The organism is Aeromicrobium phoceense (assembly GCF_013868155.1).
Taxonomy (GTDB): domain Bacteria; phylum Actinomycetota; class Actinomycetes; order Propionibacteriales; family Nocardioidaceae; genus Aeromicrobium; species Aeromicrobium phoceense.
This window is the reverse complement of record NZ_JACEOG010000001.1, coordinates 54180-168487: the sequence shown is the minus strand read 5'-3', so window position 1 is coordinate 168487 and position 114308 is coordinate 54180. Positions and strand designations below refer to the sequence as shown.

Annotated in this window: 103 protein-coding genes (2 of these 103 cut by a window edge); 70 read left to right on the top strand and 33 right to left on the bottom strand. The window is 71.3% G+C overall.

Going from position 1 to position 114308, the window contains the following annotated elements; all coding sequences use genetic code 11:
• Positions 1-848, bottom strand: the 5' portion of a protein-coding gene (locus H1W00_RS00810) for a LysR substrate-binding domain-containing protein (protein WP_181752775.1). 31 nt of this gene lie to the left of the window's left edge; 848 of the gene's 879 nt are visible here — the first part of the coding sequence; the start codon lies at positions 846-848; the stop codon falls past the left edge of the window.
• A gap of 81 nt (positions 849-929) precedes the next feature.
• Between H1W00_RS00810 and H1W00_RS00805 the strand changes: the two genes are divergently transcribed.
• The 9 genes from H1W00_RS00805 (at position 930) to H1W00_RS00765 (ending at position 11178) form a co-directional block, all read left to right on the top strand.
• Positions 930-1646: a succinate dehydrogenase cytochrome b subunit gene (locus H1W00_RS00805; protein WP_338072786.1), complete on the top strand. Its 717-nt coding sequence runs from the start codon at positions 930-932 to the stop codon at positions 1644-1646.
• 7 nt (positions 1647-1653) lie between these two features.
• Positions 1654-3612, top strand: coding sequence for a fumarate reductase/succinate dehydrogenase flavoprotein subunit (locus H1W00_RS00800; protein WP_206679942.1), 1959 nt, complete (start codon positions 1654-1656; stop codon positions 3610-3612).
• Complete coding sequence (locus H1W00_RS00795; RefSeq protein ID WP_181752772.1) at positions 3609-4349, top strand: succinate dehydrogenase/fumarate reductase iron-sulfur subunit; 741 nt, start codon at positions 3609-3611, stop codon at positions 4347-4349. The genes H1W00_RS00800 and H1W00_RS00795 overlap by 4 nt, the downstream gene beginning before the upstream one ends.
• Positions 4350-4473: 124 nt before the next feature.
• Positions 4474-5562 carry a hypothetical protein gene (locus H1W00_RS00790; protein WP_181752770.1) on the top strand — a complete coding sequence of 363 codons (1089 nt, stop codon included), beginning with the start codon at positions 4474-4476 and terminating at the stop codon, positions 5560-5562.
• 19 nt (positions 5563-5581) lie between these two features.
• On the top strand, positions 5582-6916 hold the full coding sequence (locus H1W00_RS00785; protein WP_181752768.1) for a hypothetical protein: 1335 nt from the start codon (positions 5582-5584) through the stop codon (positions 6914-6916).
• Between the two features lie 18 nt (positions 6917-6934).
• The gene (locus H1W00_RS00780; protein WP_181752766.1) at positions 6935-8014 is read left to right on the top strand and encodes a hypothetical protein; all 1080 of its coding nucleotides are present in this window, start codon (positions 6935-6937) and stop codon (positions 8012-8014) included.
• Between the two features lie 16 nt (positions 8015-8030).
• Entirely contained in the window at positions 8031-9368 is a 1338-nt protein-coding gene (locus H1W00_RS00775; RefSeq protein ID WP_181752764.1) for a hypothetical protein, read from the top strand.
• Between the two features lie 101 nt (positions 9369-9469).
• Positions 9470-9886, top strand: coding sequence for a MarR family transcriptional regulator (locus H1W00_RS00770; RefSeq protein ID WP_181752762.1), 417 nt, complete (start codon positions 9470-9472; stop codon positions 9884-9886).
• Positions 9883-11178, top strand: a complete 1296-nt coding sequence (locus tag H1W00_RS00765) for an MFS transporter (protein WP_181752761.1) — start codon at positions 9883-9885, stop codon at positions 11176-11178. Before H1W00_RS00770 ends, H1W00_RS00765 begins: the two co-directional genes overlap by 4 nt.
• Here H1W00_RS00765 and H1W00_RS00760 read toward each other — a convergent pair.
• Positions 11110-12114 (bottom strand): EamA family transporter, encoded by a 1005-nt coding sequence (locus tag H1W00_RS00760; RefSeq protein WP_181752759.1) that lies wholly within the window; start codon positions 12112-12114, stop codon positions 11110-11112. The two genes, H1W00_RS00765 and H1W00_RS00760, sit on opposite strands and share 69 nt — an antisense overlap.
• Positions 12115-12152: 38 nt before the next feature.
• On the opposite strand from H1W00_RS00760, the gene H1W00_RS00755 reads away from it, so the two are divergent.
• The 3 genes from H1W00_RS00755 (at position 12153) to H1W00_RS00745 (ending at position 14444) form a co-directional block, all read left to right on the top strand.
• Positions 12153-12683: a CGNR zinc finger domain-containing protein gene (locus tag H1W00_RS00755; protein WP_181752757.1), complete on the top strand. Its 531-nt coding sequence runs from the start codon at positions 12153-12155 to the stop codon at positions 12681-12683.
• A gap of 82 nt (positions 12684-12765) precedes the next feature.
• Complete coding sequence (locus H1W00_RS00750) at positions 12766-13932, top strand: amidohydrolase (protein ID WP_181752755.1); 1167 nt, start codon at positions 12766-12768, stop codon at positions 13930-13932.
• Between the two features lie 44 nt (positions 13933-13976).
• A complete protein-coding gene (locus H1W00_RS00745) occupies positions 13977-14444 on the top strand; it encodes a hypothetical protein (protein ID WP_181752753.1) in 468 nt (155 codons plus the stop codon).
• 1 nt (position 14445) lies between these two features.
• On the opposite strand, the gene H1W00_RS00740 is transcribed toward H1W00_RS00745, so the two are convergent.
• The gene (locus H1W00_RS00740) at positions 14446-14916 is read right to left on the bottom strand and encodes a universal stress protein (RefSeq protein WP_181752751.1); all 471 of its coding nucleotides are present in this window, start codon (positions 14914-14916) and stop codon (positions 14446-14448) included.
• Positions 14917-15072: 156 nt separating this feature from the next.
• Here H1W00_RS00740 and H1W00_RS00735 point away from each other — a divergent pair, with 156 nt between their 5' ends.
• The 9 genes from H1W00_RS00735 to H1W00_RS00695 all read left to right on the top strand — a co-directional run bounded on the left by H1W00_RS00735 (position 15073) and on the right by H1W00_RS00695 (position 24629).
• A complete protein-coding gene (locus tag H1W00_RS00735) occupies positions 15073-16110 on the top strand; it encodes a BMP family lipoprotein (protein WP_313601439.1) in 1038 nt (345 codons plus the stop codon).
• Positions 16111-16226: 116 nt separating this feature from the next.
• A complete protein-coding gene (locus tag H1W00_RS00730; protein WP_338072785.1) occupies positions 16227-17789 on the top strand; it encodes an ABC transporter ATP-binding protein in 1563 nt (520 codons plus the stop codon).
• Positions 17786-18883: an ABC transporter permease gene (locus H1W00_RS00725; RefSeq protein WP_181752749.1), complete on the top strand. Its 1098-nt coding sequence runs from the start codon at positions 17786-17788 to the stop codon at positions 18881-18883. The genes H1W00_RS00730 and H1W00_RS00725 overlap by 4 nt, the downstream gene beginning before the upstream one ends.
• The gene (locus tag H1W00_RS00720; RefSeq protein WP_181752747.1) at positions 18880-20142 is read left to right on the top strand and encodes an ABC transporter permease; all 1263 of its coding nucleotides are present in this window, start codon (positions 18880-18882) and stop codon (positions 20140-20142) included. The genes H1W00_RS00725 and H1W00_RS00720 overlap by 4 nt, the downstream gene beginning before the upstream one ends.
• Positions 20139-20561: a cytidine deaminase gene (locus H1W00_RS00715; protein WP_181752745.1), complete on the top strand. Its 423-nt coding sequence runs from the start codon at positions 20139-20141 to the stop codon at positions 20559-20561. The genes H1W00_RS00720 and H1W00_RS00715 overlap by 4 nt, the downstream gene beginning before the upstream one ends.
• A complete protein-coding gene (locus H1W00_RS00710) occupies positions 20558-21736 on the top strand; it encodes a cytochrome P450 (RefSeq protein ID WP_181752743.1) in 1179 nt (392 codons plus the stop codon). Before H1W00_RS00715 ends, H1W00_RS00710 begins: the two co-directional genes overlap by 4 nt.
• Positions 21733-23019, top strand: coding sequence for a thymidine phosphorylase (locus tag H1W00_RS00705; RefSeq protein ID WP_181752741.1), 1287 nt, complete (start codon positions 21733-21735; stop codon positions 23017-23019). The genes H1W00_RS00710 and H1W00_RS00705 overlap by 4 nt, the downstream gene beginning before the upstream one ends.
• A 73-nt stretch (positions 23020-23092) precedes the next feature.
• Positions 23093-23548, top strand: a complete 456-nt coding sequence (locus tag H1W00_RS00700; protein WP_181752740.1) for a MaoC family dehydratase — start codon at positions 23093-23095, stop codon at positions 23546-23548.
• A 1-nt stretch (position 23549) separates the two neighbouring features.
• Positions 23550-24629 carry an adenosine deaminase gene (locus tag H1W00_RS00695; protein ID WP_181752738.1) on the top strand — a complete coding sequence of 360 codons (1080 nt, stop codon included), beginning with the start codon at positions 23550-23552 and terminating at the stop codon, positions 24627-24629.
• Between the two features lie 163 nt (positions 24630-24792).
• On the opposite strand, the gene H1W00_RS00690 is transcribed toward H1W00_RS00695, so the two are convergent.
• The 7 genes from H1W00_RS00690 to H1W00_RS00660 all read right to left on the bottom strand — a co-directional run bounded on the left by H1W00_RS00690 (position 24793) and on the right by H1W00_RS00660 (position 33146).
• Entirely contained in the window at positions 24793-25365 is a 573-nt protein-coding gene (locus H1W00_RS00690; protein ID WP_181752735.1) for a nucleoside/nucleotide kinase family protein, read from the bottom strand.
• A 24-nt stretch (positions 25366-25389) separates the two neighbouring features.
• Positions 25390-26244, bottom strand: coding sequence for an aldehyde dehydrogenase family protein (locus H1W00_RS00685; RefSeq protein ID WP_181752733.1), 855 nt, complete (start codon positions 26242-26244; stop codon positions 25390-25392).
• Positions 26241-27680: an aldehyde dehydrogenase family protein gene (locus H1W00_RS00680; protein WP_181752731.1), complete on the bottom strand. Its 1440-nt coding sequence runs from the start codon at positions 27678-27680 to the stop codon at positions 26241-26243. Before H1W00_RS00680 ends, H1W00_RS00685 begins: the two co-directional genes overlap by 4 nt.
• Before the next feature lie 6 nt (positions 27681-27686).
• Positions 27687-28592, bottom strand: a complete 906-nt coding sequence (gene deoC / locus H1W00_RS00675; protein WP_181752729.1) for a deoxyribose-phosphate aldolase — start codon at positions 28590-28592, stop codon at positions 27687-27689.
• On the bottom strand, positions 28589-30685 hold the full coding sequence (tkt, locus tag H1W00_RS00670) for a transketolase (RefSeq protein WP_181752727.1): 2097 nt from the start codon (positions 30683-30685) through the stop codon (positions 28589-28591). The genes deoC and tkt overlap by 4 nt, the downstream gene beginning before the upstream one ends.
• Positions 30686-30753: 68 nt before the next feature.
• The gene (locus tag H1W00_RS00665) at positions 30754-31905 is read right to left on the bottom strand and encodes an ROK family protein (protein ID WP_181752724.1); all 1152 of its coding nucleotides are present in this window, start codon (positions 31903-31905) and stop codon (positions 30754-30756) included.
• Positions 31906-31955: 50 nt separating this feature from the next.
• Positions 31956-33146 carry an ROK family transcriptional regulator gene (locus H1W00_RS00660; protein ID WP_181752722.1) on the bottom strand — a complete coding sequence of 397 codons (1191 nt, stop codon included), beginning with the start codon at positions 33144-33146 and terminating at the stop codon, positions 31956-31958.
• Positions 33147-33310: 164 nt separating this feature from the next.
• On the opposite strand from H1W00_RS00660, the gene H1W00_RS00655 reads away from it, so the two are divergent.
• The 6 genes from H1W00_RS00655 (at position 33311) to H1W00_RS16895 (ending at position 39563) form a co-directional block, all read left to right on the top strand.
• Complete coding sequence (locus H1W00_RS00655; RefSeq protein WP_181752720.1) at positions 33311-34354, top strand: substrate-binding domain-containing protein; 1044 nt, start codon at positions 33311-33313, stop codon at positions 34352-34354.
• A 66-nt stretch (positions 34355-34420) separates the two neighbouring features.
• Positions 34421-35398, top strand: a complete 978-nt coding sequence (locus H1W00_RS00650; protein WP_181752719.1) for an ABC transporter permease — start codon at positions 34421-34423, stop codon at positions 35396-35398.
• A complete protein-coding gene (locus H1W00_RS00645; RefSeq protein ID WP_181752717.1) occupies positions 35395-36177 on the top strand; it encodes an ATP-binding cassette domain-containing protein in 783 nt (260 codons plus the stop codon). Before H1W00_RS00650 ends, H1W00_RS00645 begins: the two co-directional genes overlap by 4 nt.
• A complete protein-coding gene (locus H1W00_RS00640) occupies positions 36174-37085 on the top strand; it encodes a sugar phosphate isomerase/epimerase family protein (RefSeq protein ID WP_181752715.1) in 912 nt (303 codons plus the stop codon). Before H1W00_RS00645 ends, H1W00_RS00640 begins: the two co-directional genes overlap by 4 nt.
• A gap of 10 nt (positions 37086-37095) precedes the next feature.
• Complete coding sequence (locus H1W00_RS00635; protein WP_181752713.1) at positions 37096-38502, top strand: xylulokinase; 1407 nt, start codon at positions 37096-37098, stop codon at positions 38500-38502.
• Positions 38499-39563 carry a Gfo/Idh/MocA family protein gene (locus H1W00_RS16895; RefSeq protein WP_181752712.1) on the top strand — a complete coding sequence of 355 codons (1065 nt, stop codon included), beginning with the start codon at positions 38499-38501 and terminating at the stop codon, positions 39561-39563. The genes H1W00_RS00635 and H1W00_RS16895 overlap by 4 nt, the downstream gene beginning before the upstream one ends.
• 178 nt (positions 39564-39741) lie before the next feature.
• Here H1W00_RS16895 and H1W00_RS00625 read toward each other — a convergent pair whose 3' ends face one another.
• Both H1W00_RS00625 and H1W00_RS00620 read right to left on the bottom strand, forming a co-directional pair.
• The gene (locus H1W00_RS00625; protein WP_181752709.1) at positions 39742-41358 is read right to left on the bottom strand and encodes a phospho-sugar mutase; all 1617 of its coding nucleotides are present in this window, start codon (positions 41356-41358) and stop codon (positions 39742-39744) included.
• A gap of 43 nt (positions 41359-41401) precedes the next feature.
• Positions 41402-42202, bottom strand: a complete 801-nt coding sequence (locus tag H1W00_RS00620) for a purine-nucleoside phosphorylase (RefSeq protein ID WP_476692244.1) — start codon at positions 42200-42202, stop codon at positions 41402-41404.
• Between the two features lie 122 nt (positions 42203-42324).
• On the opposite strand from H1W00_RS00620, the gene H1W00_RS00615 reads away from it, so the two are divergent.
• Entirely contained in the window at positions 42325-42888 is a 564-nt protein-coding gene (locus tag H1W00_RS00615; protein WP_181752705.1) for a TetR/AcrR family transcriptional regulator, read from the top strand.
• Between the two features lie 190 nt (positions 42889-43078).
• Here H1W00_RS00615 and H1W00_RS00610 read toward each other — a convergent pair whose 3' ends face one another.
• Positions 43079-44689: an HtaA domain-containing protein gene (locus tag H1W00_RS00610; protein WP_181752703.1), complete on the bottom strand. Its 1611-nt coding sequence runs from the start codon at positions 44687-44689 to the stop codon at positions 43079-43081.
• Positions 44690-44815: 126 nt separating this feature from the next.
• Between H1W00_RS00610 and H1W00_RS00605 the strand changes: the two genes are divergently transcribed.
• The 8 genes from H1W00_RS00605 to H1W00_RS00570 all read left to right on the top strand — a co-directional run bounded on the left by H1W00_RS00605 (position 44816) and on the right by H1W00_RS00570 (position 56280).
• A complete protein-coding gene (locus H1W00_RS00605; protein ID WP_181752701.1) occupies positions 44816-47644 on the top strand; it encodes an HtaA domain-containing protein in 2829 nt (942 codons plus the stop codon).
• Positions 47641-48747, top strand: a complete 1107-nt coding sequence (locus H1W00_RS00600; RefSeq protein WP_206679941.1) for an ABC transporter substrate-binding protein — start codon at positions 47641-47643, stop codon at positions 48745-48747. Before H1W00_RS00605 ends, H1W00_RS00600 begins: the two co-directional genes overlap by 4 nt.
• A gap of 4 nt (positions 48748-48751) precedes the next feature.
• A complete protein-coding gene (locus H1W00_RS00595; protein ID WP_181752698.1) occupies positions 48752-49792 on the top strand; it encodes an iron chelate uptake ABC transporter family permease subunit in 1041 nt (346 codons plus the stop codon).
• Positions 49789-50580 carry a heme ABC transporter ATP-binding protein gene (locus H1W00_RS00590; RefSeq protein ID WP_181752697.1) on the top strand — a complete coding sequence of 264 codons (792 nt, stop codon included), beginning with the start codon at positions 49789-49791 and terminating at the stop codon, positions 50578-50580. The genes H1W00_RS00595 and H1W00_RS00590 overlap by 4 nt, the downstream gene beginning before the upstream one ends.
• A 51-nt stretch (positions 50581-50631) precedes the next feature.
• Entirely contained in the window at positions 50632-51291 is a 660-nt protein-coding gene (locus tag H1W00_RS00585) for a biliverdin-producing heme oxygenase (RefSeq protein ID WP_181752694.1), read from the top strand.
• A 44-nt stretch (positions 51292-51335) separates the two neighbouring features.
• Positions 51336-52706, top strand: a complete 1371-nt coding sequence (locus H1W00_RS00580) for an NAD(P)H-quinone dehydrogenase (protein WP_181752692.1) — start codon at positions 51336-51338, stop codon at positions 52704-52706.
• A 162-nt stretch (positions 52707-52868) separates the two neighbouring features.
• Complete coding sequence (locus H1W00_RS16890) at positions 52869-55817, top strand: SpoIID/LytB domain-containing protein (RefSeq protein WP_181752691.1); 2949 nt, start codon at positions 52869-52871, stop codon at positions 55815-55817.
• Between the two features lie 25 nt (positions 55818-55842).
• The gene (locus H1W00_RS00570) at positions 55843-56280 is read left to right on the top strand and encodes a phage holin family protein (RefSeq protein WP_181752689.1); all 438 of its coding nucleotides are present in this window, start codon (positions 55843-55845) and stop codon (positions 56278-56280) included.
• Positions 56281-56287: 7 nt separating this feature from the next.
• On the opposite strand, the gene H1W00_RS00565 is transcribed toward H1W00_RS00570, so the two are convergent.
• Both H1W00_RS00565 and H1W00_RS00560 read right to left on the bottom strand, forming a co-directional pair.
• Positions 56288-56548, bottom strand: coding sequence for a metal-sensitive transcriptional regulator (locus H1W00_RS00565; RefSeq protein ID WP_181752687.1), 261 nt, complete (start codon positions 56546-56548; stop codon positions 56288-56290).
• Complete coding sequence (locus H1W00_RS00560) at positions 56532-56954, bottom strand: DUF302 domain-containing protein (RefSeq protein ID WP_181752685.1); 423 nt, start codon at positions 56952-56954, stop codon at positions 56532-56534. Before H1W00_RS00560 ends, H1W00_RS00565 begins: the two co-directional genes overlap by 17 nt.
• Before the next feature lie 96 nt (positions 56955-57050).
• On the opposite strand from H1W00_RS00560, the gene H1W00_RS00555 reads away from it, so the two are divergent.
• A complete protein-coding gene (locus H1W00_RS00555; protein ID WP_181752683.1) occupies positions 57051-57440 on the top strand; it encodes a carboxymuconolactone decarboxylase family protein in 390 nt (129 codons plus the stop codon).
• 220 nt (positions 57441-57660) lie between these two features.
• On the opposite strand, the gene H1W00_RS00550 is transcribed toward H1W00_RS00555, so the two are convergent.
• The gene (locus tag H1W00_RS00550; RefSeq protein ID WP_338072784.1) at positions 57661-59421 is read right to left on the bottom strand and encodes an acetyl/propionyl/methylcrotonyl-CoA carboxylase subunit alpha; all 1761 of its coding nucleotides are present in this window, start codon (positions 59419-59421) and stop codon (positions 57661-57663) included.
• A gap of 112 nt (positions 59422-59533) precedes the next feature.
• Positions 59534-60109 carry a hypothetical protein gene (locus H1W00_RS00545; RefSeq protein ID WP_181752681.1) on the bottom strand — a complete coding sequence of 192 codons (576 nt, stop codon included), beginning with the start codon at positions 60107-60109 and terminating at the stop codon, positions 59534-59536.
• A 152-nt stretch (positions 60110-60261) separates the two neighbouring features.
• Here H1W00_RS00545 and H1W00_RS00540 point away from each other — a divergent pair, with 152 nt between their 5' ends.
• Entirely contained in the window at positions 60262-61428 is a 1167-nt protein-coding gene (locus H1W00_RS00540) for an acyl-CoA dehydrogenase family protein (protein ID WP_181752679.1), read from the top strand.
• A 6-nt stretch (positions 61429-61434) separates the two neighbouring features.
• Here H1W00_RS00540 and H1W00_RS00535 read toward each other — a convergent pair whose 3' ends face one another.
• Positions 61435-61593, bottom strand: a complete 159-nt coding sequence (locus H1W00_RS00535) for a hypothetical protein (protein WP_241732797.1) — start codon at positions 61591-61593, stop codon at positions 61435-61437.
• Positions 61594-61791: 198 nt separating this feature from the next.
• On the opposite strand from H1W00_RS00535, the gene H1W00_RS00530 reads away from it, so the two are divergent.
• Positions 61792-62733: an SPFH domain-containing protein gene (locus H1W00_RS00530; protein WP_181752675.1), complete on the top strand. Its 942-nt coding sequence runs from the start codon at positions 61792-61794 to the stop codon at positions 62731-62733.
• On the opposite strand, the gene H1W00_RS00525 is transcribed toward H1W00_RS00530, so the two are convergent.
• From H1W00_RS00525 to H1W00_RS00505, 5 genes are read right to left on the bottom strand one after another with little or no spacing between them, the layout of a single operon-like run.
• Positions 62734-64608, bottom strand: coding sequence for a VWA domain-containing protein (locus tag H1W00_RS00525; protein WP_181752673.1), 1875 nt, complete (start codon positions 64606-64608; stop codon positions 62734-62736). It abuts the gene before it with no gap.
• A gap of 50 nt (positions 64609-64658) precedes the next feature.
• Complete coding sequence (locus tag H1W00_RS00520) at positions 64659-65237, bottom strand: Maf family protein (protein WP_181752671.1); 579 nt, start codon at positions 65235-65237, stop codon at positions 64659-64661.
• The gene (locus H1W00_RS00515) at positions 65234-65896 is read right to left on the bottom strand and encodes a hypothetical protein (protein ID WP_181752669.1); all 663 of its coding nucleotides are present in this window, start codon (positions 65894-65896) and stop codon (positions 65234-65236) included. The genes H1W00_RS00520 and H1W00_RS00515 overlap by 4 nt, the downstream gene beginning before the upstream one ends.
• Before the next feature lie 44 nt (positions 65897-65940).
• The gene (locus H1W00_RS00510; protein ID WP_181752667.1) at positions 65941-66183 is read right to left on the bottom strand and encodes an acyl-CoA carboxylase subunit epsilon; all 243 of its coding nucleotides are present in this window, start codon (positions 66181-66183) and stop codon (positions 65941-65943) included.
• Positions 66180-67784, bottom strand: coding sequence for an acyl-CoA carboxylase subunit beta (locus H1W00_RS00505; protein ID WP_181752665.1), 1605 nt, complete (start codon positions 67782-67784; stop codon positions 66180-66182). The genes H1W00_RS00510 and H1W00_RS00505 overlap by 4 nt, the downstream gene beginning before the upstream one ends.
• A gap of 94 nt (positions 67785-67878) precedes the next feature.
• Between H1W00_RS00505 and H1W00_RS00500 the strand changes: the two genes are divergently transcribed.
• From H1W00_RS00500 to H1W00_RS00440, 13 genes are all read left to right on the top strand, one after another.
• Complete coding sequence (locus H1W00_RS00500; protein ID WP_181752663.1) at positions 67879-68232, top strand: cytoplasmic protein; 354 nt, start codon at positions 67879-67881, stop codon at positions 68230-68232.
• Between the two features lie 41 nt (positions 68233-68273).
• Positions 68274-69056, top strand: coding sequence for a biotin--[acetyl-CoA-carboxylase] ligase (locus H1W00_RS00495; protein WP_338072783.1), 783 nt, complete (start codon positions 68274-68276; stop codon positions 69054-69056).
• A 35-nt stretch (positions 69057-69091) separates the two neighbouring features.
• The gene (locus H1W00_RS00490; RefSeq protein ID WP_181752661.1) at positions 69092-69604 is read left to right on the top strand and encodes a PH domain-containing protein; all 513 of its coding nucleotides are present in this window, start codon (positions 69092-69094) and stop codon (positions 69602-69604) included.
• Entirely contained in the window at positions 69591-70577 is a 987-nt protein-coding gene (locus H1W00_RS00485; protein ID WP_181752659.1) for an adenylate/guanylate cyclase domain-containing protein, read from the top strand. Before H1W00_RS00490 ends, H1W00_RS00485 begins: the two co-directional genes overlap by 14 nt.
• 46 nt (positions 70578-70623) lie before the next feature.
• Positions 70624-71760, top strand: a complete 1137-nt coding sequence (locus H1W00_RS00480) for a 5-(carboxyamino)imidazole ribonucleotide synthase (RefSeq protein ID WP_338072782.1) — start codon at positions 70624-70626, stop codon at positions 71758-71760.
• Entirely contained in the window at positions 71757-72245 is a 489-nt protein-coding gene (purE, locus tag H1W00_RS00475) for a 5-(carboxyamino)imidazole ribonucleotide mutase (protein ID WP_181752657.1), read from the top strand. Before H1W00_RS00480 ends, purE begins: the two co-directional genes overlap by 4 nt.
• Before the next feature lie 31 nt (positions 72246-72276).
• Entirely contained in the window at positions 72277-72978 is a 702-nt protein-coding gene (locus H1W00_RS00470) for an alpha/beta fold hydrolase (RefSeq protein ID WP_181752655.1), read from the top strand.
• An 80-nt stretch (positions 72979-73058) separates the two neighbouring features.
• Positions 73059-74222: an acyl-CoA dehydrogenase family protein gene (locus H1W00_RS00465; RefSeq protein WP_181752653.1), complete on the top strand. Its 1164-nt coding sequence runs from the start codon at positions 73059-73061 to the stop codon at positions 74220-74222.
• A gap of 77 nt (positions 74223-74299) precedes the next feature.
• Positions 74300-75049, top strand: coding sequence for a phosphatase PAP2 family protein (locus H1W00_RS00460; protein WP_181752651.1), 750 nt, complete (start codon positions 74300-74302; stop codon positions 75047-75049).
• A gap of 126 nt (positions 75050-75175) precedes the next feature.
• On the top strand, positions 75176-76069 hold the full coding sequence (locus H1W00_RS00455; RefSeq protein WP_181752649.1) for a hypothetical protein: 894 nt from the start codon (positions 75176-75178) through the stop codon (positions 76067-76069).
• Positions 76063-76242, top strand: a complete 180-nt coding sequence (locus tag H1W00_RS00450) for a hypothetical protein (RefSeq protein ID WP_181752647.1) — start codon at positions 76063-76065, stop codon at positions 76240-76242. The genes H1W00_RS00455 and H1W00_RS00450 overlap by 7 nt, the downstream gene beginning before the upstream one ends.
• 46 nt (positions 76243-76288) lie before the next feature.
• The gene (locus tag H1W00_RS00445; RefSeq protein WP_181752645.1) at positions 76289-76474 is read left to right on the top strand and encodes a hypothetical protein; all 186 of its coding nucleotides are present in this window, start codon (positions 76289-76291) and stop codon (positions 76472-76474) included.
• Between the two features lie 109 nt (positions 76475-76583).
• Positions 76584-77771, top strand: a complete 1188-nt coding sequence (locus tag H1W00_RS00440) for a lipase family protein (protein WP_181752643.1) — start codon at positions 76584-76586, stop codon at positions 77769-77771.
• Between the two features lie 3 nt (positions 77772-77774).
• On the opposite strand, the gene H1W00_RS00435 is transcribed toward H1W00_RS00440, so the two are convergent.
• A complete protein-coding gene (locus H1W00_RS00435) occupies positions 77775-78848 on the bottom strand; it encodes an LCP family protein (RefSeq protein WP_181752641.1) in 1074 nt (357 codons plus the stop codon).
• 130 nt (positions 78849-78978) lie between these two features.
• On the opposite strand from H1W00_RS00435, the gene H1W00_RS00430 reads away from it, so the two are divergent.
• Both H1W00_RS00430 and H1W00_RS00425 read left to right on the top strand, forming a co-directional pair.
• The gene (locus H1W00_RS00430) at positions 78979-80421 is read left to right on the top strand and encodes an LCP family protein (RefSeq protein ID WP_181752639.1); all 1443 of its coding nucleotides are present in this window, start codon (positions 78979-78981) and stop codon (positions 80419-80421) included.
• A 92-nt stretch (positions 80422-80513) separates the two neighbouring features.
• Entirely contained in the window at positions 80514-81959 is a 1446-nt protein-coding gene (locus H1W00_RS00425; RefSeq protein ID WP_181752637.1) for an LCP family glycopolymer transferase, read from the top strand.
• 31 nt (positions 81960-81990) lie between these two features.
• On the opposite strand, the gene H1W00_RS00420 is transcribed toward H1W00_RS00425, so the two are convergent.
• From H1W00_RS00420 to H1W00_RS00410, 3 genes are all read right to left on the bottom strand, one after another.
• A complete protein-coding gene (locus H1W00_RS00420) occupies positions 81991-82767 on the bottom strand; it encodes an ABC transporter ATP-binding protein (RefSeq protein ID WP_181752635.1) in 777 nt (258 codons plus the stop codon).
• Positions 82751-83614, bottom strand: coding sequence for an ABC transporter permease (locus H1W00_RS00415; protein WP_181752633.1), 864 nt, complete (start codon positions 83612-83614; stop codon positions 82751-82753). Before H1W00_RS00415 ends, H1W00_RS00420 begins: the two co-directional genes overlap by 17 nt.
• Positions 83615-83702: 88 nt before the next feature.
• Complete coding sequence (locus H1W00_RS00410; protein WP_181752631.1) at positions 83703-84371, bottom strand: TIGR03089 family protein; 669 nt, start codon at positions 84369-84371, stop codon at positions 83703-83705.
• Between the two features lie 103 nt (positions 84372-84474).
• Here H1W00_RS00410 and H1W00_RS00405 point away from each other — a divergent pair, with 103 nt between their 5' ends.
• Genes H1W00_RS00405 through H1W00_RS00395 form a run of 3 tightly spaced genes read left to right on the top strand, consistent with a single transcriptional unit; the run spans position 84475 to position 88900 of the window.
• A complete protein-coding gene (locus H1W00_RS00405; protein WP_146828372.1) occupies positions 84475-84726 on the top strand; it encodes a WhiB family transcriptional regulator in 252 nt (83 codons plus the stop codon).
• Between the two features lie 56 nt (positions 84727-84782).
• On the top strand, positions 84783-87581 hold the full coding sequence (locus H1W00_RS00400) for a glycosyltransferase family 2 protein (protein WP_181752629.1): 2799 nt from the start codon (positions 84783-84785) through the stop codon (positions 87579-87581).
• Positions 87578-88900 carry a DUF5719 family protein gene (locus H1W00_RS00395; RefSeq protein ID WP_181752627.1) on the top strand — a complete coding sequence of 441 codons (1323 nt, stop codon included), beginning with the start codon at positions 87578-87580 and terminating at the stop codon, positions 88898-88900. Before H1W00_RS00400 ends, H1W00_RS00395 begins: the two co-directional genes overlap by 4 nt.
• A 7-nt stretch (positions 88901-88907) precedes the next feature.
• Here the strand turns inward: H1W00_RS00395 and H1W00_RS00390 are convergent, their stop codons facing one another.
• The gene (locus H1W00_RS00390; protein ID WP_181752625.1) at positions 88908-89360 is read right to left on the bottom strand and encodes a metallopeptidase family protein; all 453 of its coding nucleotides are present in this window, start codon (positions 89358-89360) and stop codon (positions 88908-88910) included.
• Between the two features lie 49 nt (positions 89361-89409).
• Here H1W00_RS00390 and H1W00_RS00385 point away from each other — a divergent pair, with 49 nt between their 5' ends.
• The 5 genes from H1W00_RS00385 (at position 89410) to ettA (ending at position 95141) form a co-directional block, all read left to right on the top strand.
• Positions 89410-89760 (top strand): DUF3499 family protein, encoded by a 351-nt coding sequence (locus H1W00_RS00385; RefSeq protein ID WP_181752623.1) that lies wholly within the window; start codon positions 89410-89412, stop codon positions 89758-89760.
• The gene (locus H1W00_RS00380; protein ID WP_181752621.1) at positions 89757-89933 is read left to right on the top strand and encodes a Trm112 family protein; all 177 of its coding nucleotides are present in this window, start codon (positions 89757-89759) and stop codon (positions 89931-89933) included. The genes H1W00_RS00385 and H1W00_RS00380 overlap by 4 nt, the downstream gene beginning before the upstream one ends.
• 68 nt (positions 89934-90001) lie before the next feature.
• Positions 90002-91729, top strand: a complete 1728-nt coding sequence (locus H1W00_RS00375; protein WP_181752619.1) for a dynamin family protein — start codon at positions 90002-90004, stop codon at positions 91727-91729.
• A gap of 79 nt (positions 91730-91808) precedes the next feature.
• Positions 91809-93407 (top strand): GTPase, encoded by a 1599-nt coding sequence (locus tag H1W00_RS00370; protein ID WP_181752617.1) that lies wholly within the window; start codon positions 91809-91811, stop codon positions 93405-93407.
• 51 nt (positions 93408-93458) lie between these two features.
• Positions 93459-95141 carry an energy-dependent translational throttle protein EttA gene (gene ettA, locus H1W00_RS00365; protein WP_181752615.1) on the top strand — a complete coding sequence of 561 codons (1683 nt, stop codon included), beginning with the start codon at positions 93459-93461 and terminating at the stop codon, positions 95139-95141.
• 112 nt (positions 95142-95253) lie between these two features.
• On the opposite strand, the gene H1W00_RS00360 is transcribed toward ettA, so the two are convergent.
• Positions 95254-95742 (bottom strand): MarR family winged helix-turn-helix transcriptional regulator, encoded by a 489-nt coding sequence (locus H1W00_RS00360; RefSeq protein ID WP_181752613.1) that lies wholly within the window; start codon positions 95740-95742, stop codon positions 95254-95256.
• A gap of 111 nt (positions 95743-95853) precedes the next feature.
• Here H1W00_RS00360 and H1W00_RS00355 point away from each other — a divergent pair, with 111 nt between their 5' ends.
• Both H1W00_RS00355 and H1W00_RS00350 read left to right on the top strand, forming a co-directional pair.
• The gene (locus H1W00_RS00355; protein WP_078700156.1) at positions 95854-96390 is read left to right on the top strand and encodes a YceI family protein; all 537 of its coding nucleotides are present in this window, start codon (positions 95854-95856) and stop codon (positions 96388-96390) included.
• 227 nt (positions 96391-96617) lie between these two features.
• Positions 96618-97820: an MFS transporter gene (locus H1W00_RS00350; protein WP_181752611.1), complete on the top strand. Its 1203-nt coding sequence runs from the start codon at positions 96618-96620 to the stop codon at positions 97818-97820.
• A gap of 16 nt (positions 97821-97836) precedes the next feature.
• Here H1W00_RS00350 and H1W00_RS00345 read toward each other — a convergent pair whose 3' ends face one another.
• Complete coding sequence (locus H1W00_RS00345; protein ID WP_206679940.1) at positions 97837-98442, bottom strand: TetR/AcrR family transcriptional regulator; 606 nt, start codon at positions 98440-98442, stop codon at positions 97837-97839.
• An 85-nt stretch (positions 98443-98527) separates the two neighbouring features.
• Between H1W00_RS00345 and H1W00_RS00340 the strand changes: the two genes are divergently transcribed.
• From H1W00_RS00340 to H1W00_RS00320, 5 genes are all read left to right on the top strand, one after another.
• Positions 98528-99745 (top strand): acetyl-CoA C-acetyltransferase, encoded by a 1218-nt coding sequence (locus H1W00_RS00340; RefSeq protein ID WP_181752607.1) that lies wholly within the window; start codon positions 98528-98530, stop codon positions 99743-99745.
• Positions 99742-100497: a glucose 1-dehydrogenase gene (locus H1W00_RS00335; RefSeq protein WP_181752605.1), complete on the top strand. Its 756-nt coding sequence runs from the start codon at positions 99742-99744 to the stop codon at positions 100495-100497. Before H1W00_RS00340 ends, H1W00_RS00335 begins: the two co-directional genes overlap by 4 nt.
• 272 nt (positions 100498-100769) lie before the next feature.
• Positions 100770-109757 (top strand): type I polyketide synthase, encoded by an 8988-nt coding sequence (locus H1W00_RS00330; RefSeq protein WP_241732796.1) that lies wholly within the window; start codon positions 100770-100772, stop codon positions 109755-109757.
• Positions 109748-110161 (top strand): holo-ACP synthase AcpS, encoded by a 414-nt coding sequence (gene acpS / locus H1W00_RS00325; RefSeq protein WP_181752601.1) that lies wholly within the window; start codon positions 109748-109750, stop codon positions 110159-110161. The genes H1W00_RS00330 and acpS overlap by 10 nt, the downstream gene beginning before the upstream one ends.
• Positions 110162-110243: 82 nt before the next feature.
• Complete coding sequence (locus H1W00_RS00320; RefSeq protein WP_181752599.1) at positions 110244-111209, top strand: NAD-dependent epimerase/dehydratase family protein; 966 nt, start codon at positions 110244-110246, stop codon at positions 111207-111209.
• Positions 111210-111215: 6 nt separating this feature from the next.
• On the opposite strand, the gene H1W00_RS00315 is transcribed toward H1W00_RS00320, so the two are convergent.
• From H1W00_RS00315 to fabG, 3 genes are read right to left on the bottom strand one after another with little or no spacing between them, the layout of a single operon-like run.
• Positions 111216-111839 (bottom strand): TetR family transcriptional regulator, encoded by a 624-nt coding sequence (locus tag H1W00_RS00315; RefSeq protein ID WP_181752597.1) that lies wholly within the window; start codon positions 111837-111839, stop codon positions 111216-111218.
• Between the two features lie 24 nt (positions 111840-111863).
• Positions 111864-112901, bottom strand: coding sequence for a phosphotransferase (locus H1W00_RS00310; RefSeq protein WP_181752595.1), 1038 nt, complete (start codon positions 112899-112901; stop codon positions 111864-111866).
• A gap of 1 nt (position 112902) precedes the next feature.
• Positions 112903-113658: a 3-oxoacyl-ACP reductase FabG gene (fabG, locus tag H1W00_RS00305; protein WP_078700180.1), complete on the bottom strand. Its 756-nt coding sequence runs from the start codon at positions 113656-113658 to the stop codon at positions 112903-112905.
• 130 nt (positions 113659-113788) lie between these two features.
• On the opposite strand from fabG, the gene H1W00_RS00300 reads away from it, so the two are divergent.
• On the top strand, positions 113789-114308 hold the 5' portion of the coding sequence (locus tag H1W00_RS00300; RefSeq protein WP_181752593.1) for an acyl-CoA carboxylase subunit beta. 989 nt of this gene lie beyond the right edge of the window; the window shows 520 of its 1509 coding nt (coding positions 1-520); its start codon is at positions 113789-113791; its stop codon lies off the right edge, out of view.

The following is a 114308-nucleotide window of genomic DNA, read 5'->3' as shown; positions in this document are numbered from 1 at the left end:
CGGAACGCGCGGGCCGCGAGGGGGAGGGTGTCGAGCGGCCGGTGCGCCACGGCGATGCTGCGCGCCAGCGGCGGGTTCTCCAGCTGGGTGCGACGCAGGCCGGTGCGGGTGCCCATGACGATGTCGGGCACGACGGCATGACCGAGCCCGGACTCCACGAACCGCAGCACCGACCCCATCTCACCGCCCTCCACCGACAGTCGCGGCTCGAAGCCGGCCCGCGCGCACGCGCCGAGCGTGACGTCGCGCAGGTCGTACCCCTCGCGGAACATCACGAGCGGCAGCCCGGCCAGGTCGGCGACGTCCATCGTCTCGGGCATGTCCGTGTCGGCGGGGCTCGCCAGCACGAGCCGCTCGGTGTAGACGATCGAGGTCTCCAGGTCGGGGATCTGCGAGGCGAGCGGCACGATCAGCAGGGCCAGGTCGATGCGCCCGGCCGAGAGCTCGGCGGTGAGGTCGCGCGAGCCGGCCTCGTGCACCTCCAGGTCGATCTCCGGGTACTCGGCGCGGAACCGGCCGAGCACGGGAGCGAGCAGTCCCTCGACCATCGACGGCGTGGCGCCCATCCGCACCCGGCCGCGTCGCAGCGAGGCGACCTCGTGCACCGAGCGGGTGGCGTTGTCGACCTCGATGAGGATCCGCCGAGCGTGGGGGAGGAGGGCCTCGCCGGCGCTGGTCAGCTCGATGCCCGCGCGGTCGCGGTCGAGCAGACGTGTGCCCAGGGAGTTCTCCAGTGCACGGATCTGCTTGGACAGCGTGGGCTGCGAGACGCCGAGGATGTCGGCCGCGCGGGTGAAGCTGCGCTCGTCCGCGACGGTGACGAAGTAGGCGAGGTGGCGCAATTGCACGGGCCCATCATAGCCGTTGTCTATGAAAGACGGGCTTACTTCGACTTAGCGTGAATCGAGGAACGCGCCTAACCTGTGGCCGTGGCCACTTCCCAGATGACGCGCCTGCCCGCTCAGCGGTCAACGGTGGCGCTGAAGTTCCTGATGGCGGTGACCGGCCTGATCATGGTCGGCTACCTGCTCCTGCACATGTACGGCAACCTCAAGGTCTTCGCGGGCCAGGAGGCGTTCGACGACTACTCGCACCACCTGCGCACGCTGTTCCAGCCGTACCTGCCGTTCGGCGGACTGCTGTGGATCATCCGCGTCGTCCTGCTGGCGTCGATCGTCGGGCACGCGTACGCGGCGGTGGCGCTGTGGCGCCGCAACCGCAAGGCGGCCGGGTTCGTCGGAGGCAAGCGCTACCACTCGCCCCGCGGCTCGCGCGGCATCCAGCGCTCCTACGCGTCCTTCACGCTGCGCTGGGGCGGCGTCGTGATCCTGCTGTTCGTGATCTACCACCTGCTCCACCTGACCGGGAACCAGATCCACCCCGGCGGCGCGAGCGACAGCCCCTACGAGCGGGTCGTCAACGGCTTCGAGATCTGGTGGGTCGTCCTGTCCTACACGATCGCCCTGCTCGCGGTGGGCCTGCACCTGTGGCACGGCGTCTGGAGCGCCCTCACCACGCTCGGCGCCAACCACAGCGGCACCCGGGTGGGCTCGCGCCTGACCCCGCTGTCGTGGATCGTCGCGGGCATCATCACCATCGGCTTCCTGATTCCGCCCTGGGCGATCCTGCTCGGGATCGTCGACTGAGAGAGACATGAACATGGCTTTGGACTTTCACGTCGTCGGCGACGAGATCCGCGACACCGCCGCGCCGGCGGGCCCCATCGAGAAGCGCTGGGACGAGCACCGGGCGCACATGAACCTGGTCAACCCGGCCAACCGCCGCAAGCTCAGCGTGATCATGGTGGGCACCGGCCTGGCCGGCGCGTCCGCCGCGGCCACGCTCGGCGAGGCCGGCTACCACGTCAAGGCGTTCTGCTACCAGGACAGCCCGCGCCGCGCCCACTCGATCGCCGCCCAGGGCGGCATCAACGCGGCGAAGAACTACCGCAACGACGGCGACTCGATCTACCGCCTCTTCTACGACACGGTCAAGGGCGGCGACTTCCGCGCCCGCGAGTCGAACGTCTACCGCCTCGCGCAGGTCTCGGTGAACATCATCGACCAGTGCGTCGCGCAGGGCGTCCCGTTCGCCCGTGAGTACGGCGGCCTGCTGGACAACCGCTCCTTCGGCGGCGTCCAGGTCTCGCGCACGTTCTACGCCCGCGGCCAGACCGGCCAGCAGTTGCTGATCGGCGCCTACCAGGCCCTCGAGCGCCAGATCGGCCTCGGCACGGTCGAGATGAACACCCGCCACGAGATGCTCGAGCTGATCATGGTGCCCGACGCCGACGGCACCGAGCGTGCGCGCGGCATCATCGTGCGCGACATGGTCACCGGCGCCATCGAGACCCACCTGGCCGACGCGGTCGTCCTCGCGACCGGCGGCTACGGCAACGTCTTCTTCCTGTCGACGAACGCCATGGGCAGCAACGTCACGGCCACGTGGCGCGCGCACCGCAAGGGCGCCTACTTCGCGAACCCCTGCTACACGCAGATCCACCCGACCTGCATCCCCGTCTCGGGCGACTACCAGAGCAAGCTCACGCTGATGAGCGAGTCGCTGCGCAACGACGGTCGCATCTGGGTGCCGAAGAAGGCCGGCGACGACCGCCTGGCCTCGGACATCCCCGAGGACGAGCGCGACTACTACCTGGAGCGCATCTACCCGGCGTTCGGCAACCTGGTCCCGCGCGACATCGCCTCGCGCGCGGCCAAGTACCAGTGCGACGCGGGCAAGGGCGTCGGCCCGGGCGGACTCGGCGTCTACCTCGACTTCGCCGAGGCCATCGAGCGCCTCGGGCGCCCGGCCGTCGAGGCCAAGTACGGCAACCTCTTCGACATGTACGCCCGGATCACCGGCGAGGACCCGTACACGCAGCCGATGCGCATCTACCCGGCCGTGCACTACACGATGGGCGGACTGTGGGTCGACTACGACCTGCAGAGCAACCTGACCGGTCTGTTCGTCGCCGGTGAGGCGAACTTCTCCGACCACGGCGCCAACCGCCTCGGTGCCTCGGCGCTGATGCAGGGTCTGGCCGACGGCTACTTCGTGCTGCCGTACACGCTGGCGAACTACCTGTCGCACGCCCCGTACGAGAAGGTCCCCGAGGACCACCCGCGGGTCGTCGAGGCCCAGCAGGCCGTCGAGGAGCGGGTGCAGAAGTTGCTCTCGATCAACGGCACGCGCACGGTCGACTCCTTCCACAAGGAGCTCGGCCAGATCATGTGGGACTACTGCGGCATGGAGCGCACCGAGGAGGGCCTGATCAAGGCCATCCAGATGATCCGCGACCTCAAGGCCGACTTCTGGAGCAACGTCAAGGTCACCGGCGAGGCCGAGGAGCTCAACCAGACGCTCGAGCGGGCCAACCGCGTGGGCGACTTCTTCGAGCTCGGTGAGCTCATGTGCATCGACGCGCTGAACCGTCGCGAGTCCTGTGGCGGCCACTTCCGCGGCGAGAGCCAGACCGAGGACGGCGAGGCCCTGCGCCACGACGACGAGTTCGCTTACGTCGCCGCGTGGGAGTTCGCCGACAACCAGCCCATCCTGCACAAGGAGCCGCTGGAGTACGAGTACGTCGAGATGAAGGCCAGGAGCTACAAGTGAAGATCACCGTTCGGATCTGGCGTCAGAAGAACGCCGACTCCAAGGGCCAGATGGTCACCTACGGGCTCGAGGACGTCAGCGAGCACATGTCGTTCCTCGAGATGCTCGACGTCCTCAACGAGCAGCTCACGCTCGAGGGCGAGGAGCCGGTGGCGTTCGACTCCGACTGTCGCGAGGGCATCTGCGGCACGTGCGGGGTCGTGATCAACGGCATCCCGCACGGCCCCGAGGTCACCACCACGTGCCAGCTGCACATGCGCACGTTCCACGACGGCGACGTCATCGACATCGAGCCGTGGCGCGCCGGGGCCTTCCCGGTCGTCAAGGACCTCGTCGTCGACCGTGGCTCGTTCGACCGCATCATCCAGGCCGGCGGCTACATCACCGCGCCCACCGGCTCGGCGCCCGAGGCCAACAACCTGGCCGTGCCGAAGGAGGACGCCGACCACGCGTTCGAGGCGGCCACGTGCATCGGCTGCGGCGCCTGCGTGGCGGCGTGCCCCAACGGCTCCGCGATGCTGTTCACGGCCGCGAAGATCACGCACCTGGGCCTGCTCCCGCAGGGTCAGCCCGAGCGTGACTCGCGCGTGCTGGGCATGGTCGAGCAGATGGACTACGAGGGCTTCGGCGGCTGCACCAACATCGGCGAGTGCGCCGCGGCGTGCCCCAAGGGCATCCCGCTCGACGTCATCAGCCACCTGTACCGCGACATGCGCAACGCCCTCACCAAGGCGTGAGCTGACGCAGTCACCAGTCGAAGGGGTCCACCGCGAGGTGGGCCCCTTTCGCGGTTCCCGAACGCCTCCGGTGTGACGTATGGTTCGCTAAACGGTACAAGTTTCTGAATTTCGGGGGGAACCGATGAACACCATGGTCCGACGCGTCCTCATCGCGCTGCTGGCGCTGACTGCGAGCCTGCTGATCGCACCGGCAGGAACGGCGTCCGCGCTGCCGACCGAGGCCGCCGATCCCGTGACCATCTCGGGCCGGATCACCGCCGAGGACTTCGACTTCGAGGCCTATGCGGAGAGCGAGCCGTACCTGCGGGTGGGCGTGCTGGCGCGGGTCGACGGGAAGTGGACGCAGGTCGGTGGCACCGGATCGGCCCCCTTCGTCGACCCGGAGCTGCGGATCAACCCCGACGGGTCCTACCGCGTCCAGGTCCCCGCTCCCCACACCCAGGTCAGGCTCACGTTCGGACAGGTCCGGTGCGCCGACGACAGCCTCGGGATGTGCGACCTGTCGGTTCGTCCCGACAAGCCGGCCGCCGACGTGCAGTCGGTCTTCTGGGACGGCACCACCCACGGCGCGCTGGACGTGAACGCCGCCGCTGACATCTCCGTGGCGTCCGGCTCGGTCACCGACCGGAACATCACCCTCAAGCGGTCCAAGAAGGTGCGGGCCACCGCCCGTCCGAGGATCGTCGGCGATCCGTCGCCGGGCCAGGTGCTCACCGCGTTCCCCGGCACCTACGCGCCGGCCGCGGAGTCGCTCGCGCTGCGCTGGTACTGGTCGTCCGACGTGTACGACCTGTACGACGTGCCCGACGGCACGGGTCGCGCGTACCGGCGGCTGACCTCGGCCGACCTCGGCCTCCGGATCGCCGTGACGGCCGAGCCCTCGGTCCGCGGTTGGGAGTCGCCGGTCTTCCACTCGCAGTTCGTCACGGTGAAGAGCCGCAGCAAGTTCGCGGTGAAGGCCAAGGCAGGCAAGCGCAAGGCGACGGTGACCATCGCGATCAAGGCGCCCGGTGTCACGAAGTCCCGGATCCACGGCAAGGCGTCGATCTACGCCAAGGGCAAGCGGATCAAGACCGTGAACGTGAAGAACGGCAAGGCCACGATCAAGATCGCCAAGCAGAAGAAGGGCAAGCGGACCTACACGGTGCGCTACTCGGGCAACCGGGTGATCACGTCCTCGTCCAAGTCACTCAAGATCGCCATCCGCTGACCGCGGGGAGGACAGCACCATGAAGAAGATGACTCGCGCCGCACTCGTCGCGGTCCTCGCGCTGGTGGCGAGCCTGCTCCTCGCCCCGACGGGCATCGCCACCGCGGCTCCGGCCCCGGTCGGGACGATCTCCGGGAGGGTGACGGGAGGACCGCCCGGCGCCGGCACCGTCACGCTGCATCGCCTGTCCGCTGAGGGCCGATGGACCGAAGTGGCGAGCGTCCGCTCGAGCGCCGCCGGCGCGTACGCCCTGGGTGTGACGGCGACCGGGACCTACCAGGTGAGGGCCAAGACCGACTACGACTTCACCCATGCCGCTGCGCCCAGCCGCAGGATCACGGTGTCGAAGGGCGCCAAGGTCACCGGCGTCGACCTGGCGCTGGTGCCCAACCCCACCGTGGCCGGCACGATCACGACCAGCGGCTTCGGCCTGGAGGAGCTGCAGCTCGACCCCAATGAGGGCAGGCTCGGCCTCCGCGCGGCTGTCTGGGGACTGATCGACGGCCAGTGGGAGCGCTACGGCAGCACCGATCTGGGCGGCGCGTACTACGGTCCGTGGGTCGACGTCCGCACCGGGGGCGCGTACACCGTTCCGGTTCCCGGCTACTACGACGCCGTGCGCCTGCAGTTCTACCAACCCCACTGCAACGACCCGATCGACTGCGAGCCGTTCGGAGCGGCACCGGTCGCTCTCCGCGCGTTCTGGGACGGCACGGCGGACGGCGCCGCGACGCTCGCCGAGGCCGCGGACCTGGACGTCGCCTCCGGCTCGGTCGTCGACAAGGACATCACGCTGCAGGCTGCTCCCCAGCTCCGCGTGGTGGCGCAGCCGACCATCAGCGGCGACCCCTCGCCGGGCCGGGTGCTGACCGCCGCTCCGGGCACCCTTGCGCCCGTTGCGACCGGTGCGACGTACACGTGGATCGCCTACACGGGCGACGAGGGCCGAGCCGTCGGGACCGGACGCACGTTCACCGTGACGCCCGGCTTGCTCGGGGAGGAGCTCACCGTCCACGTGCTCCCCAGCCGGGCGGGTCACGAGGCGCCGCTCCTCAAGGCATCGAACGTCAGGGTCAAGAGCCGCAGCAGGTTCGCGGTGAAGGCCAAGGCGGGCCAGCGCAAGGCGACGGTCACGATCGCGATCAAGGCGCCCGGTGTGGCCACGTCGCGGATCCACGGCAAGGCGTCGATCTATGCCAAGGGCAAGCGGATCAAGACCGTGAACGTGAAGAACGGCAAGGCCACCATCAAGATCGCGAAGCAGAAGAAGGGCAAGCGGACGTACACGGTGCGCTACTCGGGCAACCGGGTGATCACGTCGTCGACCAAGTCACTCAAGATCGCCATCCGCTGACCGCGGGAAGGACCCAGCATGAAGAACTCAGCTCGCGCCGCACTCGTCGCGGTCCTCGGTCTCGTGGCGAGCCTGCTGATGGCTCCCGCCGTGGCTGCCCCGATGCGGGCCGCCGCGGCTCCCGTGACCATCTCCGGAAACGTCACGGGCGGGGACTTCGACCTGGCGACGTTCGCGTCCATCCAGCAGATTCGGGTGGATGCGCTCGCGCTCGTGGGCGGCCGGTGGGAGCAGGTCGGGAGTGGCGTCGTGCGGTTTCCCGAGTTCCCCGCACCGGCCGAGCCCGAGGGGACGTTCAACGTGACCGTGGACCAGGAGATCGGGTCCGTGCGGCTCAAGTTCCACCAGGGCCGCTGCCATGACGACTTCGGGCACGCCTGTGACGAGGTCGGTGGCGGGGTCGACATCCCGGCACCCTTGGTCCAGACGACGTACTGGGACGGCAGCCCGCTCGGCACGCCCGGGGTGGAGGATGCGACCCCGATCGACGTCTCCGAGGGGGATGTCAGCAATCGGAACATCACGCTCACGCGATCGAAGAAGGTCAGGGCGACCGTGCGCCCGGCCGTGGTGGGAGCTGCCCTGCCCGGACAGGTGCTGGCGGCGCAGCCGGGCACCTGGGTGCCGGCTGCCTCGTCCGTCGACCTGACCTGGATGATCGGATCGGGCTCCACCCTGGGCGAGTACGACATGCCGGCGGGAACGGGCCGGACGTTCCGGGTCACGACCGCTCACGTGGGCGCCTCGATCGCCCTGCGGGCGGAGCCGAACGTCTTCGGCTACGAGTCGCCGATCCTGCAGACCCCGTACCTGATCGTCAGGGCCCGCAGTGCGCTCGCGGTGAAGGCCAAGGCGGGGAAGCGCACGGCGACGGTGACGATCGCGGTCAAGGCTCCGGGCGCCGCGAAGTCGCGGATGAACGGCAAGGCGTCGATCTACGCCAAGGGCAAGCGGATCAAGACCGTCAACGTCAAGAACGGCAAGGCCACGATCAAGATCGCCAAGCAGAAGAAGGGCAAGCGCACGTACACGGTGCGCTACTCGGGCAACTGGATGATCACGTCGTCGTCGAAGTCCCTCAAGATCGCCATCCGGTGAGGGAAAGGACGACAGCATGAGGTCTTTGATGCGCGCCGCCATGGTCGCGGTACTCGGTCTGGTCGCGAGCGTGCTGGTGGCGCCCGCCGGCGCCGTCCAGCTTCCTGCCGCCGCGCCCGCAGGCCGGATCTCCGGCAGCGTGACCAACACGGCCGGCATCCCCGACACGGTGGACGCGCGGATCACCCTCAGCAGGCGAGTCGCCGGCGGGAGCTTCGTGAAGGAGGCGTCCTTCGACGAGCCGATGGGTGGAGCCTTCGTCGTGCCGGTCGCCTCGGCCGGGACGTACCGCGTCCACGCCGAGGTCGAGGGGTGGGGCGTCTCCGTGCGCGCGGCCGACCCGGTCGTCACGGTCGCCCAGGGGCAGACGATCACGGGTGTGGACTTCCTGTTCGAGGCCGACCCGACGATCTCGGGCACGATCTCCACGGACGGCTTCAACCTCGACGCGCCGAACGCGCAGCAGCCCTTCCGGGTCGAGGCGCTCGCGAACAGCGGCGGCAGCTGGACCGTGGTCGCCACGGTCGCCCGCCGCACCTTCGGCAGCCCTCGCCTGAAGATCCGTCCCGACGGCACGTTCACCCTCGCGGTCCCGTACCCGCACACGTCCGCGCGACTCCGCTTCTCGCAGCCGCACTGCCCCGAGTTCGCGCACGCCTGTGTCGCGGGCGCGGCGCCGCAGGTGTTGACGACGTACTGGGACGGCACCCCGGCCGGCGCGTTGACGGTCGAGGACGCTGTCGACGTCGACGTGTCCGGCGGCTCCGTGACCGACAGGGACATCACCGTCCGCACTGCTCCGCAGCTCAGCGTGACGTCGAAGGCGCGGATCACCGGCAACCCGTGGCCCGGCCAGGTACTGACCGCCTCCCCGGGGACCTACTCGACCGCGCCGACGAACGTGGACTACCGCTGGGAGGCGGGGCCCATCGACGGCACCGGCCAACGCCGCGTGGTCGGGACGGGCCGGACCTTCCGGGTGCCCAGCTCGTACTCGGGGTGGGGCGTCACCGTCACCGTCGTGCCGACGCGGCTCGGGTACGAGGCGCCGATCTCGCGGGCCGGCGCCCGCATCAAGGGCACGAGCCGGATCGGGCTGAGGGCGAAGGCCGGAAAGCGCACGGCCACCGTCTCGGTCACCGTGAAGGCGCTCGCGGTCCCGCAGTCCAAGATCAACGGCAAGGCCTCGATCTACGCCAAGGGCAAGCGGATCAAGACGGTCAACGTCCGGGGCGGCAAGGCCACGATCAAGATCGCGAAGCAGAAGAAGGGCAAGCGCACGTACACGGTGCGCTTCTCCGGCAACTGGCTGACCACTCCGTCGGAGCGGTCGATGAAGATCGCGATCCGCTGAACCTGATCGGAGGGGCCCGCCGTCCCGGTGGGCCCCTTCGTCGTGCCCGAGGGTGAGCCGCATCTCTTTGATTAGCATGGTTAATGAACTATGCTAAGGACATGCCCACCGAATCCCAGCGTCTCGCGCAGGCGGTGGCCCGACTCAACCGACGTCTGCGCCAGGAGCGCCAGTCCGACCTGACCGCCACCCAGCTCTCCGTGCTGGGCTCCGTGCGCGTCCTCGGATCCGCGACGCCCAGCCAGATCGCCGCGCGCGAGCGCGTCTCCCAGCCGTCGGTCGCCCGGACGCTCAAGTGCCTGCTCGAGGACTCCTACGTCATCAAGAATCCCCATCCCGACGACGGCCGCCAGGTCCTGATCTCGATGTCCGACCTCGGCGAGAAGGTCCTGGCCGAGGAGCGGCAGCGCCGCGACCTGTGGCTCGACCGCCGACTCGCCACGCTGTCCACCGACGAACGCGCACGTCTCCGGGATGCCACCGACCTGTTGGTCAGGCTCGCGGAGGACGACGCGTGAGCCCCACCTTCCGCAGCCTCTCGATCCGCAACTACCGGATCTACTTCGCCGGCTCGATCGTCTCCAACATCGGCACGTGGCTCCAGCAGACCGCCCTGGCCTGGCTCGTGCTCGAGCTCACCGGCAGTGGCGCCGCGCTCGGTGCCACCGTCGCGCTCTACCTGCTGCCCACGCTGCTGTTCTCGCCGATCGCCGGCGCGGTGGCCGACCGCGTGCCGAAGCGCTCCCTGCTGCTGTGGATGCAGGTCGCGATGTCGGTGCCGGCCGGCTTCCTCGGCGTGTTCGCGATCCTCGGCCACGTCGAGCCGTGGCACGTCTACGTGCTGACGTTCGTGCTCGGCATCGGCAAGGCCTTCGAGGCGCCGGCGCGCCAGTCGTTCGTCAGCGAGATGGTCGACGCCGACCGGCTCACGAACGCCGTCGCGCTCAACTCCGCCTCGTTCAACTCCGGGCGCCTCATCGGTCCGGGGCTGGCCGGCCTGCTGATCGCCGCCCTCGGGTCCGGCGTCGTCGCCACCGGCTGGGTCATCGTGCTCAACGCGATCAGCTTCTGGTTCGTCGTCGGCGCGCTGCTGCTGATGGATCGCTCCGCGCTGGCCCCCGCGCCGATCTCCGCCCCCGGCAAGCGATCGGTCCTCGACGGCGCTCGGTACGTGGCGTCGCGTCCTGACCTGATGCTGCTCTTCGTGACGGTGTTCTTCCTCGGCGCGTTCGGGATGAACTTCCAGATCACCAGCGCCCTGATGGCCACGGACGTCTTCGGCAAGGGTGCCGGCGAGTTCGGCGTCCTCGGGTCGATCCTGGCGATCGGATCGCTCGCCGGCGCGCTGCTGGCGGCCCGGCGCCCGAAGCCGCGACTGCGCTTCATCATCGGCGCGGCCCTGCTGTTCTCGGTCGCGCAGGTGCTGTCCGGCCTGATGCCGACGTACTGGGCCTACGCCGCCGTGCTGCCGCTCATCGGCATCAGCGTGCTGACCACCGCCACCACGGCGAACGCGGTCATCCAACTGACGACGATCCCCGAGATGCGGGGGCGCGTGGTGTCGCTCTACCTGATGGTCTTCGTCGGGAGCACGCCCTTCGGTGCGCCCGTCATCGGCTGGATCGGCGAGCACGTCGGGGCTCGCGAGGCCTTGGTGGCCAGCGGCCTCATCGCCGGGCTCGGGATCAGCATCGCCACGCTGCTGTACGCGCGACGCCACGATCTCGACACGCCCGAGCTGTCACCGCTCGTGCGCCGAATGCTCCGGCGGCAGCGCTTCGACCAGCAGGTCCTGGCCCGAGCCGACTGACGTCACCTCGCGCTCGCCGAGCTTCACCACGACGATGCCGGCGAGCACGAGCAGGGCACCCACCAGCTGCAGCGGCTCGGGCACCTGGTCGAGCAGGAGCCAGGCGAAGCCCAGGCCCGCCGCGACCTCGGTGAGCGCCACGAACGACGCGAGCCGACCGCCGAGGTGGCGCGCCGCGGCGATGCCGGTGCCGTAGGCGATCGCGGCCGCGACGAAGCCCAGGACGAGCACGGGCACCCACCAGGGGACCGAACCGGTCGAGAAGACCACGTCCTCGGTGGTCGCGGTGAAGGGGAGCAGCCCCGTCGCCGCCACGATCCAGAACGTCACCGAGGCGACCACGAGGCCGCCCGCGGCCAGGGTGAGGGGCGGAAGGCCGCTCGTGTCGTCGGCGGACATGACGAAGTACGCCGCGGCGCCGGTCATCGCGCCGAGGGCGAGCAGGACGCCGATGAGATCGAGCTCCGTGCCGCCGAAGACGTCGAGCAGGAGCACGAGGCCCCCGGCGGCCACCGCCGCGCCGACGAAGGTGAACCGGCCCGGCCGCTGGCCGTGCGCGAGCCACATCCACAGGACCACCGCGACCGGCGCGGTGTACTCGATGAGCAGCGCTATGCCGACGTCGAGCCGCTGGACGGCCATGAAGTAGAGCAGCTGCGCGCAGACCACGGCGGACAGGCCGTAGAGCACGATGGTGCGGGCGTGGGTGAGCAGCAGACGGTAGCGGCCGCGGATCGCCAGCAGGCCCGGGATCACGAGCACGAGCGCGGCGATGCTGACCCGGACGGCGAAGGCGGCGCCCGGCGACCAGCCGGCGTCCATGAGGCCGCGCGCCATCGTGCCCGAGGTGCCGAACGACAGGGCGGAGGCCAGGGCGAGCACGAGGCCGGTGGGGGTGTGGCGGACGAAGGTCGCGTCAGGAGTGTCAACGCTCATGGGTCCTGACGCTAGACCTCATGACATAAGGTGTCAACATGGTCTTCACTCCTGACGTGAGCGATGCGCTCGGCGCGGCCGCCGAGCTGGCGAACTCGGCCGGCGACCCCGACACGCTCGAGGCGCTGTCCGACCTGACCGAGTTCTTCGACCGGTGGGGCTACACCGGCTCACGCCCGCGGACGCGGGCCGACCTCGACGCCCTGCGCGACGTGCGGCCGCGCCTGCGTGAGCTGCTCACCGCCGACCGCGGCGGCGCCGTGCAGCTGGTCAACGCGATCCTCGTCGAGCAGCAGGCCGTGCCGCAGCTGGTCCGCCACGGGCACCTCGACTGGCACGTGCACGCCATCGACGAGGACCGCCCGGTGCACGAGCGCGTCCTGGTCGAGACCGCGATGGCGATGATCGACGTGATCCGCGCCGACGAGATGGACCGCCTCGGCACGTGCGCGGCGTCCGACTGCGAGGACGTCGTCGTGGACTTCTCGCGCAACCGCTCGCGCAAGTTCTGCAGCACGACCTGCGGCAACCGGGAGGCCCAGGCCGCCTACCGCGCGCGCCAGGGGTGAAGGAAGCCCCGCTCGGTGACGCGCCGTCCCCGATCTGAGATGACCGCCCTGCGCGGGACGACCGGCGTAGAGTGGACAGGTCATGAACCTTCGAGAAACGATTGCGCGCGCCGTGGAGACGGTGACCCCCGACCTCATCGAGCTGAGGCGTGACCTCCACGCCTTCCCCGAGCTGTCGTGGCAGGAGGAGCGCACCACCGATCTCGTGTACGCCTGGATGGACAAGCTCGGGCTGAGCCCCCAGCGCTTCGACGGCACCGGACTCTCGGTCGACCTCGGCCCCTCCGGCGGCCCCATCGTGGCCCTGCGTGCCGACCTCGACGCGCTGCCCATCCTCGACACCACGCAGGACCCTTGGCGCTCGAAGAACCCCGGGGTCGCCCATGCCTGCGGTCACGACGTGCACATCTCGGCGCTCATCGGTGCGGCCACCGCGCTGGCCGCCGCCGATCGCGAGGTCGGCCTGCCGTACCGCGTGCGGCTCATCTTCCAGCCGGCCGAGGAGGTCATGCCCGGCGGCGCCCTGCGCCTGCTGTCCGACGGCGTGCTCGCCGGCGTCAGCCGCATCTTCGCGCTGCACTGCGACCCCTCGCTCGACGTCGGTCGCGTGGGCATCCGCGAGGGTGCCATCACCGGCGCCTCTGACCAGATCCACGTCGTCCTGAACGGCCGCGGCGGTCACACCTCGCGCCCGCACCTCACCGAGGACCTCACGTTCGCCCTCGGCAGCCTCATCACCCAGCTGCCCGCCGTGCTCTCGCGCCGCTTCGACCCGCGTGCCGGCGCCAGCCTCGTCTGGGGCCAGGTCAGCGCGGGCAACGCGGCCAACGTCATTCCCGCGGTCGGGGAGCTGAAGGGCACGCTGCGGATGCTCGACGCGGCCGCCTGGCACGACGCCGAGCACCTCGTGCGGGGGATCATCGCCGACATCGTCGAGCCGTTCGGCGTCGGCGTCGACCTCACCTACACGCGCGGCGTGCCGCCTGTCGTGAACGACTTCGCCGTCACCGAGCGGCTGCGCCAGGCGGTCGCCAGCGCCCTCGGACCCGAGGGCGTGGCCAGCACCTCGCAGAGCCTCGGAGGCGAGGACTTCGCCTGGTACGTCGAGACGCTGCCGGGCACGATGGCCCGCCTCGGCACCCGCACGCCGGGTGGCCCCACGTACGACCTCCACCAGGGCAACCTGCGCGTCGACGAGCGCGCCATCGCGGTGGGCTCGCTCGTGCTCGCCAACGCCGCGATCGCCTGAGCGCCACCGTCATCGACGCCGCGGGGGACTGCTAGCGTCCGCGCATGCAAGTCCACGGGAGACGGCGGCTGGCTCGGCTCGGGCCCGTCCTGCTGCTGATGGTGGGCCTCGGAGCCTGCGACGACGAGAAGGCGGACGACGAAACCGAGCTGTCACCGCCGGTCTCCCTCGAGGAGACGATCGACCGAGAGACGCCCCTGGAGGAGCTGATCGGGGAGATCTCGCTGGAGCCCGGGACCGTGCTGGCCGAGGCCTCGGGCCGGGGCGGGTCGATGGAGGCGGAGTTCGCGACCGACGGCCACCACGCCTTCCGCGCCGTGTGCGACGGCGGGGGCACCCTGCGGGTGACCTCCTTGGCGTCGGGCGAGCGCCCGGCTCAGATCCCCTGCAACCGCGTCGTCACGGGTCTTCGGTACGTGCTGGACACGGACGTGGAGGCGTGGTCGCTCGAGGCGAGCCCTGCCCAGGAGTGGTCGATCGTCTGGGTCGACTGGGACCCGCGCGAGGGCTGAGTCAGGCCTCCGGCTCGGACTGCGCCGGGTCGTCGTCGCCGCGCACCACCACGACGGGGCACGGGGCGCTGCCGACGGCGTGCTCGCTCACCGAGCCCAGCATGAGCCCCTTGAAGCCGCCGAGGCCGCGCGGGCCGACCACGAGCAGCGAGGCGCCGTGGGCGGCCTCGACCACGACGGTGGCGGGCTGGCCGCGCTCGACCTGCAGCGTCACCTCGACGCCGGGGTGCTCGGCGAGGATGTCGCGGGTGCCGTCCTCGAGGCGTTCGCGCACCGCGTCGGCGTAGTCCGAGGCCGGGGGGACGTAGCCGAACTCGTGGGTCTTCGGCTTGGGCGCCGTCCGCATCGTCCAGGCGCGGACGATGGTGACGGGCATGTGGGCGCGCTCGGCCAGGGTGAGGGCCCAGCGCAGGGCGTGATCGGCGAAGGAAGAGCCGTCGTGGCCGACGACGATGGGTCCGGAGAAGGGCATGTCCTGATCCTAGGACCCCTTTTGATTACGGTTCGGTGACAGTTGCCGCGTGGGCGGCCGACTCGGTCCGTGGCAGGCCATTCTGCGCCTAATGTCGTGCTGACATCGCGTGCGCCCTCGTTCCGGGCGCAACCCCGAGGAGGAAAAGTGCGTCGAGTGAACAAGCTGACCGCAGCGGCCGCCGTGACCGCTCTGGTCTTTGCCGGAGCCGGTTGTTCGAAGAAGAGCAGCGACGAGGAGAGCGCCTCCGGCGAGGACTGCGTCGAGAAGGGTGACGTCAAGGTCGGCATGGCCTTCGACGTGGGCGGTCGTGGCGACCAGTCCTTCAACGACTCCGCCGCCAAGGGCCTCGACAAGGCCGCGTGCGAGCTCGGCTTCGAGGTCAAGGACGCCGAGGCCCAGGACGGCGAGCCCGAGTCGGCTCGCGAGGAGCGCCTCCAGCAGCTCGTCGACGCCGGCTACAACCCGGTCGTGGCCGTGGGCTTCGCCTACTCCGCCTCCGTCGCCAAGATCTCCGCGGCGAACCCCGACGTGAACTTCGCGATCGTCGACGACGCGGTCGAGGCCGACAACGTCACGAACCTGCTGTTCGCCGAGGAGCAGGGCTCGTTCCTGGTCGGCGCCGCTGCCGCGCTCAAGTCCGAGACCGGCACGATCGGCTTCGTCGGCGGTGTCGACACCGAGCTGATCCACAAGTTCGAGGCTGGCTACAAGGCCGGCGCCAAGGCCGCCAACCCGGACGTCAAGGTCCAGTCGGTCTACCTGTCCACCCCGCCGGACTTCAGCGGCTTCGGTGACCCGGCCAAGGGCAACACGGCCGCCACCGGCATGTTCGAGAAGGAAGCCGACGTGGTCTACCACGCGGCCGGCGGCTCGGGCGGTGGCGTCTTCCAGGCGGCCACCGACGCCGAGAAGTGGGCCATCGGCGTCGACTCCGACCAGGCCAAGACGGCCGACGAGTCGGTGCGCGACAGCATCCTGACCTCGATGACCAAGAACATCGACGTCGCCGTGTACGACTTCCTCAAGGGCGTCGAGGCGGGCGACATCAAGACCGGCCCGCAGGTCTACGACCTCAAGGTCGACGGCGTCGGCTACTCCACGACCGGCGGTCACGTCGATGACATCAAGGAGAAGCTGGACGAGTACAAGCAGCAGATCATCGACGGCACCATCACGGTGCCCTCAAAGTGAGCACGCTTCCTCAGTGAGAACCTTCTCGACGTACTGAGGCCTGAGGCCCGGCCCTGCGCGATAGCGTGGGGCCGGGCCGCATCTTTGGGCCCGCTGAACCACCGAAAGGTGACACCGTGAGCATCACACCGTCCGAATCCGGCACCGACGCCAGCACCTCGTCCGACGTCGTCGTCCGGCTGCGGGGCATCGGCAAGACCTTCCCCGGCGTCATCGCCAACCACGACATCGACATCGACGTCCGTCGTGGCACGATCCACGCGATCGTGGGCGAGAACGGCGCGGGCAAGTCCACGCTGATGAAGATCCTGTACGGGGTGCAGAAGCCCGACTCGGGCACCATCGAGCTCGACGGGAAAGCGGTGTCGTTCTCGTCGCCGTCCGACGCGATCGGGCAGGGCGTCGGCATGGTGTTCCAGCACTTCATGCTCGCGGACAACCTCACCGTGCTCGAGAACGTCGTCCTCGGCGCCGAGAAGCTGCACGGCATCGGCGACCGCGCGCGAGAGGCGATCCGCGAGCTCTCCGACACGTACGGCCTCGGGATCCACCCCGACGACCTCGTCGACGACCTCGGCGTGGGCGCCCGCCAGCGCATCGAGATCCTCAAGGTGCTCTACCGCGGCGCGCGGATCATCATCCTCGACGAGCCCACCGCGGTCCTGGTGCCCCAGGAGGTCGACGAGCTGTTCGACAACCTGCGCGAGCTCAAGTCCGAGGGCCTGGCCGTCATCTTCATCTCCCACAAGCTCGACGAGGTGCTGTCGGTCGCCGACACGGTCACCGTGATCCGCCGTGGCACCACCGTCGACTCCGTCCCCGCCGCCAGCGTCACCGCGCGCCAGCTGGCCGAGCTGATGGTCGGCTCGGAGCTGCCCAGCCCGAGCACGGAACTCTCCACCGTCACCGACGTCGAGGTGCTCGAGGTCGTCGACCTCGGCCTGCCCGACCCGCGCGGCGGCCGCCCCCTGCTGGACGGCATCTCCTTCAAGATCCACCGCGGCGAGATCCTGGGCATCGCGGGCGTCGAGGGCAACGGCCAGGCCGAGCTCGTCGAGGCCATCATGGGCATGCGCCAGGAGACGAGCGGGCACGTCGAGCTCGACGACGCCGACATCGCCGACTGGTCCACCCGGCGACGGCGCGAGGCCGGCATCGGGTACATCCCCGAGGACCGCCACCGCCAGGGACTGCTGCTGGACGCCCCCCTGTGGGAGAACCGCGTGCTCGGCCACCAGACGCGTGAGCCGAACGTCTCCGGCCCCTTCATCGACCGGCGCGGTGCCCGCAAGGACACCGACCGCATCGTCGAGGAGTACGACGTGCGCACGCCCGGCATCGACACCCTCGCCCGCGCGCTGTCCGGCGGCAACCAGCAGAAGCTGATCGTCGGCCGCGAGATGAGCAGCGAGCCGAGCCTGCTGATCGCGGCGCACCCCACCCGCGGCGTCGACGTCGGCGCGCAGGCCGCGATCTGGGACCACATCAAGCGCGCCCGCCGCAACGGCCTGGCGGTGCTGCTGATCTCGGCCGACCTCGACGAGCTGATCGGCCTGTCCGACACGATCGCGGTGCTGCTGCGCGGTCGCATCGTCGGCACGTTCGATCCCGGCGACGTCACCCCCCAGCAACTCGGCTCGGCCATGACCGGTGCCACCGACGAGGAGGAGACGGCATGACAGAGTCGCGACTGACGAAGGTCGGGCTCGCGCTGGCGGCGCCGATCCTGGCGCTGGTCACCGCCTTCCTCATCACGAGCCTCGTGCTGATCCTGGCCGGTGACGACTGGCTCGGGGTCTGGAGCCAGATCCTCAGCTGGCCCAACAACCGCACGATGGTGAACATCCTGAACTCCGCCACGGTGTACTACCTGTCGGCGGTCGCGGTGGCCATCGGCTTCCGCATGAACCTGTTCAACATCGGCGTCGACGGCCAGTACCGCATCGCGTCCTTCGCGGCTGCCTGGGTCGCCGGCGAGGCGTGGCTGCCGGGCTTCCTCAACATCGCGCTGGCGATCGTCGCGGGCATGTTCGTGGGTGCCATGTGGGCCGGCATCGCGGGCCTGCTGCGCGTCACTCGCGGCGTCTCCGAGGTCATCTCGACGATCATGCTGAACGCCATCGCCACGGCCGTGGTCGCCTACCTGCTGCGCAAGGTCGCCGTGCGCGAGGAGGGCAGCAACATCATCTCCACGAAGCCGCTGCCCGAGAGCAGCCGGATCCCCGGCATCCCGTTCCTCGGCGGCGAGGTCTACGGCTTCATCGTCGTGGCAGTCATCGTCGGCATCGTCTACTGGGTGCTGATCAACCGCACCCGCTTCGGCTTCGACCTGCGTGCGGCCGGCCAGTCCGAGAGCGCCGCGGTCGCCTCCGGCATCAACGTCAAGAAGATGATCCTGGTGACGATGCTGCTCTCGGGCGCCATCGCGGGCCTGGTCGGCATGCCGCTGCTGTTCGGCCAGGACTACGCCTACGGCTCCACGTTCCAGTCGGGCCTGGGCTTCGCCGGCATCGCGATCGCGCTGCTGGGTCGCAACCACCCGGTCGGCATCGCGATCGGCGCACTGTTGTTCGCGTTCCTCGACCAGCAGTCGAACCCGCTGCAGATCCTGCTCGACGTCTCACCCGACATCGTCAAGGTCACCCAGGGCGTCATCGTGCTGACCGTGGTCATCGCCTACGAGGTCGTCCGTCGCTACGGCGTCCGCCTCGAGCAGCGTCAGGTGGCGGCCGCCCTGGACCCGCAGTTCCAGCAGGAAGGAGCGTCGGCATGAGTGTCGCGACCGATCCCGTGACCAACGTCCACGGCACGCCCCAGGGGCGGAACCGTCTGACCTGGCCCTGGCTGCTGATCGGCATCGCCGGCGTCCTGGTGATCATGTCGCTGCTGCGGATCATCACCGGCGTCGACGACCTCAGCTCCTCGGGCACGATCCGCGCCACCCTGATCGCCGCCGTCCCGATCGGCCTGGCCGGTCTCGGCGGCCTGTGGTCGGAGCGCGCGGGCGTGGTCAACATCGGCCTCGAGGGCATGATGATCCTCGGCACCTTCGGTGCAGGCTACTTCGGCTACTTCTATGGTCCGTGGCAGGGCGTCGTCGGCGCCATCCTGCTGGGTGCTGCCGGTGGTCTGCTGCACGCGGTGGCCACCGTCTACTTCGGTGTCGACCACATCGTCTCGGGCGTCTCGATCAACATCATCGCCGCGGGCGCGGTCCAGTACCTCGCGGGAATGGCCTTCTCCGGCGTCCCCGGCGGCGGCCAGACCCAGTCCCCGCCGATCGACCGGCTGCCGAGCATCACGATCTCCGGCCTCTCCGAACCGCTGGGCGAGATCGAGCAGGAGAACTGGTTCTTCGTCTCCGAGTTCGCTGCCGTGCTGCGAGCGTTCGTCACCAACATGTCGTCCCTGACGGTCATCGCGATCGGCCTGTTCGTGCTCACGTGGTGGGTGCTGTGGCGCACCGCGTTCGGCCTGCGCCTGCGCTCGGTCGGCGAGTCGCCCGGGGCCGCCGAGTCGCTCGGCGTGAACGTCTACCGCTACAAGTTCATCGCCGTGATCGCCTCCGGCGGCCTGGCCGGACTCGCGGGCGGCTTCCTGGCGCTCGTCGCGGCCAACGCCTTCCGCGACGGCCAGACCGGAGGCCGCGGCTACATCGGCCTGGCGGCCATGATCTTCGGCAACTGGCGCCCCGGCGGCCTGTTCGCCGGCGCCACGCTGTTCGGCTACACCGACACGCTGCGCCTGCGCGGTGGCGGCGAGACCGTCCACGCGCTGCTGCTGCTCGTGGCCGTGTTCCTGGTGATGCTGGCGATCTGGCAGTGGCGCCAGCACGGCCGCCGCTCCGCGCTGATCGCCGCCATCCTGGGCGTCATCGTGGCCGGCATCTTCTTCGCCAGTGACGAGATCCCCAACGAGCTCGCCACCATGACCCCGTACGTCACCACGCTGCTCGTCCTCGCCGTCTTCAGCCAGAACCTGAGGATGCCGGCGGCCGACGGCAAGATCTACCGGAAGGGCAGTGTCGGATGACCGGCTTCGGCTTCACCCCGCCCGAGGCTCCCGTCGACTGGGACGCCCTCACCAAGTACGCGGTCGAGGTCATGAACCGTGCCTACGCGCCGTACTCGAAGTACAAGGTCGGCGCGGCCGGCCTCGTCGACGACGGCCGCGTGGTGCTGGGCTGCAACGTCGAGAACGCGGCCTACGGTGTCGCGCTGTGTGCGGAGTGCGGCATGGTCTCGGCGCTGCACTCCACCGGAGGCGGCAAGCTGCGTGCGGTCGTCTGCGTCGACGGGCAGGGGCGCCCGGTCATGCCGTGCGGCCGGTGCCGACAATTGCTGTGGGAGAACGGTGGCCCCGAGTGCCAGCTGTTGACCCCCTCGGGCGTGAAGCCCATGACCGAGGTGCTCCCCGACGCCTTCGACGTGACGGACCTGAACGACACATGAGCACGCTGACCACCTTCGACCCCACCGACGCCGACTTCCTGCGCGATCCCTACCCGGCCCTGGCCGAGCTGCGGCGGCGCGGACCGCTCGTGTGGCACGAGCCGTGGTCGACGTGGCTGGCCACCGATCACGCCACCGTGGGCGCGGTGCTGAAGAATCGCGCCTTCGGCCGGCTGTGGCACGACTGGGAGCCGGTCGAGGAGATGGAGCCGTTCAACGCGCTCCACCGCAACCAGCTGATGGAGAACGAGCCGCCCGCCCACACGCGGATGCGGCGCCTGCTCACCGGTGCCTTCGGGCGCGGCCACGTCGAGCGGATGCGCCCGCGCATCGAGTCGCTCGCCGCCGAGATGATCGCCGCGCTGCCCGAGCAGTTCGACGTGCTCGCCGACTACGCCGAGCCGATGCCCGTCTACGTCATCTGTGAACTGCTGGGCGTGCCGCGCGAGGACCACGAGGACCTTCGCCGCTGGAGCCAGGCGATCGTGCACATGTACGAGAAGGACATCGACGAGGCCACCAAGGCCGAGGCCATCGAGGCCAGCACCGCCTTCTCCGACTACGTGCGCGAGGTCATCGCGATGCGCCGCGCAGAGCCGGGTGAGGACCTCGTCAGCGACCTCATCGCCGAGACCGATGCGGGCAAGGGCTTCTCCGACGACGAGCTCGTCGCCACGGTGGTGCTGCTGCTCAACGCCGGCCACGAGGCCAGCGTCAACACGTTCGGCAACGGCTTGCACGCGCTGCTGACCCACCGCGACCAGCTCGCGCGCGTCACGAGCGGCGAGGTGCCGATCGAGATCGCCCTCGAGGAGCTCATCCGGTTCGACGCGCCGCTGCAGCTGTTCGAGCGCACCGCCACGAAGGACGTCGAGGTCGCCGGGCAGCTCGTCACGGCGGGCCAGAAGGTCGCCTGCCTCATGGGCTCGGCCAACCGCGACGCCGAGGTCTTCGCCGACGCCGACACGTTCGACGTCGGCCGCGACCCGAACCCGCACGTCGGGTTCGGCCTGGGCATCCACTTCTGCCTCGGCGCCCCGCTGGCGCGCCTCGAGCTGAGCATCACCCTGCGGGCGCTGCTCGACCGTTTCCCCGACCTCGCCCTCGTGGGCGAGTCCCCCCGCCGCCCCACGTGGGTCCTGCGCGGCTACGAGAGCATCCAGGTGTCTGCATGACGGAGAAGTTCGCCCCCACCGAGATCATCGTCGCGAAGCGCGACGGTCACGAGCTGACGGACGACCAGATCGACTGGGTCGTCGACGCCTACACGCGCGGCATCGTGGCGTCCGAGCAGATGTCGGCGCTCGCGATGGCGATCCTGCTCAACGGCATGAACCGCCGTGAGATCGCGCGCTGGACCGCAGCGATGATCGCCACGGGCGAGCGGATGGACTTCTCGTCGCTGTCGCGCCCCACGGCCGACAAGCACAGCACCGGCGGCGTGGGCGACAAGATCACCCTGCCGCTGGCCCCGCTCGTGGCGGCGTGCGGCGTGGCCGTGCCCCAGCTCTCGGGTCGCGGACTGGGCCACACCGGCGGCACCCTCGACAAGCTCGAGTCCATTCCGGGCTGGCGGGCGGCGCTCTCGAACGACGAGATGATGACCCAGCTCGAGGACCTCGGTGCGGTCATCTGCGCCGCGGGCTCGGGACTGGCGCCGGCCGATAAGAAGCTCTACGCCCTGCGCGACATCACGGGCACCGTGGAGGCGATCCCGCTGATCGCCAGCTCGATCATGAGCAAGAAGATCGCCGAGGGCACGGGCGCGCTCGTGCTGGACGTCAAGGTCGGCTCGGGCGCCTTCATGAAAACGGAGAGCGATGCGCGCGAGCTCGCCGAGACGATGGTCGCGCTCGGCACGGACGCCGGCGTGAACACGGTGGCGCTGCTGACCGACATGTCGGTCCCGCTGGGCCTCACGGCGGGCAACGCCCTCGAGGTGCGCGAGTCGGTGGAGGTCCTCGCCGGCGGCGGCCCCGCTGACGTCGTCGAGCTCACGGTCGCCCTCGCCCGCGAGATGCTGCAGGCCGCGGGCGTCCATGACGTCGACCCCGCCGACGCGCTGGCCGACGGCCGCGCGATGGACTCCTGGAAGGCCATGATCCGGGCCCAGGACGGCGATCCCGACGCCGCGCTGCCGACCGCCCGCGAGACCGAGGTCGTCACGGCCACGTCCGACGGCGTGCTCACCTCGCTCGACGCGTACGCGGTGGGCGTGGCGGCGTGGCGCCTCGGCGCCGGCCGCTCCCGCCCGGGCGAGTCGGTCCAGGCCGGCGCCGGCGTGGAGCTCCACGCCAAGCCCGGCGACACGGTGCGCGCCGGTCAGCCGCTGCTGACCCTGCACACCGACACGCCCGAGCGATTCGGCCGGGCCCACGAGGCGCTCGAAGGCGCCTGGGCCATCGGCGAGACCGCTCCCCAGCCGTCCCCCATCGTCCTCGACCGCATCGGCGGCTGAGGGCGCTTCACGACGATCCCACCTGAGGTGTGGGTCAGGAGGTGTCCCAGTTGGACACGATAGGTTCGGAAGCATGCGCATCCTGAATGACAGAGCCGAGATCGCCGCGTCCTCCGGGACGGAGCTGGGAGTCAGCTCGTGGACCGAGATCCACCAGGACCGCATCGACATGTTCGCCGACGCGACGGGCGACCGGCAGTGGATCCACGTCGATCCCGAGCGTGCGGCCGAGGGGCCGTTCGGCGCGACGATCGCGCACGGCTACCTCACCCTCTCGCTGCTGCCGTTCCTTGGCGCGCAGGTCTACGCCTTCGCCGGCGACCGCGCACGCGTCAACTACGGCCTCAACCGCGTGCGCTTCATGGCGCCGGTCCTCGTGGGCTCCAAGGTCCGCAACCGGGTCGAGGTGCTGGAGGTGCGCGACATCGAGAAGGGCCAGCAGGTGACCCTGCAGCACACCGTCGAGATCGAGGGCAACGAGAAGCCGGCGTGCATCGCCGAGACCGTCACGCTGCTGATGGACGCCTGACGTGAGGGCCACGCCGGAGCAGATCGCCGCCGCCCCCAAGGTCGCGCTCCACGAGCACCTCGACGGGGGAGTGCGCCCCGAGACGGTCGCCGAGATCGCTCTCGAGATCGGCCACGACCTGCCGGCCGCGCCGGAGGACCTCGGGGCCTGGTTCGAGGAGGCGTCGTCGTCGGGCTCGCTCGTGCGCTACCTCGAGACCTTCCAGCACACCGTCGGTGTCATGCAGCGCCCCGAGGACCTGGCCCGCGTCGCGCGCGAGGCCGTACTCGACCTCGCGGCCGACGGCGTCGTCTACGCCGAGCTGCGCTGGGCCCCCGAGCAGCACCAGAACGCCGGGCTCTCCATCGAGGAGGCCGTCGAGGCGGTGCAGGCCGGCATCGACGAGGGCGTCGCGCAGGTCCAGGCCGGTGGGCGCGCGATGGTGGTGGGCCAGCTGCTCACCGCGATGCGGCACGCCTCGCGCGGCATGGAGATCGCCAAGGTCACCGTCGACTACCGCGACCGTGGCGTGCTCGGCTTCGACATCGCCGGGGCGGAGGATGGCTTCCCGCCGATCCTGCACCTCGAGGCGTTCGAGTACCTGCGGCGCGAGAACATGCACTTCACGATCCACGCGGGGGAGGCGTTCGGGCTGCCCTCGATCTGGCAGGCCGTGCAGCGCTGCGGCGCCGACCGGCTGGGGCACGGCGTGCGGATCGTCGACGACATCGACTTCTCCGGCACGCCCTCGCTGGGACGGCTCGCGGCGTACATCCGCGACCGCCGCATCCCGCTGGAGATGTGCCCCTCGTCGAACCTGCAGACGGGCGCCGTCGCGGGGATGGAGTCGATCGCCGACCACCCCATCGGCCCGCTGGCCGAGCTGGGCTTCCGGGTCACGATCAACAGCGACAACCGGCTGATGAGCGGCACCTCGATCGGCCGCGAGATGAACCTGCTGACCGACGCCTTCGGCTACAGCCTCGGCGACCTGCGCTGGTTCACCGTCAACGCGATGAAGAGCGCCTTCCTCCCGTTCGACGAGCGCCTCGTGCTGATCAACGACGTCATCAAGCCCGGGTACGCGGCGCTGGGGAACTGAGTCCGCCTGCAGGCTGATCTCGATACGCCGCTCGCTAGCGCTCGCGTGCTACTCGATCACCGACGGTGGGCACCCGGACAGATCTCGATCACCGGTGGACAGCGCCCGGTGATCGAGTGACGGCGAGCGGAGCGAGACGTCGTATCGAGATCAGGCAGGCCCTTCAGCGGGCGGTGAGGAAGCGGTAGGCGCGGCGCGGGTGCATGGGCGTGCAGCCGGCGGCCACGGCCGCGGCGATGATGCGCGGCTGGTCCTTCATGAGCCGCCAGCCGCGACGCACCAGCGTCATCGGCGGCTTGCGCGACTCGCGCAGGGCGCGGACGAGACGGAGCGCGAACACCACGGGGCGCGGCCGCGTGAGGCAGATCGCCGCGTCGAGCACGCCGGCCTCGCGGCACGGCGCCACCATGTCGGGGGCGAACAGGCCCTCGGCGATGAAGCGGTCGCCCGTGAGCACCACCTCGCGCGTGCCCACCGCTCGGCTGACCGAGATGTCGTAGACCGGCACCTGCGTGCGGCCCTCACGGCACAGCTCCTCGATGGCCGCCATCGCGGCGTCGAGGTCCCACGACCGCACGTCGTCCCAGTCGGGGATCCCGAGCGTGCTCAGGGGCAGGCGCGGGTGGTCCACCGGGTGGTAGAAGTCGTCGAGCCGCAGCACCGTCCACCCGAGTCGCTCGGACAGGTGGGACTTCCCCGCACCGGACGGGCCGGCCAGGATCACGACGTGCGGCATGGGCTCGAGCGTATCGAGACGAGGTCAGACGCCGATCGGGTGCCAGACCGTCTTGTGCTCCAGGAACGGGGTGATCCGCGCGAGCGACTGGGCCGTCGGCGTGCCCGGACGCAGGACGCGCTTGAGGTTCACCGCGGCCTCGGCCTCGAGGTCGCGCGCCACGTCGGGGTCGACGACGCCCGTGAGGTCGAGGGCGTTGACGTCGAGGTGGGCGGCGATCCACGGCCCGACCTCGGCGATGTCGCCGGTCAGGATGTTCACGACGCCACCGGGCACGTCGGAGGTCGAGAGGATCTCCGACAGCGTGATCGCCGGCAGGGGACGCTCGTACGACGAGACGACGACGGCGGTGTTGCCCGAGAGCAGGACGGGGGCGAGCACCTCGACGAGACCGAGCAGCGAGGAGTCCTGCGGCGCCGCGATCGCCACGACGCCCGTGGGCTCGGGCGACGTCAGGTTGAAGAACGGTCCGTTGACCTGGTTGGCGTTGCCGGTGACCTGCGAGAGCTTGTCGGCCCAGCCGGCGTACCAGACCCACGTGTCCACGGCGGCGTCGACGATCGCGGTGGCGCGACGCTCGTTCACGCCCTCCGCGGCACGGACCTCGGCGACCAGCTGGTCGCGGCGGCCCTCCAGCACCTCGGCCACGCGGTAGAGGATCTGGCCGCGGTTGTACGGCGTGCGCTTCGACCAGCCGCCGAACGCCTTGCGGGCGGCGCCCACGGCGTCGCGGGCGTCCTTGCGCGAGGCCTTCGAGGCGTTCGCCAGGAACTTGCCGCGCGACGAGCTCACCTCGTAGGTGCGGCCGGACTCCGAGCGGGGGAACGCCCCGCCGATGAACAGCTTGTACGTCTTCCGGACGTCGAGTCGCTCGGTCATCGTGCACCCTCCAGGTAGGAGGCCAGCCCGTGGCGGCCACCCTCGCGGCCGTAGCCGGACTCCTTGTACCCGCCGAACGGAGAGGCGGGATCGAACTGGTTGAACGTGTTGGCCCACACCACGCCGGCGCGCAGCTGGTCGGCCATCGCGAGGATCCGCGAGCCCTTCTCGGTCCACACGCCGGCGGACAGGCCGTAGGGCGTGTTGTTGGCCTTCTCGACCGCCTCGGCGGGCGTGCGGAAGGTCAGCACCGACAGGACGGGGCCGAAGATCTCCTCGCGCGCGATCCGGTGGGCCTGCGTGACGCCGGTGAAGATCGTCGGCGCGTACCAGAACCCGCGCTCGGGCAGCTCGCACGGAGCGCTCCAGCGGGCGGCGCCCTCGTCGTCGCCGGTGGCTGCCAGGTCACGGATGCGGCCCAGCTGCTCGGCGGAGTTGATCGCGCCCACGTCGGTGTTCTTGTCGAGCGGATCGCCCAAGCGCAGCGTGGCCATGCGGGCCTTGAGCCGGTCGAGGACCTCCTCGGCGACGCTCTCCTGCACGAGCAGGCGCGAGCCGGCGCAGCACACGTGACCCTGGTTGAAGAAGATGCCGCGGACGATGCCCTCGATGGCCTGGTCCATCGGCGCATCCTCGAACACGATGTTGGCGGCCTTGCCGCCGAGCTCGAGCGTGAGCCGCTTGTCGGTGCCGGCCACCGTGCGGGCGATCTCGCGACCGACGGGCGTGGAACCGGTGAAGGCCACCTTGTTCACGTCGGGGTGCGCGACCAGCAGGCGTCCGGTCTCGCCGGCGCCGGTGACGATGTTGACGACGCCCGGGGGCAGCTCGGCCTGGCGGCACACGTCGGCGAACAGCAGCGCCGACAGCGGCGTGGTCTCGGCGGGCTTCAGCACCACCGTGTTGCCGGCGGCCAGCGCGGGCGCGACCTTCCACGCGAGCATGAGCAGCGGGAAGTTCCACGGGATGACCTGGGCGGCCACGCCGAGGGAGCGGGGGTTGGGCCCGAGTCCGGCGTGGTCGAGCTTGTCGGCCCAGCCCGCGTTGTAGAAGAACCACTGCGAGACCAGGGGCACGTCGACGTCGCGCGACTCCTTGATCGGCTTGCCGTTGTCGAGCGTCTCCAGGACCGCGAACTCACGGCTGCGCTCGGCCAGGATCCGCGCGATGCGGAACAGGTACTTGGCGCGCTCGCGGCCGGGCATCGGGCCCCACACGCGGTCGTGGGCCCGGCGCGCGGCACGGACGGCGCGGTCGACGTCGGCCTCGTCGGCCTCGGCGACCTCGGCGAGGACCTCCTCGGTGGCGGGGTTGACGGTCTTGAAAGCGGTGCCGCCGCCGTCGGTGAACTCACCGTCGATGAACAGGCCGTAGCTGGCGGCGAGGTCGACGATGGAGCGCGACTCCGGCGCGGGGGCGTATTCGAACTTGGGCATGTCGGATCAGTCCAGGGTCACGTAGTCGGGGCCGGAGTAGCGGCCGGTGAGCATCTTCTGGCGTTGCATGAGCAGGTCGTTGAGCAGCGACGACGCCCCGAAGCGGAACCAGTCCGGGTCGAGCCAGTCCTCGCCGGCGACCTCATTGACGACGACGAGGTACTTGATCGCGTCCTTGGAGGTGCGGATGCCACCCGCGGGCTTGACGCCCACCTGGCGGCCGGTGGCGATCCGGTAGTCGCGGACGGCCTCGAGCATGAGCAGCGTCGTGGGCAGCGTCGCGGCGGGCTGGACCTTGCCGGTGCTGGTCTTGATGAAGTCGGCGCCGGCGTCCATCGCCAGCCACGAGGCACGGCGGATGTTGTCGTACGTCTGCAGCTCGCCGGTCTCGAGGATCACCTTGAGGTGGGCGCTGCCGGCGGCCTCCTTCACGGCGACGATCTGCTCGTGCACCTTCGCGAGGTCGCCCGAGAGGAACGCGCCACGGTCGATGACCATGTCGATCTCGTCGGCGCCCGCAGCAACCGCGGCGGCGGTGTCGGCCAGCTTGACCTCCAGCGGAGCGCGGCCCGAGGGGAATGCGGTGGCGACGGCAGCGACGTGCAGCCGGTCGCCGACGACCTCACGGACGAACGGCACCATGTCGGGGTAGACGCATACGGCGGCCGCGGCAGGGCACGACGGATCCGTGGGGTCGGGGCGCAGCGCCTTGGTGGCCAGCGCCCGCACCTTGCCGGGGCTGTCGGCGCCCTCGAGCGTGGTGAGGTCGACCATCGAGATCGCGAGGTCGATCGCCCACTGCTTGGACGTCGTCTTGATGGAGCGGGTGGCCAGCTGGGCGGCGCGCGCCTCGAGGCCGACCTGGTCGACGCCGGGCATGCGGTCCAGTCCCGCGGTCAGGGTCTTCGTCATCGGGCGTTCCTCTCCTTCTCGTCCGAGCGGACCGAGGCGATGCTGCGGTGCACCGCAGCCACGACGGCCTCGGCGGTGATGCCGCGCTCGGCGAGCACGAGATCACCGGCTCCGCTCGCACCGAACTCCTCGACACTCACTATCTCACCGTTCGTGCCGACGTAGCGGTGCCAACCGGTGCCGGTGCCGGCCTCGACGCTGACGCGGGCCGTGACGGCGCGGGGCAGGACGGACTCGCGGTAGGCGAGGTCCTGCTCCTCGAACCACTCGAGGCACGGGGCCGAGACCACGCGGACGCCGATGCCCTCGCTCGCGAGGGTGTCGCGGGCCTGCAGGGCCAGGCCGACCTCCGAGCCCGTGGCGACGATGATCGCGTCGGGCGTGGTGGTGGCGTCGGCCAGTACGTAGGCGCCGCGCACGGCGCCCTCGCCGGCGGGAACGGCGTCGCCGACGACCGGGACGCCCTGGCGGCTCAGCACCAGCGCGGTGGGGCGGTCGCTGCCCAGGGCGCGCGACCACGCGTCGACGGTCTCGACCCAGTCGGCGGGGCGGACCACGTCGAGGCCGGGGATCGCGCGGTGCGCCCACAGGTGCTCCACCGGCTGGTGCGTCGGGCCGTCCTCGCCGACGCCGACCGAGTCGTGCGTCCAGACGTAGGTGACGGGCAGGCCCATCAGGGCGGCGAGGCGCACGGAGGGCTTCATGTAGTCGGAGAAGACGAAGAACGTCGCGCCGAACGGGTGCGAGTACCCGGCGAGGGCGATGCCGTTGAGGACCGCTCCCATCGCGTGCTCGCGGATGCCGAAGTGGACGAGCGTGCCGTCGGGGCCGCCGGGCCACTCGTCCCCCGCGTAGCCGGTGGGCGTGAAGCTGCGGGCGTCCTTGATCGCGACGTTGTTGGTCTCGGCGAGGTCGGCGGAGCCGCCCCAGAGCCACGGCAGCTCGGCGGAGATCCCATTGAGGACCGCGCCGCTGGCGATGCGGGTGGCGGCCTTCTGCGGCTGGGCGCGCAGGGCGGCGAGCCCCTCACGGGCCGCGGGGGTGACGTCGCGATGGCGCATCCGGTCGTGCAGGGCGGCCTGCTCGGGGTGGGCGGCGCGCCACGCGTCGTAGCGTCCCTGCCACTCCTCGCGGGCGGCGGCACCGCGCTCGCGCACACGGCGGGCGTGGTCGAGCGCCTCCTGCGGCATCGCGAAGAACTGCTCGGGGTCGAGTCCGAGGGCGACCTTCGTGGCCGCGACCTCGTCCTCGCCGGGGGCTCCGGAGTGGGCGCCGGCGGTGCCGCCGACGGTCGGCATCGGGTGGCCGATGCGAGTGCGCAGGCGGATGAAGACCGGACGGTCGGTCACGGCGAGGGCGGCGTCGTAGCCGGCGCGGATCGCGGCGGGGTCCTCGGCGTCCTCGATCTCGACGACGGCCCAGCCGTAGGAGCGGTAGCGCCCCACGACGTCCTCGGTGAAGGCGATCGCGGTGTCGCCCTCGATGGAGATCCGGTTGTCGTCCCAGACGAGGATCAGGCCGTCGAGGCCGAGCGTGCCGGCGAGCGAGGAGGCCTCCTGCGAGACGCCCTCGGAGAGGCAGCCGTCACCGGCGACGCACCAGGTGCGGTACCGGAACAGGCCGGCATCGGGCTCGACGTCCGGCTCCAGCAGGGCGTGCACGCGGCGCGCCGACATCGCCAGGCCGACGGCGTTGCCGACGCCCTGGCCGAGCGGGCCGGTGGTCGTCTCGACGCCGGGGGTGTGACCCCACTCCGGGTGCCCCGGGGTGAGGCTGCCGAGCGCCCGCGCCTTCTTGAGGTCGTCGAGCTCGAGGCCGTAGCCGCTCAGGTAGTGCTGCAGGTACAGCGACAGGCTCGTGTGGCCGGCCGAGAGGACGAACCGGTCGCGGCCCTCCCAGTCGGGGTGCGCCGGGTCGTGGCGCAGGTACTCCTGGAACAGGACGTACAGCGCCGGAGTCAGGCTGACGGCGGTGCCGGCGTGCCCGTTGCCCTTCGCCTGGACGACGTCGAGGGGCAGGATGCGCGCGTGGCGCACCGCCTCGAGGTCGAGGGGATCGCGCCAGCCGTTGGGGGAGATGTCGGTGTTCGCCACGGGTCAACCGTAGGCGTCCGTGACCCCTTTTGTCTAACGCTGCGCAAAAGCCCCGGCGGTGGCGGCCGTCAGGCGCCGACGAGGACGTCCACCCGGGCGGGGGCGAGCGCCGCGTCGGCGGCCATCTGGGCAGCGCCGAGCAGGCCGGCGTCGGCGCCCAGCGGGGACGCGACGACGGTCAGGTCGGTGGTGGCGAGCGGGTGCGAGCGCTCGAAGACCCGCTCGCGGACCCCGTCGACGAGCAGGTCGCCGGCCTCCGCCAGGTCGCCTCCCACCACGACCATCGCGGGGTTCAGCACCCCGACGGCCTCGACGACGACGTCGCCGATCCGCCGGCCCGCTGCACGCAGGGCCGCGGTGGCGTCGCGGTCGCCGTTCGCCGCCAGCGCGACGACGTCGGCCGACGTGCGGACGGGGTGGCCGAGCTCGCGCAGCCGCGCGGCGATGGCCCACGCGCCGGCCGACGCCTCGGCGCAGCCCTGCTGCCCGCAGCGGCAGCGTGGACCGTCGTCGTGGGGGATGTGCCCGAGGTCGCCGGCACCGCCACGGGCGCCGTGCAGCACGAGACCGCGCGAGATGATGCCGGCGCCGATGCCCATGCCGACCTTCACCACGAGCAGGTCGTCGGCGCCGGGGACGGCGTCGGCGCGCAGGGCCCGGTGGACGCCCAGCGCCACGAGGTTGGCGTCCTTGTCGACCACGGTCGGTGCGCCCACGTGGGCGGCCATGCGGTCGGCGACGTCGACGCCGTCCCAGCCGCTCATCGTGGGCGGGCTGACGAGGCGGCCCGTGCGCTGGTCGACGGGTCCGGGCACGCCGATGGCGGCGCCCAGCACCGGGGGCGTGCTGTCGGTGACGAGGCGGTCGAAGGCGCGGGTGACGCCGCGGAGCACCACGTCGGGCCCGTCGTCGATCGTGATGTCCTCGTCCAGCGCCTCGAGGACGCGTCCGCTGAGGTCGGCGAGACCGTAGCGCGCATGGCTGCTGCCGATGTCGGCCACGAGGAGGCTGCCACGGGCCGCAGCGAGGTCGAAGACGCCGGCGGGACGTCCGCCGGTGCTGCGGTCGTCGGCCCGCGGGCGGATCAGTCCGGCGCGGACCAGACCGTCGAGTCGGTGGGTGGCGGTGGCGCGCGAGAGGCCGGAGAGCTCCACCACCTGCGCCCGGGTCAGGGGTCCGTGCCGGCGGAACAGTGCGAGCGCCTCGCCGAAACCGGACACTGCTCCACCTCTCGTCACACCGCGTGATCCCTGGCGGACACCGTAGTACGTCAGTCGGTGGGCTCGCGTTCGACCAGGCGCCCGATCTGCGCGGGCTCGAGGATCCCGTCGCTGACCAGGTGCGCGAGTCCGACGAGTCCCTCGCGTGGGTGCAGGCTGCTGGCCACGATGGTCAGGTCCGCTGTCGCGAGGGGGAGGGAGCGGCTGTAGACGCGCTCGCGGATCGCCGGCAGCAGGTGGTCGCCGCCCGCCGCCACGAGATGCCCGGCCAGCACGACCACCCGGGGATTGAGGAGGTTGACCGCCGTGGCGACGGCGGTGCCGATCGCCTGCCCGGCCCGGCGAGCCAGCTGGACGGCGGCCGGGTCGCCCGCGGCCAGGGCTGCGATCAGGTCGTCCTGCGAGCTCACGTCGGCGCCCGACTCCCGCAGGTCGCGCAGGATCGCCCAGCCGCCGGCCCGCGCCTCGAGGCAGCCGTGGTTGCCGCACTTGCACAGCGGTCCCTCGTCGTCGCCCGGCAGCGACATGGGGATGTGGCCGAGGTCCCCGGCCGCACCGTCGGCGCCTCGGTACAGCCGGCCCTCGCGGATCACGCCACTGCCGATGCCGGTGCCGATCTTGACCAGGAGGAGGTCGTCGGCCTCCGGGTGGGAGAACCGGGCCTCGCCGTAGGCCATGGCGTTCGCGTCCTTCTCGAGGAACACGGGGGAGGCGAATCGCTCGCCGAACCAGGCCGGGACGTCGAAGCGGTTCCACAGCGGCATGATCGGCGGATTCACCGACATGCCGGAGCCGCGCTTCACTGGCGCGGGCAGGCTCAGGCCGATCCCGAGGATCTCGTCGGCGCTGGTCCCGGTGTCGGCCAGAAACGTCTCGAAGCACTTCAGGATCGAGGTCAGCAGGACCTCGGGTCCGGCCGTGACGTCGGACGGCAGCTCGATCTCGGACTCGACGTCGCCACCGAGGTTGCACAGGCCCGCGCGGAACTTCGTCGCGCCGACGTCGGCCGCCAGCAGCTTGCCGCGCTCGCTGTTGAAGGAGAAGACCTCGGCGGGCCGGCCCTTCATCACCGTCTCGCGGGCCGAGCCCGAGACGAGTCGTGCCTGCAGGAGCGCATCGATCCGCAGGTTGACGGCACTGCGGGACAGCCCCGTCTCGGCCACGATCTCCGCGCGCGTCATGCCGCCCTTGCGTCGCAGGAGGGAGAGCGTCTCGCTGATTCCCTCGTCGAAGGTGGCCATGACTCCCCATTCTGGCGTTCTCGCGGCTGGTCGGGCGCTGATTTCAGTTGTTGCTTGCGCGTCTTCCACTGTGTGTCGTACATTACACAACAGAAAGTGTCGTATTAACAACACTCAAGATCAAAAGCCGCGTCAGCCGGCGCGCGATGGTGAGAGGAATCAACATGAGCATCTTCCAGACGAGGAAGAGGATGCGGGTCTCGCTCGGCGTCGTCGCCGTGAGCGCGGGACTGCTGCTGGCGGCGTGCGGCTCGTCCGACGACTCCGGCAGCGACTCCGGTGACAGCAAGGACGCCGGCGACACCAACATCGGCATCGTCATCAAGGGCTTGGACAACCCGTTCTTCCAGCACATGGAGGACGGCATCAACGCCGAGCAGAAGGAGTCGGGCGCCGACATCGAGATCCAGGCCGCCGCCTCGATCACCGACACCGCCGGCCAGGCCGACAAGCTCACGAACCTGGCGAACCAGGAGTTCGACTGCTACCTGGTCAACCCGATCAGCGGCACGAACCTGATCCAGGGCATCGCCCAGATCGCCGCCAAGGGCACGCCGATCGTCAACATCGACAACCCGGTCGAGGCCAAGGCCGCCGAAGCCGCCAGCGCCGAGATCGCCACCTACATCGGCACCGACAACGTCGCGGCCGGCAAGATGGTCGCCGACCAGCTGGCCACGCTCGACTCCGACGGCGGCGACGTCGCCACGGTCGGCGGCATCGCGGGCGACGTGACCAGCGCCCAGCGGATCGACGGCTTCAAGGAGGGTCTGGCCGACAACTTCGAGGTCGTCCAGGAGGTCGCCGCGAACTGGGACCGCCAGGAGGCCCAGACGCAGGCCGAGACGATCCTGCAGGCCAACCCCGACCTCGCTGCGTTCTTCGTGGCCAACGACGACATGGCGATGGGCGTGGCGCGTGCCGTGGCCGCCGCCGACAAGAAGGGCAAGACCCTCGTCGTCTCGGTCGACGGCATCGACGGGGTCGCCTCGGGCGACATCGACGCCGCCGTGGCCCAGTACCCCTTCGTCGTGGGCAAGATGGGCCTCCAGGCCTGTGAGGCCGCAGCCCTCGGTGAGGAGCTGCCGGAGAAGGTCGACACCCCGATCGCCCTCATCACGCCGGACAACGCCAAGGAAGCCCAGGACGCGTTCCCGGAGCCCCCGAACGAGTACGACAACCCCTTCGCGGACCTGCTCGGCCGCTGACGTGACCGGTGCGGGCGGGAGTCCGCCTCCCGCCCGCACCGTCCGTCGAGAACCCGGAGACCACACATGACCACCACCACGGCACCCCCGGCATCGCGCGGCACGGCCGCCGTCGAGCGCCTGCGCCAACCCTCGTTCTGGGTCGAATGGGCGTCCGTCCTCGGACTCGTCGTCCTCGTGGCGATCTTCACCGCCCTCGACTCCCGATTCCTCAGCTCGGGCAACATCAAGGCGATGCTGCTGGCCTCGGCGATCCTGACGATCCTGGCCGTCGGCCAGTCCTTCGTCATCCTCACGGCGGGCATCGACCTGTCGATCGCCTCGACCATGACCCTCGCCGCCGTCGCGTTCGGGATGGCGATGACGAGCGGCAAGGGCCTGTTCCTGTCGTGCCTCGTCGCGGTCCTGGCCGGCGCCGCCGTCGGCCTGGTGAACGGCTTCCTGATCGCCAAGGGCGGCATCACCGACTTCATCGTCACGCTGGGCGCCCTCTCGGCCGCCTCCGGACTGGCGCTCATCCTGTCCGACGGCCGCCCGATCACGGTCATCAGCGCGCCGCTGTTCAAGCTCTCTGCCGGCGGCTTCGGGATGATTCCCTACACCTTCCTCATCGCGATCGGCGTCGCCGTCCTCGCCCACCTGGTGCTGTTCTCCACGCCGTTCGGCACGCACGTGCTGGCGACCGGCGGTTCGGTCGACGCGGCGCAGGCCACGGGCGTCCGCACCGCGCGGGTCAAGATGGCCGTCTACCTGATCGCCGGCGTCCTGGCCGGGCTCGCCGCGATCCTGCTCGTGGCGCGGGTCGGCTCGGCCGAGCCCGCAGCGAACACGACCTTCCTGCTGAACTCCGTCGCGGCGGTCGTCCTGGGCGGGGTCAGCCTCTTCGGCGGCAAGGGCTCGATCAAGGGGCCGGTGTTCGGCGCGCTGCTGCTCACCGCCCTGGCCAACGGGCTCACGCTGCTCGGCGTGTCCCAGTTCTACCAACCGCTCGCCGTCGGCATCGTCGTCGTCGGCGCGGCCTTCCTGACGAGGTTCGAGAAATGACGACCACCAGCACCGAGCAGCAGGTCCGGCCCAAGGGCGACGTCCTGCTGGAGGCCGAGGGCGTCTCCCTGTCCTTCGGCTCCGTCCGCGCGCTGGCCGACGTGTCGGTCCAGGTCCGGGCCGGAGAGATCACGGCGCTCGTCGGCGACAACGGCGCGGGCAAGTCGACGCTCGTCCGCTGCATCGCGGGCGTGCACACCGCGGACGAGGGGACCATCCGGTTCGACGGCGAGGTCGTCGCGTTCCACGCGCCCGATCAGGCCCGCAACGCTGGGATCGAGACCGTGCACCAGAACCTCGCGCTGGTCGAGGACCTCACGGTGTGGCAGAACCTGTACCTCAACCGCGAGGTCACGGGCGGCTTCGGGCCGTTCACCTACCTGAAGAAGCGCACGATGCGTGCCGGTGCCCAGGAGATGGTGTCGAAGCTGGCCGTGAACGTGCCGGCCGTGACGTCCACGGTGCGCCGGCTGTCGGGCGGCCAGCGGCAGGCCGTGGCGATCTGCCGCGCCGCCGGGTTCAGCTCGAAGCTCGTCATCATGGACGAGCCCACGGCGGCCCTGGGCGTCCAGGAGACGGCGCGCGTCGAGGAGCTCATCCTGCGACTGCGCGACGAGGGCCACGCGGTCCTGCTCATCAGCCACAACTTCGACCAGGTCGTGCGGCTGTCGGACCAGGTCTGGGTGATGCGCGCCGGGCGCTGCGTCGCCGGACGCCGGACCGCCGAGACCACCGGCGAGGAGATCGTCGGCCTCATCACGGGGGCGATCTCGCAATGACCACCACCGACCACCAGGAGACCACCACCGTGAACCAGCGCAACCCCATCGGCGTGCACGCCCTCGTCTGGGTCGGTGGCACGCGCCCCGACGAGATCGCCGAGGCCGTGCAGCGGACGAAGGCGGCGGGGTACGACCTGCTCGAGCTGTCCCTGCACGAGATGGACGTGCTCGACGTCGAGGACACCCGTCGTGCCGTCGAGGAGGCCGGCCTGGCCGTCGCCTGCTCGCGGGGCCTGGCGTTCGACGCCGACGTCTCCAGCGACGACCCCGAGGTGGTCGCCCGTGGCGAGAAGATCCTGCACGAGTCGCTCGACGTCGTGGCCGGACTGGGCGGCTCCATCCTCACCGGCGCCCTCTACAGCGCCCTCGGCAAGTACGGCCGCCCGCTGTCCGACGCCGGCCGGGCGAACGTCGTCTCGGTGCTGCGCTCCCTCGCGCAGGAGGCCGCCGGGCGCGGCGTGCGCCTGGGCCTGGAGATTTGCAACCGCTACGAGACCAACGTGATCAACACGGCGCGGGACGCGCTGCGGCTGGCCGACGACATCGGCGAGGACAACGTCTTCATCCACCTCGACACTTACCACATGAACATCGAGGAGTCGGACTTCGTGACGCCCGTGCTCGACGTCGCCGACCGCCTCGGCTACGTGCACATCGGCGAGAACCACCGCGGGTACCTGGGGTCCGGATCGATCGACTTCCCGGCGTTCTTCCACGCGCTGTCGCGGGTGGGCTTCACCGGGCCGATCACGTTCGAGAGCTTCTCCTCGGCGGTCGTCAGCCCGACCCTGTCCAACGACCTCGCCGTCTGGCGGTCGCTGTGGACCGACGGCGACGACCTGGCTCGCCGGGCGCACGCCTTCATCGACACGCACCTCGCGGCGTCGGCCTCGATCGACGCGTGACGGCGCGGTCATGAGCCGACCGTGCGTCCTGGGCCTGGATCTGGGCACGAGCGGCGTCAAGGCCGTGCTGGTGGGGGAGGACGGCTCCGTCCTGGCCCGGGCGGAGCGCGGCTACGCCGTCGACTCGCCGCACCCGCACTGGGCCGAGACGGACCCGGACCGGTGGGAGGCCGCGGCGCGTGACGCGGTGAGTGCCGTTCTGGCGTCGGTGGACGTCGAGGTCCTGGCCGTCGGGATCGACGGGCAGATGCACGGGACCGTCCTGGTCGACTCCGAGGGGGAGCCCGTGCGGCCCGCCGTCCTGTGGCCGGACGGTCGCGCCACCGCCGAGCTGGCGCAGTGGCAGGACCTCCCCGCGGCGCGGCGCCGTGCCCTCGCGAGCCCGCTCGCGCCGGGCATGACCGGGCCGGTCCTGGCCTGGCTCACCCGTCACGAGCCGGACGTCGTGGCACGGGCCCACCGGGTCCTGCTGCCGAAAGACTGGCTGCGCACGCGCCTGGTCCCGGGGGTGTTCGTCACGGATCCCTCGGACGCGTCCGCGACCCTCGCCTGGGACCTGGAGCTCGACGAGTGGAGCGGCGCGGTCCTGGAGGCGACGGGCATCCGGCCCGACCTGCTCCCCGAGGTCGTTCCCTCGGATGCGGTCGTGGGGCAGCTGGCCGCCCCGGAGGCGTCGAGCTGGAGACTGCCGCCCGGCATCCCGGTCGTCGCCGGGTGCGCCGACGCCGCAGCGACGCTCGTCGGCTCCACCTCGACCCCGGGCCGCCTCATCGTGACCGTCGGGTCGGGCGCCCAGGTCGTCCTACCGGGCATCACGCCGTCGTTCGACGGCGAGATCACCCACCACACGTATCGAGCGGCGGACGGCGGCGCCTACGCGATGGTGGCGGTGATGAACGCCGGCATCGCGCTCACGCGGGTGGTCTCCCTGCTCGGGGGGACCTGGGACGACCTGTACGGCGACTACGACCGCAGCCGGCCCGTTCCGGGCTTCGTGCCGTTCCTGTCGGGCGAGCGGCTGCCGACGTCGGTCCCCGCCGGGTCGGGCCGCTGGTTCGGGCTCGGTCTGGAGACCGAGCGTGCCGACCTGTTCGCCGCCGCGCTCGAGGGCCTCTGCTTCACGATCCGTCGCGGCATCGAGTCCATGCCGGCGGTCGCCGACCCGCTGATCGACGTGGCGGGTGGCGGCACCCGGTCGCCCGTGTTCGCCCAGCTGCTGGCGGACGTGCTCGGCCGCGACCTGTGTCGCGTCGACCTCGAGGACGCCACGGCCGTCGGCGCCGCCCGGCTGGCCTTCGGCGCGGCCGGACTCGCGCTCCCGGCCGTGCGGGAGCGCACGGGGTCCACGGTCAGCCCGGGGGAGCCGGGGCCGCTGGAGGAGCGTTACGCCCGCTTCGTGGCGGAGCTCGACCGGTGACGGGCTTCGAGCCCGTGCGGTGGGCCGTCGCGGGATGGGGCGTCGGCGGGCGGGTGTTCCACGCGCCGCTGATCCGCTCGGCCGACGGCCTGGACCTCGTCGCGGTGGTGTCGACCAATCCCGAGCGCGGCCGCGAAGCCCGCGCGGACGGACTCGAGGTGGTGGAGGATCTCGCGGCCCTGCGTGAAGCGGGCGTCGAGGGCGTGACGATCACGACCCCGGCCGGCACCCACGCCGATCTCGCGGTCGAGGCGCTCGGCCTGGGACTCCACGTCGTCGTGGACAAGCCCTTCGCGACCACGGCCGACGACGCGCGGCGCATCGTCGCCGCCGCCTCAAGCGACACGGTGCTGACCGTCTACCAGAACCGCAGGTGGGACGGGGACTTCCTCACGATCGAGCAGCTGGTGCGCGACGGTGAGCTCGGCCGGGTCGATCGCCTCGAGTCCAGGATCGAGCGTTTCCGGCCCGACCTTCCGCGGTGGACCCGCGACCACACGTCGGAGGCCGGCGGGGGCGTGCTGGTGGATCTCGGCCCGCATCTGATCGACCAGGCGGTCCACCTGCTGGGGCCGGTACGGCAGGTCTTCGCCGATCTCGCCACGCTCGGTGAGGACCGGGTGAGCGAGGACGACGCGATCGTCATGCTGCGGCACGAGGGTGGAGCCCGCTCGACCATCGTGGCGTCGGTGCACGCGGCGGCGGAGGGCCCACGGTTCCGAGTCTCGGGCACACACGGTGGCCTGCGCATCGAGGGGTTCGACCCTCAGGAGGACCAGCTGTTCGCGGGCGAGAGCCCTCGCACGGCGGGGGCACGCTGGGGCGAGGACGATCCGGGCCGCACGCTGCTGTTCGAGGGGGCCGACGGCGCGCAGCGCCGCCCCTTGGCCCGCGGCCGGTGGGACACCTTCTACCCGGCCGTGGCCGCGGCGATCCGCGCCGGATCCGAGGTGCCCGTGCCCGCGTCGGACGCGGTGCACGTGGCCGAGATCTTCGACGCGGCCCGGCTGAGCGCGGCCGAGGGCCGGTGGGTCCACCTGCCGTCACCGGCTAAAAATTGACAGGCACGCCGGTGGCGCTGAGGCTTGAAGCAAGGCGACGTCGTTCGCCGCGGCGGGCTGTGTGGCCCGTCCGAGGACGCCGCCGTCGGGGAACTCCCTCGTCGTGAGCGCGGCAAAGTCGCACTCCCTCGGCTCCTCTGCCGCAGACTCCGACGCCCCGACGGCGGTTCCTCTCTGCTCAGGCCAGCCGCAGGTACGCCTTCAAGTCGGCGATGATCGCCTCGACCGTCGCGGCCGCCGTGTCGCGCGCGTCGTCCACGGAGCCCTCCACCGCGAGGACGGCCTCCACGTAGCACTTGAGCTTCGGCTCCGTGCCGGACGGACGACAGATGATGCGGCTGCCCCCGGCGAGTGCGAGGCGGATCCCGTCGGTGGGCGGCAGTCCCTGGTAGCCGGCGGCGAGGTCGTCGACCGACGTCACGGGCACACCGGCGAGCGTGGTGGGTGGATCGGTGCGCAGGCGATCCATCGCCGCCGCGATGATCGCGAGATCGTCGACCCGCACGGCGAGCTGGCCGGTGGCGTGCCAGCCGTGCTGGCGGTAGATGTCGTCGAGCAGGTCGAGCAGCGTGCGCCCCTGCGCCTTCAGCGATGCGGCGAGCGACATGATCAGCAGCGACGCGGAGATGCCGTCCTTGTCCCGGGCGATGTGCGGCGCGACGCAGTAGCCGAGGGCCTCCTCGTAGCCGAAGACGAGCCCGTCGACCTTCCCGATCCACTTGAACCCGGTGAGCGTCTGCTGCCACGGCTGACCGTGCGCCGCGGCCTGCCGGCCGAGGAGGTCGGACGAGACGATCGAGCAGGCGTAGGTCCCCTCGACCCCGCGGGTCAGCAGGGACTCGGCCAGCAGCGCGCCCACCTGGTCGCCGGTGAGCATCCGGTGACCGTCGGCGGTGCGCACGCCCACGGCGCACCGGTCGGCGTCGGGGTCGTTCGCGATGACGACGTCGGCGTCGATCGAGGCCGCCAGCGCGAGCGCGAGGTCCATCGCGCCGGGCTCCTCGGGGTTCGGGAACGCGACGGTGGGGAACGCCGGGTCCGGCTGTTGCTGCTCGACCACGGTGTGAGGCGCCGGGAAGCCGGCACGCTCGGTCGCGGCGGCGAGCAGCCGCCCGCCGACCCCGTGCATGGGCGTGTAGGCCACGACGAGCTCGCGCGGTCCATCGGGGACGAGGGCGGCCACGGCGTCGAGGTAGGCCTGGGCCACGTCGGCCCCCAGGACGGCGTAGCCGTCGTCACGGGGCAGCTCGTCGACCCGTCCGACGGCGTCGATGGCGGCGGCGATCTCGGCATCGGCGGGAGGCACGATCTGGCTCGTGTCGGCGAGGTAGACCTTGTAGCCGTTGTCGCGGGGCGGGTTGTGCGAGGCGGTGACCATGACGCCCGCCGACGCGCCGAGGTGGCCGATCGCGAACGCCAGCACCGGGGTCGGCAGGTGGTCGGGCAGCAGCATCGCGCGCACACCGGCGGCCTGCATGATCTCGGCGGTGTCGCGGGCGAAGATGTCGGAGTTGGTTCGCGCGTCGTAGCCCACGACCACGCTCGGTGTGGCCTCGGTGGCCAGGAGGTGCTGCGCCAGCCCGGCGGCCGCCCGCGCCACGGTGACCCGGTTCATCCGCATCGGCCCGGCGCCGAGCTCGCCCCGGAGCCCGGCGGTGCCGAACTGCAGCCGGCCGGCGAACCGCGCTGCGATCTCGGCCTCGTCACCGGCGTCGATCAGGGCGGTCAGCTCGTCACGGGTCTGCGGGTCGGGATCCTGCGAGATCCAGTCCCGGGCAGCGTCGATCGGGTCCATCCGACCACGGTAGCGGGAGGCGACCGCCGATCGTCGGCCTCCGTCAGACGCGCGGCAGCAGGTCGGCGAGCAGGGCGCCCATGCGGGTGGCGGCGGACTTCCCGGCCTCGAGGACCTCCTCGTGGTTCAGCGGCGCGTCCGAGATCCCCGCGGCGAGGTTGGTGACGAGCGAGATGCCCAGCACCTCCATGCCCGCCTCGCGTGCGGCGATGGCCTCGAGCGTCGTGGACATGCCGACCAGGTCGCCGCCGAGGATGCCGGCCATCTTCACCTCGGCCGGGGTCTCGTAGTGCGGTCCGGGGAACTGCACGTAGACGCCCTCGTCGATGGACGGGTCGACGTCGCGGACGAGGTCGCGCAGGCGCTGCGCGTAGAGGTCGGTGAGGTCGACGAAGTTCGCGCCGACGATCGGCGACGTGGCGGTCAGGTTGATGTGGTCGCGGATCAACACGGGCGTGCCGGGCGTCCACGCGGGGTTGAGCCCGCCGCAGCCGTTCGTCAGCACCATCGTGCGGACCCCGGCCGCCGCGGCCGTGCGCACGCCGTGCACGACGGCGTTGACGCCCTTGCCCTCGTAGAAGTGGGTGCGGCCCAGGAACACCAGCGCCCGAAGATCACCCACGCGCACCGAGCGGATGGAGCCGCCGTGGCCGGCGACGGCCGGCTTGCTGAAGCCCGGCAGCTCCTCGGTGGGCACCTCGAACTCGGGCTCGCCGAGAGCGTCGGCGGCCGGCAGCCAGCCGGAGCCCATCACGAGGGCGACGTCGTGGTCGCCGCCTCCGGTGCGGTCACGCAGGGCGGTGGCGGCTTCGCTGGCGAGGTCGTAGGCGTTCACCCGAGTCACCCTACCGACGGCGATCCGGCTCGGGACGGCCCTCACGATGACGAAACGGTTGCGATTCGGCGACCTCGGTGGCGGGTCCGCCGCGGGACGCACGTCGGCGCCGGGGCGCGTACTCTACGGACGTGCCGAAGATCATCGGGGACTCCCTGGAGGAGCACCGCGCCGCCATGCGCCGGCGGGTCTTCGCCGCCCTCGTGGAGCTGCTGCGCGACCGGCCCTTCGACCTGATCACGATGGCCGACCTGGCGGCGCACGCCGAGGTCGGGCGGTCGTCGCTGTACAACCACTTCAAGGACAAGGAGGCCGTCGTCGTCGCCTTCGCGACCGACGAGACCTCCCGCTACCTCGCCGAGCTGAACGAGTCGCTCGCCAGCCGGACCTCCCCGACCGAGCGCCTCGAGACGTACGTGCGCCACCACGTCGACACGTCGAAGGACTTCCACATCGGCCTCGGCCCCGAGCTGCGGGCGATGCTCTCGCCCGAGTCGGTCATGGCGATGCGCGAGCACGTCGTCGCGGTCGAGCAGGTGCTGCGCCAGATCCTCGTCGACGGCGTGGCCCAGGGGGAGTTCGTCGTGGACGACGTCGACGCCACGGTCTCGCTGCTGCACGCCACCCTCTCGGCCCGGCACGCGTCGGCCGACACCACCACGCGGTTCGTCCTCGCGGCCGTCTCCGCCACCTGACCCGCCGCGCCTGAACGCCGAGTGGCGCAAAGTCGCCCGCCACTCACCGAGTGGCGGGCGTTTCTGCGCCACTCGCGACCCCGGTTTGCGCCACTCGGCGACGGGGGAGTGTGGCGGTGAGGGGCAGGCCCCCGGGAACGCCGAAGGCCCCCGTCGACGGACGAGGGCCTTCGGAGGGTGGGGACTCAGGTCACTTGGCGACCTTGAAGGAGCCCGCCTTCACGTAGCCGCGCGGCGTGTAGTTCGCGTTGCCGTAGTAGGCGACGCGGACGACCCACTTGCCCTTGGCGAGCTTCGGCAGCTTCACCAGGCGCTTGCCGCTCGACAGGTTGGCCGTGACGTACTTGCTCTTCTTGCCCTTGGTCAGCTTGATCTTGACCTTGCCGGTCGGGGCGGCCGCGCCCGAGGCGCCCTTGACCGACACGACGGCCAGGCCCTTCTTCTTCGACGTGGGCTTGCGGGTGACCTTGACCTTGCCCTTCGAGGCGGCGGTCCTGGCGATCTTGACGGTGACGGTCGTGGCCGCCGGAGCGGTGAGGCTCGCGTCGGTGGGGGCGAACGTCACGCGGTACGACTTCGTGCCCGCGGTCTGCGTCCTGGGGACCGCGAACGCGGCCGTGCCACCGGCGGCGACGACCTTGCTGCCGAGCCCGGCGACGGTGACGGTTCCGGCGACCGGAGCGGTGACGCCCACGGTGCCACCCCTGCCGTACGCGGTGGACAGGCTCTTCGTCACCGGGACGGCGGGGACGAAGGAGATGGGCGTGTAGGTCTCGAAGGCCGGGTTCGCGGCACCGCTGCCGGGGTACGTGTAGATGCCGAAGCTGCCGCTCATCTCGGGGTTGGCCTGCCGGACGGTGTCCAGGAGCGCCTTGCTGATCTCGAACGAGGTCTCGAACGTGCCGTCGGCGTTCAGCTCGAACGCGCCACCGCTGGAGAGGTCCTCGAACTGACCCGCCGGGAGCGCCCACTTCTGCTGGACGACCTTGCGTGCCGACGAGGGGGCGCCCGCGGACGGACGCCACGTCTCCGAGAAGTACCCGATGACCACGTACGCGCCGCCGGACCGGCCGGCGAAGGGCGGCCGTGTCCCGATGACGTCCTGCGGGTCGAAGCCCGAGCCGTTCACGGTGACCGTGGCGGTCTCGTCGGGAGCGAACGTCACCTTGGAGACGGTGACGGCCGGCTTCGAGGCGACCTCGAGCTGCGCGCTGATGGGATCCAGGGCCGTGCCCGGGGCGTAGAAGGCCGAGCCCTGGTTGGAGAGCAGACCGGAGCCGGCGGCGGTGATCGTGGTCGGCGCGTCGGTGATCGTCACGGCGACGGGGCTGGAGCTCACGGCACCGGCCAGCTGGATGTCGGCGAACGCGACGTCCTCGTGCGCGACGTCCTCGCTGTCGACGGCGTCGACGACGAGCTGGGCACCCGATCCGGCCACGACGATGCGCGGGTCGGAGATGGTGAGGTCGAGCGCGCCGTCGTGACCGTAGAACCTGACGGCACCCTTGGCGCCGACCGAGGCCTCACCGGCGGCCCACGAGCCCGAGGCCTGCGGGAAGACCGTCTGGGTGCCGGTGTCCGTGGCAGGGGCGGTGGGCGTGATCGTGCCGTGGGCGATCGGGCTGGTCAGGTAGTTCCTGAACGACGCCTTCAGGCCCCACGAGATCGAGCCGTCCTCGATCGTCTGCGACTCGGCGGCCTGGGCCGTGGCGGGAGTGAGCGCGAGGACGCCGGCGGTCAGTGCCGCGACGGTCGTCCCGGCGAGCAGGCGACGCCCGCGAACCAAGGTGTGGGGAGACATGCAGATCCTTTCGGAAAGGAAGCCGCCCAACCCGGCGGCCGCTGTAGGTAAGGCACACCTTATAGTGATGAGGTAAGGGTGACCTGACCGGGTCTGCATCCTGACCGCCATCCGACGGGAGTGACCGTGCTCGAACGCGCCGACCGGCCCATGCACGTGCGAGTTCTGGGCGTCCTGCTGGCCGCCGTCCTGGCCGTCGCGGCGGCTCCCGCCGTCCGCGCGGATGCTGCCGAGGCTGGAACAAAAGTCACCACCGGGACGATCTCGTGGGGCCTGAAGACGTCCTTCCGGAACTACATCACCGGCCCGATCGCGCGCGGCGAGGTCACCACCGGTGCGCCGGCCACCGCGGCGCCCGACGGATTCACGTTCCCCGCGGCCACGGGCACGTGGGGCGACGCGAGCGATGTCGCCGCTCAGGGCTCAGTCCGCTTCGAGGGGCACGACGGCGTCCTCGACCTCACGATCTCCCGGCCGCGTCTCGTGACGTCGGGCGACTCCGCGCGGCTCGAGGTCGACGCCGTGGTCAACGGCGACAGCCGCTCCGGGATCGCGATCGCCGACGTGGACCTCGCCGGCAGGGTCACCTCCTCCGGCGCCAAGGTCACCGTCGCCGCCGCTCCCGCCGTGCTCACGCAGGCCGGTGCGGCTCTCTTCTCCTACGAGGGCTCGCCCATGTACGAGGCCGGCACGGAGCTCGATCCGGTGTCCGCGCAGCTCACGCTCGCGACGGTCGTGGAGCCCACCGACCCCGAGCCGACCGAGCCGGGTCCCACCGAGCCCACCGAGCCCGCTCCCACGACTCCGCCGGCCAACGACGCGAAGGTCACGGGCGGCTCGCTCGCCTGGGGCCTCAAGCAGTCCTTCCGCAACTACTTGAAGATGGACTTCGTCGCCGGAGCCGCCGAGGCGCTCGCGCCCGCCACCGACGACGGCACGCGCACCACCTTCACCTCGGCCTCGGGCACGTGGAGCTCCAAGGTCGTCGACGTCCGCACGAGCGGCGGCGTGCGGTTCACGGGCCACCACGGTGTCCTGGACTTCACCGTGCGCAACCTGCGCCTCGTCGTCGACGGCCAGCGCTCGGAGCTCCGCGCGGACGTCCGCGACAGCGAGGGCAACGACCTGAGGAACCTCGCGTTCGCGACGGTCGATCTCCGGGGCCGCGCCAAGGTCGCACGCAACGCCGTCACGATCGCGGGAGCGCCGGTCACCCTCACCCGGGCCGGGGAGGCGATGTTCGACTACAGCGGCTCGCCGATGTACGGCGCGGGGACCGCGCTCGATCCGCTGAACGGCACCATCACCGTCAAGGGCGCCACGGCTCCGCCGAAGACGGCACCCGTCGCCCAGCCGGGCAAGGCCACCCAGTCGAAGGGTGACCGGAGCCGCGGCGGTCGCGCCGGCGAGCTGACGTGGGGCGTCAAGGCCAGCTTCCGCTCGTACATCACCGGCCCCATCGCGAAGGGCTCGGTGTCGGTCTCGGGTGGCGCGTCGTCCACCGGGTCGGGCTACCGCTTCGGACAGTCCTCCACCACGGCGACGCCGCCGAGCGCCCAGGGCTCCACGTCCTACCGGGGCGCCGTGAAGTTCCACGGACACCACGGAACGCTCGACCTGACGATCTCGCAGCCCTCCGTCCGCGTCACGTCGGGAACCTCGGCCACGCTCAGCGCGAGCCTCACGGGCCGTGGTCGCGTCGACCTGGCCACGCTCGACCTCGCGGCCGCGCAGCGCTCGACCGAGTCCGGCTGGGTCCGGTACGCCGGTGCCCCGGCGCGTCTCACCGCTGCCGGCGCCGGGATGTTCTCCTACCAGGGCCGCGCCTTCTACGCCCCTGGATCGCTGCTCGATCCCGTGACCTTCTCGGTCGGATCGGTCTCCTCCGGTGGCGCGGCCAACGCGGTCGTCGCGGCCACCACGAGCGACGACTGGACGCCGCCGGCGAGCCCGCCCGCCACCACCGGTCTCACCCTCGAGCAGGACGAGGTGAGGGCCGGCGACCAGGTCACCGCGTCGGGCTCGGGCTTCCTTCCGGGCGAGACCGGCATCAAGGTGGTGCTCTACTCGGCACCCATCGTGCTGGCCGAGAACGTCACCGCCGACGCCGCGGGCCGCGCCACGTGGAAGGGCACGATCCCGGCCACGCTCGAGCCCGGGAAGCACACGCTGACGTTTCAGGGCTCGGTCGACCGCGGCATCGTGATCGACGTCGCCGAGGCCGAGAGGATCGTCGGCTGCGAGCTCTCCGACGCCCGCCTCGACTGGGGCTTCAAGGAGTCGTTCCGTGCGTACGTGTCCGGCTCGATCGCGAACGGCGACTGGACCACGCAGGGCGACGCCTCGTACGAGACGCCCGAGTTCACCTGGTCGAAGGGCGAGGGAGTGCTCGACGAGACGACGCGCGCGGGCGAGCTGGAGTTCGGCGGAACCGTCGTCTTCACGGGCCACGACGGAGCTCTCGACACCACGATCGCGAACCCCGCCGTGACCATGACCGACGCGAAGTCCGCCACGCTCTCAGTCGACTACACCGGCGGCACGATGGACGCGGCGATGGCCGGGAAGGACGATCGCCGGACGATCGCCGCCGTCCCGTTCGCCGACCTCGACCTCGGCGCGGGCGCGGTCTCCGAGAACGGCCAGACCGTCACGATCTCGGGCATCCCCGCCACGCTCACGAGTGCCGGCAGCGCGGCCTTCCCGAACTACGAGACCGGCGCGGCACTCGATCCCGTGACGCTGACGTACACGGTGGCGAAGGACTGCGCCACCGTCGCGGCGCAGCCCGCCGCCGGCACCGACGACGCGGCGGCCGTCGCCATCGCCCCGCTGGCCCCGACCGCCTCCCGCGACTGGCTGGTGTGGATCGGCGCCACGGTCCTGCTGATGCTCGCGGCGATCGCTGGAACGGTGCTCGTCATGCGCCGCCGGACCCCCGGGGTGGACGCGTGACGCGGCCCGTGCGCGCGGCCGCCGCGCTGCTGACCGCTGTGTCGATGCTGCTGCTCACGGCCTGTGGTCCCGACGAGGCGGGCAGCGACCCCGGTGCCGGTGCCGACCTGCCGGCGCTGTCCGAGCTCGAGGCGTCGCAGCCGGCCAAGGAGATTACCGGACCCAGCACCGCGCTGCTCCGTGATCGTCACATCGAGCCGATCGCCACGGACGAGAAGCCGCAGCTGCCGGCGGCGGTGGTCTCCCACGTGCGCTCGGGCGACACCAAGGTCACCGTCACCGACACCTCGCGCATCGTCGCCTTCGACATGGCCGGCTCGATCGCGGCCTCGCTGTGGGGCCTCGGCCTGGGCGACCAGCTCGTGGCGCGCGACGTCTCCACCGACTTCCCGGGCGCGGAGGACCTCCCCCTCATCACCGCCGAGGGACACGCGGTCAACGCGGAGTCCGTCATGGCGCAGAAGCCCACCGTGATCATCACGGACGGGTCGATGGGCCCGCGCGACGTGGTCGAGCAGCTCGCCGACACCGGCGTGCCGGTGATCTTCCTCGACAACGACGCCAGCTTCGAGGGGGCCGCCCAGCTGGCTCGCGACGTCGGCGCCGCCGTCGGCCTGCCCGAGTCCGGCCAGGCCCTCGCCGACCGCATCGAGGCCGACGTCGAGACGGCCAAGGCCGAGGTGGAGCGCTTCGTCCCGCAGCAGGAGTCCGACCGCCTGCGGATGGTGTTCCTCTACCTGCGCGGCAACTCCGGCGTCTACTACCTCTTCGCCGACGACTCCGGCGTGGGCGACCTCGTGGGCGCGCTCGGCGGCGTGAACGTCGCGAACGAGATGGGCTGGAAGGGCATGCAGCCGCTCACCGACGAGGCGCTGGTCAAGGCGAAGCCCGACCTCATCCTCGTGATGACGAACGGCCTCGAGTCCACCGGAGGCGTCGACGGCCTGCTGGCCGAGAAGCCCGCGATCGCACTGACGCCCGCCGGCCAGAACAAGCGCTTCGTCGACATGTCCGACGGCGACGTCCTGTCCTTCGGTCCCCGCTCCGCGGGCGTCGTCGAGGCGCTGGCCCGCGCGATCTACGTGCCCGAGGCCCAGAAGTGACGCGGTGGTGAGCGCCGGCCGGCGCACCACGGTGCTGGCCGGGTTCGCCGTCCTCCTGGTCGTCGGCACGTTCGTGTCGGCCTCGGTGGGCCAGCTCCCCGTCGGCCCTCGCGACGTCGTCGGCGCGATGATGCACGGCATCGGCATCGACACCTCGTGGCGCCCGGACGACATGATCGTCGAGCAGACGCTGCTGCAGATCCGCTTTCCGCGCGTGGCGATGAGCCTGCTCGTCGGCGCCACCCTCGCCGTGGCCGGTGCGGTCATGCAGGCGATCTTCGGCAACCCGCTCGCCGAGCCCGGCGTGGTCGGGGTCTCGGCGGGTGCCGCCCTCGGCGCGGCCATCGCGCTGTCCTTCGGGTTCGTCGCGCTGGGCGGCTGGGGCGTCGCCGTGTTGGCGTTCGCCGGCGGCTTCGCGGCCACCGTGCTGGTCTACGCCACCGCCCGGGTCGGCGGTCGCACCGAGGTGGTCACCCTGCTGCTCACCGGCATCGCCGTGAACGCCTTCGCCGGCGCCGGCCTCGCGCTGGTGATGTTCGCCTCCGACACCGGCTCGCGCGAGCAGATCGTCTTCTGGCAGCTCGGCTCGATGAACGGCTCGCGCTGGGGCGAGGTCCTCATCGTCGCCGCGGTGGGCCTGCCCGCCGTCGTGGTCGCGTGCCTGCTGGCGCGCCGTTACGACCTGCTGGCGCTGGGGGAGCGCACGGCGGCCCACCTCGGGCTGCGGGTCGAGCGCCTGCGCATCGGCTCGATCCTGCTGGTCGCGCTGCTGACCGGCGTGGCGGTCGCGTTCGCCGGCATCATCGCGTTCGTCGGCTTGGTCGTGCCGCACCTCGTGCGCATGCTGCTGGGCCCCTCGCACCGCACGCTCCTGATCGCGAGCGTGATCGGTGGCGCGGCGCTGCTCGTGTGGGCCGACCTGCTCGCGCGCACGATCGTCCCGGGCTCCGACCTGCCGATCGGCCTGCTGACCTCGCTGATCGGCGGACCGTTCTTCTTCTACCTCGTCCGGGCGACGCGCTCGAAGGCCGGGGGATGGGCATGACCGCGGCGTACGAGGTCCGAGGCCTGGTGTGCCGCCTCGGCGGGCGCGACATCGTCCGCGGGGGCGACCTCGACGTCGTCCACGGGGAGGTGCTGGCGCTCGTGGGCCCCAACGGTGCCGGCAAGTCGACCCTGCTGGGCGCCCTGACCGGTGACGTCCCGATCGCCGAGGGCGACGTGCGCCTCGACGGCCGCCCCCTGGCGCAGTGGTCGGCGCGCGAGCTCGCGCGCACCCGTGCGGTGCTCCTGCAGGCCAACCAGGTCAGCTTCCCGTTCACCGTCCGCGAGGTCGTGGAGATGGGGCGCAATCCCTGGGTCGGCCACGCCACGGCGGCGCAGGACGACGAGGCGATCGCCGAGGCCATCGAGCGCACGGACATCGCCCACCTCCTGGAGCGGCCGTTCACGGCCCTCTCGGGCGGCGAGAAGGCCCGCGCTTCCCTGGCTCGCGTGCTGGCGCAGCGCACCGGCGTGGTGCTCCTCGACGAGCCCACCGCGGCCCTCGACCTGCGCCACCAGGAGGAGGTCATGGTCGTCGCGCGGTCTCTCGCCGCGGCCGGCCGTGCCGTCGTCGTGGTCCTGCACGACCTGTCGCTGGCGGCGGCCCGTGCCGATCGCATCGCGATGATCGACGGCGGACGCCTCGTCAGCGCGGGGACGCCGGCCGAGGTGCTCACGCCCGAGCGCGTCGAGTCGGTGTACGGCATCGCCGTGCACGTGCTGCCCGCTCCCGACGGTCACCTGATCGTCATCCCACATCGTGGTCTTTCGGACACAGTGTCATCTTGATCTGACAACGTGTCATATCATGGAGCCACACCCCCACAGAGAGGCGCGACCATGACCGTGCTGCCGACCGAGACCGGACTGTCCGTGCAGATGCGCGACGGCTCCCAGGCCGAGCACAAGGACGCCGAGGGCTCGAGCTTCATGTCGTGCCTGCTCGACGGCCGGGTGAACGAGACCGGCTACACCGAGTACCTGGCGATGCTGCGCCCGATCTACGCCGCGCTCGAGTCCGTGGGTGCCGGCCTGGCCGACGACCCCATCGCCGGCGCCGTGATCGATCCCGCGATCAACCGCCTCGCCGCGATCGATGCCGACCTCGCGTTCTGGTCCGGTGGTGCCGGCGTGCCGCAGGTGCACAGCGCCGCCGTCGACCGCTACGTCGCGCGCATCGAGGCCTCGGCCGCCGATCCCGCGCTTTTCGTCGCGCACCACTACACGCGCTACCTCGGCGACCTGTCGGGTGGACAGGCGATCGGCCGCATCCTCGCGCGCACGTTCGACCTGCCCGAGGGTCAGGGCATCGCCTTCTACCAGTTCGAGGCCGTCCCCAAGCCGAAGCCCTACAAGGACGCCTACCGCGCCAGCCTGGACTCCCTCCCGCTGACCGCCCGCGACCAGCAGCGGGTCGTCGAGGAGGTCAAGGTGGTCTTCGGTCTCAACGGTGCGCTCTTCGCGGAGCTCTCCACCCAGCTGCCGCGCTTCGCCCGCTGACCCTCGCCGCGGGCGGTGACGCCGCCATGCGGGACAATCGGGACATGACCCATGTCGTGATCATCGGTGGCGGACCCGGCGGCTACGAGGCGGCGCTGGTCGCCAGGCGGCTGGGTGCCGAGGTCACGCTCGTCGAGCGCGACGGCCTGGGCGGCTCCACGGTGCTGACCGACTGCGTGCCCAGCAAGACCCTCATCGCGACGTCCGACCTCCTGCACGAGGTCAGTCGCTCCGCCGAGCTCGGCGTCGAGGTGCCCAAGGCGCCGCGCGCCGACCTGGCCTCCGTCAACGACCGTGTCCTGCGCCTGGCCTCGGCCCAGTCCGACGACATCGCCGAGCGCGTGGTCTCCGCCGGCGTCACCGTCCTGTCGGGCGTCGCCCGCGTCGCCGACGCTCGCACCGTGATCGCCTCGACGCCCGACGGCGAAGTCCGGCTCGCGGCCGACGGCATCCTCATCGCCACCGGCGCGCACCCGCGGGTCAGCGCCGACGCGCAGCCCGACGGCGAGCGCATCCTCACGTGGGAACAGGTGTACGCGCTGCGCGAGCTCCCCGAGCACATGATCGTGGTCGGCTCCGGCGTCACGGGGGCGGAGTTCGCCAGCGCCTACAACGGCCTCGGCGCCGAGGTCACCCTCGTGTCCAGCCGCGACCGGGTGCTGCCGGGGGAGGACCCCGACGCCGCCAACCTCATCGAGGACGTCTTCACCCGCCGTGGCATGAACGTGCTCGGGAAGTCCCGCATGGCCTCCACCCGCCGGGAGGGCGACCAGGTCGTCGTCACGCTGACCGACGGCCGCACGGTCACCGGATCGCACTGCCTGCTGGCCCTCGGCTCCATCCCGAACACGGCCGACCTCGGCCTCGACGAGGTCGGCATCGACACCGACGACGGCGGCTTCATCGCGGTGGACAAGGTCTCGCGCACGAACATCCCGGGCGTCTACGCGGCCGGCGACTGCACCGGCGTCTTCATGCTCGCCTCGGTCGCGGCGCAGCAGGGGCGCATCGCGATGGCCCACCTGCTCGGCGACGCCGTGCACCCGCTCGACCTGCGCAAGGTCTCCAGCAACATCTTCACCTCGCCCGAGATCGCCACCGTGGGCGTCGGCCAGCGCGAGATCGACGAGCAGGGCCTGCTGGTCGACACGGCCATCCTGCCGATCGCGGCGAACCCCCGGGCGAAGATGCAGGGCATCCACGACGGCTTCGTCAAGCTCTACGCGCGCCAGGGCATCGGCGCGCTGATCGGCGGCGTCGTGGTGAGCCCCCGGGCCAGCGAGCTGATCCACACGATCTCGGTCGCGGTGTCGGCGTCGCTCACCGTCGACCACGTGGCCGACGCCTTCAGCGTCTACCCGTCGATGTCCGGCACCGTCGGCGAGGTGGCCCGCCGCCTGCACCGCCAAGTCTGAAGCGTGACTTGAATCTGGGCTCCCCACGCGTGTAATCACACGCGTGTTGTTTCGCAGGTCAGACCCGAACTGGTGGAACGGCCTTTCAAAGTGTGGTCTGATGCGGGTGCTCCTCCTGCAACATGAGCAACAGTTGTACCCGCCACAGAATGGACTTCCCCCATGCATTCCTGGCTGACCCGCTGCAGCATTGGTCTGACCACGATCGCCGTCGCCGGCGCCTGCTTGATGCTGCCTGCCCCCGCGCAGGCCGCCGGAACCGACATCGTCGTGTCGCGCCCTGCCGCCACGGCACCCACCGAGGCCACCACGACCGCTCCGGTCTCCGAGGCCGTCGAGGTCGAGCAGACCGCCGTCGAGCCCGACCCCGCTGCCGACGGTGACGCCGTCGAGCGCGCCACCGTGGACCCGTTCCGGATGGTCGGCGTCACGTGGGGCGCGGACTCCGACGCCGCCGACGTCACGGTGCGCGTCCAGGTGCGGACGAACGGCGCGTGGAGCGACTGGCAGCGTCTCGACGTCGAGGACAGCACGGACGGCGGTCGCCCGGGGACGTCGCCGCTGTGGACCGAGGCTCCCGCCGATGGCGTCGCCGTCGAGGTCAAGGCCGCCTCCGGCACGGCCCAGGACGTCAAGGTCACGACGATCGACCCGGGCAAGCCCGAGGTCGTCACGCCGGTCACCCCGGCGTCCTACAGCCTCTCCGAGGAGGAGGAAGGCACCACCGAGGCGGTGGCCGCGGACGGCACCCCCAAGGTCGTGCCGATGCCCTCGATCATCACGCGGGCGCAGTGGAAGGCCGGCGCGGGCACCAGTTGCAGCGCCCCGGTCACCCGCCCCAAGGCCCTCGGTGTGGTCATCCACCACACGGCGGGCTCCAACACCTACACGAAGTCCGAGTCCGCGGGCCTCGTGCGCAGCTACCAGACGTACCACGTCAAGGGCCGTGGTTGGTGCGACATCGGCTACAACTTCCTCGTCGATCGCTTCGGCCAGATCTTCGAGGGCCGCAAGGGCGGCATGACCAAGCAGGTGCGTGCCGCGCACTCGGGCGTCGACGCGGTGAACCAGTACGCCACGGGCATCTCGATGATGGGCCACTTCGACTACGTGAAGCCCAGCGCCGCGATGCAGTCCGCGGTCGTGCGGCTCGCCGGCTGGCGGCTGAAGTTCTTCGGTGCGAACCCGAAGGGCACCTACGCGACCGGCGGAAAGCGGTACTCGGTCATCAACGGCCACCGCAACGTGACGTCGACCGGATGCCCCGGCAAGTACGGGTACGCGTGGATCGGCGCCGTCGGCGGCCTGCGCGACCGCACCAGCACGTACGTCTCCAAGGCCACCTCGGCCGCGGGCGCCCCGACGGCGGCCCCGGCCCCGATCAAGACCTACGCGACGCCCAAGGGGGTCAAGGTGTCCGCGTCGACGACGTCGGCGAAGGTCTCCTGGGCGGCCGTCGCGGGTGCTCCGGGCTACCGGGTGATGGTCTCGCCGACGGGCAGCTCGGCCGGCGCGAAGTACTACAACGTCGGCGCCACGTCCGCGACGATCACCGGCCTGTACTCGCGCCGCACCTACGTGTTCCGGGTGTCGGTGTGGAACCCGACGGCCAAGAAGCGCGTGAGCCCCTACACGGCCAAGCCCATGCCCACGGCGCGTACGCGGGCCTTCACGGCCCCCACGGGCGTCAAGCTGACCACGAGGACCTCGACGGGCCTGCGGTTCGCCTGGAAGGCGCAGGCGGGCGCTCCGGCCTACCGCGTCATGTACTGGGAGACCGGCACGACGAAGAAGCGCTACGTCACGGCCTACAAGAACGCCGTCGCTATCAAGAATCTGAAGCGGGGCGGCAAGTACCAGGTGCGCGTCTCGGTCTTCTCGCCCGGCACGGGGGAGCGCGTGAGCGCCTACTCGGCCAAGCCCTACCCCGCCGGCGCCACGCTGGGCGCGACGAGCACGGCGCCGAAGCCCGCACCGAAGCCGGCCCCCGCGCCCGCCCCCTCGGCGCGCAACGTCGTCAAGCCGTCAGGCGGCAAGGTGACGTTCAAGGGCCACGGCTACGGGCACGGCATCGGGATGAGCCAGTACGGCGCCGAGGGCGGCGCCCGCGCCGGCCAGAAGTACGACGCGATCCTCAAGAAGTACTACCCGGGCACGAAGCTGACGTTCAAGTCCGCCACGATCCGCGTGCAGGTCTCGGCCGACACCACGAACTCGGTCCAGGTGAAGCACCAGAGCGGGCTGAAGCTGCGCACGCTGGCCAACAACGCCGTCCAGGCGTTGCCCGCCAAGGTGGGTTCGCGGACGGTCTCGGACTGGACGATCGACACCGCCCCGAGCAACCGCGGCCTGAACACGGTCTCCTACAAGTCCGGCTCGGCCTGGTACGCGTTCCGCACGTTCAAGTCCGACGCCCAATTCGAGGGCCCGGCGACCATCCGGTTGGTGATGCCGAACGGCAGCACCCGCGCCTACCGGGGCGCGCTCCGCTCCGCAAAGCCGACGAAGACCACGCGCGACACGGTGAACGTCCTGAGCCTCGAGGCCTACGTCCGCGGCGTCGTGGCTCGCGAGATGCCGTCGAGCTGGAGCATGGAGGCGCTCAAGGCGCAGTCGGTCGCCGCGCGCACCTTCGGCTCGCGCTACCTCGGGTCGTCGCGGCACTACGACATCTGCGACACCGTCTCGTGCCAGGTCTACGGCGGGTACGCCGACGAGACGAAGCGCACCAACGACGCGATCCTCGGGACCAAGGGCAAGATCCTGACCTACCAGGGTGCGCCGGCGCTGACGCAGTTCTCGAGCTCGTCGGGCGGCTTCACCAACCAGGGCTCGACGCCGTACCTCAAGGCGGTCAGTGACCCGTGGGACAACTGGTCGGGCAACCGAAACCACGCGTGGAGCCACGCGGTGAGCGCCTCGGCGATCCAGAAGAAGTACCCGACGATCGGGAAGCTGACGTCGATCACGGTGACGAAGCGCAACGGTCACGGCTCGCTGGGCGGCCGCGTGGTCTCGCTGAAGCTGCAGGGCTCCAAGGCGAGCCGCACCATCACGGGCGTCGACGCGCGCTGGGCGTTCGGGCTGAAGTCGGACTGGTTCGGCTTCTGAGGGTCACGGATGGGATGATCGTCCCATGCTGAGCGCGCGACTCTGGATCACGATCGTCACGGCCGCCGTGGCCAATGCCGTCTCCCTTGGTGTCGCCGCGTGGGTGCTCGACGGCTTCACGCTGACGCTGGGCTGGTGGGTGGCGGCCGTCGTGCTGTTCACGGTCCTGAGCGTCGTGCTGCGCACCCTCGCGCTGCGCCTCCTCGGTCCGGGCTGGCTCCGCGTCTACACGATCGCCGGCGGACTGGCCGTCACGGCGCTCGCACTCGTGCTCACCGATGCGATCGTGCCGAGCCCGGGCTTCGACATCGACGGCTGGGGCACCTGGGCCTTCGCCACCCTGATCGTCTGGGCCACCGGCGTGGCCTTCGGCGAGGTCGACCACCACGCCCCGGCCTCCACGCCCGGCGTCTCGCCCGACATCCGCGCCGCCGTGCGCGAGGGCGACCGACGCGCCTCCTGAGCCCGCCTCAGGCCAGCGCCAGGAAGAGCTTCTCCAGCTTCTTGCTGTCGACGCTGTCGGGGCCCTCCTCGACCAGGCACTTCTGCAGTCCGGTCGACACGAGCGCGTAGCCGCTCCGCGCGATCGCCTTGTTGACCGCGGCGAGCTGGGTGAGCGCGTCCTCGCACTCGGTGCCCTCCTCGAGCATCCGGATCACGGATGCGAGGTGGCCGTTCGCCCGCTTCAGCCGGGTGGCGATCGCCTTGACCTCGTCAGGCTCGAGCTGCATCGTCGACCTCCTCGTGGTGGACCAGTGCGTCCATCATGCCGGTGAGCCGGCGACGTGCCTCGGCGGCCACCTCGTCGAGCTCGGCGGACGAACCCAGCTCGGTCATGACGGCGGGGTCCAGGACGTCGACCCGGCTGCCGTCGCCGCTCGCGGTCACGACCACGTTGCACGGCAGCAGCGTCGCGATGCGCGGGTCGGTGGCCAGGGCGCGGTGCGCGAGCTCGGGACGGCAGGCGCCGAGGATCACGCGGGGCGGGGTCTCGACACCCAGCTTCGCGCGCAGTGTGGCCCGGAGATCGATCTCGGTCAGCACGCCGAAGCCCGCATCGACCAGGAGCGCTCGGACGCGCTCCAGCGTCTGCTCGTAGGGCTGGGGCACGGTCGCGCTGAGAGTGAAGTCCGTCATGGTGCATCCCTTCTCTTGATCCCCCTGGGGGGTCGTCGGTAGGCTCTATCTTAACCCCCTGGGGGGATACAGCCAACCCGCAACGAGAGGTGTCGAATGAGTCACTCCGCCCCTGAGTCCGGACAGCACGGACCGGCCGTCCTGAAGGACCTGTCGCCGCTGCACCGCCAGCTGCGTCGCGCGATCCCGGACGTCTACCGCGGCTTCGCCGAGCTCTCCGGTGCCGCCTTCGCCGACGGCGCGATGGACCGCAGGACCAAGGAGCTGATCGCCCTCGCGATCGGCGTGGTCGAGGGGTGCGACGGCTGCATCGCCTCGCACGCCCAGGCGGCCGTACGCGCCGGTGCCACCCGCGAGGAGGCGGCCGAGGCCATCGGCGTCACGTTCCTCATGCACGGGGGCCCGGCGACGATCCACGGCGCGCGCGCCTACAGCGCCGTGTGCGACTTCGCGGACGCGCTCGAGGCGGGGGAGGGGGCGTCCTGATGTGTCGTCCCACGCGATGCCGGACGTGCGGCAAGACGACCTGGGCCGGTTGCGGGCAGCACGTGGCGGCCGTCAGGGCCGCGACCCCGCCGGGCCAGTGGTGCGGCGGCCACGAGGACAGCGTCCAGGGAGGGTGGCTGAGCCGGATCCTGGGGCGCTGACCCGAACGCGACGACGCCCCGGTCGAGGACCGGGGCGTCGCGGGGTGGTGCGGTGTGGCTCAGGCGTCCTTGAGGTCGCAGATGACCGCGCCGGCGCCGACGGTCTCGCCGATGGCGGCGGACAGGCCGGTGACGGTGCCCGCCTTGTGGGCGTTGATCGGCTGCTCCATCTTCATCGCCTCGATGACCAGGACCAGGTCGCCCTCGGCGACCTCCTGGCCCTCCTCGACGGCGAGCTTGACGACGGTGCCCTGCATGGGCGAGGTCAGCGAGTCGCCGCTGGCGGCCGCACCTGCCGACTTGCCGGCCTTGCGCTTGGCCTTCTTGGTGCCCGTCGCAGCCGCGCTCGCGCCCAGGCCGCCCGGCAGGACGACCTCCACGCGCTTGCCGCCGACCTCGACCGTGACGCGCTCGCGCTCGCCCGGCTCGTCGGTCTCGGACGGGCCCGAGTAGGGCTCGAGCTGGTTGTCGTAGTCGGTCTCGATCCACGTCGTGTAGACGTCGAACGATCCCTCGGACGCGTTGTAGGCGGCGTCGTCGAGCACGTCGCGGTGGAACGGGATCACCGTGGGCATGCCCTCGACGACGAACTCGTCCAGCGCGCGACGCGAGCGCTCGATGGCCTGCTCACGCGTGCGGCCCGTGACGATCAGCTTGGCGACGAGGGAGTCGAACGCGCCCGGGACGGTCTCGCCCTCCTCGTAGCCGGCGTCGAGGCGGACGCCGGGGCCCGACGGGGGCGCCCACTTGGTCAGGGTGCCGGGGGCGGGCAGGAAGCCGCGGCCGCCGTCCTCGGCGTTGATGCGGAACTCGATCGAGTGCCCGATGATCTCGGGGTCGTCGTAGCCGAGCTCCTCGCCGGCGGCGATCCGGAACATCTCGCGGACGAGGTCGATGCCGGTGACCTCCTCGGAGACCGGGTGCTCCACCTGCAGGCGGGTGTTGACCTCGAGGAAGCTGATGGTGCCGTCGCGGGCGACGAGGAACTCGCAGGTTCCGGCGCCGACGTAGCCGGCCTCCTTGAGGATCGCCTTGGAGGAGGCGTAGAGGCGCTCGAGCTGGTCCTCGGACAGGAACGGTGCCGGGGCCTCCTCGACGAGCTTCTGGTGGCGACGCTGCAGCGAGCAGTCGCGGGTAGACACGACCACGACGTTGCCGTGGCTGTCGGCCAGGCACTGGGTCTCGACGTGACGGGGCTTGTCGAGGAACTTCTCCACGAGGCACTCGCCGCGGCCGAAGGCGCTGACGGCCTCGCGGACGGCGGACTCGTAGGCCTCGGGGATCTCCTCGATCGTCTTGGCGACCTTGAGGCCGCGGCCACCGCCACCGAAGACCGCCTTGATGGCGACCGGCAGGCCGTGCTCCTGCGCGAACGCGACGACCTCGTCGGCGTCCTTGACCGGGTCCTTGGTGCCGGGCGCCAGCGGCGCGTCGGCGATCTGCGCGATGTGCTTGGCCTTGGCCTTGTCGCCGAGGCTCTCGATCGCGGCCGGCGGCGGGCCGATCCAGATCAGCCCGGCGTCGATGACGGCCTGGGCGAAGTCGGCGTTCTCGGCCAGGAAGCCGTAGCCGGGGTGCACGCTGTCGGCGCCGGAGCGCTGGGCGACCGCGATGATCTTCTCGATCGACAGGTAGGAGTCGCCGGGGGTCGAGCCCTCGAGCGAATAGGCCTCGTCGGCGAGGCGCACGAACAGCGCGTCACGGTCGGGCTCGGCGTAGACCGCCACGCTGGCGATTCCGGAATCCTTCGCGGCGCGGATCACGCGGACCGCGATCTCGCCACGGTTGGCGACCAGGACCTTCTGCAGGGGCTTGCTCACGAATACTCCTCGCGTCTGAACGGCAGTGGCGAGTCTATGGCGCAGGGTCTGGAACGGCGAAGGTGGCCCCGTCCCGTAGGACAAGGGCCACCTTGCAATCGAGTGATCAGGTTTACTTGAGCTCCTCCAGGACCACCTTGTATTCCACGTTGGCCGCGGTCACCTTCAGGAAGTACTCGCCCTTGTCCTTCCTCAGGATGGTGCTGTCCTTGCCAGCCTCGGAGATCATGACCTCGGGGATTCCGCCGTCCGACATGAGATCGGTGCCTTCGTCGAGGAGGTAGATGCCGCCGACGACCATGTCCATCCCGGACGTGTCCTTGAACTCGTACGAGAGCCGGACCTTTTCGCCCGTGAGCTTGATGGTGTCGGACTGCTTGTCAGCACTCCCTGAGAGTTCCGCGACCTTCCTCCACTTGGGCTTGGCGGCAGGCTTCTTCGCAGCGGGCTTCTTCTCGGTCTTGGCGGCAGTCGTCGTTTCGGCTGCGGCAGCGACAGGCTTCTCGTCAGTGGGCTCAGTCTCTCCGCCGCTCAAGGCGCTTCCAGCGATCGCCAGCGCGACGAAGGCGATCGGGATAATGAAGCGCTTCTTCTTGAACCAGGGGCGCGTGGCCTTGGCGTAGGCCTTCGCGGCCTTGGCAGCAGCCTTGGGGTTGGTGTTGGGGTCGAACGGCGGGGTGGTGCTCATGAAGTCCCTCGATTGGTAATGCAGCCTTAAATTACGCTGAGAGACTAGTGAAATAAGTGGGACAGATTGTCCGTTTTGCTGCGAGACGATCCCAAGATGGTCCTTTTGGACTAGGCCCGGTGGCGAAGGTTAACGCCTGTTAACCTTCGTCCATGGACTTCGAACTGTCTCGTGAGCACGAGGACTTCCGGCGGGTCGTCCGTGACTTCGCCGCCGAGCGGATCGCGCCCCACGTGGCGCAGTGGGACAGGGAGCACCACTTCCCGGTCGACGTCGTGCGCGCGATGGGCGACCTCGGGCTGTTCGGCCTGACCGCCCCGGAGGAGTTCGGCGGCTCGGGCGCGGACTTCACCAGCCTGTGCCTGGCCATCGAGGAGCTCGGCCGGGTGGACCAGTCGATCGGCATCACCCTCGAGGCGGGCGTCGGACTGGGCATCAACCCGATCCAGACGTTCGGCACGCCCGAGCAGAAGGAGCGCTGGCTGCCCGACCTCGTCGCCGGCCGGGCGCTGGCGGGCTTCGGCCTCACGGAGCCGGGCGCCGGCTCGGACGCGGGAGCCACCGCCACCAAGGCCGTGCTCGACGGGGACTCGTGGGTGGTCGACGGCGCGAAGCAGTTCATCACCAACTCCGGCAGCGAGATCACGTCACTCGTCACGGTCACGGCGCGCACGGGCACCCGCGACGCTGGGCGCCCGGAGATCTCGGCGATCGTCATCCCGGCGGGTACGCCCGGGTTCGTGGCCGAGGCCCCCTACGACAAGCTCGGCTGGCACATCAGCGACACGCACGCGCTCAGCTTCAGCGGCGTTCGCGTGCCCGAGGACCACCTGCTGGGCGAGCGGGGACGCGGCTACGCGCAGTTCCTGGCGACCCTCGACGACGGCCGCGTCGCGATCGCCGCACTGGCCGTCGGCCTGATCGAGGCCTGCCTCGAGGAGTGCGTGCGGTACGCGGGGGAGCGCCAGACGTTCGGCGGCCCCATCGGGCGCAAGCAGGGCGTGGCGTTCCAGATCGCCGATCTCAAGGTGATGGCGGACGCGGCCCGCGCGCTGACCTACCAGGCGGCGGCGATGAAGGACGCGGGGATCACCGGCCAGCGCTTCAAGCAGGCGGCGTCGGTGGCGAAGCTCTACAGCTCGGAGGCCGCCGTGACGGCGACGCGCGTGGCGACACAGGTGTTCGGCGGCTACGGATTCATGGAGGAGTACCCCGTGGCGCGGTTCTACCGCGACGCGAAGATCCTCGAGATCGGCGAGGGCACGAGCGAGGTGCAACGCATGCTCATCGCACGCTCGCTCGGCCTGCCGGTCGAGTAGTTCGGATCAGAGCGCGGTCATCGAACGGCACGGAAGCGGTACGTGCACCGCTCCGTTGCCGAAGTCGACCTGCGCCGAGTTCTTGCCCTGGACGCTGAGGACGCGACCGAGGCCGAACGAGTCGTGGGACACGCGCGCGCCCACTTCGTAGACCTCGTCAGCCACGTCGGGCTTCTTCGGGAAAGGGCTGCTCGCGAGGTGGCGTCGCGGACGCTGTGAGGTGGCCATCGTTCTTCCATGATCCCACGTCGAGCCTGAATGGTGGACCAATTCTTCGTTCCCTGAGACGGATAGGGGCCGAATCCGCATTCCGGGCCGATAGGGTTCAGCGGTTCGGTCGCACATTTCTCGGGAGGTACAGCGGTGTTCACCCTGTTCGTTTTGGTCGGTCTGGTCGCAGGAGTCGTCGGCGCGGTGCTGGTGGGTCGGCACCTGCGGGCGCAGTCCAAGCCGTCCGCGCCGGCGACCGCAACCGCGGTCGCGCTGGGCCTGCTCGCGGTGATCGTCGCGGTGGTCTCGATGACCGCCATCGTGCCGACGCGGGAGATCGGTGTCGTCACGTCGTTCGGCCGACCCGTCGCCGTGTGGTCGAACGGCCTGCACGTGAAGGCGCCATGGCAGAAGGTCAACAAGCTCGACGGCACGATCCAGACCGACAACTTCACCGGCGCCGACCGCGCGATCGACATCCGCATCGGCAACGGCTCCACCTCGGGCGTCGACGCGACGATCCGCTGGCGCATCCGCCTCGAGGCGGGCAAGGAGCTCTACCAGGACTATCGCCAGATGGAGAACATCCGCGACTCCCTCGTCACGCGCGAGCTCAAGGCCGCGCTGAACGAGGTGCTGGGTGACTACGACCCCCTGGAGTCGGTCAAGGCCGGGATCGGCTCCGACGGCGCCACCACCTCGGCGGGCGTGGACCTGAACGCCTACTCGGCCCAGGTGCACGAGGCGCTGTCCGAGCGCGTCGGCGAGGACGTCGAGGTGCTCAGCGTGATCCTGCCGATCATCCGCTTCGACAAGCAGACGCAGGAGAAGATCAACGCCTACCAGGCCGAGGTCGCCAACACGCGGATCGCCCAGCAGCGCGAGGCCACCGCGAAGGCACAGGCCCTCGCCAACAAGAACCTGGCCGGCTCGGTGTCCCGCGACCCGAACGTGCTCGTCTCGAAGTGCCTCGACTCCCTCGAGGAGATGGTCAAGGCCGGCCAGGAGGTCCCGATCGGGTTCTCCTGCTGGCCCGGCGGCGCCGGCACCTCGGTGGTCCTGCCGCAGGTGGGGAAGGCCGAGGCCGACCGCTGATCAGCGGCGGCGCCGGAGCACCATGACGATCCCGGCCGCGAGGACCAGGGCGGCCACCGCCCCGCCGACCACCCACGGCAGCAGCGAGGCGGAGTCCTCGGCGCCGGCAGCCGCCCGGGTGTCGGCGTCGTCGGTCTTCTCCGCCGCGGCCGTGACGGGGGAGTCGACGAGGCGCGAGTCGGCCACCGGCGCTGTCAGCCCGTCGACGTCGGCGTACGTGGGGGCGACGTCGCCCAGCACGTTCTCGCGGTCGAGCGTCAGCGTGTAGGGCAGGTTGGTCTCGTCGCCGCGCAGCTTGAGGCTGACGACGACGTAGTGCATCCCCGCCAGCGAGGCTCCCTCGCGGGTGGTGTCGTTCTGCGCGCGGTTCGCGGGGTGCAGCGGCCACGACATCGCGCCGGTGCGGAACGCGATGTTCTCGCGCAGGTTCGCCCACGGGTCACGGGTCCAGTCCTGGGGCCAGTTCCCGTAGAGGCTGATGGTCACGTCGCGCCGCAACGGGTTGATGACCGAGACGTCCAGCCCGCTACCGATGGCCGCGGCGTCGCGGACCTCGTCGTTGAGCTTCGCGTCGACCTGGGCCCGCACCTGCTCGCCCCAGTCGACCGGGACCGCGAGGACCTGCGTCTCGCCGGCGCTGATGTCCAACTGGTAGGTGCCCGGCCCCACCTCGGGCGCGCTGGCGATGCTCGTGCCGGGGACGGCCTCGGTGGCCGTGCCGGGCGTCGGCGCGACCCACTCGGGCTCGCCTCCGGCGGCACCGGGCGCGAGTTCGGAGGTGATGGGCGGCTCCTCGTAGACGGCCAGCTCGATCGGACGGCCCTCGATCTGCCCGACGCTGCGCTCCACCTGCACCCCGAGCTCGTCGTCGGTGCGGCACTCGGAGTCGGCGTCCCGCACCCAGCTGGAGACGCCGCCGTAGTAGACCGGCGACCGGCTGGACATGTCGAGGCCGTACGTGGTGGAGCCCGAGCACATGAGGCCGCCGATGCGCTTGGTCCGCAGGGTCGCGGATGCCCCGAGGTCGCCGCTGACGCCACTGATCACGGCGCCGACGTGGACGGTCGAGTCGGGCGCCGTCCGCGCGACGCGGTAGTTCGACGGCCCGCCGACGGCGACCGTGTCGGTGTACTGACCCGGCGCCAGCAGGGGAGCCCCGTCCTCCGTGGGCGTGCCCTTCACCGGGGTGCCGGTGAGGTCGAACGGTCGCGAGGCGCGCACCGAGGAGACGCGCAGGCTGTCGGTCAGGCTCTCGGCGTCGTCCGCGTCGTAGTACGTGCCGTTGCCCTCGTCGGCGACGCACTGCAGCGTCTTCCTCGCGCCGCCGGAGACGTCGAACCCGACGACGTCGATGCGGATGTCGATGCCGTCCTTCGCGATCTCCCGGGCGACGACGCAGGGATCGGGGTCGCACGTCGGCTCGCCGTCGGAGACCAGGACGATCGTGCGCTGGCCGGAGTCGCCGAGGTCCTTCGCCGCCTCGCGCAGGGCGTGGCTCGTGGGGGTCCAGCCGACGGGCTCGTAGTCGGCGACGGCCTGGCGGAGCGCGTCGCGGTTGTCCGTGTCGAGGTCGACGATGCGCTCGGAGTCGGTGCACGCCGCCGGGTCGTCCTCGGCGACGTCGCTCGCCCCGTAGACGCGGAAGCCGACGCGCTGCTCGTCGGGGAGGCCGTCGATCACCGCGTCGAGGCCGTCCTTCGCCGCCTGGATGCGGGTGGAGCCGCCGCCGGTGCGCTCGGCCATCGAGCCCGAGGCGTCCATCACCAGCATCATCGCGGTGTCGGCGGCGGGATCCTCCTGTGCGGAGGCGGCGGGCCAGCTCAGTGCGGTGGCCGCCAGCAGGATCGAGCCGACGACGGACAGGGTCTTCTTCAACGTGCTCTCCCCGAGACGAGTGACGATGCGTCGGGGGTCATGCTGCCACGTCAGCGCCAGAGGGAGGTCCACTCGACGCCGAGGTCGCGGGCCATCTCCCTCACCGCGGGGACGCTGACGCCGACCACGTTGTGGTGGTCGCCCTCGATGCGGGTCACGAACGCGGCGCCGAGGCCGTCGATGGTGAAGGCCCCGGCGACCTGGAGCGGCTCGCCGCTGGCGACGTAGGCGTCGATCTCGTCGTCGGTGACGTTCGCGAAGTGCACGCGGGTGGCCGCGTGGCGGACGACCTCGTCGGAGCCCAGGCGCAGGCAGTGACCCGTGTGCAGCACGCCCACGTTGCCGCGCATCGCGTACCACCGGTGGCGGGCGATGTCGGGATCGTGGGGCTTGCCCAGGACCTGGCCGTCGAACTCCAGCACGGAGTCGCAGCCCAGCACGAGGGCGTCGGGGTGGTCGGTGGCGACGGCGCGGCACTTCAGGCGCGCCAGCTCGGTCGACAGCTCCGCCGGCGTCGTCGCGGAGACGCCGTCCTCGTCGACGCCCGACACGACGACCTCGGGGTCGACGCCGGCGCGCTGCAGGGTGCTGAGGCGGGCGGGCGAGGCCGACGCCAGGACGAACCTCATCGGTCCTCCTCGGGGGTGAGGGTGGGGACGACGCCGTGCGTGGCCGGCGCCGCGTCGAGATCCGGCTCGGCCAGGATCGCGTCGACGAGGGCCTGCGTGCCGCCCACGACCATCCAGGACGGATCGACGTCGGCCGCGATGAACCAGGCCCGGTCGGCGGGCCACGTGAGCGACGCGGGCGGCAGGGTGCGGACGACGTCGGTGTCGTAGGGGCGTGCTCCCCAGTCGCCGACACTCGTGGCCGCGCCGCGGAACAGCAGGTAGGCACGCTCGCCGTGGAGGTCGACCTTCGGCGCCTCCAGGACGTCGTCGTCGAACGCGGGGCGGATCCGCGGGGGAGTGGGCCGGAACCACAGGTCGCGCAGCCAGTTCCCGCGCAGGGTCGTGTAGGCGCGGCCGGCGTCGGTCAGCTCGCCCCAGCCGTCCCAGAGGCCGAAGAACACGTCCTCGGGGGTGCGGGTGCGCGCGGTGGCCAGCCGGACGACGTGCGCCATGACCTCGTCGTCGCTGCGGTACGAGACGGACTCGCCGTCGTCGAAGCGGACGGTCGCGTAGGCCTCGAAGCCGGGCGGCCCCTGGGTGGCGAGGACGGTCCAGTCGGCCTCCGACCGGACGAACCAGTCGGCGTGCGAGACGTCGGGCTCGTGGCGCAGGCTCATGCCCCGATCGTTCCACACGCTCCGGCGCGACCGTCAGTGCGAACTCAGAGCGCGGAGGCGCGCCACTGGCCGGGGCCGAAGCGGTGCGGTGTGCGGTGCTGGCGCACCGGGTGGCCCCACTGGCTGCGCTGCCTCGGCTCGGCGTCCGCAGCGGCGGCCGCTGCCGCGGCGTTGCGCGCGGCCACGACCGCGACGAGCGCCGCCAGTTCCTCGGGGGTCGGGTCGCCCTTGACGACCCGGAGCACGGGCTTGCGCTCCGGGGTCTCGGTGGCCTCGTTCTCGCTCACAGCGGGATGTTCCCGTGCTTCTTGGGCGGCAGCGTCTCGCGCTTGGTCGCCAGCAGGCGCAGCGCCTTGGCGACCTCGGTGCGGGTCTGGCTGGGCTTGATGACGCCGTCGATGTATCCGCGCTCGGCCGCCACGTAGGGGTTGCAGAGCGTGTCCTCGTACTCGGTCATCAGCTCGGCCCGCAGGGCCTCGGGATCCTCGGCCGCGGCGATGTCGCGGCGGTAGAGGATGTTGACCGCGCCGGATGCGCCGACGACGGCGATCTGGCCGGTGGGCCACGACAGGTTGATGTCGGCGCCGAGGTGCTTGGAGCCCATGACGTCGTACGCGCCGCCGTACGCCTTGCGCGTGATGATCGTGACGAGCGGGACGGTGGCCTCGGCGTAGGCGTAGATCAGCTTCGCGCCGCGGCGGATGATGCCGTTCCACTCCTGGTCGGTGCCGGGCAGGAAGCCGGGCACGTCGACGAAGGTCAGGACCGGGATGTTGAACGCGTCGCAGGTGCGCACGAAGCGAGCGGCCTTCTCGGAGGCGTCGATGTCCAGGCAGCCGGCGAACTGCATCGGCTGGTTGGCCACGACGCCGACGCTCTTGCCCTCGACCCGGCCGAAGCCGATCACGATGTTCGGCGCGAAGAGCGCCTGCACCTCGAGGAAGTCCTGGTCGTCCAGCACGGTCTCGATGACGGTGCGGATGTCGTAGGGCTGGTTCGCCGAGTCCGGGATGAGGGTGTCGAGCGCGATGTCGAGGTCGGACGGCTCGAGGTCGGCAACGTCACCGTAGGCCTCGGGCTCCTCCATGTTGTTCTGCGGCAGGTAGGAGATCAGCGCCTTGACGTACTCGAGCGCGTCGTCCTCGTCGGAGGCCAGGTAGTGGGAGTTGCCGCTCTTGGTGTTGTGCGTGCGACCGCCACCGAGCTCCTCCATCGTGACGTCCTCCCCGGTGACCGTCTTGATGATGTCCGGTCCGGTGATGAACATGCCCGAGGTGCCGTCGACCATGACCGTGAAGTCGGTGACCGCGGGCGAGTAGACGTGGCCGCCGGCGCAGTTGCCCATGATGAGGCTGATCTGCGGGATGACGCCCGAGGCGTGCACGTTGCGGCGGAAGATTTCGCCGTACAGGCCGAGCGAGACGACGCCCTCCTGGATGCGGGCGCCGGCGCCCTCGTTGATGCCGATGATGGGGCAGCCGGACTTGATCGCCAGGTCCATGACCTTGGTGATCTTCTCGCCGTAGACCTCGCCGAGGCTGCCGCCGAAGATGCTGAAGTCCTGGCTGAAGACGCACACCTGGCGGCCGTCGATGGTGCCGTAGCCGGTGATCACGCCGTCGCCCAGCGGCCGGTTCTTGTCGAGGCCGAACGAGGTCGCGCGGTGGCGGGCGAGCGCGTCGAGCTCGACGAACGAGCCCTCGTCGAGCAGCAGCTCGATCCGCTCGCGGGCGCTCTTGCGGTCGCGTGCGTGCTGCTTCTCGGCGGCACGGTCGGCCACCTCGACGGTCGCCTCGTGGTGGCGCCGCTCGTAGTCAGCGAGCTTTCCGGCGGTGGTGTGGAGCTCGGGGTGCTCCTCCAGCGGGGTGTCGGGCAGGGCGTCGGTCATGGCGAACACCCTAACCGGGGCGGATTCCGGCCTCGCATCAAGGCAGGTGTGCCAGCCCCTGTCGCCGGGAGCGCACCGGTGCCATGCTCGAAGGATGAGTCTCGATCCGACGGTGACGAATCCCGCGCACTACCGAGTGATCCTGGAGAACGAGAAGGTCCGCGTGCTGGAGTACACGGACGTCCCCGGCGACGAGACCACGCCGCACGAGCACCCCGACAGCGTCATGTACACCCTCAGCTCGTTCAAGCGGCGCCTCATGTCGGGGGACTTCCAGATGGAGGTGGAGCTCGAGGCCAACACCGTCATGTGGCTGCCGGCGCAGGAGCACCACGCGAAGAACATCGGCGAGACCGCGACGCACGTCATCTTCGTCGAACTCAAGGAGCCCGGGGTCGATCCCACTCCGGCGGAGGCGGCGGTCGACGCGGTGCTCGGGCCGCAGTAGCGCCGGAGTCGCGTCCGGCCGCGCTGTGCCAAGGTGGGGCCGTGCAGCCACCTCGCCTCGCCCCGCTCGACCGCGATCGCCTGCGGGCGGAGGCCGACGGGTTCGACGTCCACGTCACCGACGAGACCGCCAGCACCAACGCCGACCTCGCGCAGGCCGCCCACGCGGGCGCGCCGGAGTGGACGGTCCACACCACCGACCACCAGGCCGCGGGCCGGGGCCGGCTCGACCGCACCTTCACGATGCCGCGATACACCGGGATCGCCGTCTCGACGCTCGTGCGGCCCGTCGAGGTTCCGCCGACCCGGTGGCCGTGGGTCCCGCTCGTCGCCGGGCTGGCCGTCGTCGACACCGTGCGCGACCTGGGCGTGGAGGCCGCGCTCAAGTGGCCCAACGACGTCCTCGTGGACGACCGGCGCAAGCTCTGCGGGATTCTCGTCGAGCGCGTCGAGACGCCCACCGGGGCCGCCGCGATCGTGGGCATCGGGCTCAACGTCGCGATGGCCGCCGAGGACCTGCCGGTGGAGCGGGCGACCTCCCTGCTGCTGGAGGGCGCGACCACGACCGACCGGAACGAGGTCCTCGTGGCGCTGCTGCACCGGCTGCGCGAGCGCCTCGAGCTGTGGCGAGACCCGGCGGGCGCCGAGCAGCTCACCGCGGACTACCTCGCGACCTGCTCGACGATCGGCCGGCAGGTGCGCATCGAGCGCGCCGACGGCAGCGACGTGGTGGGCCAGGCGACCGGGATCGACCCGTCGGGGTGCCTCGTCGTCGACGGCGTCCCGTGGTCGGCCGGCGACGTGACGCACCTGCGCCCGGTGTGACCCGGGCCGGGGGCGCGGCGTGGGATCATGGCCGCATGCTGTCCGAGAAGCTCCTGCTCGACGACGAGACGGTCGAGGCCGACACCCGCACGCACCTGAAGGTGCTCATCGTGCCGTTCCTCGTCGGCCTGGCCATCATGCTCGTCGGCGGGTACTTCGCCGGGGCGGTCGGCGACTCCGGTGGCGGCACCCCGCGCCTGGCCGGGATCGTGGTGCTGGCGGTGCTGTTCGTCTGGGGCACGCTGCTGCCGTTCCTGCGCTGGCTCACGTGGACCTACACCCTCACGAACCGGCGGCTGATCGAGCAGAAGGGCATCCTGACGCGCAGCGGCCGGATCATCCCGCTCGCGCGGATCAACGACGTGGCCTACGAGAAGGGCGTGATCGACCGTGTGCTGCGCTGCGGCACGCTGATCATCCACGACGCCAGCCAGCAGGAGGGCCTGCACCTGCACGACATCCCCCACATCGAGGACTTCCACCGCCGCATCTCGCGGCTCGTGCTGGAGTCCCACGCACCCGAGGCGCGCCGCGATGAGCAGTCCTGACGACCAGCAGCTGGTCGACGTCATCCTGGCGGAGCAGCTGCACTACACGAACGCGGAGACCGCCGAGCGCGGCGGCCTCACCCCCGAGCAGGCCGCCCGGCTGTGGCGGAACCTGGGCTTCCCCGACCCGGGCTCGGAGATGGCGTTCGGCGATGCCGACGTCAGCGCCGTGGCGATCGTCGCCACCGCGATGGAGCACCAGATCCTCGACGAGGAGACCGTCTTCCGGCTGACCCGGGCCCTGGGGCAGACGATGTCGCGGCTGGCGGACTGGCAGGTCACGATCCTGGTCGACCAGCTCGAGGCCGACATCGTGCGCGGCAAGTCCGACAGCCGCGCCGACGCGGCGCTCGAGCTGGCGCAGAGCTCGGTGCCGGGCTTCGAGCGACTCATGGTGCACGTCTGGCGACGTCACCTCGCGGCCGCGGCCGCCCGGCTCACCGCCCTCGGCGAGAACGACCAGGCCCTGCTCTCCACCGACATGACCGTGGGCTTCGCCGACATGACGCGCTTCACCGCGCTGTCGAACCGGCTCGACGAGGCCTCCCTCGCGTCGGTGGTGGAGGACTTCGAGACCCGCTGCGGCGACCTCATCACCGCGGCCGGCGCCCGCGTCATCAAGACGCTCGGCGACGCGATGCTGTTCGTGCACCCCGACCCGGTCAAGGCCACGCGGATCTCGCTCGACATCATCACCGCGATCGGCGCCCGCGCGAAGCTGCCCGACGTCCGGGTGGGCCTGGCCACGGGTTCGGTGCTGAGTCGCCTGGGTGACGTCTTCGGGCCGCCGGTCAACCTCGCCGCCCGCCTCTCGCAGGTGGCCCGCGCGAACCGCGTGCTCGTCGACCAGCAGACGGCCGACACGCTCGGCGACCAGTTCGACACCCGCGCCCTGCCGCCGCGCCCGATCAAGGGCTTCGGGCACCTCTCGCCCATCACGGTCACCGAGCGACGCACCTTCCGGTCGCGCTGAGCGCCCTCCGCCACCGTGCGCGCCGGGAGCGCTCTAGGCTGGCGCCGTGACGCACGAAGCTCCCGGCCGCGACGTCGCCGTGATCGGCGGAGGCCAGCTGGCCCGGATGATGCAACCGCCCGCGATCGCGCTGGGGCTGCGGCTGTGCCTGCTCGCCGAGGGTCCCGACGTGTCGGCGGCCCAAGTGATCGGAGACCACCGCGTCGGGTCGCACACCGACCTCGACGACCTCCGCGCCGCCGTGCAGGACGCGCCCGTCGTGACCTTCGACCACGAGCACGTCCCACCTGAGCACCTCCGGGCGCTCGCGCAGGAGGGGCACCAGTGCCGTCCCGGCCCGGACGCGCTTATCCACGCCCAGGACAAGCTCGTCATGCGGCGCCGCCTCACCGAGCTGGGCGTGCCGTGCCCGCGGTGGGCCGCGGTCGAGCAGCCCGCCGACGTCGAGGACTTCGGCTTCCCCGCCATCGTCAAGACCGCTCGGGGCGGGTACGACGGCAAGGGCGTCTGGAAGGTCGCGTCGGCCGCCGATCTCGACGAGCCCTTCGGTGCGCCGGGTGAGCTGCTGGTCGAGGAGCTGGTGCCGTTCCGGCGCGAGCTCTCGGCCCAGGTCGCCCGCAGCGCCACGGGCGAGATCGTGGACTACCCGGTCGTCGAGTCGCGTCAGGTCGACGGCGTCTGCTCCGAGGTGATCGCCCCCGCGCCGAACCTCGACCCCGCGCTCGAGGCCCGGGCGCGCCACATCGCCCGCACGATCGCCGAGGAGCTCGACGTCGTCGGGATGCTGGCGGTCGAGCTGTTCGAGACCGACGACGACCGCGTGCTGGTGAACGAGCTGGCCATGCGCCCGCACAACACGGGGCACTGGTCGATCGACGGCGCGGTGACGAGCCAGTTCGAGAATCACCTGCGTGCCGTCACCGGCCTGCCACTCGGCTCCACCACGCCGCGGCAGCCGTGGTCGGTCATGGTCAACATCCTCGGTGGTGCGGTGCAGGACCTGGCCGCCCAGCGCGAGGTGGCGCTCGCGGCGGAGCCCGACGTGAAGGTCCACCTCTACGGCAAGGCGGTCAAGCCCGGCCGCAAGGTCGGCCACGTCACCGCCGTGGGCGAGGAGCTCGAGGACGTGCTGCGCCGGGCCCGGCACAGCGCTGCACTGCTGACGGACGGAGTCCAGGCATGACGAAGCGCGTGGGGATCGTGATGGGGTCCGACTCGGACTGGCCGACGATGGAGGCCGCCGCCACCGCCGTGGCCGAGTTCGGCGTGGAGTACGAGGCCGACGTCGTCTCGGCGCACCGGATGCCCGACGAGATGCTCGAGTACGGCCGCACGGCCCACGAGCGCGGGCTCGAGGTCATCATCGCGGGCGCCGGGGGAGCGGCCCACCTGCCGGGCATGCTCGCCGCGGTGACGCCACTGCCTGTGATCGGCGTACCGGTCCCGCTGAAGTACCTCGACGGCATGGACTCGCTGCTTTCGATCGTGCAGATGCCCGCGGGCGTCCCCGTGGCCACCGTCGCGATCGGCAACGCCCGGAACGCGGGGCTGCTGGCCATCCGCATCCTCGCCGCCGGAGACCCGGAGCTGACCGCGAAGATGGTCGACTTCCAGGCGTCGCTGGCCGACGCCGCACGCGCCAAGGGCGCCGCCGTCCGCGGCCACTGAGTTCGTCCGGACGAGCGCGTATGGTCCGAGCATGGACATCGTTCTCGTTCCGGGGTTCTGGCTCGATGCCTCCTCGTGGGACGCGGTCACGCCCCAGCTCGTCGAGGCCGGCCACCGCGTCCACCCGCTGACGCTTCCCGGGCTGGAGTCCCGGGACGCGCCTCGCGCCGGTATCGGCCTGCGCGACCACATCGACTTCGTCGCCGCGCAGGTCGACGCGCTCGACGGTGACGTGGTGCTCGTCGGGCACTCCGGCGGTGGCGCCGTGATCCACGGCGTGGCCGACGTCCGCCCCGACCGGCTCGCGCGGAACGTCTACGTCGACTCAGGTCCGCCGGCCGAGGGCCAGGCGATCAACGAGGAGCTCCCGGCCGACGGCGACGACATCCCGCTGCCGCCGTGGGACGAGTTCATGGAGATGGACCTGGTCGACCTCGACGAGCAGCTCCGCGCCGACTTCATCGCACGGGCGATTCCCCAGCCGAAGGGCGTCGCCACCGAGGGCATCACCCTCACCGACGAGCGGCGACTCGAGGTCCCGGCCACGGTCATCTGCTGCGAGTTCCCCTCGCAGGTGCTGCGCGACGCGATCGAGGCCGGCGAGCCGTGGGTCGGCGAGCTCGCCCGGGTGCGCGACGTCGAGTACGTCGACCTGCCCACGGGTCACTGGCCGCAGTTCACCAAGCCCGTCGAGCTCGGCCGGCTCATCGTGGAGGCGCTGGAACGGCACTGACTTCCCCGGGGCCCGGAGGCACCGAGGGCCCGGCGTAGGATGCGCGGAGTTCCTACCTTTTCGATGTCCGGGAGTTGAGCGTGTCCGATTTCTTCGCGTTGTCCGAGGAGCACCAGGCGATCCGCGAGGCGGTGCGCGCCGTGGCCGAGGCGAAGATCGCCCCCCACGCCGCCGACGTCGACGAGGCGCCGCGCTTCCCGAGCGAGGCGAACGCGGCCCTCATCGCGGCCGACTTCCACGCGCCGCACGTGCCCGAGCAGTACGGCGGCGCCGGTGCCGACGCGCTGGCCACCGTCCTGGTCATCGAGGAGGTCGCCCGCGTGTGCGTCTCCAGCTCGCTGATCCCCGCGGTCAACAAGCTCGGATCGCTTCCGGTGCAGATCGGCGGCAACGAGGAGATCAAGGCCAAGTACCTGGGCAAGCTCGCGCGCGGCGAGGGCCTCTTCAGCTATTGCCTGTCCGAGCCGGAGGCCGGCTCTGACGCGGCCAACCAGAAGACCACGGCCAAGCGCGACGGCGACGACTGGATCATCAACGGCACGAAGCGCTGGATCACCAACGCGGGCGAGTCCGAGTACTACACCGTCCTGACGCAGACCGATCCGTCCAAGCGCACGAAGGGCATCACCGCGTTCGTCGTGGAGAAGTCCGACGAGGGCGTCTCGTTCGGCGCGCCGGAGAAGAAGCTCGGCATCAAGGGCTCGCCCACCCGCGAGGTCTACTTCGACAACGTGCGGATCCCCGGCGACCGGATCATCGGCGAGGTCGGCGAGGGCTTCGCGATCGCCATGAAGACGCTCGACCACACCCGCGTCACGATCGCCGCGCAGGCCGTGGGCGTGGCGCAGGGCGCGCTCGACTACGCGCTGGGCTACATCCAGGAGCGCAAGCAGTTCGGCACGCCGATCGCCGACTTCCAGGGCCTGCAGTTCATGGTCGCCGACATGGGCATGAAGATCGAGGCCGCGCGACAGCTCACGTACGCGGCCGCCGGTCGGTCCGAGCGCGGCGACAAGGACCTCACGTTCTTCGGCGCTGCGGCGAAGGCCTTCGCCTCCGACACAGCGATGCAGGTGACCACCGACGCCGTCCAGCTGCTCGGCGGCTACGGGTTCACGCGCGACTACCCGGTCGAGCGGATGATGCGCGACGCGAAGATCACCCAGATCTACGAGGGCACGAACCAGGTGCAGCGCATCGTGATGGCGCGCCAGCTACTGGCCGGCATCCAGTCCACGCTCTGATCGGCTCCTCTGGATCAGGGTGATCCCCGGGGCGTCTAGGGGTGTTCCTACCGGGTGTGGTTTGAGAGTCTGGGTCAATGGCCCTCTCCCGGCGTTCCGAGGTGGTCGTGCGCGTGCGCGACTGGTCCCTCATGGCCGCCTTCGAGCTGGTCCTGCTAGCAGCGGTGTACCTCCTCTACCGCACGGGACGACTGCTGTCGATGGACGCCGAGGCGACCGCGCTGGCGAACGCCCACGCGGTGAACGGGGTGGAGCGCGCGCTCCGGCTGCCGAGTGAGGCGTGGATCCAGGACCTCGTGCCGACGGTGGACCTGCTCCAGCTGGCCAACACGTACTACGTCGCGGTGCACTTCCCCGTGACGGTGGCCTTCCTCGTCTGGGGCTTCCTGCGTCGGCCGGAGGTGGAGTACCGCTGGGCGCGCAACCTGATCATCCTGCAGACCGCGGTCGCCGTCGTGCTGCACATCGCGTTCCCCCTGGCGCCGCCGCGGATGTTCCCCGCGCTGGGTTATACCGACACGATGACGGTCTACGGCCCGTCCGCCTACGACGGCGCGAGCGGCGCGGTGGCGAACCAGTTCGCGGCGATGCCGAGCCTCCACGTGGGATGGGCCGTGCTGATCGCCGTGGTCGTGGCGCGCACGGCCGGCGGGCCGGTGCGGCAGTTGGCGATCTGGCACGCCGTGATCACCATCGTGGTGGTCACGGTCACCGCGAACCACTGGTTCATGGACGGCATCATCGCCGGCGTGATCCTGCTCGGCGCGCTGCGGCTCTTCCCCGGGCCCGGGGTGTCGCGGGTGCGCTGGCTGCAGCGCGTGACCTGAGCTCGTCCTGTCCCCGGCCCGTGCGAATCGGTGCCTGTGGATCGGTGCTTGACGCGGCCCATCGAGCACAATAAGTTGTGCTTCGATCGTTCAACCGGGCTTGCCCATCATCGAATCGGGGGATTCATGCACATCGTCAGTCGGACCTTCGCGGTCGTGGCCACCACGGCCGCTCTCACACTCTCAGCCCTGCCACCGACACAGGCCGGTGAGCGCGCCACCGTCGAGGACCGCCTCGGCCAGATCGCCCTGGTCGAGGACGCCGTCCCGCTCGCGGAGTCGCCCACAGGGGCGGTGAGGCGGGGCCGGGTGCCGATCGAGACAGCGGGTGGTGCGTCCGTCGCGCTGCAGCTGCCGGCCTCCGGCACGGCGACCAGGGTCGACGGTCGCTTCCACCTGTCCGCGTCCCGCGACGCGAGCCTCGCGGTCGCGCCCACGGCCACGGGCACCCAAGTGCTGATCGGGATCGACTCGGCGGCCGCTCCGGCCACCTACGACTTCGGGCTCCGCGGCGACGTCTCCCCGCGGCCGGCGCCCGACGGCGGGATCGACCTCATCGGCAAGGACGGGGTCGTGGTGGCGCAGGTCGAGCGTCCGTGGGCCGTCGACGCGAGGGGGCGTCACGTCCCCACGCGCTACGAGCTGCGCGGCAGCACCGTCCGCCAGGTCGTCGAGCACCGCACCCGCGACGTCGCGTACCCGGTGGTCGCCGACCCGAAGGTGAAGTTCTGCAGTCTGGGCACCGCAGTCTGCGTGAAGTTCGGCAAGAAGGACACGGCGAGGATCGCCAAGGCCATGAGCTCCTCGATCGGCGCCGGCATCAGCACGCTGTGCGGGAAGGTGCCTGCTTCGAGCCCGCCGGGCCTGGCGGCGCGCGCCGTGTGCGCCGTGGCCGTCAACCTGTACTTCAACAAGCTGCGCAGCGCCTTCAAGAAGGCCGCGAAGGCGAAGAAGTGCGCCGAGGCGAAGTTCCGCGTCATCGGTCCGGCCCTCGTCACTGCCAAGGTGGTCTCGTGCTGAAGATCCTTGGCGGATACCTGGTCATCGCGGCCGCTCTGGGCGCCTCCGTTCTCCTCTTCACCGAACGGGAGGCGGCCGACTGGAGCCTCGCGTTCGCCTGCCTGGTCGGCGTCGGCATCGGCGACCTGCTGTTCGGTGCGTTGCGACGCCGCAAGGCGAGGAAGTCGACGTGAGCCTCCGTCGCCCGGGCAGGGTGAGCCGAGTGAGGGAGGAGGATTGATGAGGACTTCCGTCGCGCTGGTCTTCGCCCTCGGCCTGTACTGGATGGGACTCAACCAGGGAGCCGAGTCCCCGGACTCGAACGTCAGGGACTTCGTCCCGGTGGCGGTCGTGCTGGTGGCTGCGGCCGTGACGTGGGAGATCGTGGCGCGGGCCGTGCGAGCGCGACGGGCCGACGCCCCGTGAGCGAGGCGCCTCGTGGGCGGGACGGTGTCGGGAGTTGGCACCGGCCCGCCCGCGGGGTGGTCCCCTCGATCGGGCCCGCGGGTGCGGCTCGCGCCCGTACGATGACGGCGTGATTCGTCGATTCGGCTCGGTCCTCGCCGGTGCCGCCCTGCTCCTGTCGGCCGCGGCGTGCACGAGCGAGGAGGAGCCGCTCGCGGCGCCGGCCGACGCGGCGTTCTACACCCCGCCCACCGACCTCTCCTCGTACACGCACGGCGACCTCATCTGGTCGCGCGAGCTCGAGGGCGCGATGGGACTGGAGCAGGCCGACGTCCAGCTGGTCCTCTACGCGCAGCAGGGGGTGGAGGGCGACACCGTGGCCACCTCGGGCTTCGTCGCGATCCCCGAGGGACCCGCCCCGAAGGGTGGCAGGCCCGTCGTCACGTGGGCCCACGGCACCACGGGCATCGCCGACCAGTGCGCCCCCACGCGCGCCGACTCCTCCATCGCCGACCCCGCCGCAATCGGCACCTCGACCACCCGGCTCCAGCGCTGGATCGACACCGGCCACGTGGTCGTGGCCACCGACTACGAGGGTCTCGGCACCCCCGGCGACCACCCGTACCTGATCGGCGCCTCCCAAGGCCGCGCCGTGCTCGACATCGTGCGCGCCGCCCGTCAGCTGGATTCCGACGTCAGCGAGCGCGTCATGACGGCCGGCCACTCGCAGGGAGGCCATGCTGCCCTGTGGGCCAGCTCGATGGCGCCGCACTACGCCCGCGAGCTCGACGTGGTGGGCACGCTGGCCTTCGCGCCGCCGTCGCACATGTCGCTGGCCGCGGAGGTGGGCCTGTCCGGTGAGGTCGCCGTGCCGGCCGCGCTCGTCGCGATGATCCTGCGCGGGCTCGAGGTGGCCTACCCCGGCCAGATCCCGGTCGGCAAGCTGCTGAACGACAAGGGCGTCGCCCTCTACCCCCGCGTGAGCAAGGACTGCCTCGTCGACCTGCTCGCCGCGGACCGCTTCGGCGTCGCGCCCATGACGAGGTTCGCTGCCAGGAACGCCGATGCCGATCTCATCCGGGGCCAGCTCGACGCGAACGACCCCAGCTTCCCCGAGATCCGTGGGCCGATCCTGGTGATCCAGGGCACGGCCGACAGCGTCGTGCCGCAGGTCCTGACCGACTCCCTGGCCAAGGCCTACCGCGCACGCGGGCTCGACCTGACCTACCGCAGGTACCGCGGAGCCGAGCACACCGACGTGATCGACCGCTCGGCCAAGCACGTCGCCGCGTTCACCGAGACGGCGTTCGCGGGCTGAGCCTCAACTCCGCAGGCCGTCCTTGGTGCACAGGTCGCCCAGCTCGTCGGTGGTGCCGTTCTTGAGGTGACCGAAGTACTCCACGGCTCGCTCGCGGTCCCACTGCACCGACATGTCCGCGATGGGCACGGTGCAGCTGCGCCCGTCGCCGCCCATGGCCTTGCCGAGCTTCCACGCGAAGCGGGCGAACGAGAACATCGACACGTCGTCGCCCACGGCGATCGACTCGGCCGTGGTGGTGGCCACCCGGGTGAACGTCCAGGGGTTCAGCACGGTGGCGGGGGACAGGGCCGCGTCGCCGATCGCGCCGATCACCTCGCGCTGGTTCTGGCCACGGGCGATGTCGCCGCTCGCGAACGCCTTGCGGGAGCGGGAGTACGCCAGGGCGGTCTTGCCGTCGACCTCCTGGCAGCCCTTCTCGATGTCGAGCTTCGCGTCCTTGTCCTTGATGTCGTCCTTCGGGCAGACCTCGATGCCGCCCAGGGCGTCGACGACGTCCTCGAGGCCCGTGAAGCCGATCTCGGTGTACCCGTCGACCCGCAGGCCGGTCTCGCTCTCGATGGTCTCGACGAGCAGCGGCGGGCCGCCGAACGCATAGGCCGCGTTGATCTTCGTGCGGCCGTGCCCGGGGATGTCCACGATCGAGTCGCGGGGGATCGAGGTCAGCACGGACGGTCCGCCACCGCCGTAGGTCAGCAGCAGGATCGTGTCGGTGCGACCACGGGACTTGTCCTTGGGGCGCTTGTCGGTGCCGGCCAGCAGCCACGTGGTGGCCTCGTCCTGCGGGCGCTCGCCGTCGGGGGTGGCGTCGACCTTGGTGACCTTCGACCACGCGACCAGCGGGACGATCACCAGGAAGGCGATCCAGGCCACCAGGATCAGCCACAGCAGGCGCAGGCGGCCGCGAGGCTTGGGCTCCTTCGGGGGCTTGGCCCCGCGCTTGCCGGACCCGGGCGGGGGCAGGTTCGGCGGAGGCACCGCGGAGCCCGAGGCCGACGGGCGCGACGCGGGTCGACCGGACTCGTCCTGGTACAGCCAGTCGTATCCGTCCGGATCCTTGGGACCTGAGGGGGGCATGGGGTGAAGGTACCGCGTGGCGCCACGTGGCGATTCCCTCGGCCGGGCATCGGCGCGTCCTCCCGGGGATCGCCCGGGCGCGCTTGATACTGAGGAAACCTACGGACTCTTCCCCACCGTGAGGACACCGATGCACCACGACCGCACGAGCGCCCTGGGCGGCACCTATGCCGACCCGGCGAGCGCCACCGCCAGGATCCGATTCCGGCGCGCCCTGACCCTCGCCGCGATGACCCTGGTGATGCCCGGCTCTGCCCAGCTCGTCCAGGGCAACAAGCGCGTCGGCCGGATCGCGATCCGGATCTGGCTCGCGGTGCTGGCCGTCCTCGTGATCGGCCTCGCGCTCGCGATGATGGACCGCCAGTTCGTCTTCTCGCTGGCCACCAACGCCGCGCTGCTGAGCCTGGGTCGCTGGCTGCTCGTGGCACTCGCGATCGGCTGGGTCGCGCTGATCGTCGACGCGTGGCGACTGGGTCGCCCCCGCGAGCTCGCGCGCCAGCACCTGGCGATCTCCACGGCGTTCCACGCCGCGCTCGTCGTCGGCACGGCCGCCGTGCTGTTCTTCGCGTCGCACACCGTGTCGGTGATGAACGGCTTCACCGACACCGTCTTCGCCTCCAACACCGTCTCCAAGCCGCACGACGGCCGCTACAACGTGCTGCTCATGGGCACCGACTCGGGCAAGGACCGCTCCGGGATGCGCCCCGACTCGATCAACGTCGCCAGCATCGACGCCGAGACGGGCAAGGCCGTGCTCATCGGTCTGCCGCGCAACCTGGAGAACGTCCCCTTCCCGAAGGGCTCGCCGATGCGCCAGGAGTTCCCGAACGGGTTCGACTGCGACGGCTGCTACCTCAACGCCGTGAACACGTGGGCCAACGACCACGCCGACCTGTTCGACTCGAAGGAGCCGGGCATCGACGCCACGATGGACGCCGTCGAGACGATCACGGGCCTGAAGCTCAACTACTACGCGCTGGTGAACATGAAGGGCTTCTCCAAGCTCATCGACGCGGTCGGCGGCGTGGAGATCAACGTGCGCGAGCGCACCGCCATCGGCGGCATCGGCTCGCCGATCCGCGGATACATCGAGGCGGGGGAGCAGAAGCTGTCGGGCGACAAGGCCCTCTGGTACGCCCGCTCCCGCGTGGAGAACGACGACTGGTCGCGGATGGGCCGCCAGAAGTGCGTCATGAACGCGATGGTGCGCCAGCTCAACCCGCAGAAGGTCATCACGAACATGCAGGACATCGCCACCTCCAGCTCGGCGATGCTGCACACGAGCATCCCGCGCCAGGACCTCAGCGTCTTCATGGATCTCGCGCTCAAGACGAAGTCCCAGCCGATCTCGTCGGTCTCGCTGGTCCCGCCGGTGATCTACACGGGCAACCCCGACTACGACAAGGTCCGCCGCCTCGTCTCGGACGCCGTGGGCAGCTCCGAGGCCCGCGAGGAGGTCCAGAAGTCGGCCCTCGTCACGGCGAAGCTGCCCCCGATCGAGGTCGGCGGCGAGGCGACGAAGAAGGACCCGCGCAAGGCGAACCGCAGCGCCGATCTCGACGCGAGCTGCTGACCCCACCCCACGATGTCCCGGCATTGGGAACCGGAGGGTTTAATGGGGCGTCGGTCGCACGCAGGCGACCGGTCGGCAGGAGAGGGAACGGCGTGAGCGCTCTGGGAACACGACCCACCCGGGTCGCGCAGCGGGGTGGGCTGCGCCGTGCGCTGCTGCTGATCCTGGGCACCGTGGTGTGGCCGGGCATCGCCCAGTTCCTCGCCGGCGCCCGCCGCCTGGGCGCGGTCGTGATGATCCTGTGGGTCGCCGCGATCACCGCCGGGCTCGTGATGTGGTTCCGGTTCCGCCCCGACCGCGCGCAGGTCATCGACTGGCTCACCGATCCGTCGGTGCTGCAGGTGGCCCGCGTCGCCGGCCTCGTCCTGGCGATCGGGTGGATGTTCCTGTTCGTCGACGCGTGGCGCCTCGCGCTCGTCCGCAGCCTCGGCTGGTGGCGCCTCGGGGTGATCTCGGTCATCAACGTCACGATCGTCGCGCTGGTCACCTCGACCACCTACCTGGGGTGGAACACCGTGACCGCGTCGAAGGACGTCGTCGAGCAGGTCTTCCACGAGACCGAGGTGAAGTCGCCCCTCCAGGGCCGCTACAACATCCTGCTGCTCGGCGCCGACTCCGGCGACGACCGCACCGGCCTGCGCCCCGACTCGATCAACCTCGTCAGCATCGACGCCGAGACCGGCGTGCCCGTGATGGTGTCGCTGCCGCGCAACCTTCAGAACGTGCCGTTCCCCGAGGACTCCCCGATGCGGGCGGTCTACCCCTACGGCTACAACTGCGGTTCCGAGTGCCTGCTGAACGCCGTGCACACGGCCGCATCCGGCCGTCCCGACCTCTACCCCAAGAGCAAGGACCCGGGCCTGGACGCCACGCTCGAGGCCGTCGAGGGCGTCACCGGGCTCAAGGTCAACTACTACGTGCTCGTGAACATGAAGGGCTTCTCCAGCCTCGTGGACGCCACCGGCGGCGTGACGATGGACATCAAGGAGCCCATCGCGATGTTCGGCAAGGACGACGCCTGGAAGCAGGTGTACATCCAGCCCGGCAAGCAGAAGCTCAACGGCAAGGAGGCGCTCTGGTACGGGCGCAGCCGCGTGCAGTCCGACGACTACACACGCATGGGCCGCCAGAAGTGCCTCATGCAGGCGATGCTCGAGCAGCTGAGTCCCGAGCAGGTCGTGCTCAACGCGGGCAAGATCGCCACGAGCTCGGCCCAGATGCTCAGCACCGACATCCCCGCCTCGGAGCTGGGGGCGTTCGGCGACCTGGCCCTCAAGGCCAAGGACCGCCAGATCGCCACCCTCTCGGTGGTGCCGCCGGAGTACTCCACGGTCACGCCGAACTTCGAGCAGATCCGCGCCGACGTGGCGAAGCTGGTGGCCAAGAGCGAGCGCCAGCAGAAGAAGCAGGCCCAGCAGTCGTCGCCGACGACGGCCACGCCGACCACCGAGGCGACGACGGAGGCTCCGACCACCGAGCCGACCACGAAGTCGCCGACCGAGGCCAACAACACCGAGGACCTCGCCGCGTCCTGCTGACGCACTCGCGGTGAGTGCGCGGGGGCTGGGGTCAGCGCGTCTCTTCGTAGGCGGCGATGACCTCGTCGGGGTCGCCGTCCATCATCAGCTCGCCCTTCTCGATCCAGATCACGCGGTTGCACGTGTCGCGGATCGACTGCATCGAGTGGCTCACCAGGAACACCGTGCCCGCGTTGTCGCGGATCTCGCGGATGCGCTGCTCGCTGCGCTTGCGGAATTTCCGGTCGCCCACGGCCAGCGCCTCGTCGACGATGAGGATCTCGTGGTTGCGGATCGTGGCGATCGCGAACTTCAGGCGGGCGGTCATGCCCGAGGAGTACGTGCGCATGGGCAGGTCGATGAACGGGCGGATGCCGGCGAAGTCGACGATCTCCTCGTAGCGCTCCTCGATCTCGGCCTTGGAGAAGCCCAGGGCCAGGCCGCCCAGGATGACGTTGCGCTGCCCGGACAGGGGCTTGATGAGGGCCGCGCCCACGCCGAGCATGCTCGGGCGCGAGCTGGCGTAGATGGCGCCGCGCGTGGCGGGGGTGAGTCCGGTGATGGCGCGCATCAGGGTGGACTTGCCCGAGCCGTTGGAGCCGATCACGCCGATGCTGTCGTTCTCGTACGCGGTGAACGAGATGCCCTTGAGGGCGTGCACGGTGCGGGTCCGCTTGGCGCGGCGCAGCAGCCCGCCGCGGTCGGCATCGGTGGCGCGCTTGCCGGTGGCGAAGACGCGGTACTCGACGTGCAGGTCCTGCACGACGACGACGGGGCGACGCTCCTCGTCGGTGCCGGAGGTCTCGTGGGACTCAGTCGACGCGACCATAGCGCTCCTCCGCGGCCCAGAAGAAGACCGTGCCGATCACGAGCAGGCCGATCGACCAGACGGCGATGATGGGCCAGAACTGCATCCGCACGTCGTACAGCGGGTCCGAGTCCAGCAGCAGCTCACGCGAGAGGCTCAGGAAGGCGTAGAGCGGCTGGTACTGGACGACGTCCAGCAGCCAGGGGTTGCCCTCGAAGCGGATGTCGAAGCTGAAGAAGATGCCGGTCGTGTAGAAGAAGAACCGCGTGATGAACGGGAGCAGGTTCGACAGGTCCGGCAGGTGCACGGTGAGCCGCGCGGTGATGAGGGCGACGCCGAGGCAGAACAAGAAGTACAGGGCCGTCAGCGGAAGCATCAGCAGCCAGTTCCACGTGGGCAGGTGACCCATGACGACCAGGAAGATCATCAGCAGCCCGATCGTGGGCACCAGCTGGAGGAACTTCTGCACGACCACCGAGATCGGCAGTGCCATCCGGGGGAACGCGAGGCTCTGCACGAGCGCCTGGTTCGACGTGATCGACTTCGATCCGCTGCCCATGCAGGCGGAGAAGAACTCGAACATGAACACGCCGATGATCAGGAACGCCACGAAGTCCGGGACGGACTTCGTGCTGGCCATCAGGATGCCGAAGACGATGCCGAAGACCGCGGCGTTGAGGATCGGCTTGAGGACGATCCACAGCATGCCCAGGCGCTGGCGCTGGTTCTCGGCCTCGATGCGGAACTTCGCCAGGGAGACGATGAAGTCCTTGCGTTGCGCGACGCCCCGCAGATATTCCGACAGCGGGGGTCGGCCGCCCACCCGGGTCAGGCCGTGGGCCTGCGGGTCGTCGACCGTTGGGGTCATGCGTGGTTCCTGTCGTGATGAGTCGCGGGCATCGGCGGGCGGCCCGGATGCCCCGTCGAGTCTAGGGCACCGACCATCGCCGTCCGGGTCACCGTCCCTCCTCGCCGAGCCGCGCGTGCTCCTGCGCCGCGATGCGCGCGAGGTCGTCGGGTCCGCCGCCGGCGACCATCACCAGCGAGCCGCCTCCCGCGAGCGCCGCCGCGAGGTCGGCGGCGTCGTCGGCGACCGGCTGCGGCTCGCGCACGATCCGGTCGGCGAGAGCCGGACCGGCGAGCAGCCCGGCGTGCGTCGCCGTGCGCGCGCCGAGGTCGAGCGCGAGGTCGTCCGGCGCCGGTGGGTCGAGGTCGATGAAGACGTCGGGGCTCGACGGGACGTGGACCGCGACGTCGAGGAAGCCGTCCGGCTCGGTGGGGAACCGGCCCCCGAGGGGACGCAGGGAGGCGGCGAGCCGCACGGGCTCGGCGGCCTCGAGGTCGGGTCCGGCCAGGCCGATGTCGGCGGCCTCGTCGGTCACGACCGCGCCGACCCGCCAGGCGCCCAGGATCCACACGTAGCGCAGCCAGTGACTCGGCAGGCCGATCCGGATCCGGGTGCCGCGTCCGGCGTCGAGCTCGTCGACGAGGAAGTTGGCGACCTTGGCGACCCAGTTGGCCAGCGTCACCCCGCTGAGCTCCACGCGCTCGCCCGTGCCGACGTCGTAGTACGTCACCACGGGGGTGGGGGTGGGGCGAAGTACGGTGGCGAGAGTCGTGGTCACGCCTCGACGCTAGCGCGGTCCCTGGAGTCGCGACACGCCGAGGAATGCCTGACATTTGCTATTCGGCTTGACGTTTGGCAGGCAGACGTCTGTAATTACAGACATGTCATTAGTCGGTTGGATCGAGGGCGACGACCCCGAGCTCATGTGGCAGGAGCGCGCGCTGTGCGCTCAGACCGACCCCGAGTCGTTCTTCCCCGAGAAGGGCGGCTCCACGCGGGAGGCCAAGCGTGTGTGCCTGAGCTGCGACGTCAAGGGTGAGTGCCTGGAGTACGCACTGGCCCACGACGAGCGCTTCGGCATCTGGGGTGGACTGTCCGAGCGAGAGCGTCGCAAGCTCAAGAAGCGCGCCTGATCGAGAGCGCTCCTTCGACACCTGGTGGTTCGAGGCAACCGCCTAGGGTGGCGATCATGCACGACGACGAGCCCCTGGACGAGCCGGTCGCGGCGTGGCGTTCGCGCCCCCCGACCGTCGTCGCCGTCCTCGTCGCCCACCGCGGCTCGCGGTGGCTGCCCCAGACCTTGGCCTCGCTCGACCGGCTCCACCACCGTCCCGACCACCTCGTGCTGGTCCATGACGACAGTGACCCCGCCACCCGCGATCTCCTGACCGGCCACGCCGGCGCGAGCCGGATCGTCCAGGCACCGCCGCGGCTCGGCTTCGGCGGGCAGGTCGCCGCCGCGCTCGAGGCCGAGACCGAGGCCTACGACTGGATCTGGTTGCTGCATGACGACCAGATCTGCGATCCCGACGCCCTCTCCGGACTCCTCGACGAGGCCACCGCCGATCCCGACATCGGCGTCGTCGGCCCCAAGGTGCGGGAGTGGCCCTCGCTGAAGCGCCTGCTCGAGGTGGGTCTCACCGTCACCGGCACCGGCCAGCGCGAGACCATGCTCGAGTCCGGCGAGCCCGACGCGGGTCAGCACGACCGCCCGCGCGACGTCCTCGCGGTGGGCTCGGCCGGCATGCTCGTGCGCCGCGACGTCTGGGAGAGCCTCGGCGGCACCGACCCCCGGCTCCCGCTGTTCTTCGACGACATCGACTTCGGCTGGCGCGCGAACCGCGCCGGCTACCGCGTACGCACCGCGCCGCGAGCGATCGTGTTCCACGCCGAGGCCAGCAGCAACAAGCGGCGCGTCCGGCGCAAGGGCGTCCGCGAGCACGCGGGCGAGCGCCGCGCCGCCGCGCTGCACACGATGCTGGCCAACAGCGACGCGCTGCGGTTCCTCCCCATGAGCATCCGCCTGTTCCTCGGCTCACTGCTGCGGTTCCTCGGCTTCGTCGTCGGCAAGGACCTGCGGTCGGCGCGCGGCGAGATCATGGCGATGGTCACGGTGTTCGCGAACCCGGGTCCCATGATCGCCGCCCGCCGCCGCCGCAAGCCGCTGGTCCGGCGCTCCAACCGCGAGCTCGGCGACCTGTTCGCACCCTTCTGGATGCCCTACCAGCACGGCCTCGACCTCGCCGCCTCCACGATGCAGGCGGTCGTGCGGCCCGAGTCCGTCGAGTCGCTCGGGCTGCGCACGATCGGCGTCCCGGAGGACGACGAGGAGGATCCGGTCGTCGTCGACCAGCCGCCGTGGTGGCGCCGCCGTCCGTGGCTGACCTGGGTCATCGTGCTCCTCGTCGGCTCGCTCGTCGCCGCTCGGTCCGTCGCCGCCGGCCAGCTGTTCAGCCCGGTCCTCCCCGCCTCCCCTGACTCGGTCACGGCGTGGTGGGGCCTGCTGTTCGAGCGCTCGCACGCGGTCGGCCTCGGCAGCGCCGACGTCGCGCCCGCCTACGTGGTCCCGCTCGCCGCGGTCGGTCTGCTCGCGTGGTTCGCTCCCGGAGCGATCCCGTGGATCCTCACCGTCCTGGCGGTGCCGTTCGCGGCCCTGACGGCCCACCGCTTCGGCCGTCTCGTCAGCGACGACCGCGGGGTGCGCATGACGTGGGCCGTCTCCTACGGCCTCGTCGTCGCCGTCACCGGCGCGGTCTCCGGCGGCCGTCTCGGCACGGTGATCGTGCTCGTGGTGGCTCCGCTGTTCGCCAACGTCCTGCTGCGGCTCGTGCTCGAGCCGACGTGGACCCGAGCGGTGCTCGTCGGGCTGTGGATCGCACTCGTCGCCGCGTTCGCGCCCGTCGCGTGGGCGCTCGGGATCGTGGCGCTCGTGGTCAGCGCCCTGCTGGTGCGTCCCGCCGCGCGGTACCTCGCGCTCAGCGCCGTCGTGGGCACCGCGCTGCTCGGACCGTGGCTCCTCGACCGCGTCCTCTCGGGGCGCATCTGGTGGGAGGCCGGCAACCCCGTCGACGCGCCCGCCTCCGCGTGGGACGTCGTCACCGGGACGGGCGGCGGACCCGGGGCCGCGCCGTGGTGGATCGCGGTGCCGCTGCTGGTGCTGGCCGTCGCCGCGCTCGTGCCCGAGGCCACCCGTCGTTCGGTCACCGGCGCCTGGATCGTCGCGGTCGTCGGCCTGGCCGCCGGACTGCTCGCGTCCGTCTCGACCTACGTGCCCTTCCCCGGCGCACCCGCGGTGCGGGCCTGGGCCGGGCTGGGTGCCGGGCTGTGGCTGGGCGGCCTGCTCACCGCCGTGCTCTTCGCGTGGCCCGTCCTGCGCACCCGACGCCACCGCCGCTGGCGGCGCCCCGCGATCGCCCTGCTCGCCGCGTTCCCGATCCTGGCCGGCAGCTGGCTCGTCGTCCGGGGGATCGACGACCCGCTCGAGTCCGGCGACGCCCGGGTGGTGCCGGCCTTCCTGGCGGCCCGTCCCGGCACCACGGTCGTCCTCACCGGCGACTCCGAGTCCGGCATCGTCGCCGACGCGGTCGTCGGCCCCGGCCCCTACCTCGGCGCGGAGGCACTGCGCACCACCGCGGAGCGCGAGGAGCGGCTGCACGACACGGTCGTCTCGCTCGTCACGACGCCCACGCGCGACGACGTCGACGAGCTGGCCCGGCTCGGGGTCGACAGCATCTACGCCCCGGACGTGGACCTGGACCTCGCGCGCCGCATCGACGCTGCCCCCGGACTGGCCCCGAAGGGCAGCGACTCGCCCGACTCGCGGGTGTGGTCGGTGACCTCCGACGTGGAGGCTGAGCCCGCACCCGAGGCAGGTCCCGCCCGCCCGTGGCTCGCGGGGCTGTGGGTCCTGGCGTGGCTCGGCGCGTTCGTGGGTGCCCTGCCGGTGCGCCGCACCGTGGCCTCGCCCGACGAGGAGGACGACGCATGACCACGCGATTCCCCGTGCGCTACATCCTTCCCGTGATCGCGCTCCTGCTCGTCGGAGCGGTCTGGTTCGTGCCCGAGCCGGAGCCGCCCGTCGTCGCCGGGGGCAGCCAGACCGTGGAGGTGCGCCAGACCGTCTGGGCCTGCCCCGTGCAATCGGGCTGGACCGTGGCCGCCGGCCAGGTCGCGCCCGGCACCGAGGCCGTGGCCCGGCCCATCCCGAAGGAGGCGGCCGCCGACCCCGTGTGGGCGCAGGCCGACCGTTGGCGCACGGCCGAGCCGGGCGGTGACGCCCTCGTGCTCGAGCAATCCGGCGAGGGCTCCGGCTCGGTCGGCTACGTCGCCGGAACCACGCGGGGCGACGCCGTGCTCGGCTCGTGCCCGCCGGTGGTCGACGAGGCCTGGTTCACCGGACTCGGCGACCGAGGACGGTCCGGCGCGACGATCACGCTGGTCAACCTCGGCGAGAACCGTGCCGTCGCCGACCTGACGTGGTGGGGCACGAACGGCCCGATCCAGTCGCTCGACACCTCGGGTCTCGTCGTCGAGGCGGGGGAGCGACGGGAGATCGAGGTCGACCAGGTCGCCGCGGGCGAGGGAGCCGTTGCGGCGCACGTGTCCCGCCGGCGCGGTTCGCTCACGGCCATGGCCCTCGACGCGGGTCCGGGCGGTGCCGACCTCCTCACGCCGGCACCCGGTCCCGCCACCGAGCAGGTGCTGGCCGGTCTGCCCGAGGGCGACGGCACGCGCCTCGCCCTGGTCAATCCCGGCACCTCCACGGCCCACGTCGCGGTCGCGGTGCGCGGCCCGGAGGGATCCTTCGCGGCCCAGGGGCTGGAGGACGTGGCGGTCGAGCCCGAGTCGACGCGGGTGGTGGCGATCCCCGGTTCGGTCGACCTCGACCGCGCCTCGCTGGCGATCTCGTCCGACCTCCCGGTGGTGGCCTCGGCGACGGTCGAGACCGACGGCGACGTCGCGCGGATCGCGCCGGCTCCCTCGCTCGCCGGGCCCGCGATCGTGCCCGTCCGGCTCGGAGGCACCGCAGTGCGCACCGTGCTGACGAGCAAGGAGGCGGCCGAGGTCGAGGTGGAGGCGTTCTCGGCCTCGATGGAGTCACTCGGCACGAGCCAGGTGGTGCTCCAGGCCGGCGCCTCGGCGCTCGTCCCGGCGCCCGAGGGCCGACCGGCCTACCTCGTGCTGACGCCCAAGAAGGGGCAGCAGGTGATGGCCGGGGCGTGGCAGGCCGACGGCGACCGCGTGGCCGCCACGCCGGTGCGCCCGGCGCCCGTCTCGGTGGTCGCCCCGGGCGTCTCGGTGCGCTGAGCGCCGCTCAGAGGCGCGGGTCGAGGTCCTCGGGGTCGTGGTGCCAGACCTCGCCGAGCCGCGTCAGCAGGACGGTCCAGACCATCTCCTCGAGATCGGCGGCGGTGCGGGATCGGCCGACCACGGGCAGCCGGTAGATCACGATGCGGAAGCCGCCGGGGGCCGTGTTCACGATGCTGCGCGGCACCGGCTCGTCCCAGCCGGGCGGCAGCAGCGGAGCCTCCTCGACGACGACCTCGACGTGGTCGGGCTCGCGCGCGAAGTGGTGGTCGAGCCGGGTGAGCACCTCGGCGACGAGGTCGTCGAAGGCCTCGCGGGGGTTGCGGTGGGCCGGCGCCCCGCGCGGCGAGAGCGGGCCGGGCAGCGACATCACGCCCCGCGGACCGCGGCCGCGACGGTCGCGCGCCCGGCCGGGGCGGGGGCCGTGGACCTCGGGTGCGGGTCCGGGTTCGCTGGCCATCCGGTGAGCCTACTGCGGGCGGCTGGGCCGGCGGGTTAACCTCGCCCTCGTGGGACTGCAACGTCGATGCTCGCGCGCAGGCTGCCCGAACTCCGCGGTGGCCACCTTGACGTACGTGTACGCCGACTCGGTGGCCGTGCTCGGTCCGCTGGCGACCTATGCCGAGCCCCATGCGTACGACCTGTGCTCGCGACACGCCGAGCGTCTCTCCGCGCCGCAGGGGTGGAGCGTCGTGCGGCTGGCTCCGGAGTTCACCGAGCCCGAGCCCACGCACGACGATCTGGTCGCACTCGCCGAGGCCGTCCGCGAGGCCGGCCGCCCGGCCCCCGAGCACACCCCCGACGAGGCCTCGCCCGTGCTGCGGCTGGTGCGCGACGACTCGGCTACGGTGGTCCCGTGAACCTCGATCCAGCCCTCGTCGAGATCCTGGTGTGCCCGCAGTGCCGCTCCGGCCTGTTCGTGGACGCGCAGGCCGACGAGCTCGTGTGCAACGGATGCGCCCTCGCGTACCCGGTTCGCCGCGACGTCCCGGTCATGCTGGTCGACGAGGCGCGTCCGCTCGACGTCTCCTGATCTGTGTCGCAAGTGTCGAATGGGACGCCCGGGGGCGTCGACTCGACTACCATTCGTAGTGATCTGAGATGACTGAGCCGACCGCAATTCCCCAGCGCGAGGCCATGGTCGAGAACGGTTTGCTCCAGGGCCTGTCGGCGCTGGCGTCGGCCGTTGTCTCCATGCCCTTGGAACTCGAGGTGCCCGGCGTCGAGCGCGACCGGGCACTGCAACGAGAGATCGCCGAGCAACTCGGCGACTACGTCGTACCCCGGCTCGAGCACATCGGTGCGCCGCTGCTGGTCGTCGTGGGCGGTTCGACCGGTGCCGGCAAGTCCACCCTGGTCAACTCCATCGTCGGCCGGCGCGTCTCCGCGACGGGCGTCCTGCGCCCCACCACCCGCACCCCGGTGCTGGTCCACCACCCCGCCGACACCGAGTGGTTCCGGTCGGGTCGCATCCTTCCCGAGGTCGTCCGCACCGGCTCGAACAGCCGTCGCGCCAACACGATCCGCCAGATCGCCAGCTCCACCCTGTGGCCCGGCGTGGCCGTGCTCGACGCCCCCGACTTCGACTCGATCGACGAGACCAACCGCGACATGGCCGAGCAGCTGCTGGGTGCCGCCGACCTGTGGCTCTTCGTCACGTCGGCGGCGCGCTACGCCGACCAGGTCCCGTGGGACTACCTGCGCCGGGCCGCCGACCGGAGCGCCTCGATCGCCGTGGTGCTGGACCGCACGTCGCCGGAGGCGCTCGTCGAGGTGCGCCGTCACCTCGCGCGGATGCTCAGCGAGCACGGCCTGGCCGACGTCGCGCTGTTCTCGGTGCCCGAGTCCACGCCCGACGCCGAGGGCGTCCTGCCGCCCGATGACGTCGCCCCGGTCGTCTCGTGGCTGCGCGCGCTCGCCGACGACGAGGCCCAGCGCCGCGAGATCGTCCTCAAGACCCTGCAGGGCGCGATCCTGCACGACATCGAGTCGTCCCGCCTGCTCGAGACGGCCCTCACGCGCCAGGTCGACGCGGCCGCGCAGCTGCGCAAGGACGTCGAGTCGGTGTACTTGGCGTCGCACGCCGACCTGATGACCGCCGCCACCGACGGCTCGATGCTGCGGGGCGAGGTGCTGGCCCGCTGGCAGGACTTCGTCGGCTCCGGCGAGATCTTCCGCAAGCTCGAGCGCACCGTCGGCACGTGGCGCGACCGGATCTTCCGGCGCAAGCCCACCACGCCGGAGGAGGTCGAGGAGGCCGCCGTCTCGGGCCTGCACCTGCTGATCCTCGACCGCGCCGAGCGTGCGGCCGAGGAGGTCGCGCGGGCGTGGGACGCCTCCGAGGCCGGGCACGTCCTGCTCGACAGCCAGCGCGGCCTCGACCGGGCGTCCCGCGACGTGCGGGTCCGTGCCGAGCGCATCGCGCGCGAGTGGCGCGAGGCGGTGTTCGAGCTCGTGGCCGAGCAGGGTGCCGACAAGAAGTCCAAGGCCCGCGCGCTGTCGCTCGGCGTCAACGCCACGGGCGTCACGCTCATGGTCGTGGTCTTCGCCGGCACCGCTGGGCTCACCGGCGCCGAGATCGGCATCGCGGGCGGCACCGCCGCGGCCGGACAGGCCGTGCTCAACGCTGTCTTCGGCGACCAGGCCGTCCGTGCGCTGGCCGAGCAGGCCGGGCGCGACCTCTCCCGTCGACTGGAGGACCTCTTGGAGTCCGAGGCCGAGCGCTACCTCGACCTGCTGCCCGACCCCGACGCCCTCGAGGCCGCGCACTGGCGCCTCCAGTCGGCGGTCGACTCGGTCGACGCACCCCGGGGGAGGAGGGTTCGATGAGTGAGCGCCAGCGAGCGAACCATTCCGAATCACGAATCGCGACACCGGCCTACCCTGCACTTTCCGAGGCGGTGGCGCGATGAGCGCGTTGGACGAGCGGGTCACTGCGCTGAAGTCGGCCATCGAGGCCGCCGGTGACGTGATCGATCCCGCCCTCGCGGGTCCGGCCGAGGCCACGTTCACGCACGCCCAGGAGCGTCTCGACCTGTCGACCCAGCACACGGTCGTCGTGCTCGCGGGCTCCACCGGCTCGGGCAAGTCCTCGCTGTTCAACCGCCTGGCGGGGCTCGAGCTGGCCGAGGTCGGCTACCTGCGGCCCACCACCTCCACCCCCCTGGCCTGCGCGTGGGGGCCGGCCGGCGCCACCGAGCTGCTCGACTGGATCGGCGTCGCCCGCCGTGACCAGATCACCCGTCGCAGCGTGCTCGATGCCCCGCGCGACGACGCCTTCGAGGGGCTCGTCCTGCTCGACCTGCCCGACCACGACTCGGTCGTCACGTCCAACCAGGAGGTCGTCGACCACGTCGCGCGCTACGCCGACCTGTTCGTGTGGGTCCTCGATCCGCAGAAGTACGCCGACTCCGCGATCCACGCGCGCTACATCACGCCGCTGGCCACGCACGCGGACGCGTCGCTGGTGGTGCTGAACCAAGCCGACCGGCTGAACGAGACCGACCTGAAGATGGCCATGGACGACCTCGAGCTGATCCTCGAGCGCGAGGGCTTCGCGGGCGTTCCCGTCATCGCCACGAGTGCCGTCACCGGCGCCGGTCTGCCCGAGCTGCGGGCCGAGATCGGCCGGCGCATCAAGTCCAAGCGGGCCTCGCAGGCGCGCCTCGTCGGCGACGTCCGGCAGGTCGCCCGGCGGCTGGCCGAGGCCGGGGGAGTCGAGCCGGTGCCCGGTCTCGAGCGCCCCGTCCGCGACTCCCTGGTCGAGACGTTCGTCGCCTGTGCCGGCGTGCCGCAGATCGCCGACGCCGTGGAGGACTCGATGGCCCGCCGTGCCGTCGTCGCCACCGACTGGCCGCTGATCGGCTGGGTGGGACGGCTGCGCCACGACCCGCTGCGCGAGCTCGGCTTCGGCCGCTCGGCACGCGACGCGGTCGCCGACACCATGCCCATCTCGCCCTCGGTGCAGCGCGCCCGCGCCGACCTGGCCCTGCGTGAGGCCACCGAGGTGGCCACCGAGGGCATGTCGCGCCCCTGGCGCGCCTCGGTGATCGACGCGATCGTGGGCGAGGGTGCCCGCGACGTGATCGACGAGCTCGACGAGGCGGTGGCCGGGGTCGACCTGGGCATCAAGCGCCAGCCGCTGTGGTGGACCGCCGTCGGCGCCCTCCAGTGGTTCACGTTCCTCGCCGTCATCGCCGGAGCGGGCTGGGCCGTGGCCTCGATCTTCGGCCTGGTGGAGCCCGACCCGTGGGAGGGTGCGCCGCGCCCCCTCGGCCTGAGCCTGCCGCTGCTGCTAGTAGCCGGGGGACTGCTGTTCGGGGTGATCCTGACGCTGGTCTCGCGCTGGCTGGGCGGTGTGGGCGCGCGCCGGGCCGGTGCGCGGGCCGAGAAGAAGCTCACCGAGGCGATCAACCGCACCACCGAGCGCATCGTCGTCGCGCGGCTGCGCAGCGAACTCGACCGGTACGACCGCTGGCGCAACGGCCTGGCCACCGCCGGCCGCTGACCGCTGCCGGTCGGCCGGGGTGCCGGTGTTCTCGCTAGGCTGGGGGACATCATGGCTGACTACGTTCTCTCTCTGCGCAACGTCCGCAAGGCCCACGGCGACAAGGTCGTCCTCGACGACGTCACCCTCTCGTTCCTCCACGGGGCGAAGATCGGTGTCGTGGGCCCCAACGGCATGGGCAAGTCCACCCTGCTCAAGCTGATGGCCGGCCTCGACCAGCCCAACAACGGCGACCTCGTGCGCGACCCCGACGCCTCGGTCGGCATGCTCCAGCAGGAGCCGCCGCTCACCGAGGGCAAGACCGTCCTCGAGAACGTCGAGGAGGCCGTGTCCGACATCAAGGGCAAGATGAAGCGCCTCGAGGAGGCGTACGCCGAGATGGGCGAGCCCGACGCCGACTACGACGCCCTCATGGCCGAGACCGGCGACCTGCAGACGTACCTGGACAACACGAACGCGTGGGACATCGACAGCCGCCTCGAGCAGGCCATGGACGCGCTGCGCTGCCCGCCCACCGACGCGATCGTCGACAACCTCTCCGGTGGTGAGCGCCGCCGCGTCGCACTGTGCAAGCTGCTGCTCCAGCAGCCCGACCTGCTGCTGCTCGACGAGCCCACCAACCACCTGGACGCCGAGAGCGTGCAGTGGCTCGAGGGTCACCTGAAGAGCTACCCGGGCGCCGTGCTGGCCGTCACCCACGACCGGTACTTCCTCGACAACGTCGCCGAGTGGATCGCCGAGGTCGACCGCGGCCAGATCCACGGCTACGAGGGCAACTACTCGACCTACCTCGAGACGAAGAAGGACCGCCTCAAGATCGAGGGCCAGAAGGACGCGAAGCGCGCCAAGATGCTCGAGCGCGAGCTCGAGTGGGTCCGCTCGAACGCCAAGGGCCGCCAGACGAAGAGCAAGTCGCGTCTGGCCCGCTACGAGGAGCTCGCCGCCGAGGCGGAGAAGGCGCGCAAGATCGACACCACCGACATCAACATCCCGGCGGGTCCGCGCCTGGGCGACGTGGTGCTGGACGCGCGGGACCTGACCAAGGGCTTCGAGGACCGGATCCTGTGGGACGACATCAGCTTCACGCTGCCGCGCGCCGGCATCGTGGGCGTCGTCGGCCCCAACGGCGTCGGCAAGACCACGCTGTTCCGGATGATCACCGGCAACGAGGAGCCCGACTCGGGCGAGCTCGAGGTCGGCAAGACCGTCAAGATCAGCTACGTCGACCAGAACCGCTCGAACATCGACCCGAACAAGAACGTCTGGGAGGTCGTCTCGGAGGGCCTGGACTTCATCAAGGTCGCGAACTTCGAGATGAACAGCCGCGCTTACGTGGCGTCGTTCGGCTTCAAGGGCTCGGACCAGCAGAAGAAGGCCGGCGTGCTCTCCGGTGGTGAGCGCAACCGCCTGAACCTGGCGCTGACGCTCAAGCAGGGCGGCAACATGCTGCTGCTCGACGAGCCCACCAACGACCTCGACGTCGAGACCCTGTCGTCCCTCGAGGACGCGCTGCTGGACTTCCCCGGCTGCGCCGTGGTCACCTCGCACGATCGCTGGTTCCTCGACCGCATCGCCACGCACATCCTGGCGTGGGAGGGCACCGAGGAGAACCCGGGCCACTGGTTCTGGTTCGAGGGCAACTTCGCATCCTACGAGGCCAACAAGATCGAGCGCCTCGGCGAGGAGGCGGCCCGCCCGCACCGCGTCACGCACCGCCGCCTGACCCGCGACTGACCGAGGGCCGAGCTCGCTCTGCGGGCGACCGCTCGAGGTGGTTGAGGTGCGAGGGCGCTTCGCGCCCGAAGCCTCGAAACCTCGTCAGGATGCGAGGAGCCGGTCCCGCGACCTAGAAGACGCGGCCGCCGATCGCGTCCTGGATCGCGTCCATCACGCGCTTGGTGGCCGCGAGGTCCTCGTCGGAGCACTGGTCGATCAGGTACTCGCGTACGCCACGCACATGGGTGTGGGCCGCGGTGGCGAGCAGCTCGAACCCCTTGTCGGTGAGCACGGCGGTGACGCCGCGGCCGTCGGTGCCGCACTGGATGCGCAGGACGATGCCGTCGCGCTCGAGCCGGCTGATCGTGTGGGTGATGCGGCTGCGCGAGTGCGACAGCGCCGCGGCGAGGTCGGCCATCCGGATCGACCGGTCGGGTGCCTCGGAGAGCCGCACGAGGATCTCGTACTCCGACATCGAGAGGCCGTGCTCGGTGCGCAGGTCGCGGTCGAGGCGGTCCATCAGCACGGTCGTGCCGCCCAGGAACGAGCGCCACGCGCTCTGTTGGGTCTCGTCGAGCCAGCGCGTGTCGTTGACGGTGGCGATGGGCAGATCACTCATGTGAACTAGTTTACATCTTCAACGACTTGATTGAAAGTTCAATCATGCTGTAGAGTCAAACTTGTTGAACGATCAACAGCATGATCGAACCCACAGACTTCAGGAGAATTCATGAGCGACATCACCACGGGCACCTGGCAGCTGGACCCCACGCACACGGAGATCGGCTTCACCGTGCGCCACATCATGAGCAAGGTGCGCGGCAAGTTCGAGAAGTTCGAGGGCACCATCGTCACCGGCGAGGACGTCACCGCGTCCACCGCGACCGCGACGATCGATCTCTCCTCGATCAACACCGGCACCGCCGACCGTGACAACCACCTGCGCTCGGGTGACTTCTTCAACGTCGAGAGCACCCCGACGATGACGTTCGTGTCCACCGGCGTCGTGCGCAAGGGCGATACCGACTTCGTCGTCACCGGCGACCTGACCATCAAGGACGTCACCAAGCCCGTCGAGCTCGCGGTCGAGTTCCTCGGCGAGGGCAAGGATCCGTGGGGCGGCACGCGCATCGGCGTCGAGGCCACCGGTCAGATCAGCCGCAAGGAGTTCGGCATCGACTTCAACATCCCGCTCGAGGGCGACAAGGTCATGATCGGCGACAAGATCTCGCTGCAGATCAACGCCGAGGCGGTCCTGCAGGCCTGACCTGCACCCAGTCCGAAAGGGCCCGCGACGCATCCCCCCGGCGTCGCGGGCCCTTTCTTCGCGCCCGGAGACGTCCAAGTTGAAACGGAACTCAAGTATGGTGATCCCGACCGACGGGTGACGTGGCTCACCCGGTCGTGGAAACGATGCGTCCAGGAGGAGTGCCAGGTGACGATCATGCGGTCACCCGCGCTCCTCGGGAGATGCACCGGACGACCGAGGTCGTCATGACCGAGGTGCGTGGCCCGGCGACCGCCCAGATTCTCGGACTACCGGCTGCCGCCGTTCGGACGCTGGTCCTCGGCTTCCTGGCCAGGGTTCCGGCCGGTGCGCTCGGACTGGTGATCGTGCTGCACGGCCTCAGCCTGGGCCTCAGCTACACGGTGAGCGGGCTGATGGCGGCCGCGTTCGCGCTCGGGATGGCGGTGGGGGCGCCGGTCGTCGGTCGAAGCATCGACCGGTGGGGCCAGCCCGTGCCGCTGTCGATGGTCAGCGTGATGGCCGTGACGATGATGATCGGGCTGGCCGCCCTGCCGCACGGCAGCGGTCCCGCGGTGCCGGTGGCCCTGGCGGCGGCCACCGGCCTGGCCCAGCCACCTCTGGCCGTCTGCGCTCGGGCGATCTGGAATGAGCGCCTGGGGCCGGTGGACCTGAGCCGGATGCTGTCCCTGGACGCCTCGCTGCAGGAGATCACCTACATCCTCGGACCCTTGACGGTGGTGACCTGGGCGACGGTGCGAGGGACGGACGAGGCCCTGATCCTGGCGGCCGGCCTGATCCTGGTGCTCACCGCGGTGTTCGCCCTGACCCCGGAGTCCCGTGCGGCCTCTCGGCGGTCCAGCCGCCCGGTGATGGGAACCCCGAGCCGGTTCCCGGCGACGGTGTGGATCCTCGTCGCCGTGACGTTCACGGTGGGGATCGCGATCGGGATCCTCGAGGTCGCGGTGGTGCGCCGTTCCGCGCAACTCGACGCCTCGCACCTGATCGGTGTCTTCTACGGGCTGTGGTCCGCGGGGAGCCTCGCCGGCGGGCTCATCAACCTGCGTGCCGGGGGAGGGAGCCGTCTCACCCGGCGCCTGACGCTGTTCCTGGCCGCATTGGCGCTCACGCACCTGGTCGTCGCGGCGGCGACCACTCCACTCACCCTGGGCCTGGCTCTCGTGCTCGCGGGCCTCCCGGCGGCACCGATGTTCGCCGCGTTCTACGAGCTCCTGGGGAGGGCGGCTCCGGAGGGCCGGGTCACCGAGGTCTTCGCCTGGGGATCCACCGGGGGGCTGGCGGGGGTGGCGCTCGGGACGGCCACGGGCGGATTCCTCGCCGACGTGATCAGCAGCCGCGGGAACATCGTGGTCTGCGCGGCCGTCCTGGGTCTGGCCTCCGTCGTGGCGCTCGCCTGCCGGGCCCCCTTGACGGCCATCGAGCGTCGTTGACGCTCCCGCGCAACGGTCAGGCCGCGGCGCCGACCATCCGCAGGGCCAGGTCGCCGTGGAGCGAGGCGATCTCGTCGGGGGTCGTGGCGCCGCTCGGGTGGTACCAGCGCACGAGGTCGATGCTGAGCGACAGCAGCGCCAGTGCGGTGCCCTTCGCGTCCGAGACCGTCATGGTGCCGGCCTCGACGCCGGCCTCCAGCGCATCGCGCATGAGCGCCTCGATCGCCCGACGGTACTCCGCGATCTCGGCCCGGTGCTCGGGCGTCAGCGCGTCGAACTCGTACTGCACGATGCGACCGACGCGGCTGTTCACGGCGTGCCACCGGCTGAACTCGGCCACCATGTTCCGGACCTGCTCGACCGGGTCGGGGGAGGACTGGGAGGCCTTCTCGATGATCTGGACCGCCGAGCGGTGCCCCCGCCGGGAGATCTCGAACAGCAGATCCTCCTTGGTCGCGTGGTGCACGTAGACGGCCGCGGGGCTCATCCCCGCGCGCGAGGCGATGTCGCGGGTCGTCGTGCCGGCGAATCCGGAGGTGGCGAAGGCCTCGACGGCCGCATCCAGCAGGCGCTCGCGCGTCGAGGCGGAGCGGTCGCGACCGGTCGCCGAGTCGGTGGTCATGGTGGACAGCATGACGCAGGAATGACAGACTAAGCAAGCGCTTAGTCATTGGCGGTTCGCCGCCGGCACACCGAAAGGCAACAACATGCCCGAAGCAGTCATCGTCTCCACCGCACGCTCGCCGATCGGCCGCGCGGGCAAGGGTTCGCTCAAGGACATGCGTCCTGATGACCTCACCGTCCAGATGATCGAGGCCGCGCTGGCGAAGGTGCCCGGCGTCGACCGCAAGGAGTTCACCGACCTGCACCTCGGCGTCGGCCAGCCGGCCGGCGAGGCGGGCCACAACCTGGCGCGCGCCGTGGCCGTGCTGTCGGGCATGGACCACCTGCCGGGCGTGACGGTCAACCGCTACTGCTCCTCCTCACTGCAGACCACCCGGATGGCGTTCCACGCGATCAAGGCCGGCGAGGGTGACGCCTTCATCTCCGCGGGTGTGGAGACCGTGAGCCGGTTCGGCAACGGCTTCGCCGACCTGCCCGGCACCGAGAACCCGCTCTTCGCCGACGCGATCGCCCGCACCGCCAAGCGCGCCGAGGGTGGCGCCGAGACGTGGGTCGACCCCCGCGGCAACAGCGAGCTGCCCGACCTCTACATCGCGATGGGACAGACGGCCGAGAACGTCGCGCAGCACCTGGGCATGAGCCGCCAGGAGCAGGACGAGTTCGCCGTCCGCAGCCAGAACCTCGTCGAGCAGCGCATCGAGGAGGGCTTCTGGGCCAAGGACATCACGCCCGTCACGCTGCCCGACGGCACGACCGTGAGCAAGGACGACGGCCCGCGCGCCGGCACCACGATGGAGGCCGTCTCCAGCCTCAAGCCGGTGTTCCGCCCCGACGGCACCGTCACCGCCGGCAACGCCTGCCCGCTCAACGACGGCGCAGCCGCCGTGGTGATCATGAGCGACACCCGCGCCAAGGAGCTGGGCCTGACCCCGCTCGCGCGCATCGTGTCGACGGCCGTCACCGGCCTGTCGCCCGAGATCATGGGACTCGGCCCGGTCGAGGCGATCCCCGCCGCGCTCAAGCACGCCGGCATGGGCATCGACGACATCGACCTGTACGAGATCAACGAGGCCTTCGCGGTCCAGGCCTGGGGCTCCGCCCGCGAGCTCGGCATCCCGATGGACAAGCTCAACGTCAACGGCGGCGCCATCGCGGTGGGCCACCCGTTCGGCATGACCGGCGCGCGCATCACCTCCACGCTGATCAACTCGCTGCAGTGGCACGACAAGCAGTTCGGCGTCGAGTCCATGTGCGTCGGCGGCGGCATGGGCATGGCCATGGTGCTGGAGCGCCTCTCGTGACGGAAGGTCGTTTCGCCGGCAAGGTCGCGATCGTCACGGGCGCGTCGCGGGGCATCGGTCTCGGTGTCGCGCAGCGCCTCGTCGACGACGGCGCGAAGGTGGTCATCACGGCGCGCAAGACCGAGGCCCTCGAGGCCGCGGTGGCCGAGCTCGGCCCGGACAACGCCGCGTACGTGGCGGGTCCGGCCGACGACGCCGCCCACCAGGACGAGACGGTCGCGAAGGCCGTCGAGCACTTCGGCGGGCTGGACTTCCTGGTGAACAACACCGGGATCAACCCGACGTACGGCCCGATGATCGAGATGGACCTGAACGCGGGCCGCAAGATCTTCGAGGTCAACGTGCTGGCCGCGGTGTCGTGGGCGCAGAAGGCCTACAACGCCTCGCTCAAGGACAACGGCGGTGCGATCGTGAACATCGCGTCGGTCGCCGGTCTCAAGCCGGCCCCGATGATCGGCATGTACGGAGCGTCGAAGGCCGCGGTCATCCACATCACGAAGGAGCTCTCGCTCGAGCTGGCTCCCTCGGTGCGCGTGAACGCCGTGGCCCCGGCCGTCGTGAAGACCCGGTTCGCCGGCGCGCTGTACGAGGGACGCGAGGAGGAGGTCGCCTCGGCCTACCCGCTGAAGCGTCTCGGCGAGCCCGAGGACATCGCGGGCGTCACCACCTTCCTGCTCTCGCAGGACGCGGCCTGGATGACCGGCCAGTGCCTCACCGTCGATGGAGGGCTGCTGCTGACCGGCGGCGTCTGACCACTCACTGCGACGAAGGGCCCCGGGACCTCGGTCCCGGGGCCTTCGCCATTCTTCTGCTGAATCGTGCACAGAAGTCCCGTGAGATGACGAACTGGGGGAAAGGTTGTCCCCACATGTGAACAATCCTGTGTGCAACTATCAGTTACAACTTGAGCAGCGCCCCACCAGTCACACCTGCCACGGCGCGCCGGCTCGGTGTGATCCAAAACATGAGGAAAACCTCAGTCCAAAGATGAGGAAAGCCTCACGTTTGTGTCACGATGGATGACATGACGACGCTCGACACCTCTGTGTTCCACGCCCCGACCTCCCGCGACCGCCGCACCGACAGCCTGCTCGACGACCTGCGCTCAGGCACGCCGTGGGCCCTGGTCTTCGGCGGACAGGGCGGGGACTGGCTCGGCCCGCTGGCCGACCTCGTCCGCGACTTCGCGCTGGACGCCGACGTCGCCGACCTCGTGCGCCGCTCGGACCGCATGCTGGCGCCCGTGGCCACCGAGCTCGCCCGTGCGGGCGTCGCCTTCGACCCCGTGGCGTGGGTGGACGTGCTCGCCGTCGGCGAGTCCGCCGAGGACGACGACGCCCCGGGCCTGCCCGCCGGTGCCGACGTCACGGCCCCGGCCGCCTCGGTCCCCGGCATCACCCTCGCGCAGCTCGCCGGTCTGCGCGCGCTGACGCGCCAGGGTCTCGACGTCGCCGCCCACCCGCCCGTCGCCGTGGCCGGCCACTCGCAGGGCGTCCTCGCCGCTGAGGCGCTCGCCGGCGTCCCGGACGTCGAGGTGCTCGCGCTGGCCCGCCTGGTCGGTGCCGCCGCGCAGGTCGTCGGCCGCCGCCGCGGGCTGCTCGGACAGACGATGCTGGCCGTCTCGGGAGTCGTCCCCGAGCGCGTCGCCGCCATCGTCGAGGGCACCGGCGCCGTCTGCCACATCCGCAACGGGCGCCGCTCCGTGGTGCTGTCCGGTCCGTCCGCGGCCCTCGCCGCCGCCACCGCCCGCCTCGAGCAGGTGGCCGCCGACGAGAAGGACGAGCGCGAGCGCAAGGTCACCGGCGGTGCGCCGTTCTCCCCGGTGATCGAGCCGGTCGAGTCCGCCCTCGCGTTCCACCACCCCGACCTCGCCGAGACGGCCGACCTCGTGGCCGAGTGGGCGGCCCGCATCGGCATCGACGCCGAGCACGCCCGCCACGCGACGCAGCGCGCCATCATCGACCCGGTCGACTGGGTCGTCGACGTCACCGCCGCACTGGACGCCGGAGCCGAGTGGGTCCTCGACCTCGGGCCCGGCGACCTCGCCTCGCGCCTCACCGCCGCCGAGACCCGCTCGCGCGGCGTCGGCCTGGTGGCCCCCACGCCGCGTCGTGGCCACCGCGAGCTGACGATCACCGGCGCTCGCCCCGCCGTCCCGGTCGCGTGGTCCACCTTCGCGCCGCGCCTCGTGACGCTGCCCGACGGCTCCACCTCGGTCGAGACCGCGTTCACCCGCGCCACCGGCAAGTCGCCGATCCTGCTCGCGGGCATGACGCCCACCACCGTGGACGCGCCGATCGTGGCCGCCGCGGCCAACGCCGGCTTCTGGTCCGAGCTCGCCGGTGGCGGCCAGGTGACCGAGGAGATCTTCGACGCCCGCATCGCCGAGCTGGACTCGCTGCTCGACGAGGGCGCGACCTACCAGTTCAACTCGCTCTTCCTCGATCCCTACCTGTGGCGCCTGCAGCTGGGCCAGAACCGGCTCGTCCAGCGCGCGCGCGCCGCCGGCGCCCCGATCGACGCCGTCATCGTGACGGCCGGCATCCCCGAGCTCGACGAGGCCGTCGCCCTCGTTGACGAGCTGACCGAGGCCGGCATCGAGCACGTCGTGTTCAAGCCCGGCACGGTGCGCCAGATCCGCGAGGTCCTCGCGATCGCCAAGAAGGTCGACCGCACCGTCATCGTGCAGGTCGAGGGAGGCCGCGCCGGTGGCCACCACTCGTGGGAGGACCTGGACGACCTGATCCTGGCCACCTACGGCGAGCTGCGCGCCCAGTCGAACGTCGTGCTGTGCGTCGGCGGCGGCATCGGCACCTCCGACGCCGCGGCCGCGTGGCTGACCGGCACGTGGGCCCAGCGCCACGGCTTCCCCGACATGCCCGTCGACGGCATCCTCGTCGGCACCGCCGCCATGGCGACGCTCGAGGCCACGACGGCCCCCGAGGTCAAGCAGATGCTCGTCGAGACCCGCGGCACCGGCGCCTGGGTCGGCGCCGGCACCGCCAAGAACGGCATGGCCTCGGGCCGCAGCCAGCTCGGCGCCGACATCCACGAGATCGACAACCCCGCCTCGCGCACCGGCCGCCTCCTCGACGAGGTCGCCGGCGACGCCGACGCGGTCGCCCGTCGCCGCGACGAGATCGTCGAGGCCCTCGACCGCACCGCCAAGCCGTACTTCGGCGACGTCGCCGCGATGACCTACGCCCGCTGGCTCGGCCGCTTCGTCGAGCTCTCCGGCACCGCTGCCGACGGCTCGGCCCAGTGGCTCGACGTGTCGCTGCGCGACCGGTTCCACGCCCTGGCGCAGCGCGCCGAGGCCCGCCTCGCCGAGCAGGACCGTGGCGAGATCGCCACGCTCTTCGCCGAGCCGACCGACGTCGAGGACGGCCCGGCCGCCCTCGACCGCCTGCTCGCGGCGTACCCCGACGCCTCCTCCGTGACCCTGCACCCGGCCGACGAGGCGTTCTTCGTCGAGGTCTGCCGCCGGGCCGGCAAGCCCGTGAACTTCGTGCCGGTCGTCGACGCCGACGTGCGTCGCTGGTGGCGCTCGGACTCCCTGTGGCAGGCGCACGACCCGCGCTACGGGGCCGACGAGGTCTGCATCATCCCCGGCACGGCCAGCGTCGGGGGCATCACCCGCGTCGACGAGCCCGTCGCCGAGCTGCTGCAGCGCTTCGAGGACGCCGCGGTCGACGCCCTGCTCGCCTCGGGCCGCGCCCCGCAGCGCGTGCCGGCTCGCCGCCGTGAGGGCGACAGCCGTCTCGCCGCCCCGCTCGCCGTGGTCCTGGCCGCCCCCGACGTGGTCTGGGCGGGCCGCACCGTCACCAACCCCGTGCACCGCCTCGGTGCCGAGTGGGTGCTGACCGACACCGACTCCGCCGAGCAGGCCGCCACCGGCGCCCGTCTCGTCGCCTCGGGCGACTCCGCCGCCGACCTCACCGTGCCGCTCGGTCACGGCCGCGAGCTGACGCTGCGCATCGAGGTGCCGTCCGGCGCCGCGCGCGGCCACGCCCCGGTGGTCACCACCGACGCCGCCGTGTCCGCCATGGCCCAGATCGTCAGCGGTGCCGTCGCCGGCAGCCTGCCGGAGGTCTCCGACGGCGTCGCGCACCTCGACGTCGACTGGGACCCGGACCTGGCCGCCGACCACGCCGCCGTCAGCGCCGGGCCGCTCGTGCTCGGCCGCCACCGCGTGCCGGACGTGCTCGTCGGACTGGCCTGGCCCGCGGTCTTCGCCGTGATCGGCGACGCCCGGAACGCCGAGGGCGTCCCCGTCGTCGAGGGCATGCTCGACCTGGTCCATCTCGATCACGCGATCACCGCCCAGGCGCTGCCGACGGAGCGCACCTCGCTCGGGATCCGCGCCGCCCTGACGGGGGTGGAGGAGTCGCAGTACGGCCGCGTCGTCACCGTCGACGTCACCGTCGGCGACGTCGCCACGATGCGCGAGCGGTTCGCGATCCGCGGCCGCACGGGCGCCGCCTCGCTGGCCGACCCCGCTCGTGCGGGTGACGTCCTGGGCGACGACGAGGTCAAGGACACCCCGCGCCGGACCCGCGCCCGCGTGACCGTGACCGCCCCGTCCGACCTCGGCGCGTTCGCCTCGGTCACCGGCGACCACAACCCGATCCACACGAGCGTCGCCGCCGCCCGCCTGGCCGGGCTCGGCGCGCCCATCGTGCACGGGATGTGGACCTCCGCCGCCGCGCAGCACGCGGTCTCCGACGAGACCGGACGCCGCATCGCCGGCTGGACCACGCGCTTCATGGCCCCGGTCGCTCCGGGTGCCGAGGTGGAGGTCCGCGCCGACCGCGTCGGCCTGTCCCACGGCCGCGAGGTGCTGGACGTCACCGTGCGTGCCGAGGGCGAGATCGTCATGGCCGCCTCGGCCGTGCTGGACGCGCCCCGCACCGCCTACGCCTTCCCCGGTCAGGGCATCCAGAGCCCCGGCATGGGCATGGCCGGCTACCAGCGCTGCCCCGCCGCGCGCGAGGTCTGGGACCGTGCCGACAAGCACACCCGCTCCGCGCTCGGCTTCTCGATCCTGACCGTCGTCCGCGACAACCCGACCGATCTCACCGTCCGCGGCGTCACGCACCACCACCCCGACGGCGTGCTCTACCTGACGCAGTTCACGCAGGTCGCGATGGCCGTGCTGGGCGCCGCCCAGATGGCCGAGCTCCGTGAGGGCGGCGCGTTCGTGGACGGCGCGGTCCTGGCCGGCCACTCGGTCGGCGAGTACAACGCGCTCGCCGCGGTCTCGGGCGTCATCAGCCTCGAGGCCGTCGTCGAGGTCGTGTTCCAGCGCGGCTCGGTCATGCACACGCTCGTGCCGCGTGACGAGAAGGGCCGCAGCGACTACCGCCTCGCGGCGATCCGTCCCTCGCAGATCGGCCTGGCCGACGACGAGGTGAAGGACTACGTCGAGGGCCTCGGTGAGGCGTCGGGCGAGTTCCTGCAGATCGTCAACTACAACATGCGGGGCTCGCAGTACGCGATCGCCGGCACCGTCCGGGGCCTCGAGGTCCTGGAGAAGGACGTGGCCGAGCGCCGCGACCGGTTCGGCGGCAAGGCCGCGTTCATCCTCGTGCCCGGCATCGACGTGCCGTTCCACAGCCGCGTGCTGCACGGCGGCGTGCCGGACTTCCGTCACAAGCTGCAGGAGCTGCTGCCGCCCTCGATCGACCCGTCGATCCTCGAGGGCCGTTACGTCCCCAACCTCGTGCCGAAGCCGTTCAGCCTGGACGAGGACTTCATCCGCGAGGTCGAGGAGTACGTCGGCACCACCGTCCCGCGGTCGGAGGACCCGGGGATGCTGTGCCGCGACCTGCTGATCGAGCTGCTGGCCTGGCAGTTCGCCAGCCCCGTGCGCTGGATCGAGACGCAGGACCTCATGTTCACCCCCGTCGAGGAGGGTGGCCTGGGCGTCGAGCGCTTCGTCGAGGTCGGCGTCGGCTCGGCCCCGACCGTGGCCAACCTGGCGGCCGGCACGCTGAAGCTGCCCGGCTACCCGAGCGTCGAGGTGCTGAACGTCGAGCGCGACGCGGCTGCCGTGTACGGGACCGACGAGGACCCGGCGCCGGTGGAGGACGAGGCCCCCGAGTCGACCGTCGAGACCAGCGCGCCGCAGCAGGCCGCCGCCCCCGCGGCTGCTCCTGCCGGCGGACCCGCCACGCAGACGGCCGCCGACCTGCCCTTCTCGGCAGCCGATGCCACGAAGGTCCTCATCGCGTGGTGGACGAAGCTGCACCTGGACCAGCTCGGTGCGGCCGACACGATCGAGTCGCTGACCGACGGCGCGTCCAGCCGCCGCAACCAGCTGCTGATCGACCTCGGCGGCGAGCTGTCGCTGGGCGCGATCGACGGCGCCGCGGAGGCGGACATCGTCACGCTGGGCGGTCAGGTCGACGCCCTCGCGCGCACCTACAAGCCGTTCGGCCCGGTCCTGGCCGAGGCCTTCGGTGACCACCTCAAGAAGGTGCTCGGCCCGACGGGTCGCAAGCAGTCGGCCGTCGCCGAGCGCGTCACCGGTGCGTGGCAGCTCGGCTCGGGCTGGGCCTCGCACGTCCTGGCCGAGCTGGCCATGGTGACCCGCGAGGGCCAGAGCGTCCGCGGCGGCGCGTTCGGCGAGGCGTCGATCGCCTCGGCGGGCGACGTCGACGCGGCCATCGACGCCGCGGTCCAGGCGGTCGCCTCGCGCCACGGCGTGACGGTGCAGATGCCGTCCGCGGGCGGTGGCGACGGCGCCACGATCGACGCGGAGGCGCTCGGCGAGTTCACCGCGGCCATCACCGGCCGCGACGGCGTGCTCGCCTCGGCGGCGCGACTCGTGCTGGAGCACCTCGACCTGGTCGACGTGCCCGAGACGGCCGAGCCCGACGAGCAGGCGGCCGCGGTCGTCGCGCGGGTCGAGGCCGAGCTGGGCACCGACTGGATCAAGGCCACCGAGGGCGTCTTCGACGCCGAGCACGCGGTCGTCCTGGACGACCGTTGGGCGTCGGCACGCGAGGACCTCGCGCGCCTGGCGCACGGCGACGAGGTCGTCGGCTCCTTCACCGGGACCGGCGAGGTCGTGGCGAAGCAGGCCGAGCACTGGCTCGCCAGGACCGGTGACGAGCGGTTCGCCCGCATCGCCGGGGAAGCACGCGACACGTCCGTCGGCACCTTCGCCGGCGAGGTCGCGGTCGTGACTGGTGCGGCCGACGGCTCGATCGCCGGTTCCGTCGTGGGCGAGCTGCTCGCGGGTGGTGCCACGGTCGTGGCCACCACGTCCTCGCTCGCGCCGAAGAAGCTGCGCTTCTTCAAGGACCTGTACCGACGCAACGCTCGCGCCGGCGCGGTCCTGTGGGTCGTGCCCGCGAACCTGGCGTCGTTCGCCGACGTGGACGCGCTGGTCGAGTGGATCGGGGCCGAGCAGTCCCGCACCGCCGCCGGCGTCACGACGGTGTCGAAGCCCTCGCTGACCCCGACGCTGCTGGTGCCGTTCGCGGCCGGCCGGGTCATGGGCGACGCGACCGAGGCCGGCCCTCGCGCCGAGCTCGAGATGCGCATCCTGCTCTGGTCGGTCGAGCGACTGGTCGGCGCCCTGTCGTCGTCGGTCACCGACCGCAACCTCGACGCCCGCCTGCACGTGCTGCTGCCGGGCTCGCCCAACCGCGGCATGTTCGGCGGAGACGGCGCGTACGGCGAGGCCAAGGCCGCGCTCGACGCCCTCGTCACCAAGTGGGGCTCGGAGAAGCGCTGGGCCGACAAGGTCACGCTGGCTCACGCCATCATCGGCTGGGTCCGCGGCACGGGCCTCATGGGCGCCAACGACCCGCTGGTCGAGGCCGTCGAGGCCGCCGGCGTCCGCACCTGGTCGCCCGACGAGATGGCCGCCGCGCTGCTCGAGGCCTGCACCCCGCAGGCCCGTCAGCAGGCGACCGAGGGTCCGCTGACCCTCGACCTCACGGGAGGCCTCGGCGAGGCCGACCTCGACATGAAGGCACTCGGTGATCGAGTAGCACGCGAGCGCAGCGAGCGGCGTATCGAGATCACGGACGAGAACTCGACGATCCCCGCGCTCCCCGCGCCCCCGTCGCGCCTCGACCGCGTCGAGACGCCCGAGTGGGCCGGCGTCACCGCCCGTCCCGAGGACCTCGTGGTCATCGTGGGCGCCGGCGAGCTGGGCCCGTACGGCTCGTCGCGCACGCGCTTCGAGATGGAGGTCGAGGACCGCCTGTCCGCCGCCGGCGTGCTCGAGCTGGCGTGGTCCACCGGGCTGCTCAGCTGGGACGCGACCAACCGCGGCTGGTTCGACACCGAGTCCGGCGAGGTCGTCGCCGAGCACGAGATCGCCGACCGCTACGAGGACGCGGTCCGTGAGCGCATCGGCGTCCGCCGGTACGCCGACGACGGCGACATGGTCGACAACACCGCGCCGCTGCTGGCGTCGGTGTACCTCGACCAGGACCTGACCTTCACGGTCTCGGGCCAGGCGGAGGCGCAGGCGATGCGCGACGCCGATCCCGAGCACACGGTGATCAGCCAGGACGGCGAGGGCGAGTGGACGGTGACCCGCAAGGCGGGCACGCAGGTCCGCGTGCCGCGGAAGATGAAGCTGACCCGCACGGTCGGCGGCCAGATCCCGACGGGCTTCGACCCGACGGTCTGGGGCGTCCCGGCCGAGATGGTCGAGGCGGTCGACCGCGTGGCGCTGTGGAACCTCATCTGCACCGTGGACGCGTTCCTGTCCTCCGGCTTCACCCCGTCCGAGCTGATGCGCTGGACCCACCCGACCCTCGTGGCGAACACGCAGGGCACCGGCATGGGCGGCATGACGTCGATGCACTCGCTGTACATCGACACCCTGCTGGGCGAGGCGAAGCCGAACGACATCCTGCAGGAGGCGCTGCCGAACGTCATCGCCGCGCACGTGGTCCAGTCCTACGTGGGCAGCTACGGCGCGATGGTGCACCCGGTGGCCGCGTGCGCCACGACCGCGGTGTCGGTCGAGGAGGGCGTGGACAAGATCCGCCTCAACAAGGCCGAGTTCGTCGTGGCGGGTGGCTTCGACGACCTCTCGGTCGAGGGCATCGTGGGCTTCGGCGACATGTCGGCCACCGCGGACTCCGCGGCGATGGCCGCCAAGGGTCTCGAGGACCGCTACTTCAGCCGGGCCAACGACCGTCGCTACGGCGGGTTCGTGGAGTCGCAGGGCGGCGGCACGATCCTGCTGGCCCGCGGTGACCTGGCGGCGCGGATGGGCCTGCCGGTGCTCGGTGTCGTGGCCTACGCGGCCTCGTTCGCCGACGGCGTTCACACGTCGATCCCGGCGCCGGGCCTCGGTGCCCTGGCGGCAGGCCGTGGTGGTCGCGAGTCGCAGCTGGCGCGCTCCCTCTCGGCTCTCGGCGTGGGCGCGGACGACATCGGCGTGCTGTCCAAGCACGACACGTCGACCGGCGTCAACGAGCGCAACGAGTCCGAGCTGCACGAGCGGCTGGCGGCGGCCCTGGGCCGCAGCGAGGGCAACCCGCTGTACGTCATGAGCCAGAAGGCGCTGACCGGTCACAGCAAGGGCGGCGCGGCCGCCTTCCAGCTGATCGGGCTGTGCCAAGTACTGGAGGGCGGCGTCCTGCCGCCGAACCGGAGCCTGGACTGCGTCATGGACGACCTGGCCGAGCACGAGCACCTCGTGTGGCTGCGCGAGCCGCTGGCGACCGGGCCGCTGAAGGCAGGACTGCTGACCAGCCTCGGCTTCGGTCACGTGGCCGGCCTGATCGCCGTGGTGCACTCGCAGGCGTTCGTGGAGTCGCTCCCCGCCGACGAGCGCGACGCGTACCTCGAGGCGGCGGAGCGTCGCCGGATCGACGGTCGCATGCGCCTCGTGGACGCCATGTACGGCGGCGACGCGCTGTACCGGCGTCCGGCCGACCGTCGCCTGGGCGACTCGGGCGTGCGCGAGCGTGAGGCGGCCCTGCTGCTCGACGCGAGCGGCCGCCTGGGCGAGGACGGGGTCTACGCGTGCCGGTGATCGGCACCGGGATCGACCTGGTGGACGTGCCCGGATTCGCCGAGCAGCATCGGCGACCGGGCACCCGCGCCGGCAGTGCCTTCACAGCTGCCGAGCGCCGCGACGCCCGGAGTTCTCCTTCTGGCTCCGGGCGTCGCACCCCCGATCAGGAGATGGCGTCCCTCGCCGCCCGCTGGGCGGTCAAGGAGGCGTTCATCAAGGCCTGGTCGGAGTCGCTGTGGGGGACCCCGCCGCCCCTCGGCGAGCACGTGCACGACCAGATCGAGGTCATCCGCGACGCGTGGGGCCGTCCCCGCATCCGCCTGCACGGCGACGTCGCGAAGCACCTCGAGGACGTCACGGTGCACGTCAGCCTCAGTCACGACGGTCCCGCCGCCATCGCGATGGTGACCCTCTCCGCCTGACCCGAGCTCTTGCGCCCTCGGTGGCTTGCGCTGTTGGTGAACAGGCCTTCCCCCGAGGCGAAGACGGCGGTTGGCTGGGGCGATGGAGCTCCTCGTCCTCGGCGGCACCGCCTTCCTCGGCCATGAGATCGCCCGGTCGGCGCTCGCGCGGGGGCACCGCGTGACGTGTGCCGCGCGCGGGTCGGCCGAGCCGCCCGCCGGGGCCGCCTTCGTGCGGATCGACCGCGACCAGGACGACGGTCTCGCGCCTCTCGCGGGCGGGCGGTGGGACGTCGTCATCGACGTCGCGCGGCAGCCGGGCCACGTGCGACGCGCCGTGCGCGACCTGACCGCGGATCACCGGGTCTTCGTCTCCAGCGGCAACGCGTACGCCGACTTCTCCTCGCTCGAGCAGTCCGAGGACGCCGCCACCCTGGCGCCGCTCGCGGCCGACACGATGTCCTCGGACGACGACTACGGCGCCGCCAAGGTGGCCTGCGAGCAGGCGGTGCTGGCCGCCGGGCCGGCCGCCGTCGTGAGGTCCGGGCTCATCGCCGGGCCGGGGGACTGGTCGGGCCGCAGCGGCTACTGGCCGTGGCGCTTCGCGCACCCCGTGGGCCCGGAGGTGGTGGTCCCGGACGACCTGCACTTCCCGTGCGCCATGGTCGACGTCCGCGACCTCGCGGCCTGGATCGTCGGCCTCGCCGAGCGACGGGTCGAGGGAACGTTCAACGCCACCGGCCCCACGACCGACCTCCAGAGCGTCCTGCAGGTGGCCGCCCGGGTCGCGGCGTCGACGGCGCGACCACGGCCCGTGCCGATCGAGCGCCTGCGTGAATTGGGCGTCGGCGACTGGATGGGTCCGGCCACGCTGCCGCTGTGGATCGACGACCCCGCGTGGCGCGGCTTCGCCACGATGGACACCGGCCGTGCGCGGGCGCATGGCCTGACGACGCGCCCGCTCGAGGAGACACTGGCCGACGTCCTGGCCTGGGAGGCGACCCGCACCCAGCCCCGCCGCTGCGGCCTCACCGACGACGAGGAGCGCCGCGTCCTGGCCGAGCTCTGACGCCGCTCAGGTGGCTCCGGCCTCCGCAGCCAGCAGGTAGGTGCCGAGCAGGCGCTTGAGCTCGATGATGGCCTCGTCGTGCTCCTGCAGGTCGCGCACCGAGAAGTTGAGCATCGAGTACGACATGTGCACCAGGACCTCGGCCATGATCTTGCGGCGGTCACGCGGGGTGCCCGGCGTGAGGGGCGCCAGGACGTGCGCCACCCGGGCGGCCAGCTGCTGCTCGGTGACCTCGGCCGTGGCGCGGGTGATCGGCGTGGACTGCACGGCGTACCAGACGGCGCTGCGGGAGGGATCGTTGATCCACAGCTGGCTCATGTGGTCGACCAGCCGGTCCAGCAGCACGAGCCAGTCGAGCGTGGGCAGCTCGGCGGCCAGCTTGTCGAGCTCGGACTGGATCGCCACGGCGTTCAGCCGGTCCAGCTCGCACACGATGACGTACTTGTTCGCGAAGAACTGGTAGAGGGTCCCGATGGGTAGTCCGGCGCGCTGCGCGACCTCCTCGCACGTGAACGACTCGAAGCCCACGTCGAGGAGCACGTCGCGCGACGCCTGGAGCAGGCTGTCGAACTTGACCTTGCTGCGCTCCTGCGTGGGACGTCGGCGAGGTTCGAGGATCTGGGCGGCCATCACGCGCGCCAGACTACCCGTGAATTACTTGGAAGTAGCGTGAAGTCCGTGCTGGACGAGGGGATCGATCATGGCGCCGATCCCGTCGAAGCCCGAACCCACCGTCTGACCGGCCGCGTGGCGGAAGTAGATGCCCTCCAGGATGACCGCGAGCTTGAAGTACGCCAGCCCCAGGTGGAAGCCCAGCTCGCTGACGTCCCGTCCCGATCGCGCGGCGTACCGGTCGACGACCTCGTCGGGGGAGAGGTACCCGGGCGCCTGCGGCGCGTCGGTGACCTGACCGCTCGACGGCCCGGCGCTCAGGGCCAGGTGCTGGTAGGCCAGCATGACGGCCACGTCGGTGAGCGGGTCGCCGAGCGTGCTCATCTCCCAGTCCAGGACGGTGGTGATGCGGTCGCCGTCCTCGGTGTCGACGAGCACGTTGTCGAGACGGTAGTCGCCGTGCACGATCGTGCTCTCGCTCGTCGCGGGCACCGAGCTCGTCAGCCGCTCGGCCAGCTCGTCGATGCCCTCGATCTCGCGCGAGCGCGAGGAGTCCAGCTGCTTCTTCCAGCGGGCGACCTGGCGCGTGAGGTAGCCGTCGGGGCGACCGAAGTCGCCCAGGCCGACGGCCTCGTAGTCCACGGCGTGCAGGTCGGCGAGGGTGTCCACGAGGCGCTCGGTGACGGCGCGCGTGCGCTCCGCCCCGATGACCTCGAGGTCCTTGGCGCGCTGGAAGGCGGTGCCCGACATGCGCTCCATGACGTAGAACTTCGCGCCGATGACCGACTCGTCGGTGCACTCCGCGATCATGCGCGGCACGGGGACGGCGGTGCCGGCCAGCGCCGCCATCACGCGGTGCTCACGACCCATGTCGTGGGCGGTGGCGAGCACGTGTCCCAGCGGCGGGCGGCGCACGATGACGTCGCGCTCGCCGTTGGTGACGGCGTACGTCAGGTTGGACTTGCCACCGGTGATGAGCGACGCGCTGAGCGCCCCCGGGAGCTCCCCGGGGGCCTCAGCGTCGAGCCACGTGCGCAGGGCCTCGAGGTCGAGTCCCTGGACGACGTCAGGAGCGGTCACGTCAGTCCTTCGGTCCGCCGGCGACGTAGATGACCTGGCCGGAGACGAAGCCGGCACCCTCGCTGCACAGGAAGGCGGCGGTGTGCGCGATGTCCTCGGGCTGGCCGACGCGCTGCACGGGGATCTCCTTCGAGGCGTACTCGATGAAGTCGTCGAACGGTACGCCGATGCGCTCGGCCGTCGCGGCGGTCATGTCGGTCTGGATGAAGCCCGGGGCGATCGCGTTGGCGGTGACGCCGTACTTGCCCAGCTCGATCGCGAGGGTCTTGGTGAAGCCCTGCAGACCGGCCTTGGCGGCGGAGTAGTTGGCCTGGCCGCGGTTACCCAGCGCCGAGGTGCTGGAGAGGTTCACGACGCGGCCGTACTTGGCCTCGGTCATGTGCTTCTGGACGGCCTTCGTCATGAGGAACGAGCCCTTGAGGTGCACGTCCATGACCAGGTCCCAGTCGTCGGTGGTCATCTTGAACAGCAGGTTGTCGCGGATCACGCCGGCGTTGTTGACCAGCACGGTCGGCGCGCCGAGCTCCTCGGCGACCTTCGAAACGGCCGCCTCGACGGCGTCGGCGTCGGCGACGTTGGCGCCGACGGCGAGGGCCTGGCCGCCGGCCGCGACGATCTCGTCGACGACGGTCTGGCAGGCGGACTCGTCGAGGTCGAGGACGGCGACCTTGAAGCCGTCGGCGGCGAATCGCTTGGCGATTCCGGCGCCGATGCCACGGGCGGCTCCGGTGATGATGGCGGTACGGGGTTCGGACACGTGCGGTCTCCTTGGGTGTCTAAGCGCTTGCTTAGTCACCGTATCGCACGCACCTCAGGTGCGAAAGGTCACATCGAAAACACCGTGGATGAATATGAGGGAATCCTCACGTTTCGGCTATAGTCGAGGAATGCCTCATGTTTCTGACGACCGGCTGACGACGCAGACGACCACCGCGGGAGCGGTCCCGCGCGCGGGACTGGAGTCCCGTCGACGGGAGCGGTTCGCTCGCGTCGAGCCGCGCGGCGCCCGGGTGCACACCGCCCGCGAGCGCGCCGAGCTGCTCATGGACGAAGGCACCTTCGTCGAGCTCGCCCCGCTCCGCGCGGCCACCCCCGGCGCGGGCAGCGGCGTCATCACCGGCTGGGGCCTGGTGGACGGCCGTCCCGTCGTCGTGGCCTGCCACGACGCCGCCATCGCCTCCGGCGCGATCGGTGCGGTCATGGCCGAGGCCATCTGCCGCGCCCAGCGCTTCGCGATCGAGCGCGGCTTCCCGATCGTCTACGTCAACGACTCCGGCGGAGCCCGGGTGCCCGACGGCATCCTCGCCCTGCACGGCTGCGGCGAGATCTTCGCGCTCAACGTGGAGGCGCAGCAGCGCATCCCGCAGATCTCGGTGATCCTCGGCCCGTGCGCCGGCGCCGCGGCCT

What these genes read in the sequence shown, in the direction of transcription:
- H1W00_RS00800 (WP_206679942.1), top strand. Translation starts at nt 1,654, where the DNA reads ATGAACATGGCTTTGGACTTTCACGTCGTCGGCGACGAGATCCGCGAC.
- H1W00_RS00790 (WP_181752770.1), top strand. Translation starts at nt 4,474, where the DNA reads ATGAACACCATGGTCCGACGCGTCCTCATCGCGCTGCTGGCGCTGACT.
- H1W00_RS00785 (WP_181752768.1), top strand. Translation starts at nt 5,582, where the DNA reads ATGAAGAAGATGACTCGCGCCGCACTCGTCGCGGTCCTCGCGCTGGTG.
- H1W00_RS00780 (WP_181752766.1), top strand. Translation starts at nt 6,935, where the DNA reads ATGAAGAACTCAGCTCGCGCCGCACTCGTCGCGGTCCTCGGTCTCGTG.
- H1W00_RS00775 (WP_181752764.1), top strand. Translation starts at nt 8,031, where the DNA reads ATGAGGTCTTTGATGCGCGCCGCCATGGTCGCGGTACTCGGTCTGGTC.
- H1W00_RS00770 (WP_181752762.1), top strand. Translation starts at nt 9,470, where the DNA reads ATGCCCACCGAATCCCAGCGTCTCGCGCAGGCGGTGGCCCGACTCAAC.
- H1W00_RS00760 (WP_181752759.1), bottom strand. Translation starts at nt 12,114, where the DNA reads ATGAGCGTTGACACTCCTGACGCGACCTTCGTCCGCCACACCCCCACC.
- H1W00_RS00755 (WP_181752757.1), top strand. Translation starts at nt 12,153, where the DNA reads ATGGTCTTCACTCCTGACGTGAGCGATGCGCTCGGCGCGGCCGCCGAG.
- H1W00_RS00750 (WP_181752755.1), top strand. Translation starts at nt 12,766, where the DNA reads ATGAACCTTCGAGAAACGATTGCGCGCGCCGTGGAGACGGTGACCCCC.
- H1W00_RS00745 (WP_181752753.1), top strand. Translation starts at nt 13,977, where the DNA reads ATGCAAGTCCACGGGAGACGGCGGCTGGCTCGGCTCGGGCCCGTCCTG.
- H1W00_RS00740 (WP_181752751.1), bottom strand. Translation starts at nt 14,916, where the DNA reads ATGCCCTTCTCCGGACCCATCGTCGTCGGCCACGACGGCTCTTCCTTC.
- H1W00_RS00725 (WP_181752749.1), top strand. Translation starts at nt 17,786, where the DNA reads ATGACAGAGTCGCGACTGACGAAGGTCGGGCTCGCGCTGGCGGCGCCG.
- H1W00_RS00720 (WP_181752747.1), top strand. Translation starts at nt 18,880, where the DNA reads ATGAGTGTCGCGACCGATCCCGTGACCAACGTCCACGGCACGCCCCAG.
- H1W00_RS00715 (WP_181752745.1), top strand. Translation starts at nt 20,139, where the DNA reads ATGACCGGCTTCGGCTTCACCCCGCCCGAGGCTCCCGTCGACTGGGAC.
- H1W00_RS00710 (WP_181752743.1), top strand. Translation starts at nt 20,558, where the DNA reads ATGAGCACGCTGACCACCTTCGACCCCACCGACGCCGACTTCCTGCGC.
- H1W00_RS00705 (WP_181752741.1), top strand. Translation starts at nt 21,733, where the DNA reads ATGACGGAGAAGTTCGCCCCCACCGAGATCATCGTCGCGAAGCGCGAC.
- H1W00_RS00700 (WP_181752740.1), top strand. Translation starts at nt 23,093, where the DNA reads ATGCGCATCCTGAATGACAGAGCCGAGATCGCCGCGTCCTCCGGGACG.
- H1W00_RS00690 (WP_181752735.1), bottom strand. Translation starts at nt 25,365, where the DNA reads ATGCCGCACGTCGTGATCCTGGCCGGCCCGTCCGGTGCGGGGAAGTCC.
- H1W00_RS00685 (WP_181752733.1), bottom strand. Translation starts at nt 26,244, where the DNA reads ATGACCGAGCGACTCGACGTCCGGAAGACGTACAAGCTGTTCATCGGC.
- H1W00_RS00680 (WP_181752731.1), bottom strand. Translation starts at nt 27,680, where the DNA reads ATGCCCAAGTTCGAATACGCCCCCGCGCCGGAGTCGCGCTCCATCGTC.
- deoC (WP_181752729.1), bottom strand. Translation starts at nt 28,592, where the DNA reads ATGACGAAGACCCTGACCGCGGGACTGGACCGCATGCCCGGCGTCGAC.
- H1W00_RS00660 (WP_181752722.1), bottom strand. Translation starts at nt 33,146, where the DNA reads ATGGCCACCTTCGACGAGGGAATCAGCGAGACGCTCTCCCTCCTGCGA.
- H1W00_RS00655 (WP_181752720.1), top strand. Translation starts at nt 33,311, where the DNA reads ATGAGCATCTTCCAGACGAGGAAGAGGATGCGGGTCTCGCTCGGCGTC.
- H1W00_RS00650 (WP_181752719.1), top strand. Translation starts at nt 34,421, where the DNA reads ATGACCACCACCACGGCACCCCCGGCATCGCGCGGCACGGCCGCCGTC.
- H1W00_RS00645 (WP_181752717.1), top strand. Translation starts at nt 35,395, where the DNA reads ATGACGACCACCAGCACCGAGCAGCAGGTCCGGCCCAAGGGCGACGTC.
- H1W00_RS00640 (WP_181752715.1), top strand. Translation starts at nt 36,174, where the DNA reads ATGACCACCACCGACCACCAGGAGACCACCACCGTGAACCAGCGCAAC.
- H1W00_RS00635 (WP_181752713.1), top strand. Translation starts at nt 37,096, where the DNA reads ATGAGCCGACCGTGCGTCCTGGGCCTGGATCTGGGCACGAGCGGCGTC.
- H1W00_RS00625 (WP_181752709.1), bottom strand. Translation starts at nt 41,358, where the DNA reads ATGGACCCGATCGACGCTGCCCGGGACTGGATCTCGCAGGATCCCGAC.
- H1W00_RS00610 (WP_181752703.1), bottom strand. Translation starts at nt 44,689, where the DNA reads ATGTCTCCCCACACCTTGGTTCGCGGGCGTCGCCTGCTCGCCGGGACG.
- H1W00_RS00590 (WP_181752697.1), top strand. Translation starts at nt 49,789, where the DNA reads ATGACCGCGGCGTACGAGGTCCGAGGCCTGGTGTGCCGCCTCGGCGGG.
- H1W00_RS00585 (WP_181752694.1), top strand. Translation starts at nt 50,632, where the DNA reads ATGACCGTGCTGCCGACCGAGACCGGACTGTCCGTGCAGATGCGCGAC.
- H1W00_RS00580 (WP_181752692.1), top strand. Translation starts at nt 51,336, where the DNA reads ATGACCCATGTCGTGATCATCGGTGGCGGACCCGGCGGCTACGAGGCG.
- H1W00_RS16890 (WP_181752691.1), top strand. Translation starts at nt 52,869, where the DNA reads ATGCATTCCTGGCTGACCCGCTGCAGCATTGGTCTGACCACGATCGCC.
- H1W00_RS00570 (WP_181752689.1), top strand. Translation starts at nt 55,843, where the DNA reads ATGCTGAGCGCGCGACTCTGGATCACGATCGTCACGGCCGCCGTGGCC.
- H1W00_RS00565 (WP_181752687.1), bottom strand. Translation starts at nt 56,548, where the DNA reads ATGCAGCTCGAGCCTGACGAGGTCAAGGCGATCGCCACCCGGCTGAAG.
- H1W00_RS00560 (WP_181752685.1), bottom strand. Translation starts at nt 56,954, where the DNA reads ATGACGGACTTCACTCTCAGCGCGACCGTGCCCCAGCCCTACGAGCAG.
- H1W00_RS00555 (WP_181752683.1), top strand. Translation starts at nt 57,051, where the DNA reads ATGAGTCACTCCGCCCCTGAGTCCGGACAGCACGGACCGGCCGTCCTG.
- H1W00_RS00545 (WP_181752681.1), bottom strand. Translation starts at nt 60,109, where the DNA reads ATGAGCACCACCCCGCCGTTCGACCCCAACACCAACCCCAAGGCTGCT.
- H1W00_RS00540 (WP_181752679.1), top strand. Translation starts at nt 60,262, where the DNA reads ATGGACTTCGAACTGTCTCGTGAGCACGAGGACTTCCGGCGGGTCGTC.
- H1W00_RS00520 (WP_181752671.1), bottom strand. Translation starts at nt 65,237, where the DNA reads ATGAGGTTCGTCCTGGCGTCGGCCTCGCCCGCCCGCCTCAGCACCCTG.
- H1W00_RS00515 (WP_181752669.1), bottom strand. Translation starts at nt 65,896, where the DNA reads ATGAGCCTGCGCCACGAGCCCGACGTCTCGCACGCCGACTGGTTCGTC.
- H1W00_RS00505 (WP_181752665.1), bottom strand. Translation starts at nt 67,784, where the DNA reads ATGACCGACGCCCTGCCCGACACCCCGCTGGAGGAGCACCCCGAGCTC.
- H1W00_RS00500 (WP_181752663.1), top strand. Translation starts at nt 67,879, where the DNA reads ATGAGTCTCGATCCGACGGTGACGAATCCCGCGCACTACCGAGTGATC.
- H1W00_RS00490 (WP_181752661.1), top strand. Translation starts at nt 69,092, where the DNA reads ATGCTGTCCGAGAAGCTCCTGCTCGACGACGAGACGGTCGAGGCCGAC.
- H1W00_RS00485 (WP_181752659.1), top strand. Translation starts at nt 69,591, where the DNA reads ATGAGCAGTCCTGACGACCAGCAGCTGGTCGACGTCATCCTGGCGGAG.
- purE (WP_181752657.1), top strand. Translation starts at nt 71,757, where the DNA reads ATGACGAAGCGCGTGGGGATCGTGATGGGGTCCGACTCGGACTGGCCG.
- H1W00_RS00470 (WP_181752655.1), top strand. Translation starts at nt 72,277, where the DNA reads ATGGACATCGTTCTCGTTCCGGGGTTCTGGCTCGATGCCTCCTCGTGG.
- H1W00_RS00460 (WP_181752651.1), top strand. Translation starts at nt 74,300, where the DNA reads ATGGCCCTCTCCCGGCGTTCCGAGGTGGTCGTGCGCGTGCGCGACTGG.
- H1W00_RS00455 (WP_181752649.1), top strand. Translation starts at nt 75,176, where the DNA reads ATGCACATCGTCAGTCGGACCTTCGCGGTCGTGGCCACCACGGCCGCT.
- H1W00_RS00445 (WP_181752645.1), top strand. Translation starts at nt 76,289, where the DNA reads ATGAGGACTTCCGTCGCGCTGGTCTTCGCCCTCGGCCTGTACTGGATG.
- H1W00_RS00435 (WP_181752641.1), bottom strand. Translation starts at nt 78,848, where the DNA reads ATGCCCCCCTCAGGTCCCAAGGATCCGGACGGATACGACTGGCTGTAC.
- H1W00_RS00430 (WP_181752639.1), top strand. Translation starts at nt 78,979, where the DNA reads ATGCACCACGACCGCACGAGCGCCCTGGGCGGCACCTATGCCGACCCG.
- H1W00_RS00420 (WP_181752635.1), bottom strand. Translation starts at nt 82,767, where the DNA reads ATGGTCGCGTCGACTGAGTCCCACGAGACCTCCGGCACCGACGAGGAG.
- H1W00_RS00415 (WP_181752633.1), bottom strand. Translation starts at nt 83,614, where the DNA reads ATGACCCCAACGGTCGACGACCCGCAGGCCCACGGCCTGACCCGGGTG.
- H1W00_RS00405 (WP_146828372.1), top strand. Translation starts at nt 84,475, where the DNA reads ATGTCATTAGTCGGTTGGATCGAGGGCGACGACCCCGAGCTCATGTGG.
- H1W00_RS00400 (WP_181752629.1), top strand. Translation starts at nt 84,783, where the DNA reads ATGCACGACGACGAGCCCCTGGACGAGCCGGTCGCGGCGTGGCGTTCG.
- H1W00_RS00395 (WP_181752627.1), top strand. Translation starts at nt 87,578, where the DNA reads ATGACCACGCGATTCCCCGTGCGCTACATCCTTCCCGTGATCGCGCTC.
- H1W00_RS00390 (WP_181752625.1), bottom strand. Translation starts at nt 89,360, where the DNA reads ATGGCCAGCGAACCCGGACCCGCACCCGAGGTCCACGGCCCCCGCCCC.
- H1W00_RS00375 (WP_181752619.1), top strand. Translation starts at nt 90,002, where the DNA reads ATGACTGAGCCGACCGCAATTCCCCAGCGCGAGGCCATGGTCGAGAAC.
- H1W00_RS00370 (WP_181752617.1), top strand. Translation starts at nt 91,809, where the DNA reads ATGAGCGCGTTGGACGAGCGGGTCACTGCGCTGAAGTCGGCCATCGAG.
- ettA (WP_181752615.1), top strand. Translation starts at nt 93,459, where the DNA reads ATGGCTGACTACGTTCTCTCTCTGCGCAACGTCCGCAAGGCCCACGGC.
- H1W00_RS00360 (WP_181752613.1), bottom strand. Translation starts at nt 95,742, where the DNA reads ATGAGTGATCTGCCCATCGCCACCGTCAACGACACGCGCTGGCTCGAC.
- H1W00_RS00355 (WP_078700156.1), top strand. Translation starts at nt 95,854, where the DNA reads ATGAGCGACATCACCACGGGCACCTGGCAGCTGGACCCCACGCACACG.
- H1W00_RS00350 (WP_181752611.1), top strand. Translation starts at nt 96,618, where the DNA reads ATGACCGAGGTGCGTGGCCCGGCGACCGCCCAGATTCTCGGACTACCG.
- H1W00_RS00345 (WP_206679940.1), bottom strand. Translation starts at nt 98,442, where the DNA reads ATGACCACCGACTCGGCGACCGGTCGCGACCGCTCCGCCTCGACGCGC.
- H1W00_RS00340 (WP_181752607.1), top strand. Translation starts at nt 98,528, where the DNA reads ATGCCCGAAGCAGTCATCGTCTCCACCGCACGCTCGCCGATCGGCCGC.
- H1W00_RS00330 (WP_241732796.1), top strand. Translation starts at nt 100,770, where the DNA reads ATGACGACGCTCGACACCTCTGTGTTCCACGCCCCGACCTCCCGCGAC.
- H1W00_RS00320 (WP_181752599.1), top strand. Translation starts at nt 110,244, where the DNA reads ATGGAGCTCCTCGTCCTCGGCGGCACCGCCTTCCTCGGCCATGAGATC.
- H1W00_RS00315 (WP_181752597.1), bottom strand. Translation starts at nt 111,839, where the DNA reads ATGGCCGCCCAGATCCTCGAACCTCGCCGACGTCCCACGCAGGAGCGC.